The 111,579-nt window shown below is 74.1% G+C and carries 103 protein-coding genes and 1 tRNA gene (1 of these 104 only partly in view); 56 read left to right on the top strand and 48 right to left on the bottom strand.

Annotated elements, in window-relative coordinates; all coding sequences use genetic code 11:
• The 4 genes in view from H596_RS0109775 to H596_RS0109760 are tightly spaced (at most 20 nt apart) and all read right to left on the bottom strand, a layout consistent with a single transcriptional unit that may run on beyond the window.
• Positions 1 to 749, bottom strand: the beginning of a protein-coding gene (locus H596_RS0109775; RefSeq protein ID WP_027284736.1) for an ABC transporter substrate-binding protein. The gene continues 856 nt to the left of window position 1, outside the view; only the first 749 of its 1,605 coding nucleotides appear in the window; the start codon lies at positions 747 to 749; the stop codon falls past the left edge of the window.
• 20 nt (positions 750 to 769) lie between these two features.
• Complete coding sequence (locus H596_RS0109770; RefSeq protein ID WP_027284735.1) at positions 770 to 1,642, bottom strand: ABC transporter permease; 873 nt, start codon at positions 1,640 to 1,642, stop codon at positions 770 to 772.
• The gene (locus tag H596_RS0109765; RefSeq protein ID WP_027284734.1) at positions 1,639 to 2,580 is read right to left on the bottom strand and encodes an ABC transporter permease; all 942 of its coding nucleotides are present in this window, start codon (positions 2,578 to 2,580) and stop codon (positions 1,639 to 1,641) included. Before H596_RS0109765 ends, H596_RS0109770 begins: the two co-directional genes overlap by 4 nt.
• Complete coding sequence (locus H596_RS0109760) at positions 2,580 to 4,235, bottom strand: amidohydrolase (protein WP_051212738.1); 1,656 nt, start codon at positions 4,233 to 4,235, stop codon at positions 2,580 to 2,582. Before H596_RS0109760 ends, H596_RS0109765 begins: the two co-directional genes overlap by 1 nt.
• Before the next feature lie 95 nt (positions 4,236 to 4,330).
• On the opposite strand from H596_RS0109760, the gene H596_RS0109755 reads away from it, so the two are divergent.
• The 4 genes from H596_RS0109755 to H596_RS0109740 are packed head-to-tail and all read left to right on the top strand — an operon-like array spanning position 4,331 to position 8,554.
• A complete protein-coding gene (locus H596_RS0109755; protein WP_027284732.1) occupies positions 4,331 to 5,641 on the top strand; it encodes an NAD(P)/FAD-dependent oxidoreductase in 1,311 nt (436 codons plus the stop codon).
• A gap of 32 nt (positions 5,642 to 5,673) precedes the next feature.
• Positions 5,674 to 6,654, top strand: coding sequence for a tripartite tricarboxylate transporter substrate binding protein (locus H596_RS0109750; protein WP_027284731.1), 981 nt, complete (start codon positions 5,674 to 5,676; stop codon positions 6,652 to 6,654).
• Positions 6,651 to 7,076 (top strand): tripartite tricarboxylate transporter TctB family protein, encoded by a 426-nt coding sequence (locus H596_RS0109745; protein WP_027284730.1) that lies wholly within the window; start codon positions 6,651 to 6,653, stop codon positions 7,074 to 7,076. The genes H596_RS0109750 and H596_RS0109745 overlap by 4 nt, the downstream gene beginning before the upstream one ends.
• Positions 7,076 to 8,554 (top strand): tripartite tricarboxylate transporter permease, encoded by a 1,479-nt coding sequence (locus H596_RS0109740; RefSeq protein ID WP_027284729.1) that lies wholly within the window; start codon positions 7,076 to 7,078, stop codon positions 8,552 to 8,554. Before H596_RS0109745 ends, H596_RS0109740 begins: the two co-directional genes overlap by 1 nt.
• On the opposite strand, the gene H596_RS20955 is transcribed toward H596_RS0109740, so the two are convergent.
• Positions 8,535 to 9,032, bottom strand: a complete 498-nt coding sequence (locus H596_RS20955; protein ID WP_051212736.1) for a thioesterase family protein — start codon at positions 9,030 to 9,032, stop codon at positions 8,535 to 8,537. The genes H596_RS0109740 and H596_RS20955 overlap by 20 nt on opposite strands.
• A 12-nt stretch (positions 9,033 to 9,044) precedes the next feature.
• Positions 9,045 to 9,749 carry an RraA family protein gene (locus tag H596_RS0109730; protein WP_027284728.1) on the bottom strand — a complete coding sequence of 235 codons (705 nt, stop codon included), beginning with the start codon at positions 9,747 to 9,749 and terminating at the stop codon, positions 9,045 to 9,047.
• A gap of 106 nt (positions 9,750 to 9,855) precedes the next feature.
• Between H596_RS0109730 and H596_RS23385 the strand changes: the two genes are divergently transcribed.
• The gene (locus tag H596_RS23385; protein ID WP_084602660.1) at positions 9,856 to 10,458 is read left to right on the top strand and encodes a DNA glycosylase family protein; all 603 of its coding nucleotides are present in this window, start codon (positions 9,856 to 9,858) and stop codon (positions 10,456 to 10,458) included.
• Complete coding sequence (locus H596_RS0109720; RefSeq protein WP_051212731.1) at positions 10,458 to 11,612, top strand: aminotransferase; 1,155 nt, start codon at positions 10,458 to 10,460, stop codon at positions 11,610 to 11,612. Before H596_RS23385 ends, H596_RS0109720 begins: the two co-directional genes overlap by 1 nt.
• 83 nt (positions 11,613 to 11,695) lie before the next feature.
• On the opposite strand, the gene H596_RS0109715 is transcribed toward H596_RS0109720, so the two are convergent.
• Positions 11,696 to 12,661, bottom strand: coding sequence for a Bug family tripartite tricarboxylate transporter substrate binding protein (locus H596_RS0109715; protein ID WP_027284726.1), 966 nt, complete (start codon positions 12,659 to 12,661; stop codon positions 11,696 to 11,698).
• 68 nt (positions 12,662 to 12,729) lie between these two features.
• Complete coding sequence (gene hydA, locus H596_RS0109710) at positions 12,730 to 14,169, bottom strand: dihydropyrimidinase (RefSeq protein WP_027284725.1); 1,440 nt, start codon at positions 14,167 to 14,169, stop codon at positions 12,730 to 12,732.
• A gap of 85 nt (positions 14,170 to 14,254) precedes the next feature.
• Between hydA and hemN the strand changes: the two genes are divergently transcribed.
• A complete protein-coding gene (hemN, locus tag H596_RS0109705; RefSeq protein WP_027284724.1) occupies positions 14,255 to 15,586 on the top strand; it encodes an oxygen-independent coproporphyrinogen III oxidase in 1,332 nt (443 codons plus the stop codon).
• Between the two features lie 3 nt (positions 15,587 to 15,589).
• Here hemN and H596_RS0109700 read toward each other — a convergent pair whose 3' ends face one another.
• The 3 genes from H596_RS0109700 to H596_RS0109690 form a co-directional block, all read right to left on the bottom strand.
• A complete protein-coding gene (locus tag H596_RS0109700; RefSeq protein ID WP_037300783.1) occupies positions 15,590 to 16,228 on the bottom strand; it encodes an MBL fold metallo-hydrolase in 639 nt (212 codons plus the stop codon).
• Between the two features lie 116 nt (positions 16,229 to 16,344).
• Entirely contained in the window at positions 16,345 to 17,697 is a 1,353-nt protein-coding gene (locus H596_RS0109695) for an ATP-binding protein (RefSeq protein WP_342663344.1), read from the bottom strand.
• Positions 17,694 to 18,410: a response regulator gene (locus H596_RS0109690; RefSeq protein WP_027284721.1), complete on the bottom strand. Its 717-nt coding sequence runs from the start codon at positions 18,408 to 18,410 to the stop codon at positions 17,694 to 17,696. The genes H596_RS0109695 and H596_RS0109690 overlap by 4 nt, the downstream gene beginning before the upstream one ends.
• A 99-nt stretch (positions 18,411 to 18,509) precedes the next feature.
• Here H596_RS0109690 and H596_RS0109685 point away from each other — a divergent pair.
• The 5 genes from H596_RS0109685 to H596_RS0109665 all read left to right on the top strand — a co-directional run bounded on the left by H596_RS0109685 (position 18,510) and on the right by H596_RS0109665 (position 21,689).
• Positions 18,510 to 18,595 (top strand) — tRNA-Leu (locus tag H596_RS0109685).
• Between the two features lie 84 nt (positions 18,596 to 18,679).
• A complete protein-coding gene (locus H596_RS0109680) occupies positions 18,680 to 18,973 on the top strand; it encodes an acyl carrier protein (RefSeq protein ID WP_027284720.1) in 294 nt (97 codons plus the stop codon).
• A 3-nt stretch (positions 18,974 to 18,976) separates the two neighbouring features.
• Complete coding sequence (locus H596_RS0109675) at positions 18,977 to 19,423, top strand: 3-hydroxyacyl-ACP dehydratase FabZ family protein (RefSeq protein WP_027284719.1); 447 nt, start codon at positions 18,977 to 18,979, stop codon at positions 19,421 to 19,423.
• Positions 19,423 to 20,478, top strand: a complete 1,056-nt coding sequence (locus tag H596_RS0109670) for a beta-ketoacyl-ACP synthase (RefSeq protein ID WP_037300780.1) — start codon at positions 19,423 to 19,425, stop codon at positions 20,476 to 20,478. The genes H596_RS0109675 and H596_RS0109670 overlap by 1 nt, the downstream gene beginning before the upstream one ends.
• On the top strand, positions 20,478 to 21,689 hold the full coding sequence (locus tag H596_RS0109665) for a beta-ketoacyl synthase N-terminal-like domain-containing protein (protein WP_037300778.1): 1,212 nt from the start codon (positions 20,478 to 20,480) through the stop codon (positions 21,687 to 21,689). Before H596_RS0109670 ends, H596_RS0109665 begins: the two co-directional genes overlap by 1 nt.
• Before the next feature lie 12 nt (positions 21,690 to 21,701).
• Here the strand turns inward: H596_RS0109665 and leuB are convergent, their stop codons facing one another.
• The 3 genes from leuB to leuC are packed head-to-tail and all read right to left on the bottom strand — an operon-like array spanning position 21,702 to position 24,810.
• Positions 21,702 to 22,790, bottom strand: coding sequence for a 3-isopropylmalate dehydrogenase (gene leuB, locus H596_RS0109660; RefSeq protein ID WP_084602659.1), 1,089 nt, complete (start codon positions 22,788 to 22,790; stop codon positions 21,702 to 21,704).
• Positions 22,787 to 23,410, bottom strand: coding sequence for a 3-isopropylmalate dehydratase small subunit (gene leuD, locus H596_RS0109655; protein WP_027284716.1), 624 nt, complete (start codon positions 23,408 to 23,410; stop codon positions 22,787 to 22,789). Before leuD ends, leuB begins: the two co-directional genes overlap by 4 nt.
• A 2-nt stretch (positions 23,411 to 23,412) precedes the next feature.
• Positions 23,413 to 24,810 (bottom strand): 3-isopropylmalate dehydratase large subunit, encoded by a 1,398-nt coding sequence (gene leuC, locus H596_RS0109650; protein WP_027284715.1) that lies wholly within the window; start codon positions 24,808 to 24,810, stop codon positions 23,413 to 23,415.
• Positions 24,811 to 24,924: 114 nt separating this feature from the next.
• Between leuC and H596_RS0109645 the strand changes: the two genes are divergently transcribed.
• The 17 genes from H596_RS0109645 to H596_RS0109565 all read left to right on the top strand — a co-directional run bounded on the left by H596_RS0109645 (position 24,925) and on the right by H596_RS0109565 (position 41,729).
• Positions 24,925 to 25,662 (top strand): SDR family NAD(P)-dependent oxidoreductase, encoded by a 738-nt coding sequence (locus H596_RS0109645; protein WP_027284714.1) that lies wholly within the window; start codon positions 24,925 to 24,927, stop codon positions 25,660 to 25,662.
• Positions 25,663 to 25,673: 11 nt separating this feature from the next.
• Positions 25,674 to 26,879: an acyl-CoA dehydrogenase family protein gene (locus H596_RS0109640; RefSeq protein ID WP_027284713.1), complete on the top strand. Its 1,206-nt coding sequence runs from the start codon at positions 25,674 to 25,676 to the stop codon at positions 26,877 to 26,879.
• Entirely contained in the window at positions 26,872 to 27,876 is a 1,005-nt protein-coding gene (locus H596_RS0109635) for a phosphotransferase family protein (protein ID WP_027284712.1), read from the top strand. Before H596_RS0109640 ends, H596_RS0109635 begins: the two co-directional genes overlap by 8 nt.
• Positions 27,869 to 28,210 (top strand): DUF6285 domain-containing protein, encoded by a 342-nt coding sequence (locus H596_RS0109630; RefSeq protein ID WP_027284711.1) that lies wholly within the window; start codon positions 27,869 to 27,871, stop codon positions 28,208 to 28,210. The genes H596_RS0109635 and H596_RS0109630 overlap by 8 nt, the downstream gene beginning before the upstream one ends.
• Entirely contained in the window at positions 28,207 to 30,522 is a 2,316-nt protein-coding gene (locus H596_RS0109625; RefSeq protein ID WP_027284710.1) for a cache domain-containing protein, read from the top strand. Before H596_RS0109630 ends, H596_RS0109625 begins: the two co-directional genes overlap by 4 nt.
• Positions 30,522 to 31,295, top strand: coding sequence for an ABC transporter permease (locus H596_RS20945; RefSeq protein ID WP_051212729.1), 774 nt, complete (start codon positions 30,522 to 30,524; stop codon positions 31,293 to 31,295). Before H596_RS0109625 ends, H596_RS20945 begins: the two co-directional genes overlap by 1 nt.
• A complete protein-coding gene (locus H596_RS20940) occupies positions 31,292 to 31,978 on the top strand; it encodes an ATP-binding cassette domain-containing protein (RefSeq protein ID WP_051212727.1) in 687 nt (228 codons plus the stop codon). The genes H596_RS20945 and H596_RS20940 overlap by 4 nt, the downstream gene beginning before the upstream one ends.
• Entirely contained in the window at positions 31,975 to 32,976 is a 1,002-nt protein-coding gene (locus tag H596_RS0109610) for an MlaD family protein (RefSeq protein WP_027284709.1), read from the top strand. The genes H596_RS20940 and H596_RS0109610 overlap by 4 nt, the downstream gene beginning before the upstream one ends.
• Positions 32,973 to 33,839 (top strand): hypothetical protein, encoded by an 867-nt coding sequence (locus tag H596_RS0109605; RefSeq protein ID WP_027284708.1) that lies wholly within the window; start codon positions 32,973 to 32,975, stop codon positions 33,837 to 33,839. Before H596_RS0109610 ends, H596_RS0109605 begins: the two co-directional genes overlap by 4 nt.
• A 232-nt stretch (positions 33,840 to 34,071) precedes the next feature.
• Positions 34,072 to 35,199, top strand: a complete 1,128-nt coding sequence (locus tag H596_RS0109600) for a CaiB/BaiF CoA transferase family protein (RefSeq protein ID WP_037300776.1) — start codon at positions 34,072 to 34,074, stop codon at positions 35,197 to 35,199.
• 28 nt (positions 35,200 to 35,227) lie between these two features.
• On the top strand, positions 35,228 to 36,394 hold the full coding sequence (locus H596_RS0109595) for an acyl-CoA dehydrogenase family protein (protein WP_051212725.1): 1,167 nt from the start codon (positions 35,228 to 35,230) through the stop codon (positions 36,392 to 36,394).
• Positions 36,395 to 36,418: 24 nt separating this feature from the next.
• Entirely contained in the window at positions 36,419 to 37,375 is a 957-nt protein-coding gene (locus H596_RS0109590; protein WP_037300774.1) for a Bug family tripartite tricarboxylate transporter substrate binding protein, read from the top strand.
• Positions 37,375 to 38,259 (top strand): SDR family oxidoreductase, encoded by an 885-nt coding sequence (locus H596_RS0109585; RefSeq protein WP_027284704.1) that lies wholly within the window; start codon positions 37,375 to 37,377, stop codon positions 38,257 to 38,259. Before H596_RS0109590 ends, H596_RS0109585 begins: the two co-directional genes overlap by 1 nt.
• Positions 38,260 to 38,313: 54 nt before the next feature.
• Positions 38,314 to 39,066 carry an ABC transporter substrate-binding protein gene (locus tag H596_RS0109580; protein WP_027284703.1) on the top strand — a complete coding sequence of 251 codons (753 nt, stop codon included), beginning with the start codon at positions 38,314 to 38,316 and terminating at the stop codon, positions 39,064 to 39,066.
• On the top strand, positions 39,063 to 39,722 hold the full coding sequence (locus H596_RS0109575; protein ID WP_027284702.1) for an amino acid ABC transporter permease: 660 nt from the start codon (positions 39,063 to 39,065) through the stop codon (positions 39,720 to 39,722). The genes H596_RS0109580 and H596_RS0109575 overlap by 4 nt, the downstream gene beginning before the upstream one ends.
• Positions 39,719 to 40,453: an amino acid ABC transporter ATP-binding protein gene (locus H596_RS0109570; protein WP_027284701.1), complete on the top strand. Its 735-nt coding sequence runs from the start codon at positions 39,719 to 39,721 to the stop codon at positions 40,451 to 40,453. Before H596_RS0109575 ends, H596_RS0109570 begins: the two co-directional genes overlap by 4 nt.
• Positions 40,454 to 40,457: 4 nt before the next feature.
• Positions 40,458 to 41,729 (top strand): NAD(P)/FAD-dependent oxidoreductase, encoded by a 1,272-nt coding sequence (locus H596_RS0109565; protein ID WP_027284700.1) that lies wholly within the window; start codon positions 40,458 to 40,460, stop codon positions 41,727 to 41,729.
• Here the strand turns inward: H596_RS0109565 and H596_RS0109560 are convergent.
• Entirely contained in the window at positions 41,724 to 43,238 is a 1,515-nt protein-coding gene (locus H596_RS0109560; protein WP_027284699.1) for an AMP-binding protein, read from the bottom strand. The two genes, H596_RS0109565 and H596_RS0109560, sit on opposite strands and share 6 nt — an antisense overlap.
• A gap of 105 nt (positions 43,239 to 43,343) precedes the next feature.
• Here H596_RS0109560 and H596_RS0109555 point away from each other — a divergent pair, with 105 nt between their 5' ends.
• Positions 43,344 to 44,102 carry an SDR family NAD(P)-dependent oxidoreductase gene (locus H596_RS0109555; RefSeq protein ID WP_027284698.1) on the top strand — a complete coding sequence of 253 codons (759 nt, stop codon included), beginning with the start codon at positions 43,344 to 43,346 and terminating at the stop codon, positions 44,100 to 44,102.
• Position 44,103: 1 nt separating this feature from the next.
• A complete protein-coding gene (araD, locus tag H596_RS0109550) occupies positions 44,104 to 45,825 on the top strand; it encodes an L-arabinonate dehydratase (protein ID WP_027284697.1) in 1,722 nt (573 codons plus the stop codon).
• On the opposite strand, the gene H596_RS20935 is transcribed toward araD, so the two are convergent.
• From H596_RS20935 to H596_RS23800, 3 genes are read right to left on the bottom strand one after another with little or no spacing between them, the layout of a single operon-like run.
• Positions 45,802 to 46,509 (bottom strand): TIGR04282 family arsenosugar biosynthesis glycosyltransferase, encoded by a 708-nt coding sequence (locus H596_RS20935; protein ID WP_051212723.1) that lies wholly within the window; start codon positions 46,507 to 46,509, stop codon positions 45,802 to 45,804. The genes araD and H596_RS20935 overlap by 24 nt on opposite strands.
• 11 nt (positions 46,510 to 46,520) lie before the next feature.
• The gene (locus H596_RS23805; RefSeq protein ID WP_027284696.1) at positions 46,521 to 47,675 is read right to left on the bottom strand and encodes a fused response regulator/phosphatase; all 1,155 of its coding nucleotides are present in this window, start codon (positions 47,673 to 47,675) and stop codon (positions 46,521 to 46,523) included.
• Between the two features lie 3 nt (positions 47,676 to 47,678).
• The gene (locus H596_RS23800; RefSeq protein ID WP_027284695.1) at positions 47,679 to 49,313 is read right to left on the bottom strand and encodes a methyl-accepting chemotaxis protein; all 1,635 of its coding nucleotides are present in this window, start codon (positions 49,311 to 49,313) and stop codon (positions 47,679 to 47,681) included.
• 60 nt (positions 49,314 to 49,373) lie between these two features.
• On the opposite strand from H596_RS23800, the gene H596_RS0109530 reads away from it, so the two are divergent.
• The gene (locus tag H596_RS0109530) at positions 49,374 to 50,129 is read left to right on the top strand and encodes an aspartate/glutamate racemase family protein (RefSeq protein ID WP_027284694.1); all 756 of its coding nucleotides are present in this window, start codon (positions 49,374 to 49,376) and stop codon (positions 50,127 to 50,129) included.
• Here H596_RS0109530 and H596_RS0109525 read toward each other — a convergent pair.
• The gene (locus tag H596_RS0109525; protein WP_027284693.1) at positions 50,098 to 50,763 is read right to left on the bottom strand and encodes a CBS domain-containing protein; all 666 of its coding nucleotides are present in this window, start codon (positions 50,761 to 50,763) and stop codon (positions 50,098 to 50,100) included. The two genes, H596_RS0109530 and H596_RS0109525, sit on opposite strands and share 32 nt — an antisense overlap.
• A 39-nt stretch (positions 50,764 to 50,802) precedes the next feature.
• Positions 50,803 to 51,477, bottom strand: a complete 675-nt coding sequence (locus H596_RS0109520) for a CBS domain-containing protein (RefSeq protein WP_037300799.1) — start codon at positions 51,475 to 51,477, stop codon at positions 50,803 to 50,805.
• Between the two features lie 187 nt (positions 51,478 to 51,664).
• On the opposite strand from H596_RS0109520, the gene H596_RS20930 reads away from it, so the two are divergent.
• The gene (locus H596_RS20930; protein WP_051212718.1) at positions 51,665 to 52,636 is read left to right on the top strand and encodes a Bug family tripartite tricarboxylate transporter substrate binding protein; all 972 of its coding nucleotides are present in this window, start codon (positions 51,665 to 51,667) and stop codon (positions 52,634 to 52,636) included.
• Here H596_RS20930 and H596_RS0109505 read toward each other — a convergent pair.
• The 10 genes from H596_RS0109505 to H596_RS20920 form a co-directional block, all read right to left on the bottom strand.
• Entirely contained in the window at positions 52,633 to 53,448 is an 816-nt protein-coding gene (locus H596_RS0109505) for a phosphodiesterase (RefSeq protein WP_027284691.1), read from the bottom strand. The two genes, H596_RS20930 and H596_RS0109505, sit on opposite strands and share 4 nt — an antisense overlap.
• Before the next feature lie 6 nt (positions 53,449 to 53,454).
• On the bottom strand, positions 53,455 to 54,732 hold the full coding sequence (locus H596_RS0109500) for an ABC transporter substrate-binding protein (protein WP_084602657.1): 1,278 nt from the start codon (positions 54,730 to 54,732) through the stop codon (positions 53,455 to 53,457).
• Between the two features lie 26 nt (positions 54,733 to 54,758).
• Positions 54,759 to 55,589 carry a carbohydrate ABC transporter permease gene (locus H596_RS0109495; protein ID WP_027284689.1) on the bottom strand — a complete coding sequence of 277 codons (831 nt, stop codon included), beginning with the start codon at positions 55,587 to 55,589 and terminating at the stop codon, positions 54,759 to 54,761.
• On the bottom strand, positions 55,582 to 56,493 hold the full coding sequence (locus tag H596_RS0109490) for a carbohydrate ABC transporter permease (RefSeq protein WP_027284688.1): 912 nt from the start codon (positions 56,491 to 56,493) through the stop codon (positions 55,582 to 55,584). Before H596_RS0109490 ends, H596_RS0109495 begins: the two co-directional genes overlap by 8 nt.
• Positions 56,486 to 57,622: an ABC transporter ATP-binding protein gene (locus tag H596_RS0109485; protein WP_027284687.1), complete on the bottom strand. Its 1,137-nt coding sequence runs from the start codon at positions 57,620 to 57,622 to the stop codon at positions 56,486 to 56,488. The genes H596_RS0109490 and H596_RS0109485 overlap by 8 nt, the downstream gene beginning before the upstream one ends.
• A 148-nt stretch (positions 57,623 to 57,770) precedes the next feature.
• Positions 57,771 to 59,516 carry an ABC transporter ATP-binding protein gene (locus H596_RS0109480; RefSeq protein WP_027284686.1) on the bottom strand — a complete coding sequence of 582 codons (1,746 nt, stop codon included), beginning with the start codon at positions 59,514 to 59,516 and terminating at the stop codon, positions 57,771 to 57,773.
• A 12-nt stretch (positions 59,517 to 59,528) separates the two neighbouring features.
• Positions 59,529 to 60,677, bottom strand: a complete 1,149-nt coding sequence (locus H596_RS0109475; protein ID WP_027284685.1) for a CCA tRNA nucleotidyltransferase — start codon at positions 60,675 to 60,677, stop codon at positions 59,529 to 59,531.
• A 32-nt stretch (positions 60,678 to 60,709) separates the two neighbouring features.
• The gene (locus H596_RS0109470) at positions 60,710 to 60,967 is read right to left on the bottom strand and encodes a hypothetical protein (protein WP_027284684.1); all 258 of its coding nucleotides are present in this window, start codon (positions 60,965 to 60,967) and stop codon (positions 60,710 to 60,712) included.
• Between the two features lie 60 nt (positions 60,968 to 61,027).
• The gene (locus H596_RS20925) at positions 61,028 to 61,618 is read right to left on the bottom strand and encodes an NUDIX hydrolase (RefSeq protein ID WP_037300769.1); all 591 of its coding nucleotides are present in this window, start codon (positions 61,616 to 61,618) and stop codon (positions 61,028 to 61,030) included.
• Positions 61,615 to 62,145: a DUF1285 domain-containing protein gene (locus H596_RS20920; protein ID WP_342663343.1), complete on the bottom strand. Its 531-nt coding sequence runs from the start codon at positions 62,143 to 62,145 to the stop codon at positions 61,615 to 61,617. Before H596_RS20920 ends, H596_RS20925 begins: the two co-directional genes overlap by 4 nt.
• 190 nt (positions 62,146 to 62,335) lie before the next feature.
• On the opposite strand from H596_RS20920, the gene H596_RS0109455 reads away from it, so the two are divergent.
• From H596_RS0109455 to H596_RS0109435, 5 genes are all read left to right on the top strand, one after another.
• Positions 62,336 to 63,331 carry an AAA family ATPase gene (locus H596_RS0109455; RefSeq protein ID WP_027284683.1) on the top strand — a complete coding sequence of 332 codons (996 nt, stop codon included), beginning with the start codon at positions 62,336 to 62,338 and terminating at the stop codon, positions 63,329 to 63,331.
• Entirely contained in the window at positions 63,324 to 64,202 is an 879-nt protein-coding gene (locus tag H596_RS0109450) for a DUF58 domain-containing protein (RefSeq protein ID WP_027284682.1), read from the top strand. Before H596_RS0109455 ends, H596_RS0109450 begins: the two co-directional genes overlap by 8 nt.
• Positions 64,203 to 64,212: 10 nt before the next feature.
• Positions 64,213 to 66,897, top strand: a complete 2,685-nt coding sequence (locus H596_RS0109445) for a DUF4159 domain-containing protein (RefSeq protein WP_027284681.1) — start codon at positions 64,213 to 64,215, stop codon at positions 66,895 to 66,897.
• A complete protein-coding gene (locus H596_RS0109440; protein ID WP_027284680.1) occupies positions 66,897 to 68,996 on the top strand; it encodes a membrane protein in 2,100 nt (699 codons plus the stop codon). The genes H596_RS0109445 and H596_RS0109440 overlap by 1 nt, the downstream gene beginning before the upstream one ends.
• 69 nt (positions 68,997 to 69,065) lie before the next feature.
• Complete coding sequence (locus H596_RS0109435; protein WP_027284679.1) at positions 69,066 to 70,694, top strand: EAL domain-containing protein; 1,629 nt, start codon at positions 69,066 to 69,068, stop codon at positions 70,692 to 70,694.
• 26 nt (positions 70,695 to 70,720) lie between these two features.
• Here the strand turns inward: H596_RS0109435 and H596_RS20915 are convergent, their stop codons facing one another.
• Together H596_RS20915 and H596_RS0109425 are read right to left on the bottom strand one after the other, a co-directional pair.
• A complete protein-coding gene (locus H596_RS20915; RefSeq protein ID WP_037300765.1) occupies positions 70,721 to 72,280 on the bottom strand; it encodes an acyl-CoA synthetase in 1,560 nt (519 codons plus the stop codon).
• The gene (locus tag H596_RS0109425) at positions 72,277 to 73,005 is read right to left on the bottom strand and encodes an SDR family NAD(P)-dependent oxidoreductase (RefSeq protein ID WP_027284678.1); all 729 of its coding nucleotides are present in this window, start codon (positions 73,003 to 73,005) and stop codon (positions 72,277 to 72,279) included. The genes H596_RS20915 and H596_RS0109425 overlap by 4 nt, the downstream gene beginning before the upstream one ends.
• Positions 73,006 to 73,108: 103 nt before the next feature.
• On the opposite strand from H596_RS0109425, the gene dctP reads away from it, so the two are divergent.
• The 6 genes from dctP to dnaE all read left to right on the top strand — a co-directional run bounded on the left by dctP (position 73,109) and on the right by dnaE (position 82,073).
• Positions 73,109 to 74,143, top strand: coding sequence for a TRAP transporter substrate-binding protein DctP (gene dctP / locus H596_RS0109420; protein WP_027284677.1), 1,035 nt, complete (start codon positions 73,109 to 73,111; stop codon positions 74,141 to 74,143).
• The gene (locus H596_RS0109415) at positions 74,143 to 74,652 is read left to right on the top strand and encodes a TRAP transporter small permease (RefSeq protein ID WP_037300763.1); all 510 of its coding nucleotides are present in this window, start codon (positions 74,143 to 74,145) and stop codon (positions 74,650 to 74,652) included. The genes dctP and H596_RS0109415 overlap by 1 nt, the downstream gene beginning before the upstream one ends.
• On the top strand, positions 74,649 to 75,935 hold the full coding sequence (locus H596_RS0109410) for a TRAP transporter large permease (RefSeq protein ID WP_027284675.1): 1,287 nt from the start codon (positions 74,649 to 74,651) through the stop codon (positions 75,933 to 75,935). The genes H596_RS0109415 and H596_RS0109410 overlap by 4 nt, the downstream gene beginning before the upstream one ends.
• A gap of 4 nt (positions 75,936 to 75,939) precedes the next feature.
• Complete coding sequence (locus tag H596_RS0109405; protein ID WP_027284674.1) at positions 75,940 to 76,413, top strand: GAF domain-containing protein; 474 nt, start codon at positions 75,940 to 75,942, stop codon at positions 76,411 to 76,413.
• A gap of 75 nt (positions 76,414 to 76,488) precedes the next feature.
• Complete coding sequence (locus tag H596_RS0109400) at positions 76,489 to 78,606, top strand: acetate--CoA ligase family protein (protein ID WP_037300761.1); 2,118 nt, start codon at positions 76,489 to 76,491, stop codon at positions 78,604 to 78,606.
• Between the two features lie 38 nt (positions 78,607 to 78,644).
• Positions 78,645 to 82,073, top strand: a complete 3,429-nt coding sequence (gene dnaE, locus H596_RS0109395) for a DNA polymerase III subunit alpha (RefSeq protein WP_027284672.1) — start codon at positions 78,645 to 78,647, stop codon at positions 82,071 to 82,073.
• A gap of 10 nt (positions 82,074 to 82,083) precedes the next feature.
• Here the strand turns inward: dnaE and H596_RS20910 are convergent, their stop codons facing one another.
• Positions 82,084 to 82,623 carry a TIGR00645 family protein gene (locus H596_RS20910; RefSeq protein ID WP_051212716.1) on the bottom strand — a complete coding sequence of 180 codons (540 nt, stop codon included), beginning with the start codon at positions 82,621 to 82,623 and terminating at the stop codon, positions 82,084 to 82,086.
• Positions 82,624 to 82,671: 48 nt separating this feature from the next.
• Between H596_RS20910 and H596_RS0109385 the strand changes: the two genes are divergently transcribed.
• From H596_RS0109385 to H596_RS0109370, 4 genes are read left to right on the top strand one after another with little or no spacing between them, the layout of a single operon-like run.
• The gene (locus H596_RS0109385) at positions 82,672 to 83,019 is read left to right on the top strand and encodes a RidA family protein (RefSeq protein WP_027284671.1); all 348 of its coding nucleotides are present in this window, start codon (positions 82,672 to 82,674) and stop codon (positions 83,017 to 83,019) included.
• Positions 83,016 to 84,008, top strand: coding sequence for a potassium channel family protein (locus H596_RS22885; RefSeq protein WP_027284670.1), 993 nt, complete (start codon positions 83,016 to 83,018; stop codon positions 84,006 to 84,008). Before H596_RS0109385 ends, H596_RS22885 begins: the two co-directional genes overlap by 4 nt.
• The gene (locus H596_RS0109375; RefSeq protein ID WP_027284669.1) at positions 84,005 to 85,006 is read left to right on the top strand and encodes an NAD-dependent epimerase/dehydratase family protein; all 1,002 of its coding nucleotides are present in this window, start codon (positions 84,005 to 84,007) and stop codon (positions 85,004 to 85,006) included. Before H596_RS22885 ends, H596_RS0109375 begins: the two co-directional genes overlap by 4 nt.
• Before the next feature lie 10 nt (positions 85,007 to 85,016).
• Positions 85,017 to 86,150: a DegT/DnrJ/EryC1/StrS family aminotransferase gene (locus H596_RS0109370; RefSeq protein ID WP_027284668.1), complete on the top strand. Its 1,134-nt coding sequence runs from the start codon at positions 85,017 to 85,019 to the stop codon at positions 86,148 to 86,150.
• Between the two features lie 130 nt (positions 86,151 to 86,280).
• On the opposite strand, the gene H596_RS20900 is transcribed toward H596_RS0109370, so the two are convergent.
• On the bottom strand, positions 86,281 to 88,101 hold the full coding sequence (locus tag H596_RS20900) for an SWIM zinc finger family protein (protein WP_169579861.1): 1,821 nt from the start codon (positions 88,099 to 88,101) through the stop codon (positions 86,281 to 86,283).
• A gap of 463 nt (positions 88,102 to 88,564) precedes the next feature.
• On the opposite strand from H596_RS20900, the gene dsrO reads away from it, so the two are divergent.
• From dsrO to H596_RS0109350, 3 genes are read left to right on the top strand one after another with little or no spacing between them, the layout of a single operon-like run.
• The gene (dsrO, locus tag H596_RS0109360; RefSeq protein ID WP_027284667.1) at positions 88,565 to 89,269 is read left to right on the top strand and encodes a sulfate reduction electron transfer complex DsrMKJOP subunit DsrO; all 705 of its coding nucleotides are present in this window, start codon (positions 88,565 to 88,567) and stop codon (positions 89,267 to 89,269) included.
• Between the two features lie 3 nt (positions 89,270 to 89,272).
• Complete coding sequence (nrfD, locus tag H596_RS0109355; RefSeq protein WP_027284666.1) at positions 89,273 to 90,370, top strand: NrfD/PsrC family molybdoenzyme membrane anchor subunit; 1,098 nt, start codon at positions 89,273 to 89,275, stop codon at positions 90,368 to 90,370.
• A 3-nt stretch (positions 90,371 to 90,373) separates the two neighbouring features.
• Entirely contained in the window at positions 90,374 to 93,466 is a 3,093-nt protein-coding gene (locus H596_RS0109350; protein WP_027284665.1) for a molybdopterin dinucleotide binding domain-containing protein, read from the top strand.
• Positions 93,467 to 93,642: 176 nt separating this feature from the next.
• Here H596_RS0109350 and H596_RS0109345 read toward each other — a convergent pair whose 3' ends face one another.
• From H596_RS0109345 to gmd, 13 genes are all read right to left on the bottom strand, one after another.
• Positions 93,643 to 94,611, bottom strand: a complete 969-nt coding sequence (locus tag H596_RS0109345; protein WP_027284664.1) for a Bug family tripartite tricarboxylate transporter substrate binding protein — start codon at positions 94,609 to 94,611, stop codon at positions 93,643 to 93,645.
• A gap of 79 nt (positions 94,612 to 94,690) precedes the next feature.
• Complete coding sequence (locus tag H596_RS0109340; RefSeq protein ID WP_027284663.1) at positions 94,691 to 96,208, bottom strand: amidohydrolase family protein; 1,518 nt, start codon at positions 96,206 to 96,208, stop codon at positions 94,691 to 94,693.
• Positions 96,209 to 96,211: 3 nt separating this feature from the next.
• Positions 96,212 to 96,778 (bottom strand): histidine phosphatase family protein, encoded by a 567-nt coding sequence (locus tag H596_RS0109335; protein ID WP_027284662.1) that lies wholly within the window; start codon positions 96,776 to 96,778, stop codon positions 96,212 to 96,214.
• Between the two features lie 100 nt (positions 96,779 to 96,878).
• The gene (locus tag H596_RS0109330) at positions 96,879 to 97,496 is read right to left on the bottom strand and encodes a glutathione S-transferase family protein (protein ID WP_027284661.1); all 618 of its coding nucleotides are present in this window, start codon (positions 97,494 to 97,496) and stop codon (positions 96,879 to 96,881) included.
• 24 nt (positions 97,497 to 97,520) lie between these two features.
• The gene (locus H596_RS0109325) at positions 97,521 to 98,453 is read right to left on the bottom strand and encodes a ribose-phosphate pyrophosphokinase (protein WP_027284660.1); all 933 of its coding nucleotides are present in this window, start codon (positions 98,451 to 98,453) and stop codon (positions 97,521 to 97,523) included.
• Between the two features lie 79 nt (positions 98,454 to 98,532).
• Complete coding sequence (locus H596_RS0109320; RefSeq protein WP_027284659.1) at positions 98,533 to 99,420, bottom strand: hypothetical protein; 888 nt, start codon at positions 99,418 to 99,420, stop codon at positions 98,533 to 98,535.
• A 65-nt stretch (positions 99,421 to 99,485) separates the two neighbouring features.
• Positions 99,486 to 100,217, bottom strand: a complete 732-nt coding sequence (gene pgeF, locus H596_RS0109315) for a peptidoglycan editing factor PgeF (RefSeq protein WP_037300758.1) — start codon at positions 100,215 to 100,217, stop codon at positions 99,486 to 99,488.
• Positions 100,217 to 101,182: a class I SAM-dependent methyltransferase gene (locus tag H596_RS0109310; protein WP_037300757.1), complete on the bottom strand. Its 966-nt coding sequence runs from the start codon at positions 101,180 to 101,182 to the stop codon at positions 100,217 to 100,219. Before H596_RS0109310 ends, pgeF begins: the two co-directional genes overlap by 1 nt.
• Positions 101,182 to 101,973, bottom strand: coding sequence for a prolipoprotein diacylglyceryl transferase (lgt, locus tag H596_RS0109305; RefSeq protein WP_027284657.1), 792 nt, complete (start codon positions 101,971 to 101,973; stop codon positions 101,182 to 101,184). Before lgt ends, H596_RS0109310 begins: the two co-directional genes overlap by 1 nt.
• A 34-nt stretch (positions 101,974 to 102,007) precedes the next feature.
• Positions 102,008 to 102,847 (bottom strand): penicillin-insensitive murein endopeptidase, encoded by an 840-nt coding sequence (gene mepA / locus H596_RS0109300; RefSeq protein ID WP_027284656.1) that lies wholly within the window; start codon positions 102,845 to 102,847, stop codon positions 102,008 to 102,010.
• The gene (gene rfaE1, locus H596_RS0109295; RefSeq protein WP_027284655.1) at positions 102,840 to 104,261 is read right to left on the bottom strand and encodes a D-glycero-beta-D-manno-heptose-7-phosphate kinase; all 1,422 of its coding nucleotides are present in this window, start codon (positions 104,259 to 104,261) and stop codon (positions 102,840 to 102,842) included. Before rfaE1 ends, mepA begins: the two co-directional genes overlap by 8 nt.
• A 36-nt stretch (positions 104,262 to 104,297) precedes the next feature.
• A complete protein-coding gene (locus tag H596_RS20895) occupies positions 104,298 to 105,221 on the bottom strand; it encodes a GDP-mannose 4,6-dehydratase (protein ID WP_037300756.1) in 924 nt (307 codons plus the stop codon).
• A complete protein-coding gene (gmd, locus tag H596_RS0109285) occupies positions 105,221 to 106,201 on the bottom strand; it encodes a GDP-mannose 4,6-dehydratase (RefSeq protein ID WP_027284654.1) in 981 nt (326 codons plus the stop codon). Before gmd ends, H596_RS20895 begins: the two co-directional genes overlap by 1 nt.
• Before the next feature lie 150 nt (positions 106,202 to 106,351).
• Here gmd and H596_RS0109280 point away from each other — a divergent pair, with 150 nt between their 5' ends.
• The 5 genes from H596_RS0109280 (at position 106,352) to H596_RS0109260 (ending at position 111,214) form a co-directional block, all read left to right on the top strand.
• On the top strand, positions 106,352 to 107,107 hold the full coding sequence (locus H596_RS0109280) for a sulfite exporter TauE/SafE family protein (protein ID WP_037300754.1): 756 nt from the start codon (positions 106,352 to 106,354) through the stop codon (positions 107,105 to 107,107).
• Entirely contained in the window at positions 107,104 to 107,802 is a 699-nt protein-coding gene (gene cuyB / locus H596_RS0109275; protein ID WP_051212711.1) for a cysteate racemase, read from the top strand. Before H596_RS0109280 ends, cuyB begins: the two co-directional genes overlap by 4 nt.
• A gap of 226 nt (positions 107,803 to 108,028) precedes the next feature.
• The gene (locus H596_RS0109270; protein ID WP_027284652.1) at positions 108,029 to 108,829 is read left to right on the top strand and encodes a sulfotransferase family protein; all 801 of its coding nucleotides are present in this window, start codon (positions 108,029 to 108,031) and stop codon (positions 108,827 to 108,829) included.
• A gap of 95 nt (positions 108,830 to 108,924) precedes the next feature.
• Positions 108,925 to 110,229 (top strand): UDP-glucose dehydrogenase family protein, encoded by a 1,305-nt coding sequence (locus H596_RS0109265; RefSeq protein ID WP_027284651.1) that lies wholly within the window; start codon positions 108,925 to 108,927, stop codon positions 110,227 to 110,229.
• Positions 110,230 to 110,236: 7 nt separating this feature from the next.
• Complete coding sequence (locus H596_RS0109260; protein ID WP_027284650.1) at positions 110,237 to 111,214, top strand: NAD-dependent epimerase/dehydratase family protein; 978 nt, start codon at positions 110,237 to 110,239, stop codon at positions 111,212 to 111,214.
• Between the two features lie 41 nt (positions 111,215 to 111,255).
• Here H596_RS0109260 and H596_RS20890 read toward each other — a convergent pair.
• Positions 111,256 to 111,579, bottom strand: a 324-nt coding sequence (locus H596_RS20890; protein ID WP_037300751.1) for an IS5/IS1182 family transposase, incomplete at its 5' end; no start/stop codon positions are given.

The following is a 111,579-nucleotide window of genomic DNA, read 5'->3' as shown; positions in this document are numbered from 1 at the left end:
CCCGCCTGCAGCGCGGCCACGCGCGCCGCGGCCTCGGGGATCACGCGCCAGACGATGCGCTCGACATGGGCGGGGCCGCGGTTCTGCAGGATGGGCGGGCCCCAGCGGTAGTTGGGGTGGCGCGTCAGCACCATCTCGTTGCGCGGCGTCCAGGAGGCCCAGCAGAAGGGCCCGGTGCCGTTGAAGCCCTGCACGCCGAAATTGTCGCCGAGCCGCTCGACGGTCGCGGGATCCACCGCCGCGCCGAAGAAGAGCGCGAGGTTGGGCAGAAGCTCCGAATGCGGCCGGTTCAGCTCATAGACCAGCGTGTGCGGGCCGGTGGCGCGGATTTCCTTCACGTCGCCCGCGCGCCAGGCGACGGGCGAGGTGACGCGCGGCGTGGTGCGGCCGATCCAGCGGTTCAGGCTGAAGGCCATGTCGGCGGCGGTGAAGGGCTTGCCGTCGCAGAAGGTCACGTCGCTGCGCAGGTGGAAGGTGTAGGTGAGGCCGTCGGGCGTCACCTCCCAGCGTTCGGCGAGGCCGGGCACCACCGTGCGCATGTCGAAGTCGAGATTGACCAGCGTGTCCGAGAGCATCGAGATCACCTCGCCCGCCGCGAGCGCGGTGGAGCGGTGCGGATCGTAACGGTCGCTGTCGATCTCGCGCATGATAGTGATCTGGTTGCGCGGCTGCGTCTGCGCCGCCGCCGTTCCCGCAAGGGCCAGCGCCGCGAGCCCCCCCAGCCATGCGCGTTTCCAGGACGTGGTCATGCCTTGTCTCCCTGCGTGGTTCAGATGCGCAGCTTGGGGTCGAGCGCGTCGCGCAGCGCGTCCCCGAGCACGTTGAAGGCCAGCACGATGGCGAAGATCCCGAGCGAGGGGATCACGCTGATGTGCGGCGCGATGAAGAGGAAGTTGCGCCCCTGCGCGGCCATGGCGCCGAGCTCCGCCGTGGGCGGCTGCGCGCCGAGGCCGAGGAAGGAGAGCGCCGAGCCGAGCAGGATCACCTGCCCCAGCCGCAGCGTGGCGAAGACGAAGATGGGCGAGAGGCAGTTCGGCGCCACATGGCGCAGGATCAGCCGCGCGTCGCTCATGCCGATGGCGCGCGCCGCCTCGATGTAGTCGAGGCCCATCACCACCAGCGCCGCCCCGCGCACGATGCGCGCCATCAGCGGCACGGTGGCGATGGAGAGCGCGATCACGACGCTGACGAGCCCCGGCCCGAAGATCGCCGCCAGCGCCAGGCCGAACAGGATGGCCGGGAAGCTCAGCAGCATGTCCATCAGCCGCATCAGCAGCCCGTCGAGCCGCTTGTAGAAGGCCGCCATGAAGCCGATCAGCGCGCCGAGCAGCCCGCCCGCCACCAGCGAGGCGAGGCCCATGCCCAACGTCACCCGCAGCCCGTGGATCATGCGCGAGAGGATGTCCCTCCCCTGCCCGTCCGTGCCCAGCCAGTACTGCGCCGAGGGCGGCTGCATGATGGCCATCAGGTCGGTCGCGAAAGGATCGTGCGGGGAGATCACGTCCGCCAGCAGCGCGGCCAGCACCACCAGCACGACGAAGACGAGGCTCGCCGCCGCCGCCGCGTCGCGCAGCAGCATGCGCAGCGGCGAGGGCCGGCGCGGCGCCTCGGGCAGGGCGGCGGGGGCGGCGGTCGCGCTCACGACTGGCGCACCCGCGGGTCGAGCACCGCATAGAGCAGGTCCACGACCAGGTTGATCACGATGAACCCCGCCGAGAGGACGATGATGGTGCCCTGCGCCATCGGGAAATCGGAGGAGAGAATGGCGCCCACCGCAAGCCGCCCGACGCCCGGCCAGGAGAAGATGGTCTCCGTCACCACCGCCCCGCCCAGCAGGAAGCCGATCTGCAGGCCGATGAGGGTGATGACGGGGATCAGCGCGTTGCGCAGCGCGTGGCGCAGCACCACGAGGCGCTCCGTCAGCCCCTTGGCGCGGGCGGTGCGCACATGCTCCGCGCCCAGCGCATCCACCACCGCCGTGCGCGTCATGCGCGCCACGGGGCCGACGAAGACGCCGCCCAGCGTGACGGCGGGCAGGATGATCGCGAGCAGCCCGTCCAGCGTCCACAGCGGCCCCGCCCGCCCCGTGAAGGGCAGGAGCTGCCACTGGAAGCCCACGAACCAGATCAGCACCAGGCCGAGGAAGAACACGGGCACCGACACGCCCGCCACGCTCACCGCCATGATCAGCCTGTCGAGCAGCGAGCCGCGCCAGTAGGCCGCCACCGTGCCGAGCAGGATGCCCGAGGGGATGGACCAGACAAGCGCGGCGAACATCAGCTCGAGCGTCGGGCCGATGGTGGCGCCCAGCTCCTGCGTCACCGGCACGTTGTTGATGATGGAGACGCCGAGATCCCCCTGCGCGAGCCGCCAGATATAGAGGCCGAACTGCACCCAGATCGGCTGGTCGAGCCCGAGCTCCCGGCGGATTTCCGCGATCACCTCCTGCGTGGCCTGCGGCCCCGCGCGCACCGTCGCGGGGTCCGTCGGGACCACCTGCATCAGCAGGAAGCCGATGAGCAGCACGCCGAACAGCACGGGCACGGCGAGGGCGAAGCGGTGCAGCGCGTGGCGCAGCATCAGGCGAGCTCCCCGTGCCGGTCGAAGATGGGCAGGCCGCCGCGCAGCGTCAGATGCGCCTCCACGCCCAGATATTCCTCGGGGGAGAGCGCCGTCAGATCCCGGCTCAGCACGGCGATGTCCGCGTCCATCCCGGGCTCCAGCCTGCCGCGCCGGTGCTCGACGAAGCTGCTGTAGGCGCCGCACCAAGTGTAGCAGTGCAGCGCCTCGGCCAGCGAAAGGCGCTCCTCCGGCCCCATCACCGTGCCCTGGTTGGTGCGCCGCGTGACCATGGCGAAGAGGTTGACGAAGGGATCCACCGTCGAGACCGGGCAGTCCGACGACGCGCTGGGATGATGACCCTCCTCCAGCCAGCTGCGCATGGGGTAGGCGTGGTCGGCCCGCGCGGGGCCGAGGTTGCGGCGGTAGAGATCGCCGAACTCGTACATGAACACGGGCTGCGGCACGGGCAGGATGCCGCGCGCGCGCATCCGCCGCCGGTGCGCCGGCGTGACGAAGCCGCAATGCTCGATGCGGTGGCGGCGCTCGGGCGTGGCCCCGGCCGCCTCCATGCCGCTCAGCACCTGCTCGATCGCCGCATCGCCGATGGCGTGGATGTCGAGCTGCCAGCCCTGCGCGTGGTAGGCCGCGAGCAGCGCGTGGATCGTCCCGGTCGGGAAGGTGAGGACGCCGGTGGTGTTCCCCACCAGATAGGGATCGAAGAAGGCGGCCGTCAGCCCGCCGGCCGAGCCGTCGGCGAACACCTTCACCGCGCCCCAGCGCAGCAGCGCGTCCGGATCGTCGCCGGGCCGCCAGGGCCGCATGCCGGCCTGCCAGGCCTCCGCGGCGATGCCCTCGGGATTGCCCGCGAGCACGAGCCACATGCGCTGCAGGCAGCGCCCCTCCTCCGCCGCGCGGGCGTAGGCGGCGAGCTCGGCCATGTCGGCCGTCATGCCCACGTTCATGTCGGTGGCGGAGGCGAAGCCGAGCGCGGCGAGGCGCCGCCCCGCGGCCTCGATCGCCTCCACCATGCGCGCGGTGTCAGGCGCGGGAATCGCGGCCTTGATGAGAGCGAGCGCGCGCTCCTGGATCAGCCCCGTCAGCGCGCCGTCGCGCCGCTCGATCACGCCGCCCTCCGGATCGGGCGTGTTGTGGCCGATTCCGGCCGCGCGCAGGGCGGCGCTGTTCGCCACGCCCATGTGCCCGCAGCTTCGCATGATGAAGAGCGGGTGGTCGGGCACGGCGGCGTCGAGCTCGGCTACGGTGGGATGGCGCGCGATGTCGAGCGCGCCGTGATCGTAGCCCCGGCCCAGCACCCATTCGCCGCGCGGCGTGCGCTCGGCCGCGGCGCGCAGGCGCCGGCGCATCTCCTCGAGCGAGCGCACCTCCTCCGCGCGCAGATTCACCATCCCGAGGCCGAGCCCGTAGGGCAGCAGATGCATGTGCGCCTCGTGGAAGGCCGGAATCGCCATGCGCCCGTCCAGCGCCACGCGCCGCGTGCCGGGGCCGGCCAGCGATTCGATCTCCTCATCCGTGCCGACGGCGATCACCCGCCCCCCGCCGATGGCCAGCGCCTGCGCCATGCCCTCGGCCAGTCCGCGAAACACCACGCCGCCCGTGAGGATGATCTCCGCCGTCAAACCCGCCCCCTCGTCGCTTCGCGCGGCATGCTTCATGGCTGCGCGCCCCGCGTCAACCGCCGGCCCCCCTTCCGGGGCGCGCGCCGCGCGTGGCACGCTCACGGGCTGGGCAGCGAGGGAGGCGCGCGGCCATGGGCGGAAGCATCTTCGCGGCGGAGTTCCAGGAGCGGCCCTACTGGTGGGAGGCGGCCGAGCCGCCGCGGCGCGACGCCGCCCTGCCCGCGCGCACCCGCGTGGCGATCGTGGGCGGCGGCTACACGGGGCTTTCCGCCGCGCTCACCCTCGCGCGGCTGGGTCACGAGGTGGTGGTGCTGGACGCCGAGCGCATCGGCTGGGGCGCCTCCTCGCGCAATGGCGGCATGGTCTCGGGCGGGCTCAAGGTGGCGCGCGGGCCGCTCGAGCGGAACTTCGGCCCCGAGCGCGCGGCCGAGATCGCGCGCGCCTGCGGCGCGAGCTTCCCCTTCATCGAGGAGCTGATCGCCCGCGAGGCCATCGCCTGCGACTATGTGCGCTCGGGCCGTTTCGTCGCGGCCTGGACGCCGCGCCACCTCGAGGCGCTCGCGGCCACCCGCGCGCGCATCGAGGAGATTTCGGGCCTGCCCGCGCGCATCGTCCCGCGCGCGGAGCAGCGTGATTTCCTGGGCAGCGACCACTACCACGGCGGCCTCTTCGCCGAGGGCGCGGGAAGCCTGCATCCGGGCAAATACGCCCGCGGCCTCGCCGCCGCCGCCGAGCGCGCGGGGGCGCGGCTGGTGGACGGCGTGCGCGTGGCCGCCCTCTCGCGCGAGGGCGCCGGGTTCCGGCTGCACGGCAGCGCGGGCGAGATGCGCGCCGACGCCGTGCTGATGGCCACCAACGGCTACTCGCGCGGCGGGCCCATGCCCTGGCTCGCGCGCCGGCTCATCCCGGTGGGCAGCACCATCATCGCCACGGAGGAGATCGGCGAGGCGCGCGTGGAGGCGCTCTTCCCCCGCCGGCGCATGGTCAGCGACACGAAGCGCGTGCTGAACTACTTCCGCCCCTCGCCGGACGGGCGGCGCGTGCTCTGGGGCGGGCGCGCGGGCTTCGGCCTGCAGGGCCTGCGCGCGGCGGCGGAGCGGCTGCATGCGATGATGCGCGCGGTGTTCCCCGAACTGGCCGCGGTGCGCCTCACCCACGCCTGGGCCGGCCAGGTGGCGATGACCTTCGATCACCTCCCGCATCTGGGCGTCGAGGCGGGGGTGCACTACGCCGCCGGCTGCCAGGGCAGCGGCGTGGCGATGGCGAGCTGGCTCGGCCACAACGCCGCGCTCAAGATGGCGGGCGCGGCCAATGCCGGCTTCGCCCTCGACGGGCTGCCCTTCCCCGCCCGCCCCCTCTACAACGGCAACCCGGACTGGATCCTGCCCATCGTGGGGCGCTGGTATCGCCTGCGCGACCATCTGGACCGGATCGCCGCCTGACGCACACCGCACCACGGCAGAGAGGAACGACCATGCACCGCCGCGCGCTGCTCGCCGCCGCCGCCCTGCTGCCCGCCGCCGCGGCGGCGCAGGGCTTCGCGCCGCAGAACCCCGAATGCATCGCCCCCGCCGCGCCGGGCGGGGGCTTCGACCTCACCTGCCGCCTCACCACGCGCATGCTGAACGAGCTCGGCATCGTCGGGCCGGCCATCCGCACGCAGAACATGCCCGGCGGCATCGGGGCGGTGGCGATCAACCACATCAACGCCCAGCGGCGCAGCGACCCGAACGTGATCGTCGCCGTCTCCACCGGCTCCTGGGTCAACATGGCGCAGGGGCGCTTCGGCCGCTTCGGCGAGAACGACGTGCGCTGGATCGGCGCCATCGGCGCGGATTTCGGCGTGATCGCCGTGCGGCGCGACAGCCGCTTCGCCACGCTGGCCGATCTCGTGGCCGCGCTGCGCGCCGACGCCGCCTCCGTGCCCATGGGCGCGGGCGGGGCGGTGGGCAGCCAGGACTGGCACAAGGCCGCGCTGGTGGCGCGCGCGGCGGGGGCCGACCCGCGCCGGCTGCGCTATGTGCCCTTCGAGGGCGGCGGCCAGGCCATGGCCGCGCTGCTGGGCGGCCACATCCAGGTCTTTCCCGGCGATGCGAGCGAGGTGCGCGGCCAGCTCGAGGCCGGGGAAATCCGCCTCCTCGCCGTGCTCGCCCCGCAGCGCCTGCCCGGCGTCTTCGCCGGCGTGCCCACGGCGCGCGAGCAGGGGGTGGAGGTGGACTGGCCCATCATTCGCGGCTTCTACGGCCCGCCGCAGATGCCCGAGGCCGCCTACGCCTTCTGGGTGGAGGCGCTGCGCCGCCTGCACGCCCACCCCGCCTGGGCCGAGGCGCGCAACGCCCAGGGCCTGTTCGAGTTCAACCTGCTCGGGGCCGAGTACGAGGCGCTGGCGAAGCGCCGCACCGCGGAGTTCCGCCAGCTCGCGCGCGAGGTGGGGCTGGTGACGCAGGCGCCATGACGGCCTCGCGCCTGCTCGGGGCGGTGCTGATCCTGCTCGCCGCGGCGGCGGCCTTCTCGGCGCAGTCGCTGGTCGTTCCCTTCGCGGCCGATCCGCTCGGCCCGCGCGGCTTTCCCACCACGGTGGCGGCGGTGCTGGGCGTCTGCGGCGCGCTGCTGCTGATCCCGCGCGGGGAGCCCTTCGCCTGGCCCGAGCGCCGCCTCGCGCCCTGGCTGCTGGTGGCGGCCATGGCGGGCTATGCGCTGCTGCTCGCCCCGCTCGGCTTCCTGCCGGCGACGGCGCTGCTGGCGGGGCTGGTGGCGCTCGTCTTCGGCGCGGCGCCGCTGCCCGCGCTCGCCACCGGGGTCGGGACGAGCCTGCTGCTCTGGGCGCTGTTCGACCGGCTGCTCGACCTGCCGCTGCCCAGGGGGGGGCTGGGCTGATGGAGGCGCTGGCCGCGCTGGGCGGCGGATTCGCGGTGGCGCTCGCGCCGCACAACCTCGCCCTCGCGCTGATCGGCTGCGTGATCGGCACGGCCATCGGCGTGCTGCCGGGCATCGGGCCGCTCAACGCCATCGCGCTGCTGCTGCCCTTCTGCCTCGCGCTGAAGCTGCCGCCGGAATCGGCGCTGATCCTGCTCGCCGCCGTCTATTACGGCTCGGGCTATGGCGGGCGCATCACCGCGATCCTGCTCAACATGCCGGGCGAGCCCTCGGCCGTGCTGACCACCCTCGACGGGCACCCGCTCGCCAGGCAGGGGCGCGGGGCGGCGGCGCTGGCGGTCTCGGGCGTCGGCAGCTTCCTGGGCGCCACGCTCTCCGTGGTGCTGATGACCTTCCTCTCCGTCCCGCTCGCCCGGGTGGCGGTGGCCTTCTCGCCGGCGGATTATGTGGCGCTGATCGCCTTCGCCCTCTCGCTGCTCGGCGCGGTCAGCGACGCGCCCGCCCCCAAGGCCTGGGCGGCGGGCTGCCTCGGCGTGCTGCTCGCGCTGGTGGGCGTGGATTCCGGGACGGGGGTGGAGCGCTTCACCCTGGGCTCCCTCGAGCTGCTGGGCGGCGTGGAGTTCACCGTGCTCGCCATCGGCCTCTTCGCCATCGGCGAAATCCTGCTGCTGGCCGAGCAGCGCGTGCGCGCCGAGGCGGCGAAGCTGGGCGGCGGGCGGGGGCTGTCGCTGCGCGAGCTCGCGGCCTGCCTGCCCGCCATGCTGCGCGCCACGGGCATCGGCTTCGTCATCGGCGTGCTGCCGGGGGCGGGCGCCTCGGTGGCCAGCGCCCTCTCCTACACCGCGGAGAAGCGGATGCACGGCACGGACGGGAGATTCGGCCAGGGCGATCTGCGCGGAGTCGCCGCGCCCGAGACGGCCGACAACGCGGCGCAGATCGGCAATCTCGTGCCCATGCTCTCGCTCGGCATCCCGGGCTCGGGCACCACGGCGGTGCTGCTCGGCGCGCTGCTGATGTACTCGATCACGCCGGGCCCCCTGCTGTTCGCGCAGCGGCCCGAGGTGGCCTGGGGCCTCATCGCCTCCATGTACATCGGCAACGCCATGCTGCTGCTGCTGAACCTGCCGCTCGTCGGCCTGTTCGCGCGGCTGCTGCTGGTGCCGGCCTCGGTGCTCTACCCGGGCGTGCTCGCGCTCTCCTTCGCGGGCGTCTATGCGGTGTCCAACTCCGCCTTCGACCTGCTGCTGGCGCTGGGCTTCGGGGTTCTGGGCTGGTGGCTGCGCAAGCTCGGCGTGCCGCTCGTGCCCATCGTGCTCGGCTTCGTGCTGGGGCGCATGCTGGAGGACAATCTCCGCCGCGCCCTCGCGCTCTCGGACGGGGAAGTGCTCGCCCTGCTACACTCGCCCGTCTCCCTCGCGCTCTGGGCGATGACGGCGGCCGCCCTGCTCTGGCCGCTGTTCAGGCGCCGCGCCGCCTGAGCGCGAGACGCCGGGGCGGCGCGCCGGTGGCGAGGCCGCTCAGCCTCTCGCGCAGCGCCTCGGGCCAGGGGGTGACGCGGCGGATGCCGAGGTCCACGCAGAGGTAGAGCACCTCATGCTCCGAGGCCGTCCAGCCTTGCTCGAAATGGAACATGCGGTGGCGCACCAGCAGGCGCTTCTCGTCGGCGGCCAGCACCATGCTCTCGGCGCCGATGGGCATGGCCTCCGTCATCTCGCGCTGGTAGTCGAGCCAGGCCTCGGCGGCGAAGGTGCCGAGCCCCGCTTCGCGCAGCCCCGCGCCCAGGCCGATATGCGGCCAGAGCCGGTCGGTCTGCAGATCATAGGCGACGAGGTAGTAGCCCATGTTGAGGTGGCGGTAGCCGTCCACCCATTCGGGCTTCACCGCCGCGAGCGGCCGGTCCCAGCGGAACCAGCCTTCCTCGATGCGCGGGGCCGGGCCGTCCTCGACGAAGGGCATGGCGCGCGGCCGTCAGTGGATCTCGTCGGACTTCGCCAGCGCGTCGCGCAGCTTGCCGATGTCGAAATCGGGCCGCCGCGCCATCTCGAGGATCACCGCCTCCTTGCGGCTGAGCAGGTCTATCGCGGCGGGGATGGCCTTCACCGCCTCGGCGGGGATCACCACCGCGCCGTGCCGGTCGGCGTGCACCACCTCGTCGTGATGCACCAGCATGCCGTGCACGCTGACCGGCCGGCCCCAGTCCACGATGTGGACGTAGGCGTGCGAGGGATTCACCACGCCCAGGAGCTGGAAGCCCGGCGCCACCATGTCGAGGTCGCGGATCGAGCCGTTGGTGACGCAGCCCAGCGCCTTCAGCCCCTTGTGGACGGCGGTGTTCACCTCGCCCCAGAAGGCGCCCGTGCCCGGCACGTCGTCGAGGTCCTGCAGCACCACGACGGTGGGCATGTCGCTGTTCGCCACGTACTCGTACCAGCCGATGCGCGCGGCGCGGTCGGCCTCCTTGCTTCGGCCCGAGGGGTGGGCGGCGCGGATCGTGCCCACCCGCGCGGGCCCGCAGATGGGCGGCATGGAAGGATGCGCGCAGGTGAAGGGCCGCACCGTGAAGCCATGGCCGCGGCGGGCGGGGACGACGAGCTCCAGCGCGTTGCAGATGGTCGGCGTGTCCCAGGCGCAGAGCGCGTCGAGATCGGCCTGGGTGTAGGGGCGTTGCACCATGCGTTCCTCCGTGCTGCGCGCAGGGTGCGGCCCGCGGCGGGCCTGTGCAAGCCCCGCACCGGCGCTAGAAGGAGGGCGATGACCGCAGACCTCGCCGCCGCGCGCGCTGCTCTTCGCGCGCGAGCCCCGCTTCGCCGCGATCGAGGCGCAGGCGGGGCCGCTGCCCTGGCGCACGCGCCCGCGCGGCTTTCCGGGACTGCTGCGGACGATCTGCGGCCAGCAGATCAGCAACCAGGCGGCGGGCGCGATCTGGCGGCGGCTCAGCGCCCTGCCCGGCGCGCTCACGCCCGAGGGGCTGCTCGCGCTCGACGATGCGGCGCTCTGCGGGGCGGCCGGCCTCTCGCGCCCCAAGGCCGCCCATGCGCGCGCGCTGGCCCGCGCCTGCCTCGAGGGCGCGCTGGACTTCGCCGCGCTGGCCCGCGCGGAGGACGAGGCGGCGGTGGCGATGCTCTGCGCCCTGCGCGGCCTCGGCCCCTGGACGGCCGACGTGCATCTGCTCTTCGCCGAGCAGCGGCCCGACATCTTCCCGAGCGGCGACATCGCGCTGGCCAATGCCACGCAACACCTCTTCGCCCTGCCCGCCCGCCCCGCGCCGCGCGCGCTGGCCGCCATGGCCGCGGCGTGGTCGCCCGCGCGGTCTCTTGCGGCGCGGCTTCTGTGGCACCACTGGCGGCACGTCACCGGCCGCCCCCTCGTCGAGGACCCCTGATGCCCTTCGCGCCCACCATCCTCGCCACGCCCGATCCGCCCATTCCCGCCGCGCGCGCCTGGGCGGCGCGCTATGACGGGCGGCACGGCCCCGCGCTCGACCTCACCCAGGCCGTGCCGGGCTATCCGCCGCACCCCGAGCTGCTGGCCCGTCTCGGCGAGGCGGCCGCCGATCGCGCGCTCGCGGGCTATGGCCCCATCGCCGGGGACGCCCCGCTGCGCGAGGCGCTGGCGGCGGACCTCGCGGAGGTCTATGGCGCGCCCCTCCGCCCCGCCGAGGTGGCGATCACCGCCGGCTGCAACCTCGCCTTCGCCATGGCGGCGAAGGTGGTCGCCGCGCCGGGCGACAACATCCTCATCCCCACGCCCTGGTACTTCAACCACGCCATGGCGCTGCACATGGCGGGCGTGGAGCCGCGCCCCCTGCCCTGCCGCGCCGAGGACGGGTTTCTCCCCGACCCCGGGCGCGCCGAGGCGCTGGTCGATGCGCGCAGCCGCGCCATCCTGCTGGTCACGCCCAACAACCCCACGGGCGCGATCTATCCGCCCGCGCTGATCCACGCCTTCGCGGCGCTCGCGCGCCGGCGCGGCCTCTGGCTGATGCTGGACGAGACCTACCGCGACTTCCTGCCCGAAGGGGCGGGCGCGCCGCACGGCCTCTTCGCCGATGCGGAGGCCTGGCCCGAGTATCTGGTCCAGCTCTACAGCTTCTCGAAGGCCTATTGCGTGCCAGGCCACCGGCTCGGCGCGGTGGTGGCGGGCGAGGCCTTCCAGGCGCAGCTCGCGAAAGCCCTCGACACGCTGCAGATCTGCCCCGCCCGTCCGGCCCAGCGCGTGCTGGCCTGGGCCATCGCGGCGCTGCGGGAGTGGCGCGCGGGCAACCGCGCCATCATGGAAGGCCGCGCGAGCGCCTGCCGCGCCGCGCTCAGCGGGATGCGGCTCGATGCGATGGGCGCCTATTTCGCCTATCTGCGCCTGCCCGAGGGCGCGCCCGATGCGCTCGCCGCCGCCGAGCGCCTGGCCGCCGAGCAAGGCGTGATGACGCTGCCCGGCCCCTTCTTCGGGCCGGGGCAGGAACGCCATCTGCGCCTCGCCTTCGCCAATGCCGAGGCCGCGCGGCTTGCGGAGCTCGCCACGCGGCTGCGCTTCGGCTGATCATGCCAGCGGCTGCTTGCCGTGACTCCCGAGAAGGCGGCGCGGCCGCTGGCATGATACGTCCGGCCATTCGGCCGGCCGCATCACTCGGGCTGGAAGTTGGCGATGCGCAGCAGCTCCTGCGTGCGCTCGAAATCGCGCCGGATGAACTGGGCGAACTGGGGCGCGCCCTCGAACAGCGCCTCGATGCCGAGCGAGGTGGTGCGCTCCGTCACGTCCGGCTCGGCCATGATGGCGCGCAGCGCCTCGCCCATGCGGGCCTTCACCTCCTCGGGCGTGTTGCGCGGGCCCCAGTAGCCCCACCAGGATTGCAGATCCACCGAGGGCATGCCGCCCTCGGCAGTGGTCGGCACTTCGGGCGCGGCCGGGCTGCGCCGGCCGGAGGTGATGGCGATGGGCTTCACCCGGTTCGCCCGCACCGGCGGCAGCGTGGCGAGCATCGGGTCGAAGATGAGCTGCACGCGGTCCGTGAACAGGTCGGCCAGCGCGGGGGCGGTGCCGCGATAGGAGACGATGGGCACATCCACCCCGATCTGGCGGATGAACTCCACCGTGGCGAGATGCCCCGCCGCGCCCAGCGCCGAGGTGGCGAAGGACCAGTCGCGCGGGTTGGCGCGGATGGCGGCCACCACCTCTTGCAGCGTGGTCTGCGGGCGCTGCGGCGCCATGATGAGCAGCAGCGGCCCCTGCCCCACGCGCGCGATCGGGTCGAGGTCGGTGATCGGGTCATAGCCCGGGTTGCGCATGACGAGGCGCGCGAGCGTCTGCACGCTGGCCGAGAAGCAGAGCGTGTGCCCATCGGCCGGCGCCTGCGCCACCGCGATGCCGCCCACCGCGCCGTTGCCGCCGGCGCGGTTCTCCACCACGAAGGGCTGGCCCAGCCTGTCCTGCAGCTTCTGCGCGGTGAGCCGCGCCATGGTGTCCACCGACCCGCCCGGGGCGAAGGGCACGATCACGCGCACCCCGCGTTGCGGCCAGCCGCCCTGCGCCAGCGCCGGCGCCGCGAGGCCGAGCACGGCCCCCGCGGCGATGAGTTCCCGCCTCTTCATCAGCCCAGACTCCCTGTCCGTTTCGTGACAGCTAATCAAAGCGGCGGGCCCGCGTCCACCGCCGAGCCTCAGCCGGCGGCCGGAAAGCCGTTGGGCAGCACGCCCCGCGGCGCGATGAGCGGATAGGGTGCGCGCGGCAGGAAGCGCCCGCTGCCGGGGGCGGCGGTGACCTCGTCCTCGCGCATCACCTCCTCGCCGCGGCGGAAGACGCGCACGGGCCAGCCCTTCACCGTCATGCCCTCATAGGGCGTGTAGTCGATGGCGTGCTGCATCAGCGCATTCGACAGCACCCGCTCGCGCGCGGGATCCCAGAGCGCGATGTCGGCATCCGCGCCGATGTGGATGCCGCCCTTGCGCGGCCAGAGCCCCATCATCCTCGCGGGGTTGCTGCAGCCGAGCCGCACGAACTGCTCGGGCGTCAGCCGCCCCTTGGAGACGCCCTCGCTGAACAGCAGCGGCAGGCGCGCGGCGAAGCCCGGGATGCCGTTGGGCACCAGGTCGAAACGCTCCGTGCCGTTCTGGCGCTTGCCATGCGGGCCCTCGAAGCTGAAGGCGCAATGGTCGCTGCTCACCACGTCTAGCACGCCGCGGCGGATCATCTCCCACACCCGCTCGTGCTCGGCCGCATCGCGCGGGGCGGGGCTGCACATGAACTTCGCGCCTTCGAAGCCCGGGCGGTCCATGTGGGCGGCGGTGAGGGTGAGGTATTGCGGGCAGGTCTCGCCCCAGACCTTCACGCCGCGCGCCTGGGCGCGGGCGATCTCCTCGGCCGCCTCGGCGCAGCTCACGTGGAAGATCTGGATGGGCTGGTCCAGCAGCTCCGCCAGCGCGATGGCGCGGTGCGTCGCCTCGCGCTCCACCACGGGCGGCCGGGCCCAGGCGTGGTATTTGGGCGCGGTGAGGCCCGCCGCCAGCAGCGCCCGGATGCGCCAGTTGATCGCGTCGTAGTTCTCGCAATGCACGGTGACGAGGCACTGGTGCTTGCGCGCCGCGGCCAGCACGCGAAGGTATTCGGCGTCGCTGACGTGCAGCGGCTCGTAGGTGAGGAAGACCTTGAGCGAGCGGATGCCCTTCGCCACCACCTGCGGCAGCTCCTCCTCGATCACGCGCTCCGTGGGGTCGGTGATGATCTGGTGGAAGCTGTGGTCCAGCATGGCGTGGCGGGCGCGGGCCTCGTAGTCCGCGAGGCGCTCCAGCAGCCCGCCGCCCTTCCACTGCGGCACGAAGCAGACCGCCGAGGTGGTGCCGCCCGCGAAGGCCGAGCGCGAGGCGGTGACGAAGCTCTCCTCGTTCGCGCCGCCGCCGGGCTGGGGTTCCTCGATGTGGCAGTGGCTGTCCACCCCGCCCGGCATCACCCACAGCCCGTCGGCCTCGACGATGCGGCGGGCGTCGCGGATGCTCTCCGCCAGCGCCACCACGCGCCCCCCGCTGACGCCGACATCGGCGCGCTGCATGCCCTCCGCCGTCACCACCACGCCGCCACGGATCGCAAGCTCGACTTCGGCCATCGGGGATTCCTTCCTCGCTGCGCGCGAGCATTCCCGGTTGATCGGGCGCAAGGCAAGCGGCCCGGCACGGGGGCAGAGTCGCGCCATGCAGACCCAGGCCCTCTCCGCCTACGCGACGGCGAATCTGCCCCGCTACACGAGCTACCCCACGGCGCCGCATTTCGGCCCGCTGGAGGAGGGCGCCTGGCGCGGCTGGCTCGCGCGGATGAAGCCGGCCGAGCGCCTCTCGCTCTACGTCCACATCCCCTTCTGCCACGAGCTCTGCTGGTATTGCGGCTGCCACACCGCGGTGACGCGCAGCGAGGAGCGCATCGCGCGCTACGCCGAGGCGCTGCATCGCGAGGCGCGGATGCTCGCCCTCGCGCTTCCGGCGGACGGGATCGTGCAGCACCTGCACCTGGGCGGCGGCACGCCGAGCGCGCTGGGCGCGGCGCGGCTCGGCGCGCTGCTCGCGCGGCTACGCACGCTCTTCCCCTTCGCCCGCCACGCGGAGCTCTGCGTCGAGCTCGATCCGCGCACGCTGACCGAGGATGTGGTGGCGGTGCTGGCGCGCGAGGGCTTCTCGCGCGCCTCGCTCGGCCTGCAGGACGCGAACCCCGAGGTGCAGGCCCGCATGGGCCGCGTGCAGCCCGAGCCCGTGGTGCGCGAGGCCGTGCGCCGGCTGCGCGAGGCCGGGATCGGCGGGCTCAACCTCGACATGATGTACGGGCTGCCGGGGCAGACCGAGGCGCATGTGCGCGCCACCGCGGCGCTGGCCGCGGCGCTGGGGGCGGATCGCGTGGCCGTGTTCGGCTATGCGCATGTGCCCTGGATGAAGCCCGTGCAGAAGGCCATCGAGACGGCCGAACTGCCGGGCGCGCACGAACGCCTGGCGCAGGCCGCCGCGGCCGGAGAGGTGCTGCGCGCGGCGGGCTATGTCCCCATCGGGCTCGACCATTTCGCCCGGCCCGAGGATTCCATGGCCAAGGCCGCCGCCTCCGGCCGGCTCCGGCGCAACTTCCAGGGCTACACGACGGACGAGGCGCCGATGCTGCTCGGCCTCGGTGCCTCGGCCATCAGCGCCACGCCCCAGGGCTATGCGCAGAACATCCCCGAGGAGCGCGGCTATGTCGCGGCCGTGGAGGCGGGCCGCCTGCCCGTGGCGCGCGGCGTCGCGCTGACGGCCGAGGACGCGATCCGCCGGGAGGCCATCGAGCGCGTGATGTGCGACCTCGCCCTCGACCTCGACACCCTGCCCGCCGCCGTGCTCACCACCGCCCTGCCCGGGCTGCAGGCGCTGGAGCGGGACGGGCTGCTGCGCATCGCCGGAAGCTGGCTGACCGTGCCCGACGAGGCCCGCGCCTTCCTGCGCCACGTCGCCGCCTGCTTCGACGCGCGGCTGGGCAGCGGCGCGGGGCGGCACAGCGCCGCCGTGTGAGCCTCAGCGCGGCAGGAAGGGATTCGTCCGCCGCTCCGTCCCGAAATCCGAGCCGGGGCCATGGCCGCAGACGAAGGCGATGTCGTCGCCGAGCGGCAGGAGCTTCATCACGATCGCGCCGATCAGCGCGTCATGGTCGCCATAGGGGAAATCCGTCCGCCCGATGGAGCCGCGGAACAGCACGTCGCCCACGAAGGCCACGCGCAGCGCGGTGCTGACGAACACCACGCTGCCCGGCGAATGGCCGGGGCAGTGCAGCACCTGGAAGGTCTCGCCGCCGATCATGACCTCCTCGCCCTCCTCCAGCCAGCGGTCGGGGACGAGGTTGCGCGCGCCATCGAGGCCATAGGCGGCGCCCTGCCGCTCCAGGTTCGCGAGCAGCATCGCGTCGGCGCGGTGCGGGCCGATCACGGGCGCGCCGGTGCGCTCGCGCAGCTCCTCCGCGCCCCCGGCATGGTCGATGTGGCCGTGGGTGAGCAGGATCTGCTCCACCGTCAGTCCCTGCGCCTCGACCGCGGCGAGGATGCGCGGAACATCGCCGCCCGGGTCGATCACCGTGGCGCGCCTCGCCGCATCGTCCCAGACAAGGCAGCAGTTCTGCTCGAAGGCGGTGACGGGGATGATGGCGGCCTTCAGGGCCATGGCGTCGGTCCTCATGCGCGCGGCCGCATGCCGGGACTTGCGAGAAGCCCGCGCGGCCGCCGGCATGCTTCTGCCCTGACGGGCCGCCCCCGCCAACCCGGCCCGCGCGCCGATGATCACCCGGGCAGCGAGACCACCACCCTCAGCCCGCCGCCCTCGCGGTTGTGCAGGCTCACCTCGCCGCCATGGGCGCGCAGGATGCTGCGCGCGATGGTCAGGCCGAGCCCGGTGCCTCCCGTCTCGCGGTTGCGGCTGCCCTCGATGCGGCGGAAGGGCTGGAACACCTCCTCCAGCGCGGCCTCGGGAATGCCGGGGCCGTCATCCTCGATGGCGATCACCGCGCCCGCCCCGCGCGGCTCCAGGGAGAGCCGCGCCGCGCCGCCGTATTTCAGCGCATTGCCCACGAGGTTGCCCAGCGCGCGCTTCATCGCGAGCGGGCGCAGCGTCACGGTCAGGTGCTCGGGGCCGCTGTAGGCGATCTTCTCCGCGAGCTCGGGCTGCGCGTCCGCCGCCTCGTCCAGCACGGTGCGCGCGAGCGCGGCGAGATCGACCGGCGCGGCGGGCTCGGCCGCGGCATCGTCGCGGGCGAAGGCGAGGGTGGCGGCGATCATCGCCTCCATCTCCGCAAGGTCCGCCAGCATGCGGCGCTGCTGCTCCTCGTCCTCCATCAGCTCGGCGCGCAGGCGCAGCCGGGTGATGGGCGTGCGCAGGTCATGGCCGATGGCGGCGAGCATCTGCGTGCGGTCGGCCACGAAGCGGCGGATGTTGCTCGCCATGCCGTTGAAGGCGGCCGCCGCCTGCGCCACCTCGCGCGGGCCGGTCTCGGGCAGGGCGGGGGCGTTCACGTCGCGCCCCAGCCGCTCGGCCGCGGCGGCGAGGTCGCGCACCGGCCGCGTCAGGCGGCGCACCGCCCAGAGGATGAGCAGCGCCGCCATCACCGACATGGCCGCGAAGGCGGCGAGGAAACGGTCGGAATGCCAGGGGCGCGGCGCGGGCAGGCGCAGCCGCAGGTTGAGCCAGCCGCCCTCGGCGAAGCGCAGCGAAAGCGCCACCTCCGCGGGCCCGGCCGCGGCCGAGAGGCTCTCGGCCGGGCGCAGCCGGCGCGGCCCGGGCGGGGGCGCGGGCGGGGGCGGATCGAGCCGGAACAGCCGGCCCAGATGCGGCGGCACGGGCGGCATGTCCGGCCGCACCCAGGGCTCGCGGTCGAAGCTCGCGAGCAGGTTGGGCGGCAGATCGGCCTCGGCCAGCGCGGCCGCCCGCCGCTCCGGCGGCTGGGTGACGAGGGCGCGCCACAGAGCGAAGGCGCGGAAGGAGAGGTCGCGCGCCTCGGCCGCGCGCTGCAGTTCCAGCCTGTCGAAGGCGTGGATGGTGAGGCCGAGGCCCTGCACCGCCATCAGCCCCAGGATCAGCACCAGCGCCGTGCGCCCCGCGAGGGTGGCGGGCCAGAGCCGCGCGAGCAGGCTGCTCACGCCCGCTCCACCACCGCCGAGAGCACATAGCCGCCGCCGCGCACGGTCTTGATCACCGAGGGGTTGCGCCCGTCGTCCTCGAGCTTGCGCCGGAGGCGGGAGATGGCGACGTCGATGGCGCGGTCGAAGGGGCCTGGCTGGCGGTTGTGCAGCAGGTCCATCAGCATGTCGCGCGTCAGCACGCGGTTGGGGCGTTCGAGCAGCGTCATCAGCAGCTCGTATTCGCCGCCCGTCAGCGGCACCTCCACGCCCTCGGGGTTGAGCAGCCGCCGCCGCGCGGGCTCCAGCACCCAGCCGGCGAAGCGCAGCGCGCGCTCGGGCGCGGCGGGCGCGGCCTCCGCCCCCTGGGTGCGGCGCAGCACGGCGCGGATGCGCGCCAGCAGCTCGCGCGGGTTGAAGGGCTTGGCCATGTAGTCGTCCGCGCCGAGCTCGAGCCCCACGATGCGGTCCGTCTCCTCGCCCATGGCGGTGAGCATCACGATCGGCACCTGCGACTGGGCGCGCAGCCAGCGCGCGAGGTCGAGCCCCGATTCACCGGGCATCATCAGGTCGAGCACGATCAGGTCGTAGCGGGCGAGCGGCCAGAGCTTGCGGCATTCCCGCGCGTCGCGCGCGAGGCTCACGCGCAGCCCCTGCTTCTCCAGGAAACGGCCGAGGAGTTCGCGGATCTCGCGGTCATCGTCCACGACCAGGATGTGCGGCTTCGGATCCATGCGGCGATGTTACAATCGGGCGGGGTTTCGGTGGGTTCCCGATTGTAACGGCCGGCCCTCGCCGCGGGCGGCGGGGCATGGTAAGCCTTCGCCGAGGAAGGGGGCGTGCCGGAACGGTAGACGGACTCGGCTCAAAATCGAGCGGCCGCGAGGCCATGGGGGTTCGAGTCCCCCCGCCCCTACCAGCGCCCGGCCCCGCCCGGGCGCTGGACAGCCGCGCGCGGACGCGCCAAACCACCGCCGACCTGACACCCACGGAGTTCGCCGCCATGTCCCCGGCGCCCAGCGACGCCTTCTCGACCATCGCCGACATCATCGCCGAGACGGCGAACATCGACCGCGCCAAGATCACGCCCGAGGCGCATGTGATCAACGACCTCGGCATCGACAGCCTCGACTTCCTCGACATCGTCTTCGAGATCGACAAGCGCTTCGGCATCAAGGTCCCGGTCGAGGCCTGGACGGAGCAGGTGAACAGCGGCAAGGCGCCCGCGGAGCAGTTCTTCGTGATGGGCAGCCTGGCCAAGCGCATCGAGGAACTGGTCGCGGCCAAGCAGGGCTGAGCCTTGCGCCTCGAATATTTCGAGATGGTGGACCGCGTGCTGGAGCATGGGCCGGAGCGGCTCGTCGCCCGCGCGCGCGTGCCGGAGGCGAGCCCGGTCTTCGAAGGGCATTTCCCCGGCTTCCCGCTGCTGCCCGGCGTGCTGATGATCGAGACCATGGCCCAGGCGGCGGGCTGGCTCATCGTCGCGCGCAGCGGCTTCGCGCGCATGGCGCTGCTCGCCAAGGTGGGCGAGGCGAAGCTGCGCGGCATGGTGAAGCCCGGTGCGGAGCTGACCGTGACGGCCGAGCTGCGTCACGACGGATCGGGCTATGCGGTGCTGCACGGCAGCCTCGCCGAGGGCGAGGCCCGGGCGGCGGAGGCCGAGCTCACCCTCAAGACCCTCCCCTTCCCCGCGGCGGAGCTGGAGACCGCCGTGCGGGCCCGCGCGCGCGCGATCGGGCTCGCCTGATGCGCGGCGTGGTCGTCACCGGGCTCGGCCTCGCCTCCTCCCAGGGCGAGGGGCGGGCGGCGCATGCGGCGCTGCTGGGCGGCGCGCCTCCGGTGCTGGACGAGGCGCGGCTCGCCCCCTTCCCCATCCACCCCCTGCCCGCCCTGCCGCTCGATGCCGCCATCCCGCGCCGCGAGTTCCGCCAGATGGAGGCCTGGCAGCGGCTGGGCGTCTATGGCGCGGGGCTCGCCATCGCCGACGCCGGGGCGACGCCCCGGGTCGCCGAGATGGACCTCGTGGTGGCCGCCGGCGGCGGCGAGCGCGACACGGCGCTCGACACGCAGATCCTCGCCGCCCGGCCCGGGCAGGTCGAGCGGCACCGTATGCTGATGGACGGGCTGCGCCCCACCCTCTTCCTCGCGCAGCTCTCCAACCTGCTGGCCGGCTCCATCTCCATCGTGCACGGCGTGGCGCGCTCCTCCCGCACGCTGATGGGCGAGGAGATCGCGGGGGCCGAGGCGCTGCGCGTCGCCGCCCAGCGCATCGCGGCGGGGCGTTCGGCGCTCGCGCTGACCGGCGGGGCGCTCTCCAGCGACCGGCCGGAGCTGCTGCTGCTCTACGGGCTCGGCGGGCAGTTGGCGCGCGCGCCCTGGCGGCCTCTGCCGGCCCGGCGCGGCCTCGCGCTCGGCGCGGGCGCGGCCTTCCTGGTGCTGGAGCCCGAGGGCGCGGCGCGGCCTCTCGCCCGGCTCGCGCAGGTGCTGACCGACCAGGGCGCCCCCGAGGGCCGGCGCGCGCGCCTCGCCGCGCTGCTGGAGCGCACGGGGGCGGGGCCGGAGGCCATGCTGCTCTCCACCGCCTCCGGCGCGCCGGAGGCGACGCAGGACGAGCTGGCCGTGCTGCCCCGCGCGCCCGATCTCTTCGCCGCCGATCTCCTCGGCCATCTGGTCGAGGCCGCCTTTCCCATGGGCGTGGCGCTCGGCGCGCTCGCCATCGCCGAGGGCCGGGCGCGGCAGGTGCTCGTCACCGGCTGCGGCCAGTGGCGCGGCGAGGCCGTGGCCCTGCTGGAGGCGCCCTGATGCGCATCGCCGTCACCGGAATGGGCCTCGTCACCGCGCTCGGCTGGGGGGTGGAGGCGAGCTGGGCCGCGATCCGCGCCGGGCGCTCGGGCGTGCGGCCCATCGCGCGCTTCGACACCACGGGGCTGCGCACGCGCATCGCCGCCTGCGTGGACCTGCCCGAGGATCTGCCCGGCCGCCCCGTCTCCGTCGCCGCGCGCACGCGCCGGCTGGGCGAGGCCGCCATCGCCGAGGCGCTGGCCCAGGCGGGCCATGCGGGCCCCTTCCCCGGCCCGCTCGCCATCGGCCTGCCGCCGGTGGAGATCGAGTGGCACCAGCGCCTCGACCTCGGCGCGGCCGACTACCCCGGGATGATCTCCGCCGCCGAGGGGCGGCGCGACCTCTACGAGGAGCTGCTCTTCGGCGCCACCGCCGCGCATCTGGCCGAGCGTTTCGGCACGCGCGGCGTGCCGCAGGCCGTCACCACCGCCTGCGCCTCCGGCGCCTCGGCCATCCAGCTCGCCATCGAGGCGATCCGCGCGGGCGAGGCGGAGTGCGCCATCGCCGCCGGCGCCGAGGCCTCGCTGATGCCGGAGACGCTGATCCGCTTCTCGCTGCTGCAGGCGCTCTCGACGCGCAACGATCCGCCCGAGGCGGCCTCGCGCCCCTTCACCCTCTCGCGCGACGGCTTCGTGATGGGCGACGGCGCGGGCGCGCTGGTGCTGGAGACGGAGGAGCGCGCGCGCGCGCGGGGCGCGGCCATCCTCGGCTATGTGCTCGGCGCGGGCGAGGCGGCGGACACCTTCCACCGCACCCGCTCCTCGCCCGACGGCATGGCGATCGTGCGCGCCATGGAGCGCGCCATCGCCGATGCGGGGCTTTCGCCGGGCGAGATCGGCTACATCAACGCGCACGGCACCTCCACGCCCGAGAACGACAAGATGGAGAGCCTGGCCTGCCGGCTGCTGTTCGGCGAGCGGCCGCCGCCCATCTCCTCCACCAAGTCCATGATCGGCCACACCCTCTCGGCGGCGGGGGCCATCGAGGCGGCGGTCTGCCTGCTCGCGCTGCGCGACCAGGTCCTGCCCCCCACCATCAACCAGGACGACCCGGACCCCGAGATCGGCATGGACACGGTGCCGGTGGCGCGCCCGCATGCCTTCCGCGCGGCGCTCTCCAACAGCTTCGGCTTCGGCGGGCAGAACGTCTGCGTGGTGCTGGGCGCGGCCTGATGAGGGCGGCGCTCACAGCGCGTCCAGCACCGCCTGCGTCATCTGCTCCGTGCTCAGCACCGACTCGCCCGGGGCGGCGATGTCGGAGGTGCGGGCGCCGGCGGCCAGGGCGCGGTCCACCGCGGCCTCGAGATGCGCCGCGTCCTCCGCCCGGCCCGCGCTCCAGCGCAGCAGCAGCGCGAGGGAGAGGATGGCCCCCAGCGGGTTGGCCACGCCCCGGCCCGCGATGTCGGGCGCGGAGCCGTGGATGGGCTCGTAGAGCGCGCGCCGCCGGCCCGCCGCATCGGGCGCGGAGAGCGAGGCCGAGGGCAGCATGCCGAGCGAGCCGATGATCGCGCCCGCCGCGTCGCTCAGCAGGTCGCCGAAGAGGTTGTCGGTCAGGATCACGTCGAAGCGGCGCGGGGCGCGCAGGAGCTGGATGGCGCAGTTGTCCGCCAGCATGTGCTCGAGGACGACATCGGGGAACTCCTCCGCGCCGATGCGGCCCACCACCTCGCGCCACAGCGCGCCCGCCTCCATCACGTTCGCCTTGTCCACCGAGGTGACGCGCCCGCGCCGGCCGCGCGCGAGGGCGAAGGCGAAGCGCGCGGCGCGGGCGATCTCGGCCTCGGTGTAGCTGTGGGTGTTCACCCCGCGCCGCGTGCCGTCGGGCAGCGTCTCGACGCCGCGCGGCGTGCCGAAATAGACGCCGGCGGTGAGTTCGCGCACGAGGATCAGGTCCACCCCCTCGGTCACGCGGGGCTTGCAGGGGCTCGCCTCGGCGAGTGCGGCGGGCATCCGCACCGGGCGGAGATTGGCGAAGAGGTCGAGCGCCTTGCGCATGCGCAGCAGCGAGCCCTTGCGCCGCTCCTCCGGCGGCACCACGCCGGCCTGGTCGAGGCTGCCCACCGCGCCGAAGAGGATGGCGTCCGCCTCCAGGATGCGCGCCCAGGTCTCGTCCGGCATCATCGTGCCGTGCTTCGTCCAGTTGGCGAGGCCGAAGTCGCGCCGCAGCACCTCGCAGGCGAAGCCGCGGCGGGTGCGGAACCAGTCGAGCACGCGCAGCGCCGCCTCCGTCACCTCCACGCCCACGCCATCGCCGGGAAGGGCGAGAATCCTCACGCCACGCTCTCCCAGGCCCAGGGGCGGGCGGCGCGGTCGCGCGCGCGCCAGGCCTCGATGGCCTCGCGCTGGCGCAGCGTCAGCGCGATGTCGTCCAGCCCCTCCAGCAGCGCCTGGCGCTTGCGCGCGTCCACCGCGAAGGGGATCTCCTCGCCGCGCGGGGTGATGACCACCTGGCGCTCGAGGTCCACCGTGGTGCGGGCGTTGCCCGGGGCGGCCTCCGTCTCCTCGGCGATGCGGCGGATGGCGGCGATGGGCAGGCGCACGGGCAGGAGCCCGTTCTGGAAGCAGTTGGCGAAGAAGATGTCGCCGAAGCTCGGCGCGATCACGCAGCGCACGCCCATGCCCATCAGCGCCCAGACCGCGCCCTCGCGCGAGGAGCCGCAGCCGAAGTTCTCGTCCGCGAGAAGGATGGGCGCGCCGCGCCAGGCCGGATGGTTGCCGACGAAATCGGGGTTCTCGCTGCCGTCGGCGCGGGTGCGCAGCCGCTCGAAGGCGTAGGGGCCGAGCCCCTCGCGCCCCGTTCCGACGAGGCGCTGGATGGGGATGATCACGTCCGTGTCCACATTCGCCATCATCAGCGGGATGGCGGGGCCGGTGACGCTGCGGAAGGGCTGCATGTTCAGAAACTCCTCGCGTCCACGATGGCGCCGGCGAGCGCGGCCGCGGCCGCCGTGGCGGGCGAGGCGAGGTGCGTGCGCGCCCCGCTGCCCTGCCGGCCGACGAAGTTGCGGTTGGAGGTGGAGACGCAGCGCGCGCCCTCGGGCACGGCCTCGCCATTGGCGGCGACGCAGAGCGCGCAGCCCGGCTCGCGCCATTCGAAGCCGGCTTCGAGGAAGCGGCGGTGCAGCCCCTCGGCCTCGGCCTCGGCCTTCACCTGTTCGCTGCCCGGCACCACCCAGGCGGTGACGTGCGGCGCCTTGCGGCGGCCCTTCAGCATCGCCGCCGCCGCGCGCAAATCCGACAGGCGCGAATTGGTGCAGGAGCCGATGAACACCCAGTCCACCTTCGTGCCGATCAGCGGCTGGCCGGGTGCGAGGCCCATGTAGCGCAGCGCCGCCTCCCAGGCGGCGCGCTGGGCGGCGTCGCGCGCCGCCTCCAGCGGGGGCACATGGCCCGTCACCGCCACCACCTGCTCGGGGCTCGTACCCCAGGTGATCTGCGGCGGGACATCGGCCATGCGGATCGTCTCGTCGCGCGTGAAGACGGCCTCTTCGTCGGAGGGCAGCGCGCGCCACTCGGCCATCGCCTGCTCCCACAGCCGCCCCTTCGGCGCGAAGTCCCGCCCCGCGAGGTAGTGGAAGGTGGCGTCGTCGGGCGCCACCATGCCCACCTTCGCGCCCATCTCGATGGAGAGGTTGCACAGCGTCAGCCGCTCCTCGACCGAGAGCGCGCGCACCGCCTCGCCCGCGTATTCCATGGCCATGCCCGTGCCGGCCGCGGCGCCGAAGCGGCCGATGGCGGCGAGGATCATGTCCTTCGCCGTCACACCGGGCGGGCGGGCGCCCTCGAAGCGGATGCGGAAGGTGCCGGGCCGGCGCTGCGGCAGAGTCTGGGTGGCGAGCGCATGGGCGAGCTCGGAGGCGCCGATGCCGAAGGCGAGCGCCCCCACCCCGCCATTGGTGCAGGTGTGGCTGTCGCCGCAGGCGAGGGTGAGGCCGGGCAGGACGATGGCGAGCTCCGGCGCCATCACATGCACGATGCCGTTGCCGCGCTGGCCGAGGTCGAAGATCCGCACGCCCTCGGCGGCGCAGCGCGCGCGCAGCCGCGCCAGCAGTTCGCCCCCCTTGCGGTAGGTCATCGCCGTGCGCCCCGGCGCGGAGCTCACGGCGTGATCGGGGGTGGCGAAGACCTTGCGCGGCTCGGCCACGCGGAGCCCCTTCTCGGCCAGCTCCTCCATGGCGCGCCCGCCCGAGAGGTCGTGCACCAGGATGCGGTCCAGGTAGAGCAGCGACCAGCCCTCGCCGAGATCGGCCACCACATGCCGGTCCCAGATGCGGTCGAACATGGTGCTCGGCATGGCGCCCCCTCCTCCCGGCCCGTCGCGTTGCGGGCAGTCTCGCCCAGGCCGCGCGGGTTGACCATCCGCGCCCCGGCCCCAATCCTCGCGCAGAGGGGATGAGGGAGGGGGCGGATGTTCTCGCTCGAGGGCCGGCGGGCCCTGGTCACCGGCGCTTCGGGGCTGCTCGGCGCGCGCTTCGCGCGGGTGCTGCACGGGGCCGGGGCGGAGGTGGTGCTGGCCGCCCGGCGCACCCAGGCCTGCGCGGCGCTGGCGGAGGAACTCGGCGCGCGCGCCATGGCCGTGGCGCTGGACGTGGCCTCGCCCGCCTCCGTCGCGGCCGCCCTCGACGCCGCGGGTCCGCTCGACATCCTGGTGAACAACGCCGGCATCGCCGCCACCCGCCCCTTCCTGGAGCACCGGCTGGAGGAATGGGACGCGGTGATGGGCGTGAACCTGCGCGGCGCCTTCCTGGTGGCGCAGCAGGCCGCGCGGCGCATGGTCGAGGCCGGGCGCGGGGGCAGCATCATCCATGTCGCCTCCATCCTGGGCGAGCGTGTGATCCCGGGCGTCGCCTCCTACACCGCGGCCAAGGCCGGGCTTCTGCACCTGACGCGGCAGATGGCCGTGGAGCTGGCGCGGCATCGCATCCGCGTGAACGCGCTGGCGCCGGGCTATGTCGCCTCCGAGCTGAACCGGGATTTCTTCGCCTCCGAACCGGGGCAGGCGATGATCCGGCGCATCCCCTTCCGCCGCCTCGGCCAGCCCGACGACCTCGACGGGCCGCTTCTGCTGCTCGCCTCCGATGCGGGGCGCTACATGACAGGCAGCGTGCTGACCGTGGATGGCGGGCACTCCGTCGCGCCGCTCTGAAGGAAACGACCATGGACTTCACCCTCGATGCGAAGAGCGAAGCGAAGCGCCGGGCGATCCGCGCCTTCGTGCAGGAGCGGCTGATCCCGCTGGAGGCCGATCCGGCGAGCTACGACGCGCACGAGAACATCGCCCCCGCCCTGCTGGCCACGCTCCGCGCCGAGGCGAAGGCCCAGGGGCTGTGGTGCCTGCAGATGCCCGAGGCGCTGGGCGGCCAGGGCCTGCCCTTCACCGGCATGGCCGCCTGCTACGAGGAGATGAACCGCTCCATCTTCGGCCCCGTCGTCTTCAACTCCGCCGCCCCCGACGACGGCAACATGATGCTGCTGAACAAGGTGGGCACCGAGGCGCAGAAGCAGTGGTGGCTGATGCCCGTGCTGCGCGGCGAGGTGCAGTCCGCCTTCGCCATGACGGAGCCCGACGGCGCGGGCAGCGACCCTTCCATGACCAGGACGCGCGCCGAGCGCGTCGGCAACGACCGCTGGCGCATCACCGGCCGCAAATGGTTCATCACCGGCGCGGGAAAGGCGAAGCGCTTCATCGTCATGGCGCGCACCTCGGACGATCCGCGCCGCGGCCTCAGCGCCTTCCTCTTCCGCGCGGAGGATCCGGGCTGGCGCATCCTCCGCCGCATCCCGATCATGGGGCCGGAGGAGCATGGCGGGCATTGCGAGCTGGAGTTCGACGGGCTCGAGGTGCCCGACGAGAACCTGCTGATGGGGGTGGGCGACGGGCTGAAGGTCACGCAGATCCGCCTCGGCCCCGCGCGCCTCACCCACTGCATGCGCTGGGGCGGCCTCGGGCGCCGCGCGCTCGAGATCGCCATGGCGCGCATCGAGGAGCGCCACGCCTTCGGCCAGAAGCTCGCCGAGAAGGAAAGCGTGCAGATGATGGTCGGCGAGGCCGCCATGCAGCTCGACATCGGCCGGCTGCTGACCATGCGCGCGGCCTGGAAGCTCGACCAGGGCGATTTCGCGCGCAAGGAGATCAGCATGGCGAAGATCGTCGTGGCCGATGCGCTGCATCGCGCGGCCGACACGGCCATCCAGCTCCTCGGCGCGAAGGGCTACTCGAAGGACACGATCGTGGAGTGGATCTACCGCTACGCCCGCCAGGCGCGGCTGGTGGACGGCGCCTCCGAGGTCCACCGCATGGTGATCGCGAACTTCCTGCGCCGCGAGGGCGGCGACTTCTTCGGCTGGGGCGCGCATGGATGAGGCGCGGCGCGCGGCCCTCGAGGCCTGGCTGAGCGGGGCGGCGGGCGCGCCCGTCCGCATCGGCGCGGCCGGGCTGCTCTCGGGCGGGGCGATCCAGCAGAACTGGGCGCTTTCCGTCATGCGCGGCGGCGCGGCGGAGGAATGGGTGCTGCGCACCGACAACCCGGCCACGCTCGCGGTCTCGCTGCCCCGCATGGCGGAGTTCGCGCTGCTGCGCGCCGCCCGCGCCGCCGGGGTGACGGTGCCCGAGCCGCTCTTCGCCTGCGCCGATCCGGGGGTGATCGGCGCGCCCTTCTTCGTGATGCGCCGGGTGGGCGGCATGGCCACCGCCTTCCGCCTGGCCCGCGCCGCCGCCGCGAAGGGCGGGGATGCGGGGCTGGTGCGCGCGATGGGAGAGGCGCTGGCGCGCATCCACCACATCCGCCCGCCGCGCGAGGATCTCTCTTTCCTCGGCCCCCCGCCCGCCGATTCGGGGCGGGCCTTCCTGGCGGCCATGCGCGCGCGGCTCGATGCCGCGGGCACGCCCAGGCCGGTGCTCGAATGGGGTCTTTCCGCCCTCGAACGGCATCTTCCGTCCCCGCTGCCGCCCGTGCTGTGCCACAATGACTACCGCACAGGGAACCTGATGGTGGAGGAGGGCAGGCTGACCGCCGTGCTGGATTGGGAGTTCGCCGGCTGGGGCGACCCGCACGCCGATCTCGGCTGGTTCTGCGCCCCCTGCTGGCGTTTCGGCAACCGCGCGCTGGAGGCGGGCGGGCTGGGCCCGCGCGAGGCCTTCCTCGCGGGCTATGCCGAGGCGGCCGGGGCGCCGCCCGACCCCGCCCGCCTGCCCTTCTGGGAGCTTGCGGCGAGCATCCGCTGGGCGGTGATCGCGGCCGACCAGGGCGGGCGCCACCTCTCGGGCGTGGAGCGCAGCCTCGAACTCGCGCTCACCGCGCACATCGTGCCGGAGCTCGAGCTCGACATCCTCCGCCAGGCGGAGGCGCTCGATGCTTGAGCGCCCCGACGCGGCGGATCTGATCGCCACGGCCCGGCAATCGCTGCTCGAGAAGCTGCTGCCCGCCCTGCCGCCCGAACTGCACTACGAGGCGCGGATGGCGGCCAATGCGCTGGCCATCGCCGGGCGGGCGCTGGCGGCGGAGACGGCCCCGCTGGCCGCCCGGCTCGCCGCCTTCCTGCCCGGCGAGGAGGCGCCGCTCGCCGCCCTCGCCCGGCGCATCCGCGCGGGCGAATTCGCCCCCGGCACGCCCCGCCACGCCGAGGCGCGCGCGCTGCTGGAGGAGATGGCCCGCGCGCGCTGCGCGGTCAGCGCGCCCAAGGCGCTCGGATGAGCGGGACGGCGGCGGCGGAGGGCGAGGGCCGGCGGCGGCGGCTCGCGCGCATCCTCTTCCCGCTGGCCGCCGTCGCGGTGATCCTGGGGGCGCTGGTCGCCATCGCGCTCTACAGCTACACGGCCAACCGCCGCGGCGCGCTGGCGCTGACGGAGGAGATGCTGCACAGCCTGGAGCTGCGCGTGGCGCAGGAGGTGCAGTTCTTCCTCGGCACCGCCGAGCGCAGCCTGCGCCTCGCGCGCGACTTCTTCGTCACCCCCGGCGACGAGAGCGGCAGCCGCGAGGCGCTGGAGCGCTTCGGCCGGCAGGTGCTGCGCCAGCTTCCGCACATCGCGCTGTTCATGGCGGCCGACCTGCGCGGCAACTACATGGCGGTGCGCCGGGCCGAGGCGGAGGGCGCCTCCACCCTGCTCATCCGCAACGAGCCGGGGCCGCGGCGACTGCTGCGCATCTTCTACGACGCCGAAGGCCGCGAGGCGGGCCGGCGCGAGGAGGAGGAGACCGGCTTCGACCCGCGCAGCCGCCCCTGGTTCCGCGCCGCGCTGGACGATCCGGACGAGGCCTGGACGGACATCTACGTCTTCTTCACCGACCGCGTGCCGGGCATCACCGTCGCCGCCGCCGTGCGCCGCGACGCGCAGGGCGAGGTGGCGGGGGTGCTCGCGCTCGACATCTCGCTCGACGCGCTCTCCGCCTTCCTGGACGGCATCGTCGTGGGCCGGCGCGGCCGCGTGGTGGTGGTGGACGGGGCGGGGCGCGTCATCGCCCACCCCGACCTCGGGCTGATCCTGCGCGAGACGCCCGAGGGCCCCGTGCCGCGCCGGCTGGACGAGCTCGGCGACCCCGTGCTGGCCCGCGCCTACGACGTGATCCGCCTCGAGGGCGATGTGCGCCGCACGGAGATCGTGGAGGGCGAGCGGCAGGTGATCCTCGCCACCACGCTGCGCCATTCGGCCGCCGATTCCTGGCGCGTCGTGATCGCCGTGCCGGAGGAGGACTTCACCGGCTTCGTCGCGCTCAACAACCGCCGCGTGCTGCTGATGTCCCTCGGCGTGGTGGCCCTGGCGCTCGGGCTTGCGCTGCTGCTGGTGCGCCAGGGGCTGCGGGCGGACCGCGCGGCGCAGCGGCTGCTCGAGGAGCGCGCCTCCATCGCCGCGCAATCCGCCGCCTTCGGCGAGCTGGCGGGCTCCACCGCCCTGTTCGACCCCGAGGCCGAGCTGCCGCCCGAGCTCACCGAGCGGCTCTGCGCCGTGGCGCGCGCCGCGCGGGCCTGTCTGTGGCGGCTCAGCCCCGACGGGCGTGCGCTCGTGCTCGAGGACGGCTTCGAGGCCGAGCGCCAGGGCCACACCCGCGAGGCGATGCTGCTGCGCGAGGAGATGCCCGCCCTCTTCGCCCGGCTCGCGACGGGCGAGCCCATCCTCGCCGCCGACGCCGCGAAGGACCGCGCGACGGCCGAGCTGCACCGCATCTGGCTCGCCCCGCTCGGCAGCACCGCGCTCATCGCCGCGCCCATCCGGCACGGGGCGCGGGTGCTGGGCGTGGCCTGGGTGGAGGATGCGGGCGCGAAGCCCGGCGAGGTGCTGGGCTTCCTGCAGCCCGTCGCGCAGCTTCTCGCGGTGCGGCTGGCCGGCGGGGCCCGGCGCCTGGCCGAGCGCGCCGCGGCGGTGAAGGAGGCGGAGGCCGAGGCCGCCCCCGCCGCCGCCCCCGCGCAGCTCGCCGACAGCGCGCTGCGCGACGCGCTGCCGGCCGATGTCGCGGCCGATGTCTATCCCCAGGTGGCGGTGATGGTGCTGCGCTTCACCGACCCGCTGGCGCTGGCCGGCCGGCGCGCCGCTTCGCTGCAGGGCGCGCTCGTCGAGCATCTCGCGCGGGAGCTGGAGGCGGCGGGCCAGGCGGCGGGCGTGCCCTATCTCAAGCTGCTGGGCGACGAGGTGGTGGCCGCCGCGGGGCTGACGGCCGAGGAGGCGGGCCCGCCCGCCATCCGCCGCATGGCCGCCTTCGCGCTGGCGGCGCGGCGCTGCTGCCTCGCCCTGTTCGAGGAGGCGGAGGCCGAACCCGCCTTCCGCATCGGCCTCGACCTCGGGGTGGCCATCGGCAGCCGCGTCGGGCCGGGCAGCGGCTTCCTCAACCTCTGGGGCGATGCGGTGCGCCTCGCGGGGCAGATGGCCGCGAGCGCCCCCGAGGGCGGCATCCAGGCCAGCGAGGCGGTCTATGCCGCGCTGGCCGGGCAGTACCTGTTCCGCCCGCGCGGCCGCTTCCACATGCCCCGGCGCGGCGCGATGAGCAGCTACATCCTGGCGGCGGAGCTGTGATGCTGGCGGCGATCGGGCGTCCCTTCCGGACGGGCTTCCTCACCCTGCTGCAGAATCTCGCCCTCTCGGCGCGGGTGCTCGTCCTCTCCCTCGCGCCCGCGACCTGGCGGGCGCCGGCGCGGCGGCAGATGTTCCGCCTGCTGCGGCAATCCCTGCTGGGCGGCCTCGGGGCCACGCTCTTCCTCGGCATGCTGATCGGCGCGGGGCTGGTGTTCCAGGGCATCGCGCTGGCCGGCGCGGCGGATCAGCGCGATCTGCTCGCCTCGGTGCTGGTGCGGGTGCTGGTGCGCGAACTCGCGCCCGTGCTGGTGGGCTTCGTGATCCTCGGCCGTTCGGGACTCGTCGCGCTCGCCGAGCTGAACGCGCTGCGGCGCAGCGGCGCGGCGCGGCTGCTCGCGCTGCAGGGGGTGGACATCTTCGCCCTCTACGCGCTGCCCGCCGCGGCGGCCTTCGCCCTCGCCTGCCTCACCCTCGGCATCCTGTTCGTGGCGGTGGCGCTGGTCAGCGGCGGAACCCTCGCCTTCCTGCTGAGCAGCACGGAGGTGGCGCTGCTCGATTCGCTGCGCGAGGTGCTGCGCGCCATGCGGCCGGCCGACACGCTGCTCTTCCCGCTCAAGCTGCTGCTCATCGGCGGGCTGGTGGGCGTGACGGCGGCCCACACCGCGCTCGGCGCGGCGGCGGAGCGCAGCACCGCCCAGCTTCTTCCCACGGGCTTCGTGCGCGGCGCGCTCGCCGTGCTGCTCGCCTCCGCCCTGCTGAGCCTCGCCGGATGAGCCGCGCGGCGGAGCCCGTTCTGGAGCTGGCAGGCGCGCGCGCCCCGGGCGAGGCCGCCGCCTTCGACCTCGCCCTCCTCCCCGGCGAGCTGCTGCTGGTGCAGGCCCATGACCCCGCGCTGATCCGCGGCTTCACCGATCTCTGCTGCGGGCTGATTCCCGCCGCCGAGGGGGTGGTGCGGGTGCTGGGGCGGGATCTCGCGACGCTCTCGCCCGAGGAGGCGCGCGCGCTGCGCGCGCGCATCGGCGTGGTGCCGCTGGAGGGCGGCTGGGCGCCGCATGTCAGCGTGGCGGAGAGCATCCTCCTGCCCGCCCTCGCCCATCGCCTCGCGCCCGAGGCCGAGCTGCGCGAGCGCGCGGCGGAGCTGTGCCGGCGCTTCGGCCTGCCCGGCCTGCCGCTCGACCCGCCCGAGGCGCTGGGCGCGGCCGAGCTCGCGCGCGCCGCCTGCGCGCGCGCCTTCCTCGGCCGGCCGCGGCTGCTGCTGCTCGAAAGCCCGCTGCGCGGCGATGCGGTGCCCGATCTGCGCCAGCCGCTGCTGGAGGCGATCGCCGCGGCGCGCGAGGCGGGCTGCCTCTGGCTCACCACCAGCCTCTCCGTCTGGTCCGACCGCGCGATCCCGGCCCACCGCCGCTACCGGCTCGGCGCGGCGGGGCTGCGGCGCGTGCAGCGCCTCGCGGCATGAGCGGGCTGCGCGCCAGGCTGCGCCGCCTCTTCAGCGGCGACGAGTGGATCGGGCTTCTGGTGCTGCTCGCGCTCGGGCTCTTCCTCGGCGCGGTGCTCCAGGCGGGGGTGCTGCGCGAATGGGTGGCGCCCAGCGCGCGGCTGCGCGTGCTGCTGCCCGACGAGGGGGTGAGCGGCCTCGCCGCCGGGGCGGATCTCGAGGTGCTGGGCACCCGCGCGGGCACGGTGCGGCGCGTGGTGATCAGCCAGGGCCAGCGCCTCTACGCCGATGTGCAGCTCGACCGGCAGGCGATGGACTTCATCCGCCGCGATTCGGTGGCCACCATCCGCCGGCGCTTCGGCGTGGCGGGGGCGGCCTATCTCGACGTCTCGCGCGGGTCGGGCGCGCCGCTCGACTGGAACTTCGCCGTGATCGAGGCCGTCTCCGAACGCGCCCCCACGGAGACGGTCGGCGCGCTGATCGACGAGGCGCGCGACCGCATCCTGCCCATCATCGAGGATGCGGGCCGTATCGTCGGCGCCTTCGCGCGCATGGCCGAGCGCATGGAGCGCGGCGAGGGCATGGTGGGCCGGCTGCTTTCGGACCAGGAGATGTCCGACCAGGTGGCCGCGGTGATGCGCGAGCTGCGCGGCGCGCTCGACGCCGTGAGCGGCATCCTCGCCACCGTGGACCGCATGGCGGAGGATGGGGCGCGCCTCGCCGGGAGCCTGGCCGGGCCGCAGGGCGTGCCCGCGCTGCTGCGCCGCAGCGAGCAGGCCATGGCGGATCTCCAGCGCGTGACGCGCGAACTCGCCCGCGCCGCGCCGCGCGCCCCGGCCATCGCGCGCGGCGCCGAGGAGAGCGTGGCCAACCTGCCCGCGCTGCTGCTCCAGGCGCAGTCCACGGCGCGGGAGCTGGAGGCGCTGACGGCGCAGCTCCGCACCCTCTGGCTGCTGGGCGGCGCCGGCGGCGCGCCCCCCGCGCGCGAGCGGCTGCCGGCGGAGCGCATCCGGCCATGAGGCGCGCGCCCGCCTTCCTGCTGCTGCTGCTCGCCGCCTGCGGCGGCGCGCGGCCCGAGCCGCCGCCGGTGGACCAGACGCTGCGCAACCACCTCGCCGCCGGCCGCCTTGCCCTCGAGGCCGCGCGGCACGAGGAGGCGGCGCGGCAATACGGCCTCGCGCTCGAGCGCGCGCGCGCGCGCGACAGCGCCGAGGACATCGCCGAGGCCGCGACGGGCCGCGCGGCTGCGCTGCTCGCGCAGGGCGCGGCGCGCACGGCGCTGGAGGAGGCGGAGGCCGCCCGCCGCGCGCTGGAACGCCGCGCCGCGCCCGTGCCCGCCACGCTGCGCCTCGCCGAAGCCACGGCGCGCTACCGGGCGGGCGACGCGCCCGGCGCGCGGGCCCTGCTCGAGCCCTGGCCCGAGGGCGGCGAGGCCGAGGCCGCGCAGCGCGCCGCCTTTCTGCTCGGCCTCATTGCCGCCGAGGCGGGCGATGCCGAGGCGCTCTCGCGCGCCCGCGCCCGCCTGGGCGCGCCCGCCGCGCGCGGGCTGCGCGCCGATGCGGAGGAGCTTGCGGCGCGCGCCGCGCTGCTGGCCGAGGATGGCGCGGGCGCGGAGGCCGCCGCGCTGCGCGCGCTGGAGGACCGGCGCGCCGCCCTCGACGATCGGGGCGTGACGCGCGCCCTCGCCCTCGCCGCCGATGCCGCCGCCCGCCAGGGCGCGCGCGAGAGGGAGGCCGACTATGCGCTGCGCGCCGGCCAGGCTGCGGCGGCGCGCGGCGAGCTGCGCGAGGCGCGCGCGCTGCTGGAGCGCGCGCGGCGCATCGGCGGAGATGCGGCCTTCATGCGCGCCGTGCAGGCCGCGCACGCCGCGCCCCCGCGCTGATCGGGCGGCTTCCGCCCGCTGCCGATCGCCCCTAGCCTCGCCCCCCGGAGAATGATACGGGCGGCATGACATGCCGACCGTATCGCGCGCAGGGTTGGCGGGCACCCATCGAAGCTTTGCTTCGATGGGACCCGGTGTGGCGGCTGCGCGCCAAAACAAGGGTATACCAGCGGCCGCACCGCCTCTTCAAAAGTCGAAATCAGCGGCCGCTGGTATGAGGGGGAGGAAGCGCATGGGGCCGCTCGCGGGCATCACCGTGCTGGAAATGGCGGGCATCGGCCCGGGGCCCTTCTGCGCCATGCTGCTCGGCGATCTCGGCGCGCGGGTGATCCGCATCGAGCGCCCCGACGGGCCGCCCGGCGCGCGCGAGGATGTGGCGGCGCGCAACCGCCGCTCGCTCGCCCTCGACCTCAAGCGGCCCGAGGCCGTGGCCGCCGTGCTGCGCATGGCGGAAGCCGCGGATGCGCTGATCGAGGGGTTCCGCCCCGGCGTGATGGAGCGGCTCGGCCTCGGGCCCGAGGCGCTGCGCGCGCGCAACCCCCGCCTCGTCTATGGCCGGATGACGGGCTGGGGCCAGGAGGGGCCGCTCGCGCCGCGCGCGGGGCACGACATCACCTACATCGCGCTGACCGGCGCGCTGCACGCCATGGGCCGGGCCGGAGAGCCGCCCGCCCCGCCGCTGAACCTGGTCGGCGACTATGGCGGCGGGGGCCTGCTGCTGGCCTTCGGCATCCTCGCCGCGCTGGTCGAGCGCGGAACGAGCGGCCGCGGCCAGGTGGTGGATGCGGCGATGGTGGACGGCGCGGCGCTGCTCATGGCGCCGCTCTACGGCATGCTGGCGCGCGGCCGCTGGCGGGCGGAGCGCGCGGCGAACCTGCTGGACGGCGCGGCGCCCTTCTACGACTGCTACGCCTGCGCCTGCGGCGGCTTCGTCGCGGTGGGCCCCATCGAGCCCGCCTTCTGGGCCGAGTTCCTGGCGATCCTCGGCCTCGACCCCGCGCTCTTCGCGGGGCGGGAGGACCGGGCGAACTGGCCGCGCCACAAGGCGCTGCTCGCCGAGGCCTTCCGCGCCCGCCCGCGCGACGACTGGGCCGCGCTCTTCGAGGGCGGCGACGCCTGCGTGGCCCCCGTGCTCTCCATGGCCGAGGCGCCGCGGCATCCGCACAACGCCGCGCGTGGCGCCTTCGTCAGCGTCGCGGGCGCGGTGCAGCCCGCCCCCGCGCCGCGCTTCTCGCGCACGCCGGGGGGCATCGCCGCGCCGCCGCCGCTGCGCGGCGAGCACGGGGCCGAAATCCTGGCGGAGTTCGGCTTCAGCGCGGAGGAGATCGCCGCCCTCGCCCCAGGGCGGGGCAGCGGCTAGGCTCGGCGCCAGAGCAGGAGGACACGCCATGGACAGCACCGCCGGCGCCGCGCGCCCGTTCCGCGAGCGCAGCGTCTTCTCGGCCGAGCACGAGATGTTCCGCGCGCAGGTGCGCCGCTTCGTCGAGCGCGAGATCGCCCCCTTCCACCGCGACTGGGAGCGCGCGGGCATCGTCCCGCGCGAGCTGTGGCGCAAGGCGGGCGCGCAGGGGCTGCTGTGCACCATGCTGCCGCCCGAATACGGCGGCGCGGGCGGGGATTTCGGCCATGCCGCCATCGTGATCGAGGAGCTCGCGCGCGTGAACGCGACCGGCGTGGCCTTCCAGCTCCACTCCGACATCGTCGCACCCTACATCGCCGCCTATGCCCGGCCCGAGAAGAAGGCCGAATGGCTGCCCAGGATGGCGGCGGGCGAGACGATCGGCGCCATCGCCATGACCGAGCCCGGCATGGGCAGCGACCTCAAGGCGGTGCGCACCACGGCCCGGCGCGAGGGCGAGGAGTGGGTGATCAACGGCGCCAAGACCTTCATCTCGAACGGGCAGAACGCGGGCCTCGTCATCGTCGTCTGCAAGACCGACCCCGAGGCCGGGCGGCGCGGCATCTCGCTGATCTGCGTCGAGGAGGGCACGCCCGGCTTCGCGCGCGGCCGCAAGCTCGAGAAGATCGGCCTGCACGCGCAGGACACGAGCGAGCTCTTCTTCGACGAATGCCGCGTGCCGGCGGCCAACCTGCTGGGCGAGGAGAACGCCGGCTTCCGCCAGCTCATGCACCAGTTGCCGCAGGAGCGGCTGATCATCGCCATCCGCTGCGGCGTCAGCATGGAGACGATGCTCGAGAAGACCATCGCCTACACCAAGCAGCGGCAGATCTTCGGCCAGAGCGTGTTCGACTTCCAGGTGCACCGCTTCAAGCTCGCCCAGGCCAAGGCCGAGATCGCGATGTTCCGCGTCTATCTCGACGACTGCATCGCCCGCCACATGCAGGGCGCGCTCTCGGCCGAGGAGGCGGCGGCGGTGAAGCTGCTCGGCACCGAGATGCAGAACCGCCTGCTCGACGACTTCCTGCAGATGCATGGCGGCTACGGCTACATGGCCGAATACGAGATCGGCCGCGCCTGGGCCGATGCGCGGGTGGGCCGCATCTATGGCGGCTCCTCGGAAGTGATGCGCGAGATCATCGCGCGCACCCTCTGAACCACGACGAACCGGGAGGTTTCCATGACCGTCTCTCGCCGCATCCTGCTCGGCGGCGCCCTCGCCGCCCCCGCGCTGTCGGCCCAGGCCCAGGCCTTTCCGAGCCGGCCCATCACCATCCAGATCTCCTTCCCGCCCGGGGGGGCGACGGATGTGCAGATGCGCGCCTTGGCCGAGGCCGCCACGCGCGCCTTCGGCCAGCAGGTGATCATCGAAAACCGCCCGGGCGGAGGCGGCACGCTGCCCGCGCTGAACGTGCGCGGCGCCCGGCCGGACGGCTACACCCTCGCGCAGTTCCCGCTCCCCGCCATGCGCCTGCCCTTCATGCAGCGCATGGCCTTCAACCCGCGCACGGATTTCACGCCGATCATCCACCTCACCGGCTACCTGTTCATGGTCTGCGTGCGCGCCGAGAGCCCCTACCGGAGCTGGGCCGATCTCGTGGCCGATGCGCGCGCCCGGCCGGGCCGCGTGCGGCTGGGCAACACCGGCGCGAACGGCACGCCGCACCTGACGCTCATCGATCTCGCGGAGCGCGAGCGGCTGGACGTGGAGCACATCCCCTTCCGCGGCGAGGCCGACGCGGTGCCCGCCATGCTGGGCGGGCACATCGAGGCCTCGGCCACCGGCTCGGGCGTGCTGCCGCTGGTGCTGGAGGGGCGGCTGCGCGCGCTGAACGTCTGGTCGCGCGAACGCTCGCGCAAGCTGCCCGAGGTGCCCACCCTGGTCGAGCTCGGCTACCGCGACATGGTGGTGACCTCGCCCTATGGGCTCGTCGGGCCGCAGGGGATGGACCCCGCCGTCGTGCGCGCGCTGCACGACGGCTTCCGCACCGCGCTGCACGACCCGCAGCACCTCGCCGCGCTCGACCGCCTCGACATGCCGCTCGAATACCTCAACACCGAGGACTACGCGGCCTTCATGCAGCGCACCATCAACGAGGAGGAGGCGCGCGTGAACCGCCTCGGCCTGCGCGGCTGATGTTCGCGCCCGATCTCCTCGCCGGCGCGCGCGTGCTCGTCACCGGCGGGGGCTCCGGCCTCGGCCGGATGATGGCGGAGTTCCTGCTGGCGCACGGCGCGGCGGTGGAGCTCTGGGGCCGGCGCGCGCCGGTGCTGGAGGAGGCCGCCGCGGCGCTGGGCGCCGCCCATCCGGGGCGGCTGCGCTGGCAGGCGGTGGACATCAAGGACCCCGACGCGGTGGAGGCGGCCGTGGCGGCGAGCTTCGCCGCCGGCCATGGCCCGACGCACCTGATCAACAACGCCGCGGGCAATTTCCTCTCCCGCACCGAGGATCTCTCGCCGCGCGGCTTCCGCGCCATCAGCGACATCGTGCTGCACGGCACCTTCCAGGTGACGCAGAGCCTGGGCAAGCGCTGGATCGCCGCCGGAACGGGCGGCAGCGTCGTCTCCATCCTCGTCACCTGGATCTGGACGGGCGCGCCCTTCGTCGTGCCCTCGGCCATGAGCAAGGCGGGGGTGGAGGCGATGACGAAATCCCTCGCCGTCGAGTGGGGGCGCTACGGCATCCGGCTCAACGGCATCGCGCCCGGGCTGATCCCGACGGAGGGGATGCTCGCGCGCATCCGCCCCGGCGAGGCCGACCCAGCGGGCAAGTGGAACGCGCGCAACCCGCTGGGCCGCACCGGCCGGCCCGAGGACATCGGACGCCTCGCCGCCTTCCTGCTCTCCGACGCCGCGGGCTGGATCACGGGCCAGACCATCGCCCTCGACGGCGGCCACTGGCTCGCCAACGGCGCGGGCAGCTACACGGAATACCTCGCCTGGGGCGATGCGGAATGGGAGGCGGCGCGGGAGCGGATCAAGGCCGCCAACGCGGCGGACAAGGCGCGCCGGGGCGCTTGATCGCGCCCGCGCCGCGTGCCCTGATGCGGGGGCAAGACGCAGGAGGGCACAAGAATGATCGGCCGTCGTTCCATCCTCGGCGCGGGCGCCGCGCTCGCCGCCGCCCCCGCCATGGCCCAGGGCCAGACGCTGCGCGTCGGCTCCACCCCCACGGGGATTCCCTTCACCTTCCTCGACACGCGCACCAACACCATCACCGGCTTCATGGTGGACCTGATCACCGAGATCGGCCGCCGCCAGGGCTTCGCGGTGGAAATCCAGGCGACGCCCTTCGCCGCGCTCATCGCCTCGCTCACCTCCAACCGCATCGACATCATCTCGGCCGCCATGCTCGCGACCCCCGCCCGGCGCGAGCAGATCGACTTCTCCGACCCCGTCTATGCCTATGGCGAGGGCGTGGCGGTGCGCGAGGGCGAGACGCGGCCCTGGCGCAGCCTCGCCGACATGCGCGGCGTGAGCGCGGGGGCGCAGATCGGCACCGTCTACATCGAGCCGCTGCGCGCGGCGGGCCTCGATGTCCGCACCTATGACAGCGTGGCCGACATCATGCGCGACGTCTCGCTCGGCCGCATCCAGGCGGGCTTCGGCGATGCGCCCATCGTCTCCTACCAGATCGCGCAGGGCACCTTCCGCGGCGTGCGGCTGCTGCCGGACTACCGGCCGAGCGTCGTGGGCGCCATCGGCATCGGCACGCGCAAGGGCGATCCGGTGATGGCGCGGATCAATGCCGGGCTCGCCGCCGTGAAGCGCGAGAGCGTCTTCGCGCAGCTTCTGGCGAAGTGGAACCTGCCGCCCTCCGTCGAATGAGTCTCGACGATTTCCTGAAGGCGGCGCGCGAGTTCCTGCCCATCCTCCTGCAGGGGATGGGCATGACGGTGCTCGTCACGCTCTGCGCGCTGGTGCTGGCCACGCTGCTCGGCGTCGTCTGGGCGCTGATGCGCACCTCGGGCGTGCGCTGGCTGGTCTGGCCGGCCATGGCCTTCACCAACACCATCCGCGGCATCCCGATCCTCGTGCAGCTCTTCTACATCTACTTCGTGCTGCCCGAGCTGGGCCTCGACCTCACCGCCTTCCAGGCGGGCGTGATCGGCCTCGGCATCGCCTACTCGGCCTATATGGGCGAGGTGTTCCGCTCCGGCATCCTCGCGGTGGATCCGGGCACCATCGAGGCGGCGGAATCGCTCGGCATGACGCGCGCGCGGGTGCTGAGCCGCGTGGTGCTGCCCCAGGCCGTGCGCATCGTGCTGCCGCCCTATGGCAACAACCTCATCATGCTGCTGAAGGACAGTTCCCAGGCGAGCGTGATCACGGTGGCGGAGATGTCCACCCAGGCGCGGCTCATCGCCGCCTCCACCTTCAAGAACCAGGAGGTGTGGACGCTGGTGGCGCTGCTCTACCTCTGCCTCTCCATCCCGCTCATCTTCCTGGTCTCCCGGCTCGAGAAGCGGTTCGGGCGGCGATGATCGAGGTCGAGAATCTCGTGAAATCCTTCGGCGCGCACCGCGTCCTGGACGGCATTTCGCTCACGGTGCGGCAGGGCCAGGTGGTCTGCGTCATCGGCCCCTCGGGCTCGGGCAAATCCACCCTGCTGCGCTGCGTGAACGGGCTGGAGGGCTATGAGGGCGGCGAGGTGCGCGTGGACGGGCTGCGCGTGGACCGCACCCGGCCCGAGATCCGCGCCGTGCGCCGCCGCGTCTCGATGGTGTTCCAGCGCTTCAACCTCTTTCCGCACCGCACGGCGCTGGAGAACGTGACGGAGGGCCCCATCTTCGCCGCGGGCGAAGCCCGCGAGGAGGCGGAGGCGCACGCCCGCGCGCTGCTCGCGCGCGTCGGGCTCGCGGGGCGCGAGGGCGCCTATCCCTCGCAGCTCTCGGGCGGGCAGCAGCAGCGCGTGGCCATCGCGCGCGCTCTCGCCATGCGGCCCAGGGCCGTGCTTTTCGACGAGCCGACCAGCGCGCTCGACCCCGAGCTCGTCGGCGAGGTGCTGAGCGTGATGCGCGACCTGGCGCGCGAGGGCATGACCATGGCGGTGGTCACGCACGAGATGGGCTTCGCGCGCGAAGTGGCCGATCACGTCGTGTTCATGGACAAGGGCCGCGTGGTCGAGGAAGGCCCTCCGGCCGAGCTCCTCACCGCCCCGCGCGAGCCGCGCACGCAGGATTTCCTGCGCCGCGTGCTGCGCCCGCTGGACTGACGCCATGCTGCCGCCGAGCCTCTACGCCGAGACCGCCCCCCCTGCCCCGCCCACGCCGCCGCTCGAGGGCGAGGCGCGCGCGGATGTCTGCGTCATCGGCGGCGGCTTCACCGGGCTCTCGGCCGCGCTGCATCTGGCCGAGGCCGGCGTGGACGTGCTGCTGCTCGAGGCGGAGGAGCCGGGCTGGGGCGCCTCGGGCCGCAATGGCGGGCAGGTGAACCCGGGCCTGAAGCCCGACCCCGACGAGGTGGAGCGCGACTGGGGCCCCGACCTCGGCGCGCGCATGCTCGCGCTCAGCTATGGCGCGCCGGATGCGGTGTTCGCGCTGATCCGCCGGCACCAGATCGCCTGCGAGGCGCGGCAGGAGGGCACGATCCGCGCCGCCATCGGCCCCGCCAACGCCGAGGCCGTGCGCCGCACCGCCGAGCAATGCGCGCGCCGCGGCGGCCCCGTGCGCTTCCTCGACGCCGCCGAGACGGCGGCGATGACCGGCACGGAGCGCTACGCGGGCGCGATGTTCGACGCCCGTGGCGGCGACCTCCATCCGCTGGCCTATGCGCGGGGCCTTGCGCGCGCAGCCATCGCCCAGGGCGCGCGTCTGCATGGCGGCACGCGCGCCCTCTCCCTCGCGCGCGAGGGCGCGGGCTGGCGCGTCACGACGCCCAGGGGCAGCGTGCGCGCGGACAGCCTCGTGCTCGCCACCAATGGCTATACCGATGCGCTCTGGCCCTCGCTGCGCGAGAGCGTGGTGCCTGTCTTCAGCTCCATCGCCGCCTCCGCGCCCATCGCCGAGGAGGTGGCGCGGCGCATCATGCCGCGCCGCGCCTCGCTCTACGAGGCAGGGCGCATCACCGTCTATTACCGCATGGACCGCGCGAACCGGCTGCTGATGGGCGGGCGCGGCCCGCAATCGCCCATCCGCGACACCGCGCCCATCGGCTACCTCCTCCGCTATGCCGAGCGCCTGTGGCCCGAGCTGCGCGGGCTCTCCTGGACGCATCGCTGGAACGGCCAGCTCGCCATGACGAAGGACCACTACCCGCACCTGCACGAGCCCGCACCCGGCGTGATCGCGGCGCTGGGCTACAACGGGCGCGGCGTGGCGATGGCGACCGTCATGGGCCGCGAGATCGCGCGCCGCCTGACGGGCACGCCGGCCGAGCAACTCGACATGCCCGTCACCTCCATCGCGCCCATCCCCTTCCACAGGTTCTGGAAGCTCGGCGTGCTCGCCAAGCTCTGGGAGGGGCGGATCCGCGATCGCCTCGGGCTATAGGTAGCGCTCCTTCAGCACGCGGCGCAGCAGCTTGCCGGCCTCGCTGCGCGGCAGCTCCTCCAGGAACTCCACGGCGCGCGGCACCTTGGGCCCGGCGAGATTCGCGCGGCAGAGCGCGATCAGCTCCTCCGCCAGCGCCGCATCCCCCGCGCCGCCACGCGGCACGATGAGGGCGCGCGGACGCTCGCCGAACTCCGGATCGGGCACGCCGATCACCGCCGCTTCCGAAACGCGCGGATGCTGCGCGAGCACCGCCTCGATCTCGGCCGGATAGATGTTCACGCCGCCGGAGAGGATGAGGTCGGCGCGCCGGTCGGAGAGGTAGAGGAAACCCTCCTCGTCCAGCCAGCCGAGGTCGTGCAGCGTAGCCCAGCCCTTGTCGTTGTAGGCGGCGGCGGTCTTCTCGGGGTCGTTGTGGTAGGCGAAGCGCGCGCCGCCCTCGAACCAGATGCGCCCCGTCTCGCCGGGCGGCAGTTCGCGGCCCTCCTCGTCGCAGATGTGCACGCGCCCATAGGCGGGGCGGCCCACGCTGCCGGGTTTGCGCAGCCAGGTCTCGCTGTCGATGAAGGTGGTGCCGATGCCCTCGCTGCCCGCGTAGTACTCGCGCAGGATCGGCCCCCACCAGGCGATCATCGCGCGCTTGACCGGGATCGGGCAGGGTGCGGCGGCGTGGATGGCGCAGCGGTGGCTGGAGAGGTCGCGCCGCCGCCGCACCTCCTCGGGCAGGGCGAGCAGGCGCACGAACATGGTCGGAACCCATTGGCTGTGCGTGACGCGATGCGCCTCGATGAGCGCGAGCGCGCGCGCCGCGTCGAACTTGCGCATGATCACCGCCGTGCCGCCATGGTCGATGGTCCGCTGCACGTAGCGGTTGGGCGCCGCGTGGTAGAGGGGCGCGGGCGAGAGATAGACGGTGTTCTCGTCGAAGCCGTAGAAGGGCTTCCAGCTCATGTCGAACTCGGGCTTGAGGCGGTCCGCGAAGGGGATGAGCGGGCGGCGGATGCCCTTGGGCAGACCGGTGGTGCCGGAGGAGTAGAGGAACTCGCGCCCGATGGGCCGCTCGCCCTCGGGCCATTGCGTGGGCTGGCCCTCCAGAAGCGCCGCGAGCGGCCGGTAGCCGGGGATCGCGCCGCCCGCGCTGAAGCGGTGCGGCACCCCCTCGAGATCGAGGGCCGCGGCGAGCGCGCCGAGCGAGGCCCCCGCCACCAGCAGCCGCGCGCCGGAATCGCGCAGCACATGCGCGACCTCGGGCGGGCGCAGATGGATGGAGAGCGGCGTCACCATCAGCCCCGCCCGCTTCGCGCCATAGCTCAGGATCAGGAACTCGGGCGTGTTCTCGAGCAGCAGCGCGATGCCCTCGCCGGGCACGAGGCCGAGCGCGATGAGGCCATGCGCCGCCTGGTTCGCGCGCGCGTCGAGCTCCGCGAAGCGCAGCACCTCGCCCGTGTCGGGGAAGATGGCCGCGGGCTTGCCGGGTGTCGCGCGTGCGCGTTCGGCCAGCAGCGGCATGGGCGTCTCCTCTCCTTCCCCTTTGCGCGATGGTTCCGCCCCGCCCGTCTTGCGTCAAGCAAGCCCGCGTGGTGCGCTCTGCGCGAGACGGCAAGGAGGGAGCGCATGGACGTGAAGGGTGCGGCGGCGATCGTGACGGGCGGGGCCTCGGGGCTCGGCCTCGCCTCGGCGAAGCGGCTGGCGGCGGCGGGGGCGAAGGTGCTGATCGCCGATCTCCCGGCATCGAACGGAGAGGCGGTGGCGAAGGAGCTGGGCGGCCGCTTCTGCCCGGCGGATGTGACGGAGGAGGCGAGCATGCAGGCCGCCGTCGCGGCGGCCGAGGCCATGGGCCCCGTGCGCGTGCTGGTGCATTGCGCGGGCCGCGGCGGCGCGCTGCGCATCCTCGACAAGGACGGCGCCCCCGGCGCGCTCGCGCATTTCGAGGCCATCATCAAGGTGAACCTCACCGGCACCTTCAACGCCGTGCGCCTCGCCGCCGCCGCCATGGCGAGGACGGAACCGGTGGAGGGCGAGCGCGGCGTGTGCATCCTCACCGCGTCGGTGGCCGGCTATGAGGGGCAGATCGGGCAGATCCCCTACGCCTCCTCCAAGGCGGGCGTGATCGGATTCACCCTCTGCGCGGCGCGCGACCTCGCGAGCCGCCTGATCCGCGTCTGCACCATCGCGCCGGGCATCTTCGACACGCCGATGCTCCAGCGCCTCGCCGATCCCATCAAGCAGTCGCTGGCGCAGAGCGTGCCCAACCCGCATCGCCTCGGCAACCCGGACGAATACGCGAAGCTCGCCATGCACATCGTGGAGAACGGCTACCTCAACGGCGAGACGATCCGCCTCGACGGCGCGATCCGCATGGCCCCGCGCTGAGATGCCGAAGCGCCCGGAGGAGCTCCGCAGCCACCGCTGGTTCGGCGCGGAGGGCATGCGCGCGGCGAACCACCGCTCGCGCATGCTGCAGCTCGGCCTCGGCCATGAGGAGTTCCAGGGACGGCCGGTGATCGGGATCGTCAACACCTGGTCCGACCTGATGCACTGCCACGCGCATTTCCGCGAACGCGCGCAGGACGTGAAGCGCGGCGTCTGGGCGGCGGGCGGCGTTCCGGTGGAAATCCCGGCCATGGCGCTGCGCGAGGTGTTCCAGAAACCCTCCACCATGCTCTACCGCAACTTCCTCGCGATGGAGACGGAGGAGATCGCGCGCAGCCTGCCGCTCGACGGGCTGGTGCTGATGGGCGGCTGCGACAAGACGGGCCCCGCGCTCATCATGGGCGCGATCAGCATGGGGCTGCCCGCCATCTATGTGCCCGCGGGGCCGATGCTGAGCGGGCATTGGCGCGGGCGCAAGCTCGGCTCGGGCAGCGATGTGTGGAAGTATCACGCGGAGCTGCGCGCAGGCACCATCACGCAGCAGGCGTGGAAGGAGATGGAATCCGGCCTCTCCCGCTCGGCCGGCACCTGCATGACGGCGGGCACGGCGAGCACCATGGCGCTGGCCGCCGAGGCGATGGGGCTGACGCTGCCCGGCGCCGCCTCCATCCCGGCGGTGGATTCCGCGCATCCGCGCATGGCGGCCGCCGCGGGGCGGCGCATCGTGGCCATGGTGTGGGAGGATCTCACTCTCGCCCGGCTGCTCGACCAGCGCAGCCTCGACAACGCGGTGGCCGCGACCATGGCCTTCGGCGGCTCCACCAACGCCATCCCGCACCTCATCGCCATCGCGCGGCGTGCGGGAATCGCGATGGACCTCGACCGCTTCGACGCCATCAGCCGGCGCGTGCCGCTGATCGCCAATCTGCGGCCGAACGGCAGCACGCATCTGATGGAGGATTTCTTCTACGCGGGCGGCAGCCGGGGCTTCCTCGCCACGCTCGCGCCGCATCTCGCCCTCGATGCGCGCACGGTGAACGGCACGCTGGGCGCGCAGCTCGAAGGGGCGGAGGTGTTCGACCGCGACGTGATCCGCCCGCTCGACAACCCGATCTTCCCCGAGGGCGGCGTGGCGGTGCTGCGCGGCAGCCTCGCGCCCGATGGCGCGGTGATCAAGCACAGCGCCGCGAGCCCCGGGCTGCTGGTCCACACCGGCCCCGCCCTCGTATTCGAGGACTACAACGACCTCGACGCGCGGCTCGACGATCCCGCCCTGCCGGTGACGCCCGAGACCGTGCTGGTGTTGCGCGAGGCCGGGCCGGTGGGCGGGCCGGGCTTCCCGGAATGGGGCATGCTGCCGCTGCCGAAGAAGATCCTGGCGCTCGGCGTGCGCGACATGGTGCGCGTGTCGGACGCGCGGATGTCCGGCACGAGCTACGGCACCTGCGTGCTGCATGTCGCGCCGGAGGCGGCGCTGGGCGGCCCCCTCGCGCTGGTGCGGGATGGCGACATGATCGCGCTCGACGTGCCGAAGCGGCGGCTCGACCTGCTGGTGGACGAGGCGGTGCTCGCCGCCCGCCGCGCCGCCTGGGCCCCGCGCAAGGCGGTGCAGCAGCGCGGCTGGACGGGGCTCTACCAGCGCCATGTCCGCCAGGCGGATGCGGGCTGCGATCTCGACTTTCTCGAGCGCGGCGCGCCCTCACCCGAGCCGGAGATCCACTGACGCGCCGAGCGCGATGCGCGTGGCGTGCGCGGGCCAGGGCGGCAGGGGCGAAAGCCCGGCCGGCGCCAGCCCGCGCAGCGTCAGGCGCAGCAGATCGAGATCCTCCGCCGCATCCACGTCATGCCAGGGCGCGAGCACGGCGAGGCGCAGCCCCGCGGCCTCGGCCGCCTGGCGGGTGGCCTCCATAAGCCCGGGTGTGCTCCAGGGCATGCCGGCCAGGACGGCGGGGACGGGGCGCGCGGCCCCCAGCGCGCAATAGCCGCCGTCGTAGGCGGGGATCAGCGCGGCGTCGGCCCCGCGCGCCAGCGCGCTGCACAGCAGTTCGAGCAGCGCGCGCGGCAGGGTGGGCGCATCGGCGCCGATCAGCACCGCGCCCTGCGCACCCCGCGCGAAGAGATGGTCCAGGGCCGCGCCCATCCGCGCGCCCAGATCGCCCCAGGGCTGCGCCCGCATCTCCCAGCCGGGCAGCAGCGCCGCCATCTCCCCGGCCGCATCGGCGGGGGCGTGGAAGGCGATGCAGGGCGCATGCGCCGCATCGGCCAGCGTGCGCAGCAGCGCCGCGCTGTCCAGGAGCAGGGCGCGCGCGAGCCCCACCGCCGCCTCCGCGCCCAGCGAGGCGGCGAGGCGCGTCTTGCTGAGGCCGGGCCGCGGGGCCTTGCACATCAGCCCGAAGCCGAGGCGCATGGCCGGCCCGCTCAGCCCGCGCCGGCGCGGGTGAGCGCCAGCACCGTCACGTCATCGGCCGGCGGCGCGCCGCGCGCGAAGCCCTGCACGGCGGCGAGCAGCGCGGCGATGGCCTCGGCCGGCCCGGTCAAGGCGCCGAGCGCGCCCATCATGCGCTCCTTGCCGAACAGCGCGCCCTCGGGATCATGCGCCTCGGTCACGCCGTCGCTGATCAGCAGCAGCCCTTCGCCGGGCGCCAGGGCGAAGGGCGCGGAGGCATAGGCGAAGCCCTCCAGCACGCCCAGCGCGGGCTGCACGCGGTAACCCTCCAGCGTCCGCGCCCCCGAGGCGGCGAGAAGCAGCGGCGCCTCATGCCCCGCGACGCAGATGCGCCCCTCGCCGCTCTGCGCGTCCACCACGCCCAGGGCGGCGGTGATGAAGGTCATCTCCGGGTTCTCGGCGGCGAGATCCTCGTTGGCGATGCCGAGCAGCTCCGCCGGGTCGGGCAGGCGGCCCGCGGCGTCCGCGAGCCGCGCGGCGGCGCGGATCAGACCGAAGGCGCGCGCCATGGTCAGCCCCGCCGAGGCGCCCTTCCCCGCCACATCCGCCACCGCGAACATCAGATGGCGCGCGCCGAGGGGCAGGATGTCGTAGAGATCCCCGCCCACCTCGCGCGCCGGCTCCATGTGCGCCGCCACGGTGAGCGCCGCGCGCGAGAGGCGCGCGAAATCCCGCGGCACGAGGGAGAGCTGCGCGCGCCGCGCCGATTCCAGCTCCGCCTCCAGCGCCGCCAGCCGCTCGGCCGCGAGGTCGCGCAGCCGCTTCTTCTCCAGCACGGCCTGCAGCCGCGCCTTGAGCAGCGGCGGGTCGAAGGATTTGGGCAGGTAGTCCTCGGCGCCGAGCTCGATGCAGCGGATCACGCCCGACATCTCGGTCTGCGCGGAGATCACGATCACCGGCGGCGCATCGGCCATCCCATGCAGCCGCTCCAGCACCCCGATGCCGTCGAGCTCGGGCATCTCGAGATCGAGCAGCATCACGTCGAAGCGGCGCGCGGCGAGGGCCGCGAGCGCCTCCAGCCCGTTCGTCGCCATCTCCGGCTCGCCGTAGCCGAGCTCGGCGAGGCGGCGCTTCAGCAGCAGCCGGTTGAAGCCGCTGTCGTCCACGACGAGGATCGCGGCGCTCACCCCTCACCCTCCATGGGGCCGCGCCGCCATGCTCTCCACCGCCTCGCGCGCCTCGGCGGCGAGGCGGGAGAGGTCGATCATGGTCACGGTGATCTCCTCCGCGGCGGTGGCGTTGGACTGGCCGATGCGCGTGAGCGTGGCCACCCGCTCGTCGAGCGAGGCGATGGTGGTCTGCTGCTCCTCCATCGCCACCGCGATGGCCGCGGCGAGCCGCGCGCTCTCGCCCGTCAGCCGCTCCAGCCCGTCCATGGATTCGCCCACGGCGGCCGCGGTGCCCGCGCCCTCGCGCGTGCGGCGGCCGGCGAGCAGCACCACATCCGCGATCTCCTGCGCCAGCGCCTCGGTGTTGGCGGCGAGCGCGCGCACCTCCTCGGCCACCACCGCGAGGCCGCGTCCGTGCTCGCCCGCGCGCGCCGCCTCGATGGCGGCGTTGATGGCGAGGATGTTGGTCTGGGTGGCGATCTTCGCGATGGTGGCGGCGATGCGCGTCACGCGCTCCGTGTCCTCGCCCACCGCGTCCACCGTCTCGATCAGCGTGCGCACCCGGGCGAGGCTGTCGGCCAGCAGGGCGCGCGCCTCGGCCGCCGTGTCGCGCGCCTGCTGCGTGCTGCGGCCCACCTCCGCCACCGCCTCGGCGGTGTGGGAGAGCGCGTCCGAGACCTGGCGCAGCTCCGCAAGCTGGGTCATCGCGCCCTCGCTCACCTGGCCGATCGCCTGGCTCGCCTGGGTGGTGACGACGGCGGTGCGGCGCGCGCCCTCCAGCGCCTGGTCCATCAGGCGGCGCGTGTTGGCGAGGTTCTGCTTGAACACCTCCACCGCCTGCGCCATCTCGCCCACCTGGTCGGAGCGGCCAGCGCCTGGCACCGCCACCTCGGCGTCGCCGCGCGCCAGCCCCTGCATGGCCTTGGCGAGCCGTCCGAGCGGGCGCGCGGTGAGCTGCACCAGCACGAGCCAGACGAGGCCGAGCCCCACCACCCCCGCCACCGCGCCCAGGATGGCGGCGCGCCGGCCCTGCTCCTGCAGCCGGTGGGCGCGGGCGCGGCTCGCATCCGCATCGGCGCGGATCATGTCGCGCGCCTGGGCGGAGAGGCGGTTGAAGGCCACCACGATGTCGAGCCACTCCTCCTGCAGCGGCCCGTACTGGTCGCGCAGGCGGCGCTGGAAGGCCTCCCGCACGCGCTCGGCGAGGTCGGGCAGGCGGGCGGCCATGTCGCGCGAGCCGGTGGCGACGACGGGGTCGAGCCGGGCGCCCACCTTCTCCATCAGCAGGTTGAAGGACTCCATGATGCCCTCGGCGTTGCGCACCATGCGCGGGGCGGTGACGGCGGGCGGCAGCGCGCCCGCGAGCACGGCGGCGAAGGCCTGGGCGAAATCCGCCACGTCGTTGGAGAAATCGTCCACCGCCTCGATGGCCGCGCGGTCGCGCACGCCCATCTGCTCGATGATCTCGCCCTGGCGCTGGAGCTGCACGAGCGCGTTGCCCGCGAGGAAGGCGATGACGGCGAGCATGAGCGCCACGATCGCCGCCGCGCGCGTGCCGATGCGCCCGGCCCAGCGCAGCCGCCCGGGCGCCGCGGCGCGGGAGGCGCCGGCGCTGCGGGGGGCGGCCTCGGCGGGGGCCTGGGTGTCGGGTGCCATGGGCCGTAAGCTTAGCCCCAAGGGCCGCGGCGCGGCCACCGCCGCAGGAGGGCTTCGGGCATGGCGCGGATTCTCGTGGTCAACAGCAACACGACCGAGGGCGTGACGCGGCGAATCGCCGCCGTGGCCGCCGCGGCCGCGCCCGCCGGCACGCAGGTGGAGACGGTGACCGCCCCCTTCGGCCTGCCGCTCATCGTCAGCCGCGCCGACTGGCTGGTGGCCGGCCCCGCCACCCTGGCCGCGCTGCAGGCCGCGCGCGGGCGCTTCGACGCCGCGGTGGTCGCCTGCTTCGGCGACCCCGGGGTGGAGGCGGCCAAGGAGCTGTTCGAGGTTCCCGTCATCGGCATCAGCGAGGCCGCCTTCCACGCCGCTGCCCTGCTCGGCCGGCGCTTCGGCATCGTGAGCTTCACCGCCGCACTGCGCCCGATGTTCGAGGATTGCCTGGAGCGCAGCGGCCTCGCGTCGCGCTGCGCAGGCTTCCGCATGGGGCCCGCCTTCGCGGGCGATCCCTCGCGCGTGGCCGAGGAGCGGCGCGAACTGCTGCGCGAACTGGTGCGGCGCTCCGTCGAGGAGGATGGCGCGGAGTCCGTGATCCTCGCCGGCGGGCCGCTCGCGGGCGTGGCCGCCGCGCTTCAGCCGGAGAGCCCCGTGCCGCTGGTGGACGGCACGGTGGCCGGAGTGCGGCTCGCCGCCGCGCTGGCGGGCATGGCGCCGAGCCGCCGCACCCCCCGGCCGCGCGCGCTGACGGGCTATGCGCCGGGGCTTGAGGCGCTCTACGCCAGCCTCACTCCGTCCCCGGGAAATGCACGGCCTTGACGCCGGGCACCCCTTCGGCGAGCACGCGCAGCCCGCGCTGGATTTCGGTGGGCGAGGAGAAGCCGTAGAAGGTCACCTCGCCGTCGCGCACCGTGAAATGGATGGAGTAGGCGTGCGTCCAGGCCGCCTCGCGCAGAGCGGCCTGGATGGCGGCGCGCAGCGCGCGGTCATCGGCGCTGACGGGCCCCGGCGCCTCGGGCGCGAGCAGCGCGCGCAGCATGTCCGCCCGGCTGACCACGCCCACGAGCTTGCCGCCGCGCAGCACCGGCAGCCGGCGCACGCCCTTCTCCTCCAGCAGCCGCGCCGCCTCCTCGAGGCTCGCCTCCTCGCCGATGGTCACGGTGGCCGCCGTCATGATGTCGCGCGCCTTCCGGCCGCGGGACTTCGCGTAGTCCAGCGCCTCGGCCGGCGCCGCGGAGAAGAGCGCGCGCAGCCAGGAGCGCGGCGGGCTCACCTTCGCGGCGAGGCGGTGGGCCAGATCCGTCTCGGTGACGATGCCGAGCAGCGCGCCATCCGCATCCACCACCGGCGCGCCGGAGACATGGTGCTCGGAAAGCAGGCGCGCCACCTCATGCACGGGGGTGTCGGGCGAGACGGTGAGCACCTCCCGCGACATCACGTCCTGAACCTTCATGCGTCGTCCTTTCCCGGTCTTTCGGTGGGGGCAGCCGTCTCAGGGAATGCCCATCATGAACAGCGGCGGCGGCGCGAGGTCGAGGCTCACGCTCCTCACGCCGGGAATGCTTTCGGCCAGGGCGCGCAGGCCCTGGGCGATGGTGGGGCTGCGCGCGAAGCCGGTGAAATGGACATGGCCGTCGCGCACCTCGGCGTGGAGGAAGTGGCGGTCCACCCAGGGCTGTTCGCGCATCGCGCGACGCAGCGCGGCGCGGATGGCGGCGTCGTCGGCCGCACCGCCCCCCGCCTCGGGCGCGGCGAGCACGGCCTTGAGGATGTCGGCCCGGCTGACGAGGCCGAGCAGCCTGCCCTCCGAGACCACGGGCAGGCGGCGGATGCGCTTCTCCTCCAGCAGCTTCGCCACCTCCGCCACCGGCGCGTCGGGGGGCACGCAGAGCGGATCGGGCGTCATCACATCCTGGGCGGTGCGGCCGTGCAGCTTGGCGAAGCGCCCGGCCTCGGCCGCCGCGTCGCGGATCAGCCCGCCGAGGAAGCCCGCCGGCGCCTCGGCCGGCGCGGCGATGCGGCGCATCAGGTCGCTCTCGGTCAGCACGCCGAGGAGGCGGCCCTCGGCGTCCACCACCGGCACGCCGGAGAGGTGCCGGCTCGCGAGCAGTTCCGCCACCTCGCGCAAGGGAGTCTCGGGACGGACGGTCACGACGTCCCGCGACATGATCTCATCGGCGCGCATCCGGCCTTCCCCCAGTTTTGTTCCGCGGCATCTAGCCACGGAACATGAACGCGGCCTTGCGCGAGATCAATCCGCGGCACGGCGCTTGCTCGTCCTCCGGCGGAGGGGGCGGGGCGGCGTCCAGCGGCGCGGCCCTGCCCCGCCCTTGTGCGACCGGAGCCCTCGAAGCATGCAACGCCGCCGTCTTCTCGCCCTCCCCGCCCTTCTCGCGCTCGCGCCCGCCGCGCGCGCCCAGCCCTGGCCGGGCCGCCAGCCGATCCGCCTCATCGCGGGCTTCCCGGCCGGCGGGCTCGCCGACGCGATCGGCCGGCTCTTCGCCGCGCCGCTGGGCGAGGCGCTGGGGACGAATGTGGTGGTGGAGAACCGCGCGGGCGCCTCGGGCACCATCGGCGCGGATGCGGTGGCCAAGGCCGCGCCGGATGGCCTCACCCTCGCCGTCTCCCACGCCATTCCCTTCGGCTTCGCGCCCGGCGTGCTGCCCTCGGTGCCCTATGATCCGGTGGCGGATTTCACGCACATCGCCCTGCTGGCCGAGGCGCCGACCGTGAGCGTCGTGCGCGCGAACTCGCCCTTCGCGAGCATGGCCGCGCTGCTCGCCGCCGCGCGCACGCGGCCCGTGCGCTACGGCACCTCGGGCGTCGGCTCGGCCGAGCACATCACGGGCGCGCTGCTGGCCCGCGCCACCGGCGCGGCGCAGCTCGACCACATCCCCTATCGCGGCACGCCGCCCGCGCTGCAGGATCTGCTGGCCGGGCAGATCGACATGCTGAACGCGCCCATCACCACGCTGGTGGGGCAGTTGCGCGACGGCACGCTGCGCCTGCTCGCCACCTCCTCTGAGGCGCGGGTGCCGGGCTTCCCCGATGCGCCGACGCTGGCCGAGCTCGGCGCTCCGGCCGCGACGCACACGCAATGGATCGGCCTCAGCGGCCGGCGCGGCCTGCCCGCGCCGGTGGTGGAGCGCCTCTCCGCCGCCATCCCGCCCATCGCGGCCTCGGCGGCCGTGCGCGCGAGGCTCGAGGAGCTCGCCTCCGCCCCGCGCCAGCCCGCCCCGATGGGGGCGGAGTTCGCGCGCTTCGTCGCCGCCTTCCGCGACCACTGGGTGGCGATGGCGCGCGCGGAGGGGATCGTCGCGGCCTAGAGCTGGAACCCGCCGGTGGCGTCCAGGAAATCGTGCGTGTGCACGATCACCGACTCGGGCGTCACCCGCACCAGCGCATAGGCCGGCGGCTCATGGCTGCCGGGCACCGTCTCGCGCTCGGCAAGGTCGAGCGCGACCTGATGCGCCGTGCCGCGCAGCGAGGTGAAGGGAATCCCCCTCCAGGAGCCGCCCAGCGGCCGGTGCAGATGGCCGTGGAAGGCGTGGCGGATGCGCGGCGCGTGCGGCGCCAGCACCTCCCACAGCGCCTCGGCATCCAGCAGCGGGATGCGGTCCATGCGCGAGATGCCCACGCGGAAGGGCGGGTGGTGCAGGAAGAGGAAGACGGGCCCCTCGCTCTCCGCCAGCCTCGCCGAGAGCCAGGCGAGCCGCGCCGGGCAGAGCCGCCCCGCATGGGTGCCGGGCTCGTTCGTGTCCAGCATCAGGAACAGGCCCACGGGCGTGGGCAGCGCCTGCTGCACGAAGCCCGCCGCATCGCGCGGCGTGCCGGGGAAGGCGGCCTGGAAATGGCCGCGGTCGTCATGGTTGCCGAGCAGCAGGTGCACGGGCATCGGCAGCCGGTCGAGGATGCGGCCGAGCCGCGCATAGGCGCCCGGCTCGCCGAGATGGGTCAGATCGCCCGTCACCACTGCGAACTCGGCCGGGGCCGCGCCGCCCGGGCCGTGCCGGGCGGCGATGTCGGCCACCGCGAGCGCCAGGCGCTCGCCGGGATCGAGGCCGTAGAGGGGCGGCGCGCCCTCCGGGATCATGTGCAGGTCCGTCAGGTGCAGGAAGCTGAAGGGCGCGCCGGACATGGCCGCTCAGCTCCGCCGCGGCAGCAGGTTCTGCACGTCGGCGACCATGCGCTCGAGCGCCGCCTCTGGCTCCGCCCGCCGCGCCACCACCGACTGCAGGTGGTCGTTGATCACATCCGTGATGCGCAGCGCGTTCTGGCCGGGGAAGGCGTACCAGCCCGTGATCACGTCCTGCTGGCGGAAGGTGGTGAGGTGGTTCGGGTTCTCGCGGTAGAAGGGGGCGAGCATGTCCTCGCGCTCGGCGGGGATGGTGCTGGCGGGCATGTAGCCGGTGGCGCGCACCATCATGGTCGCGCCGATGGGCCCCGTGGCGTATTTCACGAATTTCCAGGCGGCCTCCTGGCGCTGGCGGTCGCGCGTGAAGATCATCGCGACATTGCCGCCCGCGGGCAGGCGCGCATTCGGCGCGGAGAGCGGGTAGCGGCCCGTCAGCAGCGGGAAGCGGCCGCCGATCTCGCGGTTGTAGCGGCCGAGCTGCGCGGTGCTCTGCATCGAGATGCCCATGCGGCCGGCGAAGAAATCGCTGAACATCGTGGCGGGGCGGATGTCGGGCATGCGGCCCTCCTCCACCATGCGGCGCAGCACGCGGATCGCGGCCCGGCCCGGCGCCTCGCCGAAGGCGACGCGCGTCTCCTCGGCGTTGAGCATCGTCCCGCCATGGGAGAAGACGAGCCCCTGCCAGGACCAGTTCCCGGTGATCGTCCAGTCGAAGAACATGCCCTGCACGTCGGGCCCGCTGCCATGGATGGCGCGGGCGAGCGCGATCACCTCGTCCCAGCTCGCGGGCGGGCGGGCGGGGTCGCCGCCGGCGCGGCGCATCAGATCCACGTTGTAGTAGAGGATGGGCGTGGAGAGGGCGAAGCCGATGCCCGTCTGCTGCCCGCCGACCTGGCCGAGCGAGAGCAGGCTCTCCGAGTAGCCGAGGGCGGGCGTCTCCGGATCGGCCTGCATGATGGGGCGCAAATCCACCGGGATGTTGCGCTCGAGCAGCGTGCGCTGGCGGTTGAGGCCGTGGAAGGCCACGTCCGGCAGGGTGCGGGTGATGGCGTCGCGCAGGTTGCGCTGGAGGATTTCCTCATAGCCCTCCTCCGGCGCGCGATAGACGATGCGGATGTCGGGGTGGGCGCGCATGAAGCCCTGCGCCACCTGCTCCATCAGGTCGCGGAACAGAACGGGGATGGAATACTGCACCGTCAGCTCCACGCCGCGCGCCTGGGCGCGGGCGTAGAGGGGTGCGGCGAGCAGCGGCGCGGCGAGGAGGCTGCGGCGGGCGAGCATGGGCATGGCGTCTCTCTCCTGGGGGTGGCGGGTCACTTGAGGCCGGTCATGGTCACGCCGCGCACGAAGGCGCGCTGCGCGAGGAGGAAGGCGAGGGCGAGCGGGGCGGTGACGACGGTGGCCGCGGCCATCAGCGGGCCCCAGTTCGTCCCGGCCTCCACGTTGGAGAAGAACGCGATGCCGAGCGGCGGCGTGGCCAGGTGCTCGCTCTGGATCGCGATGTAGGGCCAGAAGAACTCGTTCCAGTTCCAGATGAAGCTGAGGCAGGCGAAGGCCGCGAGCGCCGGATAGGCGGTGGGCAGCATGATCCGCCAGGTGATGGCGAACTCGCTCATCCCGTCCATGCGTGCGGCCGCGATCAGGTCGTCGGGCACCGTGCGGAAGAACTGCCGCATCAGGAAGATGCCGAAGACGCTGATGGTCGAGGGCAGGATGATCGCGGCGTAGCTGTCGAGCAGATCGAGCTGCCACAGCGCGATGTAGAGCGGGATGGCCGGCACCTGCGGCGGCACGAGCAGCGCGAGCAGCACCAGCGCGAAGGCGGCCCCCCGCCCCGCCCAGCGCAGCTTGGCCAGCGCATAGGCCATGGGCAGCGCGGTGGCCGCCTGGGCCGCGAAGATGCAGAAGGTGACGAGGAAGCCGTTCAGCAGGAAGCGCGCCAGCGGCACGCGCGTGAAGGCGTCGCGGTAGTTCTCGAAGGCGTGCCACTGCTGCGGCAGCAGGCTGAACTGCGGCGCGAAGATCTCGCCCGGCGGCTTGAGGCTGATCGCCACCATCACGACGAAGGGCGAGACCATCGCCGCCGCGCCCATGATCAGCACGGCGTGCCGGATGATCTCGGGCAGCAGGGCGCGCCTAGCCATAATGCGCCCTCCTCTCGAGCAGCCAGGTCTGCGCCAGCGTCAGCGCCAGGGTGAAGGCGAGGAAGACGGCCGTGATCGCCGCGCCATAGGCGGAGCGGAGGAAGGTGAAGCCGTTCTGCACCATGGTGTAGAGCAGCACCTCGGTGGATTTCTGCGGCCCGCCCTCGGTCAGCACCGCCACCGTGTCGAAGACCTGGAAGCTGCGGATCGCCATGATCGCCATGACGAAGACGAGGGCGGGGCCGAGCAGCGGCCAGGTGATGCGGCGGAAGCGCTCCCAGGCGCCATCCGCGCCGTCGAGCGCCAGCGCCTCATAGAGATCGGCCGGGATGGCCTGCAGCCCGGCCATGAACAGCACCATGGCGAGGCCCAGATTCTGCCACACCCCGATGGCCGCGAGCGCGAGCAGCGCGAGGTCGGGATCGTTCAGCCAGTCGCGCCGGGCGAAGCCCAGCGCCGCCACCACCTGGTTCACGAAGCCCACGCGCGGGTGCAGCATGAACTCCCACACCAGCGCCATGCCGAGCAGGGTGGAGGCGACGGGCAGGAAATACAGCGCGCGGTAGAGGCCGCGCCCGCGCCCCGCCCCCTCGATCAGGATCGCCGCGAGCAGACCGAGCGCGACCGTCGCCGGCACGCTCACGCCCACGTAGATCAGCGTGTTGCGCAGGCTGACCCAGAAGACGCGGTCGCCCCAGAGCTCGAGGTAGTTGCCGAGCCCGTGCCAGCGCAGCTCCGCCTCGCCGAAGCTCCAGTCGGTGAAGGAGAGCAGGATCACCGCCAGCGCGGGGCCGAGCAGCATGGCCCACATCAGCAGGAAGGCGGGCAGCCCGAGCAGCCAAGCGGCCCATTGCTCGGCCCGCGCGCCGGGCCGCGCGCCGGAGCGGCGCAGCGGCTCAGCCATGGTCCGCATGCTGCGGGAGGGTGGCGTGCAGCGGCCGCCGCAGCCCCTCCTCGTCGAAGAGATGCGCCGCGCGCGGCGTCAGGTGCAGCGCCTGCCCGGGGGAGAGCCCCGCCGCCTGCTCGGGCGCGAGGCGCACCGTCACGACCGTGCCCGAGCCGGCGAGGGCGGCGTGCAGGATGGCCTCCGCCCCCAGCCGCTCGATGCGCGAGAGCCGGGCGGGCAGCCCCTCCGCGCCGAGCGCCCAGGCCTCGGGCCGCACGCCCAGGCGCGGCCCGGGGCAGGCCGGGCCGTGGAAGGGCAGCGCCACGCCCTCCACCTCCACCCGCCCGCCCAGGCCGATGCGCGCGGGCAGGATGTTCATGGGCGGGGAGCCGACGAAGCGCGCCACCTCCAGCGAGGCCGGCGCGTCGTAGAGCGCCTGCGGCGGCGCCACCTGCAGCAGACGGCCGGCCTGCATCACCGCCACGCGGTCGGCCATCGCCATCGCCTCGGCCTGGTCGTGGGTGACGTAGATCACGGTGGCGCCGAGGCGGCGCTGCAGCGCCACGATCTCCTCGCGCGCCTCGCCGCGCAGCCGCGCGTCGAGGTTGGAGAGCGGCTCGTCCATCAGGAAGGCGGCGGGCCGGCGCACCATGGCGCGGGCGAGCGCCACGCGCTGGCGCTGCCCGCCCGAAAGCTGCGCGGGGCGGCGGTCGAGCAGCGCCGACAGGCCGAGGGATTCGGCCACCTGCGCCACCTCGGCCGCGATGCCCGCGCGGATGGCCCGCGCCGAGGGCAGCAGCGCCCCCGGCAGCGGCGGCCGCCGCCAGGCGGAGAGCCGGCGCAGCTCCAGCGGCGCGGCGATGTTCCGCCGCACCGTCATGTGCGGATAGAGCGCGTAGCTCTGGAACACCATGGCGAGGTTGCGCGCCTTGGCCGGCAGCTCCGTCACGTCCTGCCCATCGAGGCGCACCGTGCCGGCGTTGCAGCCCTCGAGCCCGGCGATGATGCGCAGCAGCGTGGATTTGCCGCAGCCCGAGGGGCCGAGCAGGGCGAGGAACTCGCCATCCGCCACGTCGAGCGACACGCCCTGCAGCACGGGCGTGGCGCCGAACCGCTTGCCGATGCCCTCCAGGGAGACGCTCGCCATGCCCGCTCCGCCCATCACCGCGGCGCTGTATGCCGCGCGCGGGGCGGGGGATGGCGTGACGTTGCGGTGAAATCCTTACGGTTTCGACAAGAAGCGCGCCTGTCTAGAGCGCGCCGCGGCATGGCCCATCCCGGCCAGCCGCGATGCGCTATGCGGCGGCGAAGGCCTGGCTGCGCACCAGCCGGGCGTAGAGCCCATCGCGCGCCATCAGCGCCGCGTGGCTGCCCTCCTCCACCACCCGCCCCGCCTCCATCACCAGGATGCGGTCCGCGTTCTGCACGGTGGCGAGGCGATGCGCGATGACGAGGGTGGTGCGCCCCGCGCGCAGCGTGGCGAGGGCGGCCTGCACCGCGGCCTCGTTCTCGGCGTCGAGCGCGCTGGTCGCCTCGTCGAGCAGCAGCACGCGCGGGTTGCGCAGCAGGGCGCGCGCGAGGCTCACGCGCTGGCGCTGCCCGCCCGAGAGCCGCCCGCCGCCGGGCCCGAGCGGCGTGTCGTAGCCCTGGGGCAGCGCCGCGATGAAGGCGTGCGCGCGGGCGGCGCGCGCGGCCTGCTCCACCTCGGCGCGCGTGGCGCCCGGCCGGCCGCAGGCGATGTTGGCGAAGGCCGTGTCGTCGAAGATCACCGCCTCCTGGCCCACGAAGGCGATGGCGTCGCGCAGGCTCGCGAGCGTCACCTCGCGGATCTCGGCGCCGTCGAGCAGGATGCGCCCCGCGCTCGGGTCGTAGAGGCGCGGCAGCAGCGCGAGCGCGGTGGATTTCCCCGCCCCCGAGGGGCCGACCAGCGCCACCGTCTCGCCCGGCCGCGCGTGAAGATCGAGGTGCGCGATGGCCGGCTCGGCGCGGCCCGGATAACGGAAGGCCACGGCCTCGTAGCGGATGTCGCCGCGCCCCTCGGGCAGCGGGCGCGCGCCGGGCGAATCGGCGATGGCGCGCGGCGCGTCCATCGCGGCGAAGACGCGCGCGAGCCCGGCGAAGCCCTCCTGCAGCGCGGCGTTCAGCGTGCCCAGCGCGCGCACCGGGCGCGCGGCGATGAGCACCGCGGCGATGAAGCCGGTGAACTCGCCGATGGTCCCCTGCCCCGTGCTCACGCGCCAGCCCACCACCACCAGCACCAGCGCGACGGTGAGGCCGCCCAGCGCCTCCAGGATCGGGTCGATGCGCGCGCGCGCGCGGGCCATGCGCGTCAGGCTCTCGCGCCAGGCGGCGAAGGCGCGCGCGGCGCGCGCCTCCTCCTGCGCCTCCAGCCGGTAGGTGCGGATCACGGGGGCCGCGGCGAAGCTCTCGTTCAGCAGCGCGGCCGTCTCGCCCGCGCGGTCCTGCATCCCGGAGGCCGCGCGCCGCACGCGCCGGCCGATGGCGGTGATGGGCCAGGCCGCGACCGGATAGAGCAGCGCGGCCAGCAGCGCGAGCTGCCAGTCGAGCCAGAGCATGGAGGCGACGAGCCCGCCGATGGTCAGCACATCGCCGATGCCGTTCACGCTGCGCGTGACGCCCTCGCGCACCGCCGTGGCGTCGGTGACGAAGCGGCTGGCCTGGCGGGCCGGGGCCTCGGCCGCCACCACCGCGAGGTCGGCGCGCGTCAGCGCGCGGAACAGGGCGTTCTGCAGATGCTCGATGGCGCCCAGTGCTGCGCCCTGCAGGTTGATCTGCTGCAGGTAGAGGAAGCCGCCGCGCGCCGAGGTCGCGCCGATGATGACGAGCGGCAGCCACACCAGCGCCTCCGTCTCCCCGCGCGTGAACAGGTCGAAGGCCTGCTGGATGATCACGGGGTAGAGCGCCGTCACCCCCGCGAGCCCGAGCGTGCAGAGCAGCGCGACGATCAGGCGTCCGCGCTCGGCCTGGAGGTGGTCGCGCCAGAAGCGGCGCAGCAGGGTGAGGCTCTTCGTCTCGGGCATCCGCCCCGGCTATCAGCTTGCGTCGCGCCGGGCCAGTTCCCCCAGCCGCGCGAGGCAGGCCGCGCGGTCCGCCTCGGCGCCCCCCTCCAGCCACCAGCGGCGCAGCTCCTCCAGCAGCGCCCCGAGGCGCGGCCCCGGCGGGATGCCGAGCGCCAGGCCATCGCGCCCCTGCACCGGGAAGTGCGGCCCTTCGGGCAGAGCGCGGAAGGGCGCGAGGTCGAGCCCGGGCGCCTCGGCCTTGGCCACCAGCGCGGCCTCGAAGGGGGTGGCGAGGCCGCGCTCGGCCAGCTCGGCGGCGAAGCGGCGCAGACTGCGCGCATCCCGCCCCGCGGGCAGCGCCGCCCCGCGATGCAGCGCGAGCAGCCGCGCGCGCTCCTCGCCCGACAGGCGCAGCCGCCGGGCCAGCGCGCCGATGTCCGTCCCGAGCGGCAGCAGCATGGCGAGCCGCAGCAGCACATCGCCCGCCCCTTCCGCGATGGCGGCGTCCAGCCGCGCGGGCTCCCCGGCCTCGGGCAGCACGGCGGCGAGCACCCCGGTCTCGCGCATCAGGGCCAGCGCGGCGCGCGGGTCCGGCGCGGCGAGCAGGCGCTTGATCTCCATCCAGACGCGCTCCGCCGAAAGGCGGGCGAGGCCCGGCACGGCGGCGCGGATGGCGGCGAGGGCCGTCGCGTCCGGCTCGGGGCCGCCATAGCGGGCCTGGAAGCGGAAGAAGCGCAGCGCGCGGAGATAATCCTCGGCGAGCCGCGTCGCCGCATCGCCCACGAAGCGCACACGGCGCGCGCGCAGATCCTCGAGGCCGCCGAAATAGTCGTGCAGCCCGCCCGCCGCGTCGAGCGACATGGCGTTGATGGTGAAGTCGCGCCGCGCCGCGTCCTCGCGCCAGTCGGTGGTCCAGGCCACCTGCGCGTGGCGGCCGTCGGTCACGACATCGCGGCGCAGGCTCGTCACCTCGATGGGCTGGCGCTGCAGCACGGCGGTGACGGTGCCGTGCGCGAGGCCGGTCTCGAACACCTTGAAGCCCGCGGCGCGCAGCCGGGCCATGATCTCCTCGGGCGGGAAGGGTGCGGCCATGTCGATGTCCTGCACCGGCAGCCCGGCCAGGTGGTCGCGCACGCAGCCGCCCACCGCGCGCGCCCCGGGCAGCGCGGCGAAGACGCCCATCGGCGCTGGCGCGGCAAGGAAGGCGGGCAGGCTCAGCGCGGCCTCCCCTCGCCGCGGATCACCTGGCCCTCGGGCGAGATGCGCGCGGGCACATAGGCCTCGCCGCGCTCGAAGCTGCGCGAGAGCCCGTAGTGGACCGCCCCGGCCAGCGCCGCCGCGACCCCGAGCAGCCCGAGCGCCAGCGCGATCACCGGCGGCCCCTTGGCACCCTGCGCGCCCGAGAGCCGCCACCACAGCGCGTAGAGCAGGAAGGGCGCGGCGAAGAACAGCAGTCCGAGGATGATGGCCATGTCATGCAGTTGGGGTCGCCCAGCAGGGGTCGCCAGGGCCGTTGCGCGAGGGCGCGACGCTCATCCGCGCAGCGCGCGCGCGAGGGTGAGGAGGATGCTCGCCGTGGCGCCCCAGATGCGCTCCTGCTCATGCGGCCAGACCCAGTATTCGCGCAGCCGCCCCTTCCACTCCGCGCGCTCGCGCCGCGGGGCGGCGGGATCGAGCAGCGTGGCGAGCGGGAAGGCGAAGGCGTGCGCCACCTCGGCCGGGTCGGGGCGCAGGGCGAAGCCGGGGGCGAGCAGCCCGAGCACGGGCGTGATCTCATAGCCCGTGCCGGTGCGGTGGGCGGGCATGCGCCCGTGCAGCTCCGGCAAGTCGCGCGCGAGGCCCACCTCCTCCTCCGCCTCGCGCAGCGCGGCCTCCTCTGGCGTCTCGCCCGGCTCGATGCGCCCGCCGGGGAAGCTGACCTGGCCGGGGTGGGAGGAGAGATGCGCCGCGCGCCGCGTGAGCAGGACGAAGGGCCGCTCGGGGTCGAGCACCAGGGGCACCAGCACCGCGGCGGGGCGCACGGGCGGGCGGGGTGCGCCCGGCGCGTCATCGGCGAAAGAGGGCGCGAGCCCGGCGAAGAGCCCCGGCCGGGCGAGGCGCGCGCGCAATTCCTCCGGGGTCACTCCGCGGCCATGTCGAGGGCGGTGATCTCGTCGATGGGGAAGAACATCCCCTCGCTCCAGACGCCCATCACCTCGCGCCCGTCCACCCGCTCGGGCACGGCGAGCGCGACGAGCTCGTAGAACACCGCGCGGGTGATCTTCGCCTCCAGCCCCTCGCGGACGGTGATGTAGGGCCGCGGCTCGCGCGTGCGCGGATCGAGATGCACGCGGATCGGGTGCTTCGGCCCCGCCGTCACCACCTGGTCGCAGTTGGTGCGGAAGCTCAGGCACTGCTTGGGTGCGAGGCCATCGCCGCAGTCGCAGTCGCGCCAGACCATCTCGACGGCGATAAAGGGCGCGTCCTCCACCGTGATGCGCGCGCGCTCCACCGGGGTTTCGAGGACGTAGCCGCCATCGGCCTCGCGCTTGAGCACGGAGGCGAAGAGGCAGACCAGCTCCTTCCGGCCGATGGGCGAGCCCTTGTAGTACCAGGTGCCGTCGCGCGCGATGCGCATGTCGAGGTCACCGCAATCCTGCTTTGCCCGCATCGGCGCCAGGGCCGCCGCGCCGCGCGTCCATTCCGGCGCCGTGGCACCATTCGACGCTTTGTTGCGGCGATCCGGCGGCATAGGCTTCCCTGACGACTCCCGGGGTGTGCGGCCCTGGTGAGGGCCGATGGATCAGGCGGGGGAAGGCAGCACCGGCCCCACCCCTCGTCAATATGGGGACCGCGACCACATGGGTGAAGTGTCCGACACCGACTCCCTGCTCTCCGAGATCGAGGCGCTGGGCGCGCGGCTGCAGAAGGCCCGCCAGTCCATCGGCCGGGTGATCTTCGGCCAGGAGGAGGTGGTGGAGCAGACGCTCATCACCCTGCTCTCGGGCGGGCATGTGCTGCTGGTCGGCGTGCCGGGCCTGGGCAAGACCAGGCTCGTCGAGACGCTGGGCACGGTGATGGGGCTCGAGGAGCGGCGCGTGCAGTTCACGCCGGACCTCATGCCCGCCGACATCCTGGGCAGCGAGGTGCTCGAGGAGGATTCGCACGGCAAGCGCGCCTTCCGCTTCCTGCCCGGGCCGATCTTCTGCCAGCTCCTGATGGCCGACGAGATCAACCGCGCGAGCCCGCGCACCCAGTCCGCGCTGCTGCAGGCGATGCAGGAGCGCAAGGTGGCGATCGGCGGGCAGATCCTGCCCCTGCCCGAACCCTTCCACGTCCTCGCCACCCAGAACCCCATCGAGCAGGAGGGCACCTACCCGCTGCCCGAGGCGCAGCTCGACCGCTTCCTGCTCGAGATCGAGGTGCACTACCCCGACGCGGCGGCCGAGCGGGCCATGCTGCTCGCCACCACCGGCGCGGCCGAGGCGAAGCCCGCGCCGGCCATGACGGGGCGGGAGCTGATCGCCGCGCAGCAGCTCATCCGCCGCATCCCGGTGGGCGAGCAGGTGGTGGACGCCATCCTCAAGCTCGTGCGCGGCGCCCGCCCCACCGAGGAAGGGCTGCCCGAGGTGCGCCAGAACCTCGCCTGGGGCCCGGGCCCCCGCGCGGCGCAGGCGCTGATGCTCGCCACGCGCGCCCGCGCCGTGCTGGACGGCCGCCTCGCCCCCAGCCTGGACGATGTGCTGGCGCTGGCCGAGCCAGTGCTGCGCCACCGCATGGCCCTCTCCTTCGCCGCGCGCGCCGACGGGGTGAAGGTGGCGGACGTGATCGGCGCGCTGAAGGCGAGCATTGGCTGAGGCCGCGCCCTCCCCCGCCATCGCCCCCGCCCGGGCGGAGGCCGCGGCCGCGCGGCTTCCGCCCCTGGTGGTGGAGGCCGAGCGCGTCGCCAGCACGGTGATGCACGGCATCCATGGCCGCCGCCGCGCCGGCACGGGCGACGCCTTCTGGCAGTTCCGCCCCTATCTGCCGGGCGACGCCGCCGCCCGCGTGGACTGGCGGCAGAGCGCCAAGGCCGACCGCCTCTTCGTGCGCGAGACGGAGTGGGAGGCGGCGCAGACCGTGGTGCTCTGGCGCGACCTCACGCCCTCCATGGAGTGGCGCTCGGCCAAGGGGCTCGAGACCAAGCGCCACCGGGCGGAGCTGCTGCTGCTCGCCCTCGCCTCGCTGCTGCTGCGCGGCGGCGAGAGGGTGCGGCTGCTGCCCGGCCCCCCGCGCGCTTTCATGGGCCGCGCCGCCCTGCCCGCCCTGGCCCAAGCGCTGGCCCGCCCCGCCGCGCCCGATTCGCCGGCGGGCGACGTGACGCTCGCCCGCCATGCGCGGCTCGTTCTCTTCGGGGATTTCCTGCAGCCCCTGCCCGAGGTGCAGGCGGCCCTCGCCTCCTTCGCCGCGCGGCCGGTGCGCGGGCAGATGGTCCAGATTCTGGACCCCGCGGAGGAGAGCCTGCCCTATCACGGCCGCGTGGTGTTCGAGGGGCTGGAGGGCGAGGCGCCCATCGTGATCCCGCGCGTGGAGACGGTGCGCGCCCTCTATGCCGAGCGCCTGGCCGCGCACCGCGCCGGCCTCGCCGCCCATGCCCGCGCGGCGGGCTGGGGCTTCCTCACCCACCGCACGGACCAGCCGCCCCAGATGGCGCTGCTGGCCCTGTGGCAGGCGCTGAGCCCGGCATGAGGAAGGGGGCATGATCGGCTTCGCCGCGCCCTGGCTGCTGCTGGCCCTGCCCGCCCTGCCGCTGCTGTGGTGGCTGCTGCGCGTCACCCCGCCCCAGCCGCGGCGGCAGAGCTTCCCCTCGCCGTTGCTGCTGCGCGCGCTGCCGCTTGCGGAGGAAACCCCCGCGCGCACGCCCTGGTGGGTGCTGTTGCTGCGCCTGCTCGCCGCCGCGCTCATCATCCTCGGCCTCGCCCGGCCCGTGCTGGGCCCGGGCGGCGCCTCGGGCGGCGGGGGCACGCTGCTGCTCGTGCTCGACGACGGCTGGGCCGCCGGCCCCGACTGGCCGCTGCGCCTTGCCATCGCCCAGGCCGAGCTGGAGCGCGCCGGGCGCGAGGGGCGCGGGGCCGCGCTGCTCGCCACCGCGCCGAGCGAGGGCGCGCAGCCGCCCCGCGTGATCGGCCCCATGCCGGCGGCCGATCTCGCCCCCCGCCTCGCCGCGCTGCGCCCGCGCCCCTGGGCGCCGGATCGCGCCGCCGCGCTGGCCGCGCTGGAGGCCTGGGCGCGCGCCGAGCCCGGGCCCTTCCAGGCCCTCTACCTCTCCGACGCGCTCGCCCATGGCGCGCCCGAAGCGGCCGCGGCGCTGATGGAGCGCCTCGCCGCCGGGGGCGGGCTCACCCTCGCCCGCGCCGAGGAGCGCCCGGTGCGCCTGCTGCTCCCGCCCCGCGCGGAGGGCGACCGGCTGCACCTCGCCCTGCGCCAGTCCCCCGTGGAGCAGGCCGGCGAGGCGCCGGTGATCGCTCGCGGGCAGGACGGCCGGGCGCTGGCGCGGGCGGTGTTCCGCCCCGCCCCCGGCGCCACCGAGGCCGAGACGGTGCTCGATCTGCCCACCGAAATCCGCAACCGGGTCTTCCGCCTCGACCTCGCGGAGGAGCCCGGAGCGGGCGGGGTGGTGCTGCTGGACGAACGCTTCCGCCGCCGCCCCGTGGGGCTGCTGCCCGGCGCGGAGGAGGCGGCGGACGCGCCCTTGATCGGCGAGCTGTTCTACCTCGACCGCGCCCTCTCGCCCTTCGCGGAGCTGCGGCGCGGCACGGTGGAGCAGTTGCTCGCCCGCCCCCTCTCGGTGCTGATCCTGGCCGACCGCCCCATCGCGCCGGGGCCGGAGCTGGAGGCGCTCGCGCGCTTCGTCGAGCGGGGCGGGATGCTGGTGCGCTTCGCCGGCGCGCGCCTCGCCGAGCAGCCGGACCCGCTGCTGCCCGTGCAGCTCCGCGCCGAGCGCCAGCTCGGCGGCGCGCTGTCCTGGGAGCAGCCGCAGCGCCTCGCGCCCTTCCCCGAAGGCTCGCCCTTCGCGGGGCTGCCGGTTCCGGCGGAGATCAGCGTGGAGCGCCAGGTGCTGGCCGAGCCCTCGGCGCGGCTCGCCGAGCGCATCTGGGCGCGGCTGGCGGACGGCACCCCCCTCGTCACCGCCGAGACGCGCGGGGCCGGGCGCATCGTGCTGTTCCACGTCACCGCCAACGCGGAGTGGAGCGACCTGCCGCTCTCGGGCCTGTTCGTTTCCATGCTGCGGCGGCTGGTGGCGCTCTCGGCCGGGGTGGCAGGCGGCGAGGGCGAGGGCGCACTGGCCCCGCTCGAGACGCTGGACGGGTTCGGCCGGCTCGGCCCGCCCCCGCCCGGGGCCCAGCCCCTGCCCGCGACGGGCGAGGCGGCCATCTCCCCGCGCCACCCGCCCGGCTGGTACGGCACGCCGGGGGCGGAGGGGTTCCGCCGCGCGCTCAACCTCGGCGCCGCCCTGCCTGCGCCCTCGCTGCACCCGCCGCCGCCCGCGGGCACGGCGCAGCGCGCCATCGCGACCATTCCGCCCGAGCGCGACCTCGGGCCCTGGCTGCTGGCGGCCGCGCTGCTGCTGCTGGCGCTGGATCTGCTCGCCTCGCTGCGGCTGCGCGGGCTGCTCGGCGCGGCCCGGGCGGCGGCGGTGCTGCTCGCCCTGGGTGCCGCGCTGCCCGCCGCGGCGCAGGAGGGCCAGCACGCGCTGGTCACGCGCCTCGCCTATGTGATCACCGGCGACGCGCAGACCGACGAGACCATGCGCGCAGGGCTGCTCGGCCTGTCGGATTTCGTGAACCGGCGCACCGCGGCCAATCTGGCCGAGCCGGTGGGCGTGGTGCCGGGGCGCGACGACCTCAGCTTCTTCCCGCTGCTCTACTTCACCGTCCGGCCCGAGGCGCAGCCGCTCGAGCCGGCCGCCATCGCCGCGCTCAACGCCTTCATGCGCCATGGCGGCATCATCCTGTTCGACACGCGCGACGAGGGCTCGGGCGAGGGCTTCGCGCCCGGCGCGCGGGCGGCGCTGCGGCGCGTGACCCAGGGCCTCGCCATCCCCCCGCTCATGCCCGTGCCGGAAGATCATGTGCTGCGCCGCGCCTTCTATCTTCTGGGCGAGCTTCCTGGGCGCTTCGCGGGCGGCACGGTCTGGGTCTCGCGCGAGCAGGACCGGGCGAATGACAGCGTCTCGCCCGTGGTGATCGGCGGGCATGACTGGGCGGGCGCCTGGGCGGTGGATGGGCGCGGGCAGAACCTGCACGCCGCCGTGCCCGGCGGGGCGCGGCAGCGCACCCTGGCCTATCGCTTCGGCGCTAACCTCGTGATGTACGCGCTGACCGGCAACTACAAGGGCGACCAGGTGCATGTGCCGGCCATCCTGGAAAGGCTCGGCAACTGATGCAGACGAGCCGCCTCAGCTTCGATCTCGCGCCCATCCTGCCGCTGTGGCTGCTCGCGGTGCTGGCCGGGCTGGCGCTGGCGGCGCTGCTGCCCGCCCTGCTGCGCGGGGCGCGCGGGGCGCTGTGGCGCGCGGCCGCCTTCGCGCTGATCCTCGCCGCGCTGGCCGGCCCCCGCGCCGTAGAGGAGACGCGCGAGACGCGGCCCGACATCGCCCTGCTGCTGGTGGACCGCAGCGACAGCACCCGCTACGCCCAGGGCCACGCCGAGGCCATCGAGACGGCGCGCCGCCAGATCGAGGCGCGCATCGCCCGGCTGCGCGACGTGGAGCTGCGCGTGGCCGAGATCGAGGAGGGCGGCAACCAGGGCACGCGCGGCTTCGCCGCCCTCGAGCGCGCCCTGGCCGACATCCCCGCCGCGCGCCTCGCGGGCGTGCTGCTGCTCTCGGACGGGCAGATCCACGACCTGCCCGCCGACCCCGCGAACTGGGGCGGGCCCGAGGGCGTGCCGCTGCATCTGCTCATGCCCGGCCGCCAGGGCGAGGTGGACCGGCGCATCCGGCTGATCGAGGCGCCGGGCTTCGGCATCGTCGGCCGCAGCGTGGAGCTGCGCCTCATCGTCGAGGATCTCGGCGCCGCGCGCCAGGAAGGCACGGCGCGGCTGACCATCCGCCGCGACGGCCAGGCGCCGCTGACCGAAAGCGTGCCGGTGGGCCAGGAGCACCGCCTCTCCATCCCCATCGAGCGCGCGGGCCCCACCGTGCTCGACCTTCTGGCCGAAACCCGGCCCGGCGAGATCGGCGAGGTGAACAACCGCGCCGTCGTCACCATCAACGGCGTGCGGGACAGGCTGCGCGTGCTGCTCGTCTCGGGCGAGCCGCATGCGGGCGAGCGCACCTGGCGGCGGCTGCTGAAGGCCGATCCGGGCGTGGACCTCGTGCACTTCACCATCCTCCGCCCGCCGGAGAAGGACGATCTGACGCCGCTGAACGAGCTCTCGCTCATCGCCTTCCCGGTGCGCGAGCTGTTCCAGGTGAAGCTGCGCGAGTTCGACCTGATCATCTTCGACCGCTTCGCCAACCGCGGCATCCTGCCGCCCAGCTATCTGCGCAACATCGCCGAGCATGTGCGCGGCGGCGGCGCGCTGCTGCTCTCGGTCGGGCCCGAATACGTGGGGGCGGTGAGCCTGTTCAACACGCCGCTCGGCCAGGTGCTGCCGGCGCGGCCGCTCTCGCCGCAGCAGGCGCTGCTCGAGCAGGCCTTCCGCCCGCGCGTCAGCGCGGCGGGGCAGCGCCACCCCGTCACCGAGGGGCTGGCGGGCGCGAATCAGGGCGAGGCCGAGCCCTCCTGGGGGCGGTGGTACCGCACCATCCGCAGCGAGCCCCGCGCGGGCCAGGTGGTGATGGAGGGGGCGCAGGGCGCGCCTCTGCTGGTGCTGGACCGCGTGGGCCAGGGGCGCGTGGCGCTGATGCTCTCGGACCATATCTGGCTGTGGTCGCGCGGGCATGACGGGGGCGGGCCGCAGCAGGAGCTGCTGCGCCGCACCGCCCATTGGCTGATGCGCGAACCGGAGCTGGAGGAGGAGGATCTCTCCGCCCGGATCGAATCGGGGCGGCTGTCCGTCACGCGCCGCAGCCTCGACCCCGCGCCGCCGCCGGAGGTGACGGTGACCGCCCCCGACGGGACGCTCACGCGCCTGCCGCTTTCCGGCGCGCCGGGCAGCGGGCGGGGGGTGGCCGAGATGGCGGCGCCCCAGCCCGGGCTGTGGCAGGTGAGCGACGGGCGACGGATGGCCTTCGCCGCCGCCATGCCCCCCAACCCGCCCGAGGTGGCCGATCTGCGCTCCGACCCCGCGCGGCTGCGCCCGACCGTCTCCGCCTCCGGCGGGGCCGCGCGCTACCTGGGCGACGGCGCCGCGATTCCCGACATCCGCCGCGTGGCGGCGGGCCGGGACGCGGCCGGGGCGGGCTGGATCGGGCTGCGCCAGCGCGAGGACCACACGGTGACGGGCATCGCCGCCCTGCCCCTGCTGCCCCCCTGGCTTGCCCTGCTGCTGCTGCTGGGGGCGGCGGTGATCGCCTGGCGGCGGGAGGCGCGCTGAGCGCGGCGCCGGGCGTCTTAGCCGGATGCTAAGGCTTCCCGCATAGGCTTCGAAGGCCCGGAGACCTTCATGACCGATGCCTGCCAGACCGCTCCGCGCCCCCTGAGCGACCGGGAGCGCTTCCTCGGCTTCGCCTTCGCGGCGGCGGATTTCCTGGCCGAGGCCGATTCCCAGGGGCGGATCGGCTTCGCCACCGGGGCCTTCCGCCTGCATCTGGGGCGCAGCGCGGAATCCTTCCTTGGCCAGCCGGTGTCGGAGCTGATCGCGCCCGAGGATCGCCCGGCCTTCGAGCTGGCCCGCGCCTCCCTTCCCGTGCGCGGGCGCATGCCGCCCACGGTGCTGCGCCTCGCCGATGCGCGGCAGACGCCCTTCATGGTCTCCGCCCTGCACCTTGCCCTGCCGGGCCAGCCGCCGCGGGACTGTCTCTCCTTCGCGCCCATGCCGGAGGGGGTGGTGCTGCGGCAGGAGCCCCGCACCGACCCTGCCGCCTTGATGCGGCTCGCCGAGGCCCGGCTGCGGGGCGCGGAGACACCCGCCGGCGGGATCGGGCTGCTCGAGCTTCCCGCCGTGCCGGAGGAGGCGCGGCGGAAGCTGCTGGAGACGGCCTTCCAGGCAGCCGGCGAGGAAGCGCTGGTCGCCGCGGAGCTTGCGCCCGGCCGGCTTGGCCTCCTCTCGGCCCCCGGCCAAGCGGTGGAGGAGCTCGAGGATCTTCTGCGCCGCGTTCTCGCGCGGCTGTCCGCCGAGGGCGAGGGCGCGAGCGCCCGGGCGCTCTCGCTGGACGCTCCGGGCCTCACTCCCACTCAGGCCATCCGCGCGCTTCGCCACGGGCTCGGGCTGTTCGCGCGCGAGGGCGCGGCGGAGCTGGCGCAATGCGGGCTTGACCAGGGGCTCAGCGGCATTCTCAACGATGTCGCCCAGCGCGCCGGGCTGCTCACCCGGGCCATCGAGCAGCGCCGCTTCTCGCTGCTCTACCAGCCCATCGCCCGGCTGTCGGACAAGGCGACCCACCATTTCGAGGCGCTCTGCCGGCCGGCGCGCGGCGTGCTGGCCCCCAAGGAGGGGCCGGGGGATTTCGTGAACCTCGCCGAGGCGGTGGGGCTGACCGAGGCGCTCGACCTCGCCGTGCTGGACCTCGCGGCGAGAGACCTGCTGGCGCAAGCGCCGCCCGGCAGGGTGGCCGTGAACCTGTCGGGCCTCTCGGTGCAGAGCCCCGGCTTTCGCGCGGCGCTGCTGGGGCGCCTGGATGAACAGCCGGCGCTTGCGCCCGGCCTGATGGTGGAACTCACCGAAAGCGCCGAAATCGAGCAGGAGGAGGAGGCCGCGGCGACGCTCGAGTCGCTGCGCGCGCGCGGCGTGCCCGTCTGCCTCGACGATTTCGGCGCCGGGGCCGCCGCCTTCCGCTACCTGCGCGCCTATCGCGTGGATTTCGTGAAGGTGGACGGCGCCTTCGTCACCGCCGCCCTGGAGCATGAGCGCGACCGCCGCTTCGTCGCCTCCATGGTGGACCTCTCGCGCGCCGTGGGGGCGGAGGTCATCGCCGAGCGCATCGAGACGGCGGCCCATGCCGCGCTGATGCAGGAACTCGGCGTGACCTACGGCCAGGGCTGGCACCTGGGCCGGCCCGGGCCGCTGCCGCGGCGCGAGGCGGCGCCGGTGACGCCGGGCAAGCGGCGCGGCGTGCAGGAAAGCTGGGGCTGACGCGGGCGGCGATGTCGCCGCCGGTTTCAGCCCGTGAAGGTCACGCCCTCCGCCGCCAGCCGCTCGCGCAGCATGGTCTTGGGCACCTTGCCGTAGGCGGATTTGGGCAGCGCCTCCCAGAAGACGATGCGCTGCGGGTGCTTGTAGCGCGCAAGGCGCGGGCCGAGATGCGCGAGCAGCTCCGCGGCCTCCACCGGCGCGCGCGGCACCACGCAGGCCACCCCCGCCTCGCCCCATTTGGGGTGAGGGATCCCCACCACCGCGCATTCCAGCACGGCCGGATGGGTCAGCAGCGCCTCCTCGATCTCGCGCGGATAGATGTTGGAGCCGCCCGAGATGAACATGTCGCTCGCCCGGCCCGTGATGAACAGGAATCCCTCCGCGTTCATGTGGCCGAGATCGCCGGTGTGGAACCAGCCCTGCCGGAAGGCGCGGGCGTTGGCCTCGGGGTTGTTCCAGTAGCCGGCGAAGACGGCGTTGCCGCGCACGCAGATCTCGCCCGTCTCGCCCGGCGGCAGATGGGTGCCGTCCTCGGCGAGGATCGCGACATCCATGCCCGTGCGCGGCATGCCGCAGCTTCCCGCGCGCGGGTCGGCGTCGTCCAGGCTGTGCTGGTCGGGGCGGAGCACGGTGATGTTGCCCGTCACCTCGCCCAGGCCGAAATACTGCACGAGGCAGGGGCCGAGCCGCTGCAGCGCGCGCTTCTGGTCGGCGCGGTACATGGGCGCGCCGGCGTAGATCACATGGCGCAGCCGGTGCGGGGCGGCGTCCGGGTGCTCGGCCAGCATGGTGAGGATGGTCGGCACGGTGAACATGTTGGTCACCCCATGCGCGGCGATCAGCCGCCAGGCCTCGCCCACATCGAGCCGCTCGCCGGGCAGCAGGATGGAGCGCGCGCCGCGCGCCACCTGCGGGACGGCGTGCATCCCCGCGCCATGGCTCAGCGGCGCGAGCACCAGCGAGACATCCTGCTCCGACAGGCCGGGCATCAGATCCGCGCAATGGTTGTTCACCACGAAGCCGAGCTGCCCGTGCGTGAGCACCGCGCCCTTGGGCTTGCCGGTGGTGCCCGAGGTGAAGAAGAACCAGGCCGGATGGTCATAGGCCACATCCGCCTCATGGTCGCGCGGCGGCGGGGCGGCGGCGGCGAGCATGGCCTCGTAGTCGCGCTCCCCCTCGCGCGCGTCGCCCACGGCGATGACGAGGCGCAGGGCGGGGGTGGCCTCGCGCACCGCATCGGCATGGGCGGCGAAGCCATGGTCGCGGATCATCGCCACGCAGCCCGCGTTGCTGGCCAGATAGGCGGCCTCGGGCGGGGTGAGGCGCACATTGGTGGGAACCCAGGCCGCGCCGATCTTCCAGCAGGCCCAGAGGCTCTCGAACATCTGGTTGGAGTTGCGCGAGTGGACGAGCACACGGTCCCCGGGCGCGATTCCCTCCGCACGCAGCGCGGCGGCGAGGCGGTCCACCCGCGCGTCGATCTCGCGCCAGCTCCATGTCCGCTCGCGCCAGATCAGCCCGGGCGAATCGGGCAGGCGGCGGGCCGTCTGCGTCAGCAGCCGGCCGAGATTCATGGTCGGGATCATGGCATCAGCCCTGCCGTGGAGAAGCCGCCATCCACCGGGATGGCCTGGCCCGTGATGTCCCCGCTGCGGGCGGGGTCGAGAAGGAAGAGCACCGCCTGCGCCACGCCCTCTGGGGTGGCGTAGCGACGCATCGGGATTCGTGCGGCCCAGGCCGCGCGCGTCGCCGCATCGTGCAGCAGCCGCACCATGGGCGTCTCGACCGGGCCGGGACAGACGGCGTTCACCCGGATGCCGTGCGGGGCGAGATCCACCGCCATGGCGGCGGCGAGGTTGATCACCGCGGCCTTGGAGGCCGAATAGGCCACGCGGTCCTTCATCCCCGACAGGCCGGAAACGGAGGCGATGAGCACGATCGCGCCCCCCTTCCCTTCCGCCACCATGCGCCGCGCCGCGGCCTGGGCGACGAGGAAGCTGCCCGTCACGTTCACGTCGAGGATGTGGCGGAACTGCGCGGCGGGCACCTCCACCGCGGGCGTGTGCGCCGAGACGCCCGCGGAGGTCACGCAGCCGCGCACCCCCTCCAGCCCCTCCATCCAGGCCAGCACCGCGTCCTCATGCGTCACATCCAGCATGCGCGTCGTGGTGCGCGGCCCCTCGAGCAGCATGGTCGCGCGCGCCAGCGCCGCCGCGTCGCGATCCGCGACCGCGACCGAGGCGCCGGCCGCCAGCACCGCCTGGGCGGCGGCGAGGCCGATGCCCGAGGCGCCGCCGCTGATGGCCACCACGCCTTCCAAGGCCTCCTCCCTCTCCCTTGCGCCCGGCGCGCCCGCGGGATCATTCTGCGGCGCGGTGGGCGGCGCAAGGCCGCCCCATCGTGGAGGAAACGCAATGACCCGCCTGCCGCGCCGCGCGCTGCTCGCCGCCGCCCCCGCCGTGCTCGCCCTGCCGCATCTGGCGGGCGCGCAGCAGTACCGGCCGGAATACAAGCTCTCGGTGGTGGGCAACCGGCCCATCCCCTTCGCCGAGGGCGCCTTCCAGTGGGCGGAGCTGGTCACGCAGCGCAGCCAGGGGCGCATCAACGTGCGCGTCTATCCGGGCAGCCAGCTCGTCGGCGGCGACCAGACGCGCGAGCTGCTGGCCATGCGCCAGGGCATCATCGATTTCTGCGTGTTCAGCACCATCAACATCGCGCCGCAGGTGCGCGAGGCGGGGCTGTTCCAGCTTCCCTTCCTGATGCCCGACCACCGCGCCTTCGACGCGCTGATCAATGGCGAGCCGGGGCGCGACCTGATGGCGGTGATGGACCGTCGCGACGTGGTGGGCCTCGCCTTCGGCGAGAACGGCTTCCGCGAGCTCTCGAACTCCCGCCGCCCGGTGCGCGCGCCGGCCGATCTGCGCGGGATGAAGATCCGCTTCGCGGCCGGCGCCATCTTCAACGACATCTACACCGCGCTCGGCGCCAACCCGCTGCAGATGTCCTTCGCCGACCTGCAGCCCGCCCTCAGCTCCGGCGCGGTGGACGGGCAGGAGAACCCGGTCAACCTCTTCCTCGCCTTCCGCATGGACGCGCTCGCCCAGCGGCACATGACGATCTGGAACTACGTGAACGACGCGCTGATCTTCGGCGTGAGCAAGTCCATCTGGAACGGCTTCAACGCCGCCGACCAGCAGCTCATCCGCGACTGCGCGCAGGAGGCGGCGCGCAACAACATCGCCCTCGCCCGGCGCGGCCTCGGCATCCCCGGCACGGACGATTCCGCCCTCGTCGAGCTGCGCAACCGCGGCGTCGAGGTGGCGGTGCTGACGCTCGAGGAGAAGCGCGCCTTCGCCGCCGCGCTGCGCCCGGTCTATGAGCGCTGGGCGAACACGGTGGGCGCCGATCTGGTGCGCAAGGCCGAGGCGGCCATCCGCGCGGTGAGCTGATGGCCGCGGAGCTGGAATCGGGCGCGCCCGCGCCCGATCCGCCCACGCGCGTGCCGCTGAGCCTGGAGCGGGTGCTGCTGGCCGCCGCCATGGCCGCCATCGCGCTCATCACCGCGGCGAACGTGGCCACGCGCTACCTGACGGACATCTCCCTCGCCTTCACCGAGGAATACTCGGTGGCGCTGATGGTGGCGGTGGCGCTGATCGGCTCGGCGCTGGCGGTGGCCTGCGGGCGGCACATCCGGGTGGGGCTGCTGGCGGACGCGCTGCCTCCGCGCGGGCGGCGCGCGGCGGAGGCGGCGGGGCTGCTGCTCGTGATCCTCTGCTTCGCGCTGCTCGTCTGGTTCGGCGGGCGCATGGCCTACGACGAATGGGATTTCGAGGCGCTCACGCCCGGCCTCGGCAACCCCCAATGGATCTATACGGCGACGCTGCCCGTGCTCTCGCTGCTCGTCATCGCGCGCGCGGCGGGGCGGCTGATCCGGCTGCTGCGGGGCGGCGACGGGTGACGGGCGCGATCCTCTTCCTCGCCTTCGCGCTGATGCTGCTGGGGGGCGTGCCGATCGGCGTCGCCCTCGGGCTTGCGGGGGCGCTCGCCATCCTGCTCGCCGACCAGACGCTGATGGCGATGTCCACCAACGTCTATGCCGGCATCGCGAAATACCCGCTCATCGCCATCCCGATGTTCGTGCTGGTGGGCTGCGTCTTCGACCGCACCGGGGTGGCGCTGCGCCTGGTGCGCTTCGCCACCGCGCTGGTGGGGGCGGGGCGCGGGGCGCTCGCCTCCGTCTCGGTGCTGGTGGCGATGGTGCTGGGCGGCATCTCCGGCTCGGGCCCCGCGACCTCGGCGGCGGTGGGCAAGGTGGTGACGGAAAGCATGGCGCGCGACGGCTATCCGCGCCCCTTCATCGCCAGCACCGTGGGCGCCGCGGCGGCGACCGACATCCTCATCCCGCCCTCCATCGCCTTCATCGTCTATGCGGTGATGGTGCCGGGCGTCTCCGTGCCGGCCATCTTCCTCGCCGGCGTCTTCCCCGGGCTGCTCGCGGGGCTCGCGCTGCTCGTGCCGATCCTGCTCATCTCCTGGCTGCGCGGCTTCGGCGGGAAGAATCCCGAACGCGGCGAGGGCTCGCTCTGGCGCAGCTTCCGCGAGGCCTTCTGGGGCCTCATGGCGCCGGTGGTGATCCTGGGCGGCATGCGCGCGGGCGCCTTCACGCCGACGGAGGCGGCGGTGATGGCCGTGTTCTACGGGCTGTTCGTGGGCTTCGTGATCCATCGCAGCATGACGCTGCGCGATCTCTACGAGATCCTGGTGGAGGCGGGGGAAATCTCCGCGGTGATCCTCATCGTCGTGGCGCTGGCTTCGGTCTTCGCCTGGGCGGTCTCCACGCTCGGCGTCGTGCAGCCCATCGTCGCGGGCATCCTCGGGCTCGGCCTCGGCGAATGGGGCACCATGCTGCTGCTGGTGGGGCTGCTGATTCTGGTGGGGATGTTCCTCGACGGCATCTCCATCTTCCTGATCCTCCTGCCGCTGCTGCTGCCCATCGCGCGGCATTTCGGCTGGGATCTGACCTGGTTCGGCGTGCTGCTCACCATGAAGATCGCCATCGGCCAGTTCACCCCGCCCATGGCGGTGAACCTGATGGTGAGCTGCCGAATCGCGCGGGTGACGATGGAAAGCACCATCCCCTGGGTGAGCTGGTTCGTGCTGGCCATGCTGGGGGCGCTGCTGCTGGTGATCGCCGAACCGGGCATCGCGCTGTGGCTGCCGCGCGCGGCGGGGGCGATGTAGGGCGATGCGCGAAGCCCTCGGCCTCGTCCTGCGCGCGCTCGGCGAGGCGGAGCAGCCGCGCGCGAGCTTCGCCGCGCTGGAGCGCGCGGCGCAATGGACGCTCGGGCACCGGCTCTTCACCATCATGCGCCACGACGCGGCCGCGGGGGTGAACCGCCGCGTCTGGAGCAGCGATCCCCTCGCCTACCCGCCCGGCGGGGCGAAGCCCATCCGCGAGACGGAATGGACGCGCACCCTCCTGCGCGAGGGCCGCCCCTTCATCGGGCGCAACGCCGCCGACATCCGCGCGCATTTCCCCGATGCGGAGCTCATCCTCTCGCTCGGCTGCGAGAGCGTGCTGAACCTGCCCGTGCGCTGGCGGGGCGGCGTGATCGGCACGATCAACCTGCTCGACCGCGCCGGCGCCTATGCGCCGCACCATGCGCGCGAGGGCCAGGTGCTGGCCGCACTCGCCATTCCCGCGCTGCTGCTCGTCTGACAGGGCGGGCCCGGGGGCTTGCCGAAGCGCGCGTTCCGTTCCCGAATGCGGGGCAAGAGAGGTTGAGGAAACGCCATGCCCGAGATCCCGCCGCTGCGCGACCCGCAGAGCCTGAAGCGCCTGCTCGCCCCGCGTTCCATCGCCGTCATCGGCGTCTCGGGCGAGCCCACGGGCTTCGGCGCGCGCACCGTGCAGAACATGGCGGGCTTCGATGGCGAGGTGTGGTGCGTGAACCCGAAATACGCGGGCCAGGAGCTGCACGGGCGGCCCTGTTTCGCCTCGGTGGCCGATCTGCCCGGCGCGCCCGATTCCGCCGTCATCGCGCTGCCGCGCACCGGCGTGATGGAGGCGGTGACGGCGCTGGCGGCCAAGGGCGGGGGCGGCGCCGTGATCTACGCCTCCGGCTACGGCGAGACGGATCTGCCCGAGCGCGCGGAGGAGGAGGCGCTGCTGCGCGAGACCGCGCGCGCGCTGAACTTCCCCCTGCTCGGCGCGAACTGCCTCGGCTTCGTGGACCATGCGCAGCGCGTGGGCGCCACCTTCATGCCCGACTACGTGAAGATGACCGCGCCCGCCGGCGGCGTGGGCGTGGTCAGCCAGTCGGGCGCGCTCGGCTATGCGCTGATGCAGGCGGCCGAGCGCGGCTTCGCCATGTGCCACATGACGACGGCGGGCAACGCCACCGACCTCGACGTGTGCGACCTCGCAGCCTTCCAGCTCACGCTGCCGCATTGCCGCAGCATCGCCCTCGCGGTGGAGGGGCTGCGCGACGCGCGGCGGCTCTTCCTGCTGGGCGAGATGGCGCGCGGCCTGGGCAAGCCCATCGTGGTGCTCAAGCTCGGGCGCGGCGAGGTGGGCGCCAAGGCGGCGATGAGCCACACGGGCAGCCTCGCCGGCAGCACCGCGGCCTGGAGCGCGGGCTTCCGCCGCGCCGGCATGCTCGAGGTGGAGGATTTCGACGCGCTGCTCGAGACCGCGGGCTTCCTCGCCAAGGCGCCGCCGCCGAAAGCGCGCGGGGTGGGCATCCTCACCCCCTCGGGCGGGGCGGGCATCATGGCGGCCGACCACGCCGAGGCCGCGGGGCTGCCCCTGCCCCAGCCCGCGCCCGAGACGGAAGCGACCTTCCGCGCCATCCTGCCCGAGTTCGGCAGCCCCCGGAATCCCTGCGACCTGACGGCGCAGGTCGCCACCAACCCGAAGCTGTTCGAGGACTGCATGGTGGCGATGCTGAACGACGCGCAATACGGCTGCGTCGTCTTCCCGGTCGTCTATCACAACCCCGCCCCCGGCGCGACGCCGGCGCGGATGAAGACGCTCGACCCCATGGCCGCGGCGGCCGGCAAGCCCATCTGCATCGCCTGGGTGCCGGAGAGCCTGGAGGGGCCGGGCGCGGAGGCGGTGGACACATCCCCGCACCTCAGCCTGTTCCGCTCCATGCGGCGGATGATGAACGCGATCCGCCTCTGGCAGCGCCACCATGCGCCGCCCCTGCCGCCCGGCGCGCCGCTCGCCGACCCGCCCGCCCTGCCGGAGGGCGCCCGCCGGCTGATGGAGGCCGAGGCCAAGGCCCTTTTCGCCGCCGCCGGCCTGCCGGTGGGCGAGGAGCGCCGCGCGGCGAGCCTAGAGCAGGCGCTCGCCGCCGCCGAGGCGCTGGGCTACCCGGTCGTGCTCAAGCTCGACAGCCCCGATGTGGCGCACAAGACCGAGGTGGAGGGCGTGCAGCTCGACCTGCGCGACGCGGCGGCGGTGCGCGCCGCCCATGCGCGCATCATGGCCGGGGTGGCGCGCCATGCGCCCTCGGCGCGGGTGGATGGGGTGCTGGTGCAGCGCATGGCCCCGCGCGGGGTGGAGCTGATCCTCGGCGCCCGGCGCGATCCGCAATTCGGCCCGCTCGTCCTGGTCGGGCTCGGCGGGGTGCAGGCGGAGCTGTGGAAGGATGTGGCCCTCGAGGTCGCGCCCGTCTCGCCGGAGGCCGCGCTCGCCATGCTCCGCTCGCTTCGGGCCTTCCCCCTGCTCGACGGGTTCCGCGGCGCGCCGAAGGTGGACGTGGCGGCGGTGGCGGAGGCGATCGCGCGCTTCTCCGCCCTCGCCGCCGCGCTGGGCGAGCGGCTGGAGGAGGCGGAGATCAACCCCCTGCTCTGCCGCCCCGATGGCTGCCTTGCGCTGGACGGGCTGATGACCCTCTCGGGCTGAGCGCCCCGCCATGCCATCCTGCGCGCCGGAGATTCGGCATGCAGGACGGCGGCTTCATCCACCTTCACACCCACTCGGCCTATTCGCTCAGCGAGGGCGCGATCAAGGCCGAGAAGCTGGCCGCGCTGGCCGCCGCGCAGAACATGCCGGCGGTGGCGCTGACCGACACGGCGAACCTCTTCGGCGCGCTGGAGTTCGCCCAGGCCGCCGCCGCCAAGGGCGTGCAGCCGGTCATGGGCTGCCAGCTCTGGCTCTCGCGCGCCGCCGCGGGCGAGGAACGCGCCGAGGCGCTGCGCGCGGGCGCCGATGCGGTGGTGGCCCTGGCGATGACGGACCGGGGCTGGGCGAATCTGCAGAAGCTCTCCTCGCTCGGCTGGCTCAACGAGGATCCCTCCGGCCGGCCCGCCCTCTCGCTCGAGCAGCTCCTCGCCCATGCCGAGGGCGTCTTCCTCCTCACCGGCGGGGACAATGGCCCCCTCTCGCGCCTGCTCGCCGAGGGGCGGCGGGAGGCGGCCGCGCGGCTGCTGCAGGCGCTGCGCGAGGCCTTCCCCGACCGGCTCGCCGTGGAGCTGATGCGCCATGGGCTGGAGCGGCAGGAGGCGCTGGAGCCGGGGCTGCTGCGCCTCGCCGAGGAGGCCGCGCTGCCCGTCGTCGCGGCCAATGACGTGTATTTCGCCGACCCCTCGATGCACGAGGCGCATGACGCGCTGCTCTGCATCGCCGAGGGCCGCCTGCTGACCGACGCGGACCGCCGCCGCGTGACGCCCGAACACTGGTTCAAGCCGGCGGCGGCCATGCGCGCCCTCTTCGCCGATCTGCCGGAGGCCTGCGACAACACCCTGGCCATCGCCCGGCTCTGCCATGTGATGGCCGAGGCGAAGAAGCCCGAGCTGCCGATCTGCCCCAAGGTTCCCCCCGGCCGCAGCGAGGCCGAGACGGTGGCGGCGATGGCGCGCGAGGGGCTGGCGCGGCGCTTCCCGCAGGGCGTGCCGCCGGAATACGCGCAGCGCCTGGACTACGAGCTCGGCGTGATCGAGCAGATGGGCTTCTCGGGCTATTTCCTCATCGTCGCGGACTTCATCCAGTGGGCGAAGGCGCAGGGCATCCCGGTGGGGCCGGGGCGCGGTTCGGGCGCGGGCTCGCTCGCGGCCTGGGCGCTGTCCATCACCGATCTCGACCCGCTGCGCTTCGGCCTGCTCTTCGAGCGCTTCCTCAACCCCGAGCGCGTCTCGATGCCGGATTTCGACATCGACTTCTGCCAGGACCGGCGCGACGAGGTGATCGACTACGTGCGCCGCGAATACGGCGCGGACCGCGTGGCGCAGATCATCACCTTCGGCAAGCTGCAGGCCAAGGCGGCGGTGCGCGACGTGGGGCGCGTGCTGGGCATGCCCTACGGACAGGTGGACCGGGTGGCGAGCCTGATCCCCAACAACCCCGCCAACCCCGTCAGCCTCAAGGACGCCATCGCCGGCGAGCCGCGCCTGCAGGAGATGCGCGACGCCGACGAGGCGGTGGCCCGGCTGCTCGACCTCGCCCAGCAGGTGGAGGGGCTCTACCGCAACGCCTCCACCCACGCCGCGGGGGTGGTGATCGGCCGCCGGCCGCTGCTCGAGATCACGAGCGTCTATCGCGATCCGCGCTCGCCGCACCTCATCACCCAGTACTCGATGAAGCATGTCGAGCAGGCGAGCCTCGTGAAGTTCGACTTCCTCGGCCTCAAGACGCTGACGGTGCTGCGCCGCGCGGCGGATCTGCTCGCCGCGCAGGGGGTGAGGGTGGATCTCGACGCGCTGCCGCTCGACGACGCGAAGACCTTCGCGATGCTGGCGCGCGGCGACGCGGCGGGCGTGTTCCAGTTCGAAGGCCAGGGGATGCGCGACTGCCTGCGCATGATGCGCCCCGACCGCTTCGAGGATCTGATCGCCGCCGTCTCGCTCTACCGGCCCGGCCCGATGGAGAACATCCCGGCCTATTGCGCGCGCAAGCACGGGGAGAAATGGGAGGCGCCGCACCCCATGATCCACGACATCCTGGCCGAGACCTACGGCATCATGGTCTACCAGGAGCAGGTGATGCAGATCGCCCAGGTGATGGGCGGCTACTCTCTCGGCGGCGCGGATCTGCTGCGCCGGGCCATGGGCAAGAAGAACAAGGAGGAGATGGCGAAGCAGCGCGCCATCTTCTGCGCCGGCGCGGCGAGGAACGGCGTGCCCGAGGCCAAGGCCGGCGAGGTCTTCGACCTGATGGAGAAGTTCGCCGGCTACGGCTTCAACAAGAGCCACGCCGCGGCCTATGCGCTCGTCGCCTACCAGACGGCCTGGCTGAAGGCGAACCACCCGGTCGCCTTCCTCGCTGCCTCCATGTCGCTCGACCTCGACAAGACCGAGAAGCTCGCCTCCCACATGCAGGAGGCGGCGCGGCTCGGCATCAGGGTGCTGCCGCCGGACATCAACCGCTCCGAGGCCGAGTTCGCCATCGAGCAGACGCCCGAGGGACCGGCCATCCGCTTCGCCCTCGCCGCCGTCAAGCGCGTGGGGCTGCAGGCGATGAAGGATCTGGTGGCGGTGCGCGCGGCGGGCGGGCCCTTCGCCTCCCTCGCCGATTTCGCGGAGCGGGTGGACCCGCGGCTGCTCAACAAGATGCAGCTCGAGAATCTCGCCAAGGCCGGGGCCTTCGACAGTCTGGAAGGGAACCGGGCGCGGCTGGTGGCGGGGGCCGAGACCATCCTGCGCCGCGCCCAGGCCAGCGCCGAGGACCGCGCGACGCGGCAGATCGGCCTGTTCAGCGCGGTCGAGCAGGGCCCGGCGCTGTTGCGCCTGCCCGAGATTCCCGACTGGCCGGTGCTGGAGCGCCTCGCCTTCGAGGCGGAGGCGGTGGGCTTCCACCTCTCCGCCCATCCGCTGGACGAATACCGCGGCGCGCTGCGCCGCCTGGGCGTCGTGCCCTCCGCGCGCGTCATGGAGCGCGTGCGCGGCGGCGCGGGGCGGCTGCGCCTTGCGGGCACCCTCACCGGGAAGAAGGAGCGCAACACCCGCACCGGCAGCCGCATGGCCTGGGTCAGCCTCTCCGACCAGAGCGGCGGCTACGAGGTCACGCTGTTCAGCGAGGTGCTGAACCGCGCGCGCGACCTGCTGGAGGAGGGGCGCGCGCTGCTCGTCACCTGCGAGGCCCGGCTGGAGGGCGAGGCGCTGCGGCTGACCGCCCAGGAGGTGGAGGCGCTGGACAAGGCCGCGGCCGGGGCGGTGGCGGGCATGCGCATCCACCTCGACGCGACGACCGCCCTGCCCGACATCCGCGCCCTGCTGGAGCGGGATGGGCGCGGCAAGGGCCGGGTCAGCCTCATCCCGCGCCTCGGCCCCGGGCAGGAGGTGGAGGTGACGCTGCCCGGCGGCTGGAACGTCTCGCCGCGCATGATGCAGGCGCTGAAGGTGCTGCCCGGCGTGGCGGCGGTGGAGGAGATCTGATCCGCGCGGCCTACTCCTCCTCCCCCTCCTTCTCCTTCTTGGATTTCGCGAGCAGCTTCGTCTGCGTCTGCATGCGGTCCAGCACGCCCAGCACCAGCGCGCCCACCACGAAGGTGATGTGGATGCCCACCCCCCAGGCCAGCTCCCGGTCGGTCAGCGAGGCCACGTCCATGAACTTCTGCAGCAGATGGATGGAGCTGATCGCGATGATGGCGATGCCCACCTTCAGCTTCAGGTTGCCGGGATCGAGGTTGGACACCCACTCGATCTTCGAGCCGCCCTCCGCCGACTGCAGCCGCGACACCAGGCTGTCATAGGAGGAGATGGCGACCATCGCCACCAGCGAGGCCACCAGGGCGCTGTCCACCAGGTAGAGCATGCCGAGCAGGAGCTGCTCGTCGCTGCCGGCGGAGAGCGCCTCATGGGCGAATTTCCACACCTTCTGGCCGAAGCGCACGGCATAGGCCACCAGGGCGACGCCGAGGCCGAGATAGAACACCACCAGCACGTAGCGGGTGGCGAGGACGGTCCGGTCGAGTAGGCTCTGCATGGGCGCGCATGTGGCGCGCCTTCGCAGGGAAGAAAAGACGGGGTTGGCATGATCCGCAGACTGGCCGAGGAGGGGCGCCTCTCGGGCGCGGTGGTGCATGGCGGGCTTGTCTGGCTGGCCGGCCAGGTGGCCGACGACACGAGCCTGGACGCCGAGGGGCAGACGGCGGATGTGCTGCGCCAGATCGACGCGCTGCTGGCCGAGGCCGGCACCGACAAGTCGCGCCTGCTGCAGGTGCAGGTGATCCTCGCCGACATCCGCGACGCCCCGGCGATGAACCGCGCCTGGGACGCCTGGCTCGACCCTGCCGCCAAGCCCGCGCGCTTCACCATCCAGGCGCCGCTGGTGGACCCGGCCTGGAAGGTGGAGATCGCCGGGGTGGCCGCGCTGCCGTGACGGGGCGGCGCACCGCCCGGCGGGAGGCGCTGCTGGCGACGGGGCTGACCTATGGGCTCATGCTCGTCGTCGCCGCGGGGGTGGCGGATCAGGGCTGGGCCTTCGCCGCCGCCTCGCTGCTCGTGGCGAGCGTGGCGCTCGGGGGCTTGAACCTGCTCTTCCCGCAGGGGCTCACCTTCGCCTTCGGCGCGGCCAACGGGCTCGCCGTCTATGTGTGCCTGTTCGTCGTCATGGGCCGGGCGGGGTTTCCGGCCGCGCATGAATGGGCCAGGCCCCTCGCCTTCCTGCTGCCTGTGCTCGCCTTCGTGGGCGCCTGCTGGTGGCGGCGGGAGAGGCTGCGCGTGGCCGCCGAGGGCAGCGCGGATTTGCGCCACTTCCCGCGCTTCATGCGCTGGCTGCTGGTCAGCGGCCTGATCGGCGCCGCCTCTCTGGCCAGCCCCATCTCGCGTCTGGGGCCCGATGGGCAGACGATCGCGCTGCTCTTCGCCATGGGGCTGATCGCGGCCATCGGCGCGGCGGCGGTGGAGGATGTGGTGCGGCTGCTGGTGGATGTGGCGACGATGCTGCGCCGCGTCACGGTGCGGCTGCGCGCGCTCTCCGTGCCCATCGCCACCTATGTGAGCCTCTTCGCGCTGCTGGCGGTGGCCTTCGGCTGCGCCTACCGGATCGCCGACGGGCTCTCGCGCGAGCCGGTCTTCCTCTTCGTCGGCACCCCCGCGCGGATCAGCTTCTCCGAGGCGCTGCATTTCAGCGTGGTGACGCTCTCCACCGTCGGCTATGGCGACATCCAGCCGCATGACGACGGCATCCGCCTTCTGGCGGCGCTGCAGATGGTGCTGGGCCAGCTTCTGCTTCTTTTCGGCTTCGCCGAGATCATGCGCAGCCACACCGATGGCGAGCGCCGCGAGGATGACGGGGAGCGGCCCGGTTTTGGCCGCAAAGCCGGGAATGCTACAGGGGTTCCCGTTCGCACGGATCCGCCGCCTTGACCCTTGGTTCCCCCGATTTCTGGCGCCGCCGCCGCGTGCTCGTCACCGGCGGGGCGGGCTTTCTCGGCTCCAACCTCTGCCATGCGCTGGCCGGCCTCGGCGCGCGCGTCACCGCGCTCGACGCCATGCTGCCCGATGGCGGGGCGAACCCCGCGAATCTGGAAGGCGCCGGGGTGATGCTGGTGCGCGGCGATCTGCGCGAGACGGAGCTGCACTCGCTCTGCCAGGGCGTCGAGGTGCTGTTCAACATGGCCGCGCAGACCAGCCACATGGGCGGCCAGCGCGACCCGGTGGCCGACCTCGCGATCAACGCGGTGGCGCAGGTGCGCCTCGTGCAGGTGATGCGCGAGGTGGCGCCGAAGGCCGTGGTGGTGCACGCCTCCACCCGGCAGTTCTACGGCCGCCCGCTGAGCCTTCCGGTGGACGAGTTCCACCCGGTGAACCCGCCCGACGCCAACGGCGTGAGCAAATGGGCGGGCGAGCAGTACTGGATGCTGGAGAACCGGGTGCTCGGCCGCCCCGTCGTCTCGCTGCGGCTGACCAACTGCTACGGCCCGCGCCTGAGGATCGCCGATGCGCGGCAGACCTTCCTCGGCATCTGGATCCGCCGCGTGCTGGAAGATGCGCCCTTCGAGGTGTGGGGCGGCAGCCAGTTGCGCGACCTCGCCTATGTGGACGACGTGACGCGTGCCTTCCTGCTGGCGGCCGAGCAGGCCGACCGCCCGGAGGTGGCCGGGCGCGTCTTCAACCTGGGCGGCGCGCCGCCGCTCTCCCTGCTCGAGCTCGCCCATCTGCTCATCGCGGCCAATGGCGGGCGGGGCCGCTTCGAGACGCGCGAGTTCCCGCCCGACCGCGCGCCCATCGACATCGGCAGCTATCACGCCGACGACCGCGCCTTCCGCGCCGCCACGGGCTGGGCCCCGATGGTGCCGCTGGAGGAGGGGCTGCGCCGCTCCCTCGCCTGGTATCGCGAACGCCTGGCCGATTACGCCTTCTGAGGACACGCCCATGAACGCGCCCCTTCCCCTCCTTCCCTTCGCCGATCCCGGTGCGGGCTATCGCGCGCTGCAGGGCGAGATCGACGCGGCGGTGGCGCGCGCCCTCGCCTCCGGCTGGTACATACTGGGCCGGGAGGGAGAGGCCTTCGAGGCGGAGTTCGCCGCCTGGCTCGGCGAAGGCCAGCACGCGGTGGGTTGCGCCAACGGCACCGACGCCCTCATGCTCATCCTGCGGGGCCTGGGCATCGGGCCGGGCAGCACGGTGGTCACGGTGAGCCACACGGCGGTGGCGACGGTGGCGGCCATCGAGATGGCCGGGGCCACCCCGCTGCTGCTCGACATCGAGCCCGGAACCTACACCATGGACCCGGCGGAGCTGGAGGCGGTGCTGGCCGCTCCCCCGCCCGGCCTGCCGCCCATCCGCGCCGTCATCCCCGTGCATCTCTATGGACAGGCCGCCGATCTCGGGCGCATCGCCGCCGCCTGCGCGCGGGCGGGCGTGGCGCTGATCGAGGATTGCGCGCAGTGCCACGGGGCGCTGTGGCGGGGACGCAAGCTCGGCACCTTCGGCGCGGCGGCGGCCTTCAGCCTCTACCCCACCAAGAATCTGGGCGCGCTGGGCGATGGCGGGGTGCTCGCCAGCGCCGATGCGGCGCTCGCGGCCCGGATCGGCGCGATCCGCCAGTATGGCTGGCGGCAGCGCTATGTGAGCGACATGGTGGGGGTGAACTCCCGCCTCGACGAAATCCAGGCGGCGATCCTGCGCGTGAAGCTGCGGCATCTCGACGCGCAGAACGCGCGCCGGCGGGCCATTGCGGCGGCCTATGACGCGGCGCTGGCCGGCGGGGGGCTGACGCCCCCGCTGCGCCGGCCCGAGGCCGAGCATGTCTTCCACCTCTATGTGCTGCGCCATCCCGGGCGGGAGGCGATCATGGCGCGGCTCAAGGCGCTCGGCATCGGCACGGGGATCCACTACCCCGTTCCGGTGCATGCCCAGCCGGCTTATGCCGGCCGTGTGGCGCTGGGCCCCGCGGCCTGCGCGGAGACGGAACGCGCCGCGCGCGAGGTGTTCAGCCTGCCCATGTATCCCGAACTGACGGACGCGAAGGTGGAGCGCGTCTGCGCGGCGCTGCGCGGGCTGTGATACGGGGGCCGGTCAGGCCGGCCCTGTCGCCGCAGGCAGCACCCGGGCATCCCCCTCGACGCCACGCTGATCGGCCGCTGCCGCGGGTCTCGCCGTTCGGCGCAAAGCCTCCGGCGAGCCGGACATCCCGTCACCGCCTCCCGCGGCCGGGCTTGCGCGGCCTGCCGGCCTCCTCCCTCGCGCCGGGCTCCTCCGCCGCGCGCAGCATCGCCACGAAGCTGCGCTTGGCCGCATGGCGGCGCAGCAGTTCGGCCACGAAGGCGGCGTGCTCGGCCTGCCGCCCGCACCGCGCCCGCACGGCGCCCATCCGCGCGACCAGGGCGCAGGCGGCCGCATAGCCCTGCCGGTTCGCCAGCGCGACCTGCCGCTCCACGAGGCGCGCATAGACGCCCAGCGCCTCATCGGGCAGCGCCACCTCGCTCGCCTCGGCGAGGCGGCGCAGGGCATGTTCCGGCAGGCCCCGCTGCCGCGCCACCTGCCAGGCGGCCTGGAGCCGCCCCTCGGCCGCGAGGATCTCCGCCAGGGTCGAAGCGAGGGCCGCCCGCTCCCAGCCGCTACGCTCGCCCCTGGCCTGGGCGAGACGCTGCTCCAGCAGCGCCACGGCGCGATCGGCAAGGGCGGCGCGCTCGCGCTCCTCGGGCCTGCCGCCTCCTGCGGCGGCCATCGCCTGGAACAACTCGGCCGAGGGGCGCCGCTCGAAGGCCCGCCAGAGCGTGGCGAGCGCATCCTCCCGCCGGCCAGCGGCGAGGTATCGCTCGGCCAGGAAGCGCTGCAGCGGCTCGCCCGAGGCGTCGTCGTGCAGCCATGCCCCTTCCTCCGCCCAGCGAAGCGCCTCCGCCTCGCGCCCCTCGGCGAGGCAGAACTGCGCGAGGCCGAGATAGTCGTGCGCGTGGGCGAGGTTCTGCGCGCGGAGCCTGATCCTCTCCGCCACGTCGCCGGCGCGCGCGGCGAAGCGGTCGAGAATCCCGAAGACCGCGTGCGGTTGCAGATCGGCCTCGCCCATCACGACGACGGAACCCACCCGCCGCGGAGCGGATGGGCGTTCCCGCCAGGCTTCCCGCGCCAGATCGAGATAGAGGGCGAGGCCCTCGGGGCCCAGCAGCTCGGCGTATCGCTCGCTCGCCTCGGCGAAGCAGCCCCACTCGTCCGTCACCTCGCGGCGGAACAGCTCTCGCGCGAGGGCAAGGGGGTCGGGCCGCGCCGCGCGGCAGGCGGCGAGGTGGATGGCGCTGGCGCGCTCGAGAATGGCCATGCCGCCGCCATCCGAATCGTCCACGCTCTCGAGCGCGCGCCCGATGCGCGCGAACAGCTCCTCGACCAGCTCCAGGGCCAGCGGCGCCCCGCCTGCGGCGATCAGCGCCTCGACCTGGTCCAGGATCTCCAGCACGCCCTGCGACCATCCATCGGCCTCCCATCGGTCCATGAAGCGCCCCCCGGTTCCGAGCGCCCGCCGCAGCGCCTCGCGCAGCCGCCTCGCGATGCCTGCCGTGTCGCCCGAGGCGGCGGTCGCGGCGAGGTCGAGCCGTTCCAGCAGGATCGGGTCGCGCGCGGCGAGGTCGAGGAGCATCTCGGCCAGCCGCTCCACGCCGAGGCCGTGCAGATGGGCGCGAATGGCCGCGAGGCGGCTGGGGAGAGCGGGGCCGCCGCGCTGGTCGGCATTGGCCGCGAGGCCCACGGCCACGAGGTGCTTGCAGAATCCGTGATCGGCGAAGGCGGGGCAGGTGCAGGCGCCCTCGACGCCGGATTCGGCGACGCCCAGTTCGCAGCGATAGACCTCGCTGCCGAGAACGCGTGCGAGAACGCGCCGACCGTCATCGGAGAGAATCTCCACCCGGCCGGCGCGATGATAGGCCTCGCCGCGGGCGAAGACCTTCTCCCCGGCCAGTCCGAGCAGCGCCTGCGGGGCGAAGCGGGGCGGCGCGGGAGAGGGCGCGGGGGATCGCCTGGGCACGTCGGGGGTGGCCTCCTGCCGCAAGGCTGCCGCATGGGGCCGGAGCCCGCAACGCCAGCGCGGGGAAGCGGCCGTGCCGCGGAGCCATCGGCCATGCCGCCGGCATCCCAATCGGAGAGCCGATGCGCGGGGCTTCTTGACGTGCCGCCGACCGCTGGGGCGCGGATCATGACCTCTGGCGGCCGGACATCCCCGCGACGCGCGAGCGGGAGGAGGAGGTCGGCTTCGGGGACCGTCCAACACGGCCGGCCGCGTGGAAGGCCGTAGCATGCCGCGCCTCGCGCCAGTCTCGCTCCCCGAAGATGCCGCCCGTCGCGCCGCGCTGCACCCAAGTAAAGCGCTCGGATAATATTCCGCTTTTTCCGCCCTTTGTTGCGGCGCGTCAAAGCGCCGCGCCGGCTTTTCTGCTCCGCTGGCGCCACGGGCTGGAGGCCGCGCCCCCGCCCGGATGCAGGAGGACAGCATGGCAGGCTCCCGACGCGCGCTTCTTGCCGGACTGGCAAGCGCATGGGCCGGCACGGCGGCGGAGGCCGCCGCCCCCGCCCCGGCCCCGCAGCTCGGCCCCCGCTGGGGCATGGTGGTGGATCTCGCCCGCTGCATCGGCTGCCAGGCCTGCACCGTCTCCTGCATCATGGAGAACGCGGTTCCGCCCGACAGCCTGCGCACCATCGTCAACACCTATGAGGTGACGAAGGATGGCGTGGTCGGCATGGCGATGCTGCCGCGGCTGTGCAACCACTGCGCCGATGCGCCCTGCCTGCCCGTCTGCCCGGTCGGCGCGACCTTCCAGCGCGCGGACGGGATCGTGGTGGTGGATTCCGACCGCTGCGTGGGCTGCGCCTACTGCGTCCAGGCCTGCCCCTACGACGCGCGCTTCATCAACCACGAGACGAACAAGGCCGACAAATGCACCTTCTGCGCCCACCGCGTGGACGCCGGGCTGCTGCCGGCCTGCGTGGAGAGCTGCGTGGGCGGGGCGCGCATCTTCGGTGACCTGAACGACCCGCACAGCACGGTGCGCCAGCGCCTCGACGCCGAGCCCTCCGCGGTGCTCAAGCCCGAGGCGGGCACGCAGCCGCGCGTCTTCTACCTGCATCTCGATCCGCTGCTGTCCGGCAAGGTGGAGGGCACGCCCACGCTCTGGCGGCCGCAGCACGAAGGAGCCTGAGCCATGCCCGAGATCACCGAGATCATCGGCATCACCCGCGAGGTCGCCTGGCTGCCCTGGGCGGTCACCTACTTCTTCCTGATCGGCCTCTCCGTCGGCGCCTTCGCGCTGAGCCTGCCGCATTACGCCTTCGGCCGGCCGGGCTGGGCGCGCATCGGGCGGCTCGGCCTGCTCGGCGCGCTCGCGGCCGGGCTCGCCGCGCCCGTCGCGCTGCTGGCCGACCTGCATCAGCCCGGGCGCTTCTGGCATTTCTACGCCTACCCGAACCCCTCCTCCTGGATGGCCTGGGGCGCCTTCTTCATCCCGACCTATCTCGGCGGCCTGTTCCTCTACGCCTGGATGGCGCTGCGGCCGGCGCTGGCGGAGGACGCGGCGGCGCGCGGCTGGCTCGCGCCGCTCTACCGCCTGCTGGGCGGCCCCGCGCGGCCGGGGCTGCTGCGCGGCTTCGCGCTGCTCGCCGCGGTCGGCGCGGCGCTGGTGCTGCTCTACACCGGCATGGAGGTGATGGTGGTGCGCGCCCGGCCGCTGTGGAACACGCCCTTCCTGCCGGTGCAGTTCGCGCTGACCGCCTTCGCCGGCGCGGCGGGCTTCCTGCTCGTCCTCGATCGCCTGACCGAGGGGCACGAGCCGGCGGCCGAGGCGAAGCTCAACCGGCTGCTGGCCGGCCTGCTGCTCGTCTCGCTCGCGGTGGGGGCGGCCTGGTTCGCGCTCGGCGCCCTCGGGCTCGAGGCGACGCATGCGGCGGCGCTCGCCTCCGTGCGCGGCCATCACAGCTTCCAGGCGCTGGCACTCTGGGGCCAGGCGGCGGTGCTGGCGGCGATCCTGCTTGCGCTGCTGCGCCCCGCGGGCAGCGGCTGGCTCACCGGGCTCGTCGCGCTGCACGCGGCCTGGATGTTCCGCTGGGCCGTGTTCATCGGCGGCCAGTCGGTCCCGAAAACGGGGCCCGGCTTCTACGACTACCACCTGCCGATGGGGCCCTCGGGCCTGCTCGGCATTCTCGGCAGCATGGGGCTGCTCGTCTTCCTCCTCGTCCTCCTCGACGCGCTGATGCCGCCCGCGCGCAGCCGGGCCGCCATCGCCGGCGCAACCGGAAAGGCCTGAGCCATGAGCATGGATCGTCGCGACGCTCTGCGGATGGGTGCGGCCGGGGCCGGCCTCGCCGCCTTCGGGCTCGGCTTCGAGGCGACGGCGCGCCGCGTGGTGGAGGGTGTCGCCGAGACGCTGGCGCGCCCCGCCCGCGGCGCCCAGATCCACGGCCGCAGCCTCGCCCCCGAATGCGTGGTGGATCCCGCGACCGGCGCGGTCGAGCCCAATCCCGCGCAATACGTGGCGAACAGCGTCTGCCTCGGCTGCACCACGCTCTGCGGCGTGCGGGTGCGCGTGGACCGCGCCAGCGGCCGGGCGCTGCGCGTCACCGGCAATCCCTACTCGCCGCTCTCCGCCGATCCGCCCCTGCCGGAGACGGTCTCGATCCGCGACAGCCTGCTCGCCACCTCGCGCCACGAGGAGCGCGGCCTGGCCGGCCGGGCCACCGCCTGCGGGCGCGGGGCGGCGGTGCTGACCCAGCTCGAGAGCCCGCACCGCATCACCACCGCGCTCAAGCGCGTGGGCCCGCGCGGCGCGGGGCGCTGGCAGAGCATCCCGCTCGAGCAGCTCGTCGCCGAGGTGGTGGAGGGCGGCGACCTCTTCGGCGAGGGCCATGTGCCGGGGCTGCGCGCGCTCGCCTCCGACGACCCCATCGATCCCGCGCGGCCGGAGCTGGGGCCCAAGCGCAACCAGTTCGTCGTGCTCTCCTCGGTGAATGACGGGCGCGAGAACTTCGTCCGTCGCTTCGTCAGCCAGGCCTTCGGCAGCGCGAACTTCGTGGGCCATGGCAGCTACTGCGGCGGTTCCTACCGCTCGGGCTCCGGCGCCGCCTTCGGCAACAAGTCCACCATGCCGCACGCGAAGCCCGATCTGCCGCACGCGGAGTTCGTGATCTTCTGCGGCACGGCGCCGGCCAATGCCGGCAACCCCTTCAAGCGCCAGGGCTGGCAGCTCGCCGCCGCGCGCGCCGAAGGCGCCCTCGACTACGTGGTGATCGACCCGGTGCTCGGCCACAGCGACGCGGCCGCGGCGCGCGAGCGCGGGCGCTGGATTCCGATCCGGCCGGCGACGGACGCCGCCCTCGCCCTCGGCATGATGCGCTGGATGTTCGAGAACGGGCGCTTCGACGCGCGCTACCTCGCCGCCCCCAACGCCGCGGCGGCCGATGCGATCGGCGAGCCGAGCTTCAGCAACGCCACCCACCTCGTCATCGCCGAGCCCGGCCATGCGCGCGAGGGGCGGCTGCTGCGCGCCTCCGACGCCGGGCTGCCCTTCGAGGCCCCGGCGCATGGGCCGAAGGATCCCTTCGTGGTGCAGGACGCGGCGAGCGGCGAGCTGCGCCCGCATGACGCGGGCAGCGCGCCCGCCGAGCTCTTCGTCGAACGGCGCGTGGGCGGGCTGCGCGTCTGCTCCGCGCTGTTCCTGCTGCGCGCCGCGGCGATGGAGCACAGCCTCGAGGACTATGCGGCGATCTGCGGCGTGCCGGCCGAGACCATCGCCGCCCTCGCGCGCGAGTTCACGAGCCATGGCAAGCGCGCCGCCGTCTCGACGCATGGCGGCACCATGGCCGGCAACGGCTTCACCAACGCCTTCGCGCTGGTGACGCTGAACACGCTCATCGGCAATCTCGGCTGGCGGGGGGGCACCTTCCTCGGCGGGGGCATGTTCCCCGACAACGCGGCCGGGCCGCGCTACGACCTGCAGGGCTTCGAGGGGGCGCGGCAGCCGCGCGGGCTCATGCTCGGCCGCAACAACCTCGCCTACGAGCGCAGCGCGGAGTTCGCGGCCAAGCGCGCCGCGGGCAGCCCCTATCCGGCCGAGGCGCCCTGGTTTCCCGTCGCGCCGCAGCTCGGCACCGAGTTCTTCACCGCGATCGAGAGCGGCTACCCCTATCCGATCGGCGCACTGGTGCTGTGGAACAGCAACCCGGTCTACGGCATTCCGGGCTTCCCGCGCCTCGCGGAGCGCGTGCTGGGCGACCCGCGCAAGCTGCCCCTGCTGATCGGCATCGACCCCTTCATCAACGAGAGCACCTGCTGGGCCGACTACCTGGTGCCCGACACGCTGCTCTACGAGAGCTGGGGCTGGACCTCGCCCTGGGCGGGCGTGCCCGCGCGCGCCACCTCCGCGCGCTGGCCGGCGGTGGAGCCGCCGCTCGCGCGCAGCGCGGACGGCGAGCCGGTGGCGATGGAGAGCCTGCTCATCGGCCTCGCCAAGGCGCTCGGCCTGCCCGGCTTCGGGCCGCGCGCCATCCGCGCCGCCGATGGCGGGCTGCACCCGCTCGAGCGCGCGGCCGACTGGTATCTGCGCGGCGGCGCCAACATCGCCTTCGCCGGCACGCCCGTGCCGGAGGCGAGTGCGGAGGATCTCCGCCTCTCCGGGGTGGAGCGCGTGATGCCCCTGCTGCACGAGACGCTGAAGCCCGAGGAGGTCGGTCGCGTCGCCTTCGTGCTGACGCGCGGCGGGCGCTGCCAGCCGCCGGAGAGCGCGGTGCAGGGCGAGAAGTTCCGCCATCCCTTCCGCGGGCCGCTGATGATCCACAACGAACTGGCGGGGACCACGCGCAGCGCCGTCACGGGACGCCTCTTCAGCGGCGTGCCGCGCTGGCAGCCCGCGGCCTTCCAGGACGGGACGCCCATGCGCGCCGTCTATGGCGAGCGGGAGTGGCCGCTGCTGCTGGTCAGCCAGAAATCCGTGCTGATGAACGCCTATGTGATCGGCGCCGACCGGCTGCGCGGCATCCATCCCGACAATCCGGTGGGCGTGCATCCGGAGGACGCGGCGGCGCTCGGCCTCAAGACCGGGGATCGCGTGCGGATCCGCACGCCCGGCGGCGCGGAGACGGCCACGGTGATCGTCCGGCGCGGCGTCATGAAGGGGGTGGTGGCGATCGAGCATGGGTTCGGCCACACCGAGTTCGGCGCGCGCGGGCATGTGATCGACGGCGTGGCCCAGCCGCCGCGGCCGGCGCTGCGCGCGGGGGTGAACCTCAACGCGCTCGGCGTGCTCGACCCGACGCGGCGGCTCGGCCCGGGTTTCTGGCTGGATCCCGTGGCGGGCTCGGCGGTCCGTCAGGGGCTGCCCGCGCGGCTGGAGCGGATCGCGGCCTGATGCGGTCGGCATGACATGCCGACCGTATCGCGCGCAGGGTTGGCGGGCGCCCATCGAAGCTTTGCTTCGATGGGACCCGGTGTGGCGGCTGCGCGCCAACACAAAGGCATACCAGCGGCCGCGCCGCCGCTTCAGAAGTCGAAATCAGCGGCCGCTGGTATGAAACGCCCCCCGCATCACTCCGCGCGGATGCCCGTGGCCCGCACCAGCTCCGCCCACTGCGCGCGGTCGCGCGCGATGTAGGCGGCGTAGTCGGCGCTGCTCATCGCCAGCGGCTCCATGCCCTGCGCGGCCAGGCGCTCGCGGAAGGCGGGGCGGGCGAGCAGCGTCTGCACCGCGGCATGGATCGTCGCCACCACCGGGGCGGGCAGGCCGGCGGGGCCGGAGAGCCCGTACCAGTTCAGCACCTCATAGCCCGGCACGAACTCGGCCAGAGCGGGCACATCGGGCAGCACCGCGAGCCGCCGCGCGGTGGAGACGCCCAGCGCCCGCACCCGCCCGTCGCGGATGAAGGGCAGGCCGGAGGTGATGGTGTCGGTCATCGCCGCGAGCCGCCCCGCGATCAGGTCCGGCATCGCCAGCGCGGTGCCGCGATAGGGCACATGCACCGCATCGAGCCCCGCCTTGTGCAGCAGCAGCGCCATGGTCATGTGCGTGGAGGAGCCGATGCCGGCCGAGCCGTAGGAGAGCTGGCCCGGCCGCGCGCGCAGCAGCGACGCGAACTCGGGGAAGCTGCGCGCGGGCAGCTCGTTGTTCACCACCAGCACGGCGGGCACGCCCGCGACATTGGCGATGGGCGTGGTGTCGGTCGCGGGGTCGAAGGCGAGGCGCGCGATCACGGGCACGATGCCGTGCGTCGCCTGGCTCGCCATCAGCAGGGTGTGGCCGTCGGGGCGCGCGCGCACCACGAACTCCGTGCCCACCGCCCCGCCCGCGCCGGTGCGGTTCTCCACCACCACCAGCTGGCCGAGCAGGGGCGAGAGCTCCTCGGCCACGATGCGCGCGATGATGTCGGCCGCACCCCCGGCGGCGAAGGGGGCGATGAGGCGGATCGGCCGGTCCGGCGTCCAGGGGCTGTTGGCGCGGAGGGCGGCGGTGGGCAGGGCGGATGCCGCGAGAAGCGGCAGCAGGGTGCGGCGGTGCATGGGCGGGCCCTTGGATGGCGTGGAGGTGACGGTCCGTTCACCCGGAACGCCAGCAAATCCCGTGCCGCGGCCCGGCCGGTCACACCCCGCTGTTCGGCGCCTCGCAGAGGTAGCGGCCGAGGTGGTAGGGCCGCGCCGCAAGACCCGCGCAGAAGGAGGAGACGACGGGCGCCAGCGCCTCGAACAGCGCCTTCTGCGCGGCGTTGGCCGCCTCCAGCCGCTCGCGCGCGGCTTCCGCCTCGATGGCCAGCCGCGCGAGGTCGAGGGTGGTGTGCCGCCCGTCCTTGAACACGAAGCGCCCGCCGATCATCACATGGCGCACCGCCGTCGCGTCCTCGGCGTGGACGAGCTGGTTCATCGTGCCGTTGTGCGGAATCCAGTGCGGCACGGCGAGGTCGAGGAAGACGATGTCCGCCTTCATCCCCGGCGCGATCGCCCCGATGTCCTCGAAGCCCAGCGCGCGGGCGGAGCCCAGCGTGGCGGCGCGGTAGATCTGCTCCGCGCTCACCCAGCCGCGCGGGTCGGGCGTCTGCACATGGCTGAGGCCGGCGGCGGCGCGCATCGCCTCGTACATGTTGCCGTTGTCGCCGCTGGTCACGCCGTCGGTGCCCAGGCCCACGTTCACGCCGAGCTCGAGCGCGCGCGCCAGCCGCAGCATCCCGTTGCCGAGCTTCATGTTCGAGACCGGGTTGTGCGCGATGGAGGCGCCGCGATCGGCCAGCAGGCGCAGATCCTCGTCGTCGAGCCAGATGCCGTGCGCCACGGTGAAGCCGGGCCCGACCAGGCCCAGCCTGTCCATGTGGCGCGTCAGCGTCGTGCCGTAGCGCTGCATGCCCACCACGGCCTGCACCTTGCTCTCGCCCACATGGCTGTGCAGCCCCACGCCATGGGCGCGCGCGAGGTCGCGGCAGCCGCAGAGGAACTCCGTGCTGCAATGGTGCGGAATGGTGGGGGCGATGGCGAAGCGGATGTCGGCGGCGTTCCAGCGCCAGTGCTTCGCCGCCTCCTCCATGGCGGCGAGCGTCTCGGCCGCGGGGCGGAGGCGGAGCTTCTCCGCCTCGCGCCGCAGCCCCTCGGGCAGCGCCTCGAGCAGCCCGGGGATCGCCTCGTAGAGCGTGAGGTCCGCCACCATGGGGGCCACCACCGCGCGCATGCCGAGCGTGTCGTAGGCGTCGGCCACCGCGTCCAGCCCCTCGCGCGTGGGCAGCGGCACCTCGGTGTAGAGGTCATAGGCGGCGGTGCAGCCCTTCTGCACCATCTCCGCCGCGCAGAGCAGCGCCGAGAGCCGCTTGTCGGCGAGGCTGCGCGAGCCGCCCACCCAGGGGGCGGAGGCGAGCAGCAGCTCGAGCGTCCAGCGGTCGCCCTGGCCGCGGCCGAGCCCGCCATGGCCATGGGTATGGGCGTTGACGAGGCCGGGGTGGAGCAGAAAGCCCGTGGCGTCCAGCTCCCGCGCGCCCTCGGGCGCGGCGAGGCCCGCGCCCACGGCGCGGATCACCCCGTCCTCGATCAGGATGTCGGCCGGGGCGGCGCGGCGCTGGGCGGGGTCGGCCAGACGCCCGCCGCGGACGATCTGCCAGCCGGGTTCGGCGCGGGCCATGGCTCAGATCTCCGGGGCGAGTTCAAGGGCGGTGAGCGTCCAGCCCTCCGCGCCCGGTTCGGCGCGCAGCGGCAGCGCGTTGGGCGTGCGGACATTGGCGGGCAGCCCGGCCGCGTGGCGGAAGGCGCGCCACAGCGCCCCATGCGCCACCACGAGCACGGGGCCCGGCAGGGCGGTGGCGCGGTTGATGGCGCGGATGGCCCGGGCGCGCAGCGCGGCGAAGCTCTCCGCACCCTCGGGCGTGTAATGCCCCGCGATCCAGTCGTCGTACCAGTCGCCCATGGGCTGGCCCTCCTGCACGCCGAACTCCACCTCGCGCAGCTCGGGGTCGAGCTGGACGGGCAGCCGCAGCGCCTCGGCCACGATCTCGGCGGTGACGCGCGCGCGGGCGAGGGGCGAGGCGATGATGGCCGTGATCTCCACCGCCGCCAGGCTGCGCGCCGCGCGCCGCGCCTGGGCATGGCCCACCGCGTTCAGCGGGATGTCCGTCGTGCCCTGGGAGAGGCCCTGCGCGTTCCAGTCCGTCTCGCCATGGCGGAGGAACCAGAAGGGGATGGGGTTGAGGCTCATGCGCCACCTCCCCGGGGCCGGCGCAAGACCGCCCCGCCAACCCCGCGCGCGGGCCTTTTCTCGCGCGCGGCCGCCCCGCCAACCCCGCGCGCGGGCATGCTCAGGCCAGCCCCTCGCGGGCCATGGCGCGCTGCACGGCGGGGCGCGCCTTCATCCGCGCGAAATGCCCCGCCACGTTGCGCGGGAGCTCGAGGTTGAGCCGCGCCGCGCCCCAGTAGCTCACGTAGAACAGCCCCGCATCGCCGAAGCTGAACTCGCCCGCCACATGGTCGCGGCCTTCCAGGCACTTGTCCATCACCGCGAGGCCCTTCCGGAAGATCTCCATGCCGCGCGCCTTCACCGCCTCGTGATCCGCCTCGGAGGGGGCGAAATTGCCGGGGCGGAAGATGCGGCTGAAGCCCTGCATGTGGATGGTGGCCACCGCGTAGTCCGTCGCCTCCAGCGCGCGGGCCACGCCCTCGGTGGTGGCGGGCATCAGCTTCGCGGCGGGGAAGCTGGCCGCGATCCACCAGGCGATGGCGGTGAACTCGGTCAGCACCGAGCCGTCGTCCCGCACCAGGGTCGGCACCTTGGACTTGGGGTTGAGGCTGGTGAACTCGGGGCTGAACTGCGCGCCCTCGCGCAGATTGGTCAGCACCGCCTCGAAGGGCGCGCCCGTCTCCTCCAGCAGCAGATGGATGCCGAGCGAGCAGGCGCCGGGCGAGTAGTGCAGCTTCATGGGGCGCGTTTCCTTCCCTGGGGATCAGCAGAAGAGCGAAGAGACGGAGCTCTCCTCGCTGATGCGGCGCATCGCCTCGGCGAGCAGCGGCGCGATGGGGAGCTGGCGGATGTTGGGGGCGGCCTGCACCGCCTCGGTGGCGGCGATGCTGTCGGTCACCGTCATCATCTCGATGGGCGCGGCCGCCACGCGCGCCACCGCGCCGCCCGAGAAGACGCCGTGCGTGACGTAGCAGAGCACCGAGCGCGCGCCGTGCTTCATCAGCGCCTCGGCCGCGTTGCAATGGGTGCCGCCGCTGTCGATGATGTCGTCCACGATGATGCAGTCGCGCCCCTCCACGTCGCCGATCACGTTCATCACCTCGGAGACGCCGGCCTGGGGGCGGCGCTTGTCGATGATCGCGAGGTCGGTGTGCAGGCGCTGGGCGATGGCGCGGGCGCGCACCACGCCCCCCACGTCGGGGCTCACCACCATCAGCTCGCGCCCCGCGTGGCGCTCCTGGATGTCGCGCGAGAAGAGAGGGGCGGCGTAGAGATTGTCCACCGGGATGTCGAAGAAGCCCTGGATCTGCCCCGCGTGCAGGTCGAGCGTCAGCACGCGGTCGGCCCCGGCCTGGGTGATCAGGTTCGCCACCAGCTTCGCCGAGATGGGCGTGCGCGGGCCGGACTTCCGGTCCTGCCGCGCATAGCCGAAATAGGGGATCACCGCCGTGACGCGCCGCGCGGAAGAGCGGCGCAGCGCATCGAGCGTGATCAGCAGCTCCATCAGATGGTCGTTCGCGGGGAAGCTGGTGGACTGGATGACGAAGACATCCTCCCCGCGGATGTTCTCCTGGATTTCGACGAAGACCTCCATGTCCGCGAAGCGGCGCACCGAGGCCTTGGTGAGCGGGATGCCCAGCGTGTCGGCCACCGCGCGGGCGAGAGGCAGGTTGCTGTTGCAGGCGACGATCTTCATCGAGCCGGATCACCCCACACTGTCGGCGGCGCAGCGATAGCCGCCGCGCCGCGGGCTGTAAACGCGCGCCCCCGCGCCCTCATGGCCGGGCAGGGCTGCCGGCGTTGCGGATCACCTGCTGCACGCCGCCCGCCGCCTCCTGCGCCGCGGCATAGGCGACATCTCCCCAGAAGCGCTGCAGCAGGCCCGCCGGCACCTCGTTGATCTGCACCACCCGGCCGAGCTCCTGCCCGTCCCGGCGCGAGACGATCCACTGGATCTCCACCCGGTCCTGCCGCGGCGCGCCGGGGCCGACGCGCACCTCGGCCGTGACGGCGAAGGAGGCGCCCTCGGCCGGCTCCTGCACCACATAGCCGAGGCCGGTGAGGAACTCGCGCATCCGCGCGGTCAGCGCCGCATTGCCGTCGCCCGGCGCGCCGCGCACCGGCAGCAGCCGCACGCGGGGCGGCCCGCCGGCGGCGATGGCGTCCGCCGTCGCGCTCGCCCGCGCGGCCTGGATGGTGAGCAGGAGCTGCGAGACGCGCTCCGCCCCCTGCCGGGCGGCGAGGTCGAGCGTCTCGGGCCGGCCCTCGGCCCAGGCGCGGGCCGGGATGGGCGGGCCCTCGGTCGCGCCCTGGGGGCGGCCATCGGCGTTGGCGATGGCGTAGCGCGGCGTCACCTGGCCGGCGCGCAGCTCGGCCGTCACGACGAGCCGCCAGTCGAGCGGGGCGGGGCTGTCGGTCACCAGGGCGGGGATCTCGCCCGCCTGCAGCGCCTCGGCGAGCGCCGCGGCGAAGCGGCGCGCCTCCGCCTCGGGCAGCAGCGCCGCCTCGGGCGGGAGGAGGGCGAGGCGCACCGCGAGCGGGATGACGAGGCGCGGGGCGGCACCCCCCGGATTGCCCCGGTGCGGCTGCGGCAGCCCCTCGCAGCCCGCCGCCAGCAGCAGCAGCAGCCCCGCCAGGGCCCGCCCGACGCTAGAGAAGGACACAGGACACCAGCAGGGTGAGCAGGATCATCGCCAGGAACATGATCAGATAGGGCATGGCGCGGCCCCTATAGCATGATGGCCGAGAGCTGGTGGCCGAGCGGCCCCCCTCCGGCCAGGGTGCGGCGCCGGTGCGAGAAGAAGCGCGCCTCCTCGGCCAGCGTGTCCAGGCCCAGCGCCTCGACGCGCCCGATGCCGGCCAGGCGGTGCGCGCAATAGGCCGCGAGGTCGAACTGGAAATGCGCCGCATCCCGGCCCGGGGCGAAGAAGCGCCCATCGCCCACCGCCTCGCGCAGATCGGCGCGCACCTCGTAGCTCGCCTGGGCGATGCAGGGGCCGATCACCGCCGCGATGCGCCCGCGCCGCGCGCCCAGCCGCTCCATGGCCGCGACCGTCGCCTCCAGCACCCCGGCCACCGCGCCGCGCCAGCCCGCATGCGCCGCGCCGATCACGCCGGCCTCGGCGTCGGCGAAGAGCACGGGGGCGCAATCGGCGGTGACGATGCCGAGCAGCAGGCCCGGGCGGTTCGTCACCAGCGCATCCGCCTCGGGCGGGTCGGACCAGCCGGGTTCGGCCTCCACCACCACGGGCCCATGCACCTGGCGCAGGCCCACCAGGCGCTCGGGCGCCGCGCCCAGGGCGCGGGCGGCGCGGGCGCGGTTCTCGGCGACATGGGCGGGGTCGTCCGCGCTGCGCGGGCCGCAGTTCAGCGCGGCGTAGGCCCCGGCCGAGACGCCGCCGCGCCGGGTGAAGAAGCCATGCCGCGCGCCCAGCGCGGGGTGGGTCAGGAACTCGGCCATCAGCCCTCGAATCCCGCCGGAATGGGAAGCCCAGGGTGGGCGAGGGCGAGCGCCTTGAACAGCCGCCCCATCCCCTCCGCCGCCACCAGCCGCTGCGCCGCGGCGAGGATGCTGCCCGCCTGGGCCGGCGCGGCCCGGGCCAGCATGGCCGAGCGCGCCATGAGGCCGAGGCGCTGCAGGAACAGCCCCATGGGCAGCGGCCCATGCGTCGCCGCCCCCGCCGCCCGGCCCGCGCGGGCGAGGGCGGCGAAATCCACATGGGCGGTGAGGTCCGCCTCGCCGGGCGGGCCGAGCGGGTCGGCCGGGGCGTTGTCGCGCAGCGCCTGGAGCGTGTCACCGAAGCCGCTCTCGGCCGGGCCGTAGTCGAGCACCAGCGCCGCGCCCCCCTCGCGCGCGAGGCGCGCGCCGATCGCCCCGGCCAGCGCCTCCGCCGCCTCGCCCCATTCGCGGATGCTGCCCTCGGGGGCTTCCCCGGCATGGGCGCAGGGCAGCTCGACGAAGCGGCCCCCCTCCACCCAGCGCTCCCGCCAGCCTTCGACGCGCCTGACGAACTGGCGGATGGGCAGGGCGTCGAAGAACTCGTTGGCGAGCAGGATCATGGGCCCGGGCGGGATCTCCTCGAAGCGGGCGTGCCAGGCGGCGGCGAGGCGCCGGGCCTGTGCTTCGCGCAGCAGCGGCGAGGTCTCGACGAGGTGGATCTCGGCCGCCGCGGCGAAGCCGGGCGCCACCTCGCGCACCGCGCGCAGCGCATCGGCCATCAGCGTGCCGCGCCCGGGGCCGAGCTCGGCCCAGACCACGCGCGCCGGCGCGCCCATCGCCTGCCAGGTGACGGCGCACCACAGGCCCAGGCACTCGCCGAAGGCCTGGCTCATCTCCGGGGCGGTGGTGAAGTCCCGCCCCAGCCCGGCGCGCTGCGCGTAGTAGAGCGCGGCGGCGCGCGCCATGAAGGCGTCCAGCCGCTCCATCAGCGCGGGGCGGGCCTGGCGCGCCAGATCAGGACGGCGCCGATGGCGACCATGGGCAGGGAGAGAAGCTGCCCCATGGTCGCGCCGCCCAGCAGGAAGCCCAGATGCGCGTCGGGCTGGCGGAAGAACTCGCCGGCCAGCCGCGCCACCCCGTAGCCCGCGATCAGCGCCCCGGTGAGCAGCCCCACGCGCGCGCGGTTGGCCGGGCGCGACCAGAGCAGCAGCATCAGCGCGAAGAGCGCGATCCCCTCGAGCCCCGCCTGGTAGAGCTGGCTCGGGTGGCGCGGAAGCTGCGCGGGGTCGGCGGGGAAGACCATGGCCCAGGGCACATCCGTCTGCCGGCCCCAGAGCTCGCCGTTGATGAAGTTGGCGAGGCGGCCGAAGAACAGGCCGATGGGCACCACCACCGCCACGCGGTCGCCGAAGGCGAGCGGGTTCAGCCCCTCGCGCCGGCAGAACCACAGCGCGGCCAGGATCACGCCCAGCGCCCCGCCATGGAAGGCCATGCCGCCCTGCCAGAGCATCAGCGCCTCCAGCGGGTGCTGGAGGTAGTGGCCCGGCCGGTAGAACAGCACATAGCCCAGCCGCCCGCCGAGGATGATGCCGAGCGTGGCCCAAGTGACGAAATCATCCATCTGGCGCGCCGTGCCCGCGGCCGGGGCGGCCTCGACCAGCCGCCGCGCCAGGCGCCAGCCGATGACGATGCCCGCGATGTAGGCGAGCGCATACCAGCGGATGCCGATGGGGCCGATCTGCACCGCCACCGGGTCGATCATCGGGAAGGGGATCATGGCCCGGCTGGTTAGCCGCTCGGGGGTGCGCCCGCTACCCGGGCGCGCGCAGCACCGCCGCGCAGGCGGGGGGCAGCGCGGGCGGGGGCCCGGGCGGGCGCGGAGGCGGGCGGCGCGCCTCCTCCGAGAGCCACCAGTCGAGGCTCGCATCGCAGCCATCGCCGGGCGGGATGGGGTTGGCCTCGCGGCACTCGGGCGAATCCCGCGGGCAGCGCAGCCGCACATGCACATGGCTGTCATGGCCGCGCCAGGGGCGCAGCCGGCGCAGCCAGGCCTCGCCGCGATGGGCCTCGCAGAGGCTGCGCTTGATGGCGTGGTTCACGATCAGCCGGTCCACCTCCGGCCGCTCGGCCAACAGGCGCAGGAAGGCGGCGTGGCGGGGGGTGAAGCGCGCGGGATCCACCCCCGTCTCGCCGGGCAGCACCAGCGAGGCGACGCGGATCTCCTCCCGCGCGGCGCGGGAGAGGGCGGGCTTGGGCTCGAGGTCGAGCCAGATGTCCGCATCCAGCCCCGTCTGGTGGCTGGCATGGCCCCAGGGCATGGGCCCGCCGCGCGGCTGGGCGAGATCGCCGATCCAGAGATCGGGAAAGCCTCGGCGCCGCGCCTCGCGCCCGATCTCCTGCACGAAGCGGATCAGCTCCGGATGCCCCCAGTGGCGGTTGCGCGAGATGCGCACCGCCTGGTAGCCCACCCCCTCGAGGGGAAGCTGCGCCGCGCCCTGCAGGCAGCCCAGCGCCGTGCCGCCGATCGCCCGCGCCGGCCCGGGCGCGGGGCCGGGGGCGGCGGCCCAGGCCGAGGCGGGCTGCGCCCCGGCCGGGGCGGCGAGCGCCAGGGCCAGCAGCAGCAGGAAGGCCGCGAGGCCGGCCCTAGCCATCCGCCCGCCCCCGGGCGAGCAGCCCCGTGGTGGAGCGCCCGGGCAGCAGCGGCAGCAGCACCGTCTCGCCCCCCCAGGAGGCGACTTCCGCCGCGCCCACCACCCGATCGAGCGTGTAGTCCTGCCCCTTGAACAGCACATCGGGCCGCAGCGCGAGGATGCAGTCGAGCGGCGTGTCCTCGGCGAAGCCCACCACCGCGTCCACGCTGGCCAGCGCCGCGATCACCGCCGCGCGGTCGGCCAGCGGGTTCACCGGCCGGCCCGGGCCCTTGAGGCGCGTCACCGAGGCGTCCTCGTTCAGCGCGACGATCAGCCGGTCGCAATGCCGGCGCGCCTCGCGCAGCAGCCGCACATGGCCGGCGTGCAGCAGGTCGAAGCAGCCATTGGCGAAGCCCACCCGCAGCCCCTCGGCGCGCCAGCCCTCCACCAGCCGCCGCGCGGCGGGCCAGGAGAGCAGCTCGCCCGTCGCGCCCTCGATCTCGCGCAGCGCGTGGTCCAGCTCCGCGGCCGAGCAGGTGGCGGTGCCGAGCTTGCCCACCACCACCCCCGCCGCGGCGTTGGCCGCGCGCATCGCCTCGGGCCAGGCGAGCCCGGCGGCCCGGCACAGCGCGAGGGTGGCGATCACGGTATCCCCCGCACCCGAGACATCGAACACCTCCCGCGCCATGGCGGGGATGGACAGGGCGGGCCCCTCGCGCGGGACGAGCATCATCCCCTTCTCGCTGCGCGTGGCGAGAATGGCGGGCACATCGAGCCGGGCGAGCAGGGCGCGGGCGGCGGCCTCGCAGGCGGCGTCGGTGCCCGCGGGCTGGCCCGCCGCCTCGGCCAGCTCCGCCGCGTTGGGCGTGAGCAGATCGGCCCCCGCATAGCGGGCGAAATCCCGCCCCTTGGGGTCCACCAGGCAGGGAAGCCCGCGGGCGCGGGCGGCGACGATGGTCGCGGCGATGAGCGAGGGGGTGAGCGTGCCCTTGGCGTAGTCGGAGAGCACCAGCGCCTCGGCCCAGGGCAGCTCCGCCTCCAGCGCGGCGAGCAGCGCGGCCTCCTCGTCTGGATCGGCGAGGCGGAGCTGCTCCTCGTCCACCCGCACCACCTGCTGGCGCGCGGCGATGACGCGCAGCTTCACCGTGGTGATCCGCGCGGCGGACTGCACGAGCCGCCCGGCGGGGCCGAGCAGGGCGCGCAGCTCCTCGCCTGCCGCGTCCTCGCCCGCCAGGGCGACGAGCCGCGCCTGCCCGCCCAGCGCCTCCACGTTGCGCGCCACATTGCCCGCGCCCCCGGCCATGGCCTCGGTGCGGCCGAGGCGCACCACGGGCACCGGGGCCTCGGGCGAGAGGCGGCGGGCCTCGCCATAGAGGTAGCGGTCCAGCATCACATCGCCGAGGACGAGAACCCGGCGGCCGGTGAGGTCGAGCATGGGCGGGAGCTTACCAGGGCGGGGGGGCGCTGTCCCTCACCCCTCCCCGCGCGCGACGCGGGCCCGCCACTCCGCCAGCGCCTCGTCCAGCGTGCGCTCCCAGGGGATTTCGGGCGCCCAGCCGAGCAGGGCGCGGGCCCGGCCCGCATCGCCCGCCACCCGCGCCACATCGGTGGGGCGCAGCCGCGCGGCGGCCACCTCCACCTCCGGCCGGCATCGGGCGCGGGCGAGCAGCGCCTCCAGCACATCGCCGATGCGCCGCGGCTGGCCGGCGGCGATGTTGAGCACAAGGCCGGGCGGCCATTCGGCCGCGAGCGCCAGGGCCAGCGCCCGCGCCGCGTCGCGCACGTCGAGGAAATCCCGCCAGCGGTCGAGCGCGCCCACGCGCAGCGGCGGCGCATCCAGTCCCGCCTCGATGCGGGCGATCTGCCGGCAGATGTCCGCCACCACGAAGCCCTCGGACTGGCCCGGCCCCGCGAGGTTGAAGAAGCGCAGCCTGAGCGCGGCGAGCCCGCGCAGCGCCATCTCGCCGAGCGCGAGATCCGCCGCCGCCTTGGAGGCCGCATAGGGGTTGGCCGGGGCGAGCGGCGCGTCCTCGGCGAGCGGCGCCCCGGCCTGGAAGGAGAGGCCATAGACCTCGGCCGAGGAGGCGAAGAGGAAGCGCGCCCCGGGTGTTTCGCGCCGCACCGCCTCGGCCAGCGCCAGGGTGCCCAGCAGATTGGCCCGCCAGCAGGCGAGCGGCGCGGCGAAGGAGGCGGCGACCGAGGCCTGGGCCGCGAGGTGCACCACCGCCTCGGGCCGGGCGGCGGCGAGGAGCGGGGGCAGGCAGCCCTCCTCCTCCAGCGCGTAATGCGGCGCGGCCCCGGGGGTGCGGGGCGGGACGGTCAGCGCATGGGAGGAGAGCGCCGCCTGGACATGCCGGCCGAGGAAGCCGTCCCCACCCGTCAGCAGCACGCGCATCAGCGCATCCGGTCGCGGTGGCGGCGCAGATCGGCCTCCACCATCTCGGCCACCAGCTCCTCGAGGCTCGTCTCGGGCCGCCAGCCCAGCACCTCGCGCGCGCGGGTCGCATCGCCCTGCAGCACATCCACCTCGGCCGGGCGCAGGAAGGCGGGGTCGAGCACCACATGGCGGCGCCAGTCGAGCCCGACATGGGCGAAGGCGAGCTCGCAGAACTCGCGCACGCTGGCGCTGCGCCCGGTGGCCACCACGAAGTCGCCCGGCTCGGGCTGCTGGAGCATGAGCCACATGGCGCGCACATAATCGCGCGCATGGCCCCAGTCGCGCCGCGCCTCGAGATTGCCCATGGGCAGGGTCTGCGCGAGGCCGAGCCGGATCCGCGCCGCCCCGTCCGTGATCTTGCGCGTGACGAACTCGACGCCGCGCAGCGGGCTTTCGTGGTTGAACAGGATGCCGGAGGAGGCGTGCAGCCCGAAGCTCTCGCGGTAGTTCACCGTGATCCAGTGCGCGTAGAGCTTCGAGACGGCGTAGGGCGAGCGCGGGTGGAAGGGCGTGCGCTCGTTCTGCGCCCCGCCCTCGACCTTGCCGAACATCTCGCTGCTGCTCGCCTGGTAGAAGCGCGCCTGCGGGCGGATCAGCCGCACCGCCTCGAGCAGGTTGTTCGCGCCCAGCGCGGTGACCTGGCCGGTGAGCAGCGGCTGCTGCCAGGAGGCCTTCACGAAGCTCTGCGCGGCGAGGTTGTACACCTCGTCGGGCTGCACCTCCTCCATCACGCGCAGCAGGGAGGAGAGGTCCATCAGGTTGCCGTCGAGCAGCCGCACACGGTCCTGCACGCCGAGCCAGTGCAGGCGCGCGCCCACCACTTCGGAGGAGGCGGAGCGGCGCAGCAGGCCGAACACCTCATAGCCCTTCTCGAGCAGCAGGGCGGAGAGATAGGCGCCGTCCTGGCCGGTGATGCCGGTGATGAGGGCGCGGGGCATGGGGCGGGGGCTCCTCCTCGGGGGGGCGATGCTCTGGGGCCTGGGTAGAGCAGGGCGGCCGGCGGGGCCAGGGGCGGCCGTGTTCCAAAGCGGCGCGGGCGGGTCTAGGAAGAGGGGCGGCCCCGCGGCGGGCCCCGGAGTCCCCTGCGGGTGCTGATCACCGATCCCTGGTTCTATGCCCTGGCCGTCCCGGCCTTCCTGCTCACCGGCATCAGCAAGGGCGGCTTCGCCTCGGGGGCGGGGAACACGGGCGTGCCGCTCATGTCGCTCGTCATTCCCGCGCCGCAGGCGGCGGGCATCGCGCTGCCGCTGCTCTGCGCCATGGACCTCTCGGCGCTGCGCGCCTGGTGGGGCCGCTGGGACAGGGCGGAGCTGGCGCGCACCCTGCCCGGCGCCATGCTCGGCATCGCGGCGGGCACGCTGGTCTTCGGCCTGCTCTCGGACGCGATGGTGAAGCTGATGATCGGGCTGATGACGCTCGCCTTCATCGCGCGCTCTCTGTGGCAGGAATACGGGGGCGGGAAGGTGGCGGCGGCGGCGGGCTCGGCGCTGAAGGGCAATGTCTGGGGCGCGGCCTCGGGCTTCACGAGCTTCATCGCCCATGCGGGCGGCCCGCCGCTTGCGGTCTATCTGCTGCCGCTGAGGATGGATCGCGCGCGGCTCGCGGCCACCACCGTCGCCTTCTTCGCCACGGTGAACTACGTGAAGCTCCTGCCCTATTTCTTCCTGGGCGCGCTGTCGGTGCAGAACATCCTGACGAGCCTCGTGCTGCTGCCGCTCGCGCCGATCGGGATCCGGATCGGCGTCTGGCTCGCGGAGCGGGTGAGCGACCGGCTCTTCTACCGCATCATCCATGTGCTGCTGGCGCTGACGGGCGCGCAGCTCGTCTGGGAGGGGCTGCGATGACGCGGGTTCTGGGCGTGCTGGGCGGCATGGGGCCGCTCGCCTCGGCGGAGTTCATGCGCCAGCTCACCCTGCGCACCCCCGCCGCGCGCGACCAGGAGCACATCCCCGCCGTGCTGTGGTCCGACCCGCGCGTGCCCGACCGCACGGCCGCGCGCCTTGCGGGCGGCGAGGACCCGCTGCCCTGGCTGCTGCGCGGCCTCGAGGGGCTGGAGGCCGCGGGCTGCGGGGCGGTGGCCATTCCCTGCAACACCGCCCATCTCTGGTTCGAGGCCATGCAGGCCGCCACCCCCATGCGGCTGCTGCACATCGTGGACGCGGCGCGCGCCGCGCTCGCCGCCCAAGGGCTGGCGGAGGGCCCGGTGGGGCTGATGGGCACGGCGGCGACGCTGGCGAGCGGCCTCTATCAGGAGCGGCTGGGCTGCCCCTGCCTGCTGCCGAGCCCCGGGGAGATGGAGGCGCAGGTCAGCCCCGCCATCGCGCTGGTGAAGGCGAACCGGCTTGCGGAATCGCACGCGCCGCTCGCCGCGGTGGCGCGGGCGCTGATGGCCCGCGGCGCGCGGGCGGTGGTGCTGGGCTGCACGGAAATCCCGCTCGGCATGGCCGCGGGCCCGCCGCCCCCCTTCCCTGTGGTGGACACGGTGGCCGCGCTGGCGGATGCGGCCATCGCCTGGGCACGCGCCGGGGCGGCTGTTTGACATCGCGCCCGGCGGAAGGAGTATTAATATTGCATGGAATGGGATGCGCGGGCGTCAGGCCGGCCCCGCCGCGCATCCCGGGCGGGGGCGATCCGGGGCGAGCAGCGGCCTTCGGGCCTGATGCGGCGGGGAGCCGCCACAGTCATGGCGTCTCGGCGGGTGGCGGCATGAAAGGACGAAGACAGGGGCGGCGGAGGCCAGGCCTCGCTCCTGTGGGGGAGGTTGCATGGCCGGGCTGCTGAAGATCCGCTTCTGCGGCGTCACTTTCGAGATCGCGGACGATCCGGCGCGGCCGCCGGTGTTCGTCTTCGGCATCCGCAAATCCGGCAGCTCGATCATGAACTCGATGCTGGCCGCGGTGGCGCGCTTCAACGGGCTGAACTTCGTGGATGTGGCGGGTCGGCTCTTCGAGGAAGGGGTGGATGTGGAACGCTGGCGGAGCGACCCGTCCATCGCCTCGTTGCTGCGCGGCGGCAATGTCTATGGCGGCTTCCGCAACGCGCCCTCGCTGCTGCTGGACGCGCCCGAGCTCGTCCATGGGCGCAGCGTCCTCCTCGTACGGGACCCGCGGGATGCGCTGGTCAGCGAGTATTTCTCCAACGCCTTCTCGCACTCGGTTCCCGCGGCCGGCGAGGCGCGCGCGCAGATGCTGGCCCAGCGCGCCCGCGCCCAGTCGAGCGACGTGGCGGCCTATGCCCTGCGCGCCGCGAACAGCTTCCGCGAGGCGCTGCGGCAGTACCTGCCCTTCCTTTCGCTGCCCGGGCTTCGCCTCTACCGCTACGAGCAGGCGATCCTCGACAAGCGCGCCTTCCTGCTCGATGCCTGCGCGCATTTCGGCTGGCGGCTGCCCGAGCCGCAGCTCAGGGGCATCCTGCGCTGGGCCGACGTGATCCCGGCCGAGGAGAACCCGCACGCCTTCGTGCGCAAGGTCACCCCCGGGGATCATCGGGAGAAGCTTCCGCCCGAGGTGATCGCGGAGCTGGACGAGTTCTTCCGCGCGGAGATGCGCGCCCTCGGCTACCTCTGATTCACCGCCCCTGCGCTTGAATGGGCGCGCCGGGGCTGGGATGGTGCGGCCGCGACCGAATCCGCCGGGGCCTTCCCGCGGAGAAGCGAGGAACCATGCGCATCGCGATCATCGGGGCGGGCTATGTGGGGCTCGTCTCCGCCGCCTGCTTCGCGGAGTTCGGCACCGACGTGGTGGCCGTGGACGCGGATGCGGCGAAGGTGGAGGCGCTGAGCGCCGGCCGCATCCCGATCTACGAGCCCGGGCTCGACCGGCTGGTGGCCGAGAACGTGAAGGACGGCCGCCTGACCTTCACCACCGACCTCAAGGCCGCGCTGCGGGAGGCGGCGGCGGTGTTCCTCGCCGTCGGCACCCCCTCGCGCCGGGGCGACGGGCATGCCGATCTCAGCTACGTCTTCGCCGCGGCCGAGCAGGCGGCGCGCGAGGCGGAGGCGCCCTTCGTGCTCGTCACCAAATCCACCGTGCCGGTGGGCACGGGGGCGAAGCTGCGCGAGCTCGTGGCCCGGGTGCGGCCCGATCTCGACATCGTCGTGGCCTCCAACCCCGAATTCCTGCGCGAGGGCAGCGCCATCGGCGACTTCATGCGGCCCGACCGCGTGGTGATCGGCGCCGACAGCGACCGCGCCTTCGCCGTGCTGCGCCGCCTCTACCGGCCGCTCTACCTGATCGAGACGCCGATCATCGCCACCTCGATCGAGACGGCGGAGCTGATCAAATACGCCGCCAACGCCTTCCTCGCCACCAAGGTCACCTTCATCAACGAGATCGCGGATTTGTGCGAGCGCGTGGGCGCCGATGTGCACGACGTCTCGCGCGGGATGGGCCTCGATGGGCGCATCGGGCGGAAATTCCTCCATCCCGGCCCGGGCTATGGCGGTTCCTGCTTCCCCAAGGACACGCTCGCCCTGGCGCGCACCGCGCGCGACGCCGGCGCGCCGGTGACGCTGGTGGAGGCGACCATCGCCGCGAACGAGGCGCGCAAGCGCGCCATGGCCGAGCGCATGCTGGCCCTGCTGGGCGCGCCGGCGGGCAAGCGCGTGGCGGTGCTTGGCCTCGCCTTCAAGCCCGAGACGGACGACATGCGCGAGGCGCCCTCCCTCGCCATCCTGCCGCGCCTCGTCTCCGCCGGGGTGGAGGTGGTGGCCTTCGACCCCGTCGCCATGCCCAATGCGCGCCCGCTGCTGCCGGCCGCCGTCTCCTACGCCGGGAATGCGCTCGCCGCCGCCGAAGGGGCGGATGCGGTGATGCTGCTGACGGAGTGGAACGAGTTCCGCGCCATCACGCCCGAGCGGCTGAAGGCCGCCATGCGCGGCCGGCTGATCTTCGACTGCCGCAACGCCTGGGATCCGCTCGCGATGCGCGAGGCGGGGCTCGACTACCGCGGCGTCGGGCGGGGCTGAGGCGGGTTTGGGCGACGTTCTCGTCACCGGGGTTGCGGGCTTCATTGGCGCGCATCTGGCCGCGGCGCTGCTGGCGCGCGGCGAGCGCGTCATCGGCCTCGACAACTTCAACGCCTATTACGACCCGCGGCTGAAGGAGGCGCGGATCGCCGCGCTGACCGCCGGGGCGCGGCCGGGGCAGTTCGCGCTGCACCGCCTCGACCTCGCGGACCAGGAGGGGATGGCCGCGCTCTTCGCCGCGGAGCGGGGGCTCGATCGCGTGGTGCATCTGGGCGCCCAGGCGGGGGTGCGCTGGTCGCTGGAGGCGCCCTTCGCCTACACCGCGGCCAATGTCACGGGCCAGCTCGCCGTGCTCGAGGGGGTGCGCCGGTCGGAGGGGCGCATCGCCCATTGCGTGCATGCCTCCACCAGCTCCGTCTATGGCGTGCGCGAGGGCGCCTTCCGCGAGGAGGACCGGGTGGACCGCCCCGCCTCGCTCTACGCCGCCACCAAGGCGGCGGGCGAGCTGATGGCGCACAGCTACGCCGCCCTCTACGGGCTGCGCCTGACGGCGCTGCGCTTCTTCACCGTCTATGGCCCCTGGGGCCGGCCGGACATGGCCTATTGGCTGTTCACCGAGGCGATGTGCGCGGGCCGGCCCATCCGGCTGTTCAACCAGGGCCGCATGCGGCGGGACTTCACCTATGTGGACGACGCGGTGGCCGGCATCCTCGCCGTGCTGGACCACCCGCCGGCGGGGCCCGGCCAGCGCCTCTACAACATCGGCAACAGCCGGCCCGAGGAGCTGCTGGAGATGGTCGCGATCCTCGAGCGGCTGCTCGGCGTCGCGGCGATCCGGCGTCTGGAGCCGATGCAGAAGGGCGATGTTCCGGCCACCTGGGCCGATGTCTCGGCCATGGCGCGGGATTTCGGCTGGCGGCCGGCCACGCCGCTCGAGGAGGGGCTCGGCCGCTTCGTCGCCTGGTGGCGGGGGCGTTTCGGGTGAGGGCCGGCGCATCTGAGAGCGTGTTTGAGAAGTGACGGTGGCTACGGGATGCGGCGGAGCATGGTGACGGTGGCGGCGATGCGGATGAGGGTTTCGGCGACATCGGTTCGCTGCTCGAAGTCGCGGACGAGGCGGCGGTTCTTGATGAGCCATCCGAAGCTGCGCTCGATGACCCATCGGCGCGGCAGCGGCTCGAAGCGCGGCAGTGCGCGTGGCCGCTTGACGATGGTGAGTGCAAGGTTGGCCTTCTGCTTCGCCCAATCGACGAGTTTGCCGGCATATCCACCATCGGCGAACACGGTCTCGACGAAGCACCACAGGCCTCGGGAGGCGCGCAGCAGAGGTTTGGCGCCGTCGCGGTCCTG

The sequence above is a fragment of the Rubritepida flocculans DSM 14296 genome (assembly GCF_000425365.1).
GTDB lineage: Bacteria > Pseudomonadota > Alphaproteobacteria > Acetobacterales > Acetobacteraceae > Roseococcus > Roseococcus flocculans.
The sequence above is the reverse complement of the archived record's forward strand: the minus strand, read 5'-3'. Positions and strand labels throughout refer to the sequence as shown.

Coding starts and splice junctions, on each gene's coding strand:
- H596_RS0109765 (WP_027284734.1), bottom strand. CDS start 2,580: ATGCTGCGCCACGCGCTGCACCGCTTCGCCCTCGCCGTGCCCGTGCTG.
- H596_RS0109760 (WP_051212738.1), bottom strand. CDS start 4,235: ATGAAGCATGCCGCGCGAAGCGACGAGGGGGCGGGTTTGACGGCGGAG.
- H596_RS0109755 (WP_027284732.1), top strand. CDS start 4,331: ATGGGCGGAAGCATCTTCGCGGCGGAGTTCCAGGAGCGGCCCTACTGG.
- H596_RS0109750 (WP_027284731.1), top strand. CDS start 5,674: ATGCACCGCCGCGCGCTGCTCGCCGCCGCCGCCCTGCTGCCCGCCGCC.
- H596_RS0109745 (WP_027284730.1), top strand. CDS start 6,651: ATGACGGCCTCGCGCCTGCTCGGGGCGGTGCTGATCCTGCTCGCCGCG.
- H596_RS0109740 (WP_027284729.1), top strand. CDS start 7,076: ATGGAGGCGCTGGCCGCGCTGGGCGGCGGATTCGCGGTGGCGCTCGCG.
- H596_RS20955 (WP_051212736.1), bottom strand. CDS start 9,032: ATGCCCTTCGTCGAGGACGGCCCGGCCCCGCGCATCGAGGAAGGCTGG.
- H596_RS0109730 (WP_027284728.1), bottom strand. CDS start 9,749: ATGGTGCAACGCCCCTACACCCAGGCCGATCTCGACGCGCTCTGCGCC.
- H596_RS0109720 (WP_051212731.1), top strand. CDS start 10,458: ATGCCCTTCGCGCCCACCATCCTCGCCACGCCCGATCCGCCCATTCCC.
- H596_RS0109715 (WP_027284726.1), bottom strand. CDS start 12,661: ATGAAGAGGCGGGAACTCATCGCCGCGGGGGCCGTGCTCGGCCTCGCG.
- hydA (WP_027284725.1), bottom strand. CDS start 14,169: ATGGCCGAAGTCGAGCTTGCGATCCGTGGCGGCGTGGTGGTGACGGCG.
- hemN (WP_027284724.1), top strand. CDS start 14,255: ATGCAGACCCAGGCCCTCTCCGCCTACGCGACGGCGAATCTGCCCCGC.
- H596_RS0109700 (WP_037300783.1), bottom strand. CDS start 16,228: ATGGCCCTGAAGGCCGCCATCATCCCCGTCACCGCCTTCGAGCAGAAC.
- H596_RS0109690 (WP_027284721.1), bottom strand. CDS start 18,410: ATGGATCCGAAGCCGCACATCCTGGTCGTGGACGATGACCGCGAGATC.
- H596_RS0109680 (WP_027284720.1), top strand. CDS start 18,680: ATGTCCCCGGCGCCCAGCGACGCCTTCTCGACCATCGCCGACATCATC.
- H596_RS0109670 (WP_037300780.1), top strand. CDS start 19,423: ATGCGCGGCGTGGTCGTCACCGGGCTCGGCCTCGCCTCCTCCCAGGGC.
- H596_RS0109665 (WP_037300778.1), top strand. CDS start 20,478: ATGCGCATCGCCGTCACCGGAATGGGCCTCGTCACCGCGCTCGGCTGG.
- leuD (WP_027284716.1), bottom strand. CDS start 23,410: ATGCAGCCCTTCCGCAGCGTCACCGGCCCCGCCATCCCGCTGATGATG.
- leuC (WP_027284715.1), bottom strand. CDS start 24,810: ATGCCGAGCACCATGTTCGACCGCATCTGGGACCGGCATGTGGTGGCC.
- H596_RS0109645 (WP_027284714.1), top strand. CDS start 24,925: ATGTTCTCGCTCGAGGGCCGGCGGGCCCTGGTCACCGGCGCTTCGGGG.
- H596_RS0109640 (WP_027284713.1), top strand. CDS start 25,674: ATGGACTTCACCCTCGATGCGAAGAGCGAAGCGAAGCGCCGGGCGATC.
- H596_RS0109635 (WP_027284712.1), top strand. CDS start 26,872: ATGGATGAGGCGCGGCGCGCGGCCCTCGAGGCCTGGCTGAGCGGGGCG.
- H596_RS0109630 (WP_027284711.1), top strand. CDS start 27,869: ATGCTTGAGCGCCCCGACGCGGCGGATCTGATCGCCACGGCCCGGCAA.
- H596_RS0109625 (WP_027284710.1), top strand. CDS start 28,207: ATGAGCGGGACGGCGGCGGCGGAGGGCGAGGGCCGGCGGCGGCGGCTC.
- H596_RS20945 (WP_051212729.1), top strand. CDS start 30,522: ATGCTGGCGGCGATCGGGCGTCCCTTCCGGACGGGCTTCCTCACCCTG.
- H596_RS20940 (WP_051212727.1), top strand. CDS start 31,292: ATGAGCCGCGCGGCGGAGCCCGTTCTGGAGCTGGCAGGCGCGCGCGCC.
- H596_RS0109610 (WP_027284709.1), top strand. CDS start 31,975: ATGAGCGGGCTGCGCGCCAGGCTGCGCCGCCTCTTCAGCGGCGACGAG.
- H596_RS0109605 (WP_027284708.1), top strand. CDS start 32,973: ATGAGGCGCGCGCCCGCCTTCCTGCTGCTGCTGCTCGCCGCCTGCGGC.
- H596_RS0109600 (WP_037300776.1), top strand. CDS start 34,072: ATGGGGCCGCTCGCGGGCATCACCGTGCTGGAAATGGCGGGCATCGGC.
- H596_RS0109595 (WP_051212725.1), top strand. CDS start 35,228: ATGGACAGCACCGCCGGCGCCGCGCGCCCGTTCCGCGAGCGCAGCGTC.
- H596_RS0109590 (WP_037300774.1), top strand. CDS start 36,419: ATGACCGTCTCTCGCCGCATCCTGCTCGGCGGCGCCCTCGCCGCCCCC.
- H596_RS0109585 (WP_027284704.1), top strand. CDS start 37,375: ATGTTCGCGCCCGATCTCCTCGCCGGCGCGCGCGTGCTCGTCACCGGC.
- H596_RS0109580 (WP_027284703.1), top strand. CDS start 38,314: ATGATCGGCCGTCGTTCCATCCTCGGCGCGGGCGCCGCGCTCGCCGCC.
- H596_RS0109575 (WP_027284702.1), top strand. CDS start 39,063: ATGAGTCTCGACGATTTCCTGAAGGCGGCGCGCGAGTTCCTGCCCATC.
- H596_RS0109570 (WP_027284701.1), top strand. CDS start 39,719: ATGATCGAGGTCGAGAATCTCGTGAAATCCTTCGGCGCGCACCGCGTC.
- H596_RS0109565 (WP_027284700.1), top strand. CDS start 40,458: ATGCTGCCGCCGAGCCTCTACGCCGAGACCGCCCCCCCTGCCCCGCCC.
- H596_RS0109560 (WP_027284699.1), bottom strand. CDS start 43,238: ATGCCGCTGCTGGCCGAACGCGCACGCGCGACACCCGGCAAGCCCGCG.
- H596_RS0109555 (WP_027284698.1), top strand. CDS start 43,344: ATGGACGTGAAGGGTGCGGCGGCGATCGTGACGGGCGGGGCCTCGGGG.
- araD (WP_027284697.1), top strand. CDS start 44,104: ATGCCGAAGCGCCCGGAGGAGCTCCGCAGCCACCGCTGGTTCGGCGCG.
- H596_RS20935 (WP_051212723.1), bottom strand. CDS start 46,509: ATGCGCCTCGGCTTCGGGCTGATGTGCAAGGCCCCGCGGCCCGGCCTC.
- H596_RS23800 (WP_027284695.1), bottom strand. CDS start 49,313: ATGGCACCCGACACCCAGGCCCCCGCCGAGGCCGCCCCCCGCAGCGCC.
- H596_RS0109530 (WP_027284694.1), top strand. CDS start 49,374: ATGGCGCGGATTCTCGTGGTCAACAGCAACACGACCGAGGGCGTGACG.
- H596_RS0109525 (WP_027284693.1), bottom strand. CDS start 50,763: ATGAAGGTTCAGGACGTGATGTCGCGGGAGGTGCTCACCGTCTCGCCC.
- H596_RS0109520 (WP_037300799.1), bottom strand. CDS start 51,477: ATGTCGCGGGACGTCGTGACCGTCCGTCCCGAGACTCCCTTGCGCGAG.
- H596_RS20930 (WP_051212718.1), top strand. CDS start 51,665: ATGCAACGCCGCCGTCTTCTCGCCCTCCCCGCCCTTCTCGCGCTCGCG.
- H596_RS0109505 (WP_027284691.1), bottom strand. CDS start 53,448: ATGTCCGGCGCGCCCTTCAGCTTCCTGCACCTGACGGACCTGCACATG.
- H596_RS0109500 (WP_084602657.1), bottom strand. CDS start 54,732: ATGCCCATGCTCGCCCGCCGCAGCCTCCTCGCCGCGCCGCTGCTCGCC.
- H596_RS0109495 (WP_027284689.1), bottom strand. CDS start 55,589: ATGGCTAGGCGCGCCCTGCTGCCCGAGATCATCCGGCACGCCGTGCTG.
- H596_RS0109490 (WP_027284688.1), bottom strand. CDS start 56,493: ATGGCTGAGCCGCTGCGCCGCTCCGGCGCGCGGCCCGGCGCGCGGGCC.
- H596_RS0109485 (WP_027284687.1), bottom strand. CDS start 57,622: ATGGCGAGCGTCTCCCTGGAGGGCATCGGCAAGCGGTTCGGCGCCACG.
- H596_RS0109480 (WP_027284686.1), bottom strand. CDS start 59,516: ATGCCCGAGACGAAGAGCCTCACCCTGCTGCGCCGCTTCTGGCGCGAC.
- H596_RS0109475 (WP_027284685.1), bottom strand. CDS start 60,677: ATGGGCGTCTTCGCCGCGCTGCCCGGGGCGCGCGCGGTGGGCGGCTGC.
- H596_RS0109470 (WP_027284684.1), bottom strand. CDS start 60,967: ATGGCCATCATCCTCGGACTGCTGTTCTTCGCCGCGCCCTTCCTGCTC.
- H596_RS20920 (WP_342663343.1), bottom strand. CDS start 62,145: ATGCGGGCAAAGCAGGATTGCGGTGACCTCGACATGCGCATCGCGCGC.
- H596_RS0109455 (WP_027284683.1), top strand. CDS start 62,336: ATGGGTGAAGTGTCCGACACCGACTCCCTGCTCTCCGAGATCGAGGCG.
- H596_RS0109445 (WP_027284681.1), top strand. CDS start 64,213: ATGATCGGCTTCGCCGCGCCCTGGCTGCTGCTGGCCCTGCCCGCCCTG.
- H596_RS0109440 (WP_027284680.1), top strand. CDS start 66,897: ATGCAGACGAGCCGCCTCAGCTTCGATCTCGCGCCCATCCTGCCGCTG.
- H596_RS0109435 (WP_027284679.1), top strand. CDS start 69,066: ATGACCGATGCCTGCCAGACCGCTCCGCGCCCCCTGAGCGACCGGGAG.
- H596_RS20915 (WP_037300765.1), bottom strand. CDS start 72,280: ATGATCCCGACCATGAATCTCGGCCGGCTGCTGACGCAGACGGCCCGC.
- dctP (WP_027284677.1), top strand. CDS start 73,109: ATGACCCGCCTGCCGCGCCGCGCGCTGCTCGCCGCCGCCCCCGCCGTG.
- H596_RS0109415 (WP_037300763.1), top strand. CDS start 74,143: ATGGCCGCGGAGCTGGAATCGGGCGCGCCCGCGCCCGATCCGCCCACG.
- H596_RS0109405 (WP_027284674.1), top strand. CDS start 75,940: ATGCGCGAAGCCCTCGGCCTCGTCCTGCGCGCGCTCGGCGAGGCGGAG.
- H596_RS0109400 (WP_037300761.1), top strand. CDS start 76,489: ATGCCCGAGATCCCGCCGCTGCGCGACCCGCAGAGCCTGAAGCGCCTG.
- dnaE (WP_027284672.1), top strand. CDS start 78,645: ATGCAGGACGGCGGCTTCATCCACCTTCACACCCACTCGGCCTATTCG.
- H596_RS20910 (WP_051212716.1), bottom strand. CDS start 82,623: ATGCAGAGCCTACTCGACCGGACCGTCCTCGCCACCCGCTACGTGCTG.
- H596_RS0109385 (WP_027284671.1), top strand. CDS start 82,672: ATGATCCGCAGACTGGCCGAGGAGGGGCGCCTCTCGGGCGCGGTGGTG.
- H596_RS0109370 (WP_027284668.1), top strand. CDS start 85,017: ATGAACGCGCCCCTTCCCCTCCTTCCCTTCGCCGATCCCGGTGCGGGC.
- dsrO (WP_027284667.1), top strand. CDS start 88,565: ATGGCAGGCTCCCGACGCGCGCTTCTTGCCGGACTGGCAAGCGCATGG.
- nrfD (WP_027284666.1), top strand. CDS start 89,273: ATGCCCGAGATCACCGAGATCATCGGCATCACCCGCGAGGTCGCCTGG.
- H596_RS0109350 (WP_027284665.1), top strand. CDS start 90,374: ATGAGCATGGATCGTCGCGACGCTCTGCGGATGGGTGCGGCCGGGGCC.
- H596_RS0109345 (WP_027284664.1), bottom strand. CDS start 94,611: ATGCACCGCCGCACCCTGCTGCCGCTTCTCGCGGCATCCGCCCTGCCC.
- H596_RS0109340 (WP_027284663.1), bottom strand. CDS start 96,208: ATGGCCCGCGCCGAACCCGGCTGGCAGATCGTCCGCGGCGGGCGTCTG.
- H596_RS0109335 (WP_027284662.1), bottom strand. CDS start 96,778: ATGAGCCTCAACCCCATCCCCTTCTGGTTCCTCCGCCATGGCGAGACG.
- H596_RS0109330 (WP_027284661.1), bottom strand. CDS start 97,496: ATGAAGCTGCACTACTCGCCCGGCGCCTGCTCGCTCGGCATCCATCTG.
- H596_RS0109325 (WP_027284660.1), bottom strand. CDS start 98,453: ATGAAGATCGTCGCCTGCAACAGCAACCTGCCTCTCGCCCGCGCGGTG.
- pgeF (WP_037300758.1), bottom strand. CDS start 100,217: ATGGCCGAGTTCCTGACCCACCCCGCGCTGGGCGCGCGGCATGGCTTC.
- H596_RS0109310 (WP_037300757.1), bottom strand. CDS start 101,182: ATGGAGCGGCTGGACGCCTTCATGGCGCGCGCCGCCGCGCTCTACTAC.
- lgt (WP_027284657.1), bottom strand. CDS start 101,973: ATGATCCCCTTCCCGATGATCGACCCGGTGGCGGTGCAGATCGGCCCC.
- mepA (WP_027284656.1), bottom strand. CDS start 102,847: ATGGCTAGGGCCGGCCTCGCGGCCTTCCTGCTGCTGCTGGCCCTGGCG.
- rfaE1 (WP_027284655.1), bottom strand. CDS start 104,261: ATGCTCGACCTCACCGGCCGCCGGGTTCTCGTCCTCGGCGATGTGATG.
- H596_RS20895 (WP_037300756.1), bottom strand. CDS start 105,221: ATGCGCGTGCTGCTGACGGGTGGGGACGGCTTCCTCGGCCGGCATGTC.
- gmd (WP_027284654.1), bottom strand. CDS start 106,201: ATGCCCCGCGCCCTCATCACCGGCATCACCGGCCAGGACGGCGCCTAT.
- cuyB (WP_051212711.1), top strand. CDS start 107,104: ATGACGCGGGTTCTGGGCGTGCTGGGCGGCATGGGGCCGCTCGCCTCG.
- H596_RS0109270 (WP_027284652.1), top strand. CDS start 108,029: ATGGCCGGGCTGCTGAAGATCCGCTTCTGCGGCGTCACTTTCGAGATC.
- H596_RS0109265 (WP_027284651.1), top strand. CDS start 108,925: ATGCGCATCGCGATCATCGGGGCGGGCTATGTGGGGCTCGTCTCCGCC.